Genomic DNA, 112,192 nt, shown 5'->3' on the forward strand with positions numbered 1-112,192 from the left:
GAATGTCCCCGCAGTCCACAATACACCGTTGAAAAGTCGTTTCTCTGAAATGGATGACATCAGTATTCTTTCGTCAGCCGGGTTTCCGGGAGCGGGACTAAAAGAGGAAGCGGATGGTCCTTGGTGGGAAGGAAGTGTTTTGATCAGCGAACGGCAGCTTCGAAGTTTCGGTGCAGTGCTTCTGCAAGATCACGTATATCATGCATGAGCGCGACACGCTGTTGGCCAGCAAGTCCCATCTTGAGCAGGTCTTCCGGTGAGGCAAGAAGCGCCGAGCGCATGGCAGCGACAAGCTCATCGTGGTTACCGGGGGAAACGAGCCAGCCGCAACTCGGATCAACCAGTTCGGGAATGGCGGTGATTTTGGTCGTGATAACCGGACGAGCCAGAGCCAAAGCCTCCATCAAGACGATCGGCAAGCCTTCATGGTAGCTCGGCAGCAAAAGGGCGCGGCTTTCACTGATCAAGCGTCTCACGTCCGCATTCGCCGCCCATCCCAGGAAGACAACGGAATTACCTCCGTCCAGCCCGTAGCGTGCGACTTCTACCTCGATCTCATGGCGACTTTCGCCGTCTCCAACGAGCAGGACCCGCAGATCAGGAAACTCGCCCTTGAGCGCAGCCACGGCCGCAGGGATGTGGACCTGCCCCTTCTGTGGACAAAGCCGTCCCACACAGACCAGAGTTTGATTGTTTGGCGCCGTTGGCTGGGATGCTTGAAACTCATCGAGATTGAGACCGCAGCGTGCGATGACGATCTTGCCATGATCGCGCGGGGCCAAGCATCGGTCTGCCAACAAGGTCCGGCAGTACTCTGATATGGCAACGGCGAAGCTTGCATTCTGGATCTTCAGCCCGAAATTAGCGGCGGTTTCGTTCAAGAACTCGTCGGGACCGTGCGCCGTGAAGCTGTATCGCGGCCCACCCATCAGATGCGACAGCATCACGACGGTCGCCGGGTTCGTTCCGTAATGGGCGTGAAAATGCTCGATCTTGGCATTGCGTGCTTCTTCAAGAAGAGCGGCCGCTTGCATGAGATAAGCCGCGTGTCGCACAATCCCCGTCTTCCCCTGTCGAAGAAGTTTGAGCGATGCAATGAGCGCACGCCCGACCCCTCGCGGATTCCGGAAAGCCACGCGGCAAAAAGCCTTGAGGAGCTCAAGTTTGCCTCGTTGCAGGAGGTAGACTGTTCTCGAAGCTTCCAGGATGTCTCTGTCATCGACTAGGACGTTCGCGAAACTTCGTGCCGCAAACCGGAACACGACCTGTCCACGGGCTTCGATCGCCTCGATTTCACGCCTGATGAAAGTCGCACTCGGCACCGGATAGGTGTTGAGGAAGTAACCAATATTCACCACAGCCCTCGCCAAGTACCGGCATTACGACACCACCAAATCGACGGTGCTGATCGGATCATTCCAGCAGACTGACGGCGAAACACTGCCGCGCCTCCCTAGAACAGATGACTACGCTCGACCCGGTGAGTAAAGGACGGCTTCACCAAATAATACATGCCTTAAAATGGATCATGCAGAGGTCTTAGAAGACCATGGTTGCAGATCTGCAGTTAACAATTGATTTAACAGCCATTTTCGGTCAGGTTGTTGCTTGCACCTCTATTTCCGGTAGCAGCCACCGGGGCGATGCTGATGCTATAGAGATGGAAGGGGCATGCGTAGGTATAGGCGTGTCCGAGTGACGGACGATAGGCAGGAGAGAGTTCTGGATGTTTAAATGCCTGTTGATCGGCAATGAATCCCTCCTAATCCAATGCGGACAACTCATACTCGACCGAAAACACGTGATTGCTGCGGTCATTACGTCAAACGACGCGGTCAGAAGCTGGGCTTTGTCGCACAAGATACGAACGATGAAGTGGGACGAGAGTCTCGAGGCGGAAGTAGAGTCGATAGACTACGATTATCTGTTCAGCATTGCGAACCTTCGGATGATCCCTTCAACAATATGGCGAAAGGCCCGTATTGGAGCGATCAATTTCCATGACGGCCCCCTGCCCCGTTATGCCGGCCTGAACGCGCCGGCCTGGGCAGTCATGGAGGGCCAAAAGCGTTTCGGCGTAACGTGGCACGAAATCAGCGAGGGCGTCGACGAGGGCCGCATCCTGATGCAGGCCCATTTCGATATTGACGCTGACGATACGAGCTTGAGTGTCAATACGAAGTGCTTTGCGGCCGGCATGGAGTCTTTCTCGGCGCTGCTTGAAGCGATCGACGGAAATTCCCTGCGACGCATCAATCAGGATCTGTCAGAACGCACCTACTACGCAAAGAACCAACGGCCAGCTGCTGCCGGCACGGTTCTTCTTGATCGCCCGGCAGAGCAACTCTCTAATCTGTTTCGCGGCCTTCATTTCGGGACGGGCTACACCAACCGCCTTGTCTGCCCAAAGATACGGCACGAGGATGCAGTCTTTGTCGTCCGCAGCCTTACGATTTGCGACTCCGAAGAGGCTTCCGCGGAGCCCGGCCTTGTCCTGGCGGTTGACGCCGATGGTGTGAGACTTGCTACCGGTCGGGGCTGCATTCTTGTTGATGCCGTAAAGCATGGGCGGCAAACGGATCAGAAGCTCTCAGACCGTGTGCGTCCGGGAGACCGCATTGCGCTTCTTTCCGAAGGGGAAATCGAAAACCTGACGGCAGCTGTCGGCAAATGGGTCAGGCATGAGGATTATTTTGTCGAGAGTTTGTCGGCGGTCGAAGACGTCAACCTGTTTGATGTCGTGGATCGACCGTCGAGTGAAGCGCGACTCAAGACGATCCCGATTGCATTCCCGTCCGATATTCCGCATGACAAGCGAATTGCTGCCATAGTGGCTTTCCTGGCGCGTATGTCGGGACAGGACCGGTTCGATATCGCCTATGCTGGACCCGAAATCGCAGAGCTGACAAGCAGATTCCCGGGTTATTTTGCAGACGCCGTTCCGCTGCTTATCCAGCTGGCTCCAGCTGACACAGCAGCGACGACACAGCAGAAAGTGGCAGAGAGCATTGCGAAGCTTCGAGATCGAGGGAGTTACCTTGCGGACCTTTATCTCAGGCATCCCGGTCTCAAGCACGCTGACTTAAGCGTTGGGCTCATTGACGGCAAGCATCCGGTCGACGGCAAAGGCCTGGAAGGATGCGCCATGACCTTTGTCATCGATGAGACCGATGGGAGTATCTCCCTGGTGATCGATGAGGCCAGGCTCGCTCCGGATCTGGCCACTGACTATGGTCGGCGCATCAAATTGGTCGCCAATGCTTTTGCAATCGATGACACTCCAGTCGCCGAAGTGGCGCTGATGGCGGACGATGAGTTGGATGTCGTTCAGAATGTCTGGAACGACAGCGAAAGGCCATTCGATCCAGAGATATGCATGCATACGCTGTTCGAACAGCAGGCCGCGGCAACGCCGGATGCAATCGCAATCGCGTGGCGCGACGAGCAGATCAGCTACCGCGAATTGGACGAGCGTGCCAACCGCGTTGCCCAAGCCCTTGTGAAAATGGGCGTCCGGCGCGATATGATCGTCGGGCTCAACGTTCCGCGCTGCACAAATCTCGTGGTGGCTGCCCTGGCCATTCAGAAGGCGGGCGGGGCCTATCTTCCGCTTGATCCAAACTTTCCCGCCGACCGCCTGTCCTTCATGGTCAAGGATAGCCTTTCACAGATCATACTATCCAGTCGAATGACCGCCGAAGCCCTTTATGAGGCCGGTGCGCAAACCGTTTTCGTCGAAGACTTGCTCGCGCCAGCCCATGACGCGGTCAAGCCAGTCGTGGAGGTTTCGGGTGAGAACCTTGCTTACGTAATCTACACGTCCGGCTCCACGGGCCGCCCGAAGGGCGTGATGGTTGAGCACAGAAACGTGGCAAATTTCTTCGTCGGCATGGACGAGCGCATCAACTATGATCGCAATAGCCAACCGGTCTGGCTTGCTGTCACCAGCCTGTCGTTCGACATCTCGGTGCTTGAGTTGTTCTGGACTCTGGCACGAGGTTTCAAGGTCGTCATACACTCCACACAAAACAAGCCCAATCAGACAGCGGCAGGCGCAAGCCGTTCGCCAGGCTCAAGGCCTATGGACTTCGGCCTTTTTTATTGGGGCAATGACGACGGCGCAGGACCCGCCAAGTATCATTTGCTTCTGGAGGGAGCCAAATTCGCCGACAACAACGGCTTTCAATCCATCTGGACACCGGAACGACACTTCCACGCGTTTGGCGGGCCCTACCCGAACCCGGCCATAACCGGAGCCGCCGTCGCGACGGTTACCAAGAACCTGTCGATCAGAGCGGGCAGCTGCGTCCTTCCACTTCATCATCCGATCCGGATTGCGGAAGAATGGGCCGTAATCGACAATCTGAGCAATGGTCGGGTTGCCCTCGCATTTGCATCGGGGTGGATGCCGGAGGACTTCGTTCTCCGCCCGGAAAATGTCCCGCCGAACAACAAAATGGCGCTGATGCAAGGCATTGAAACAGTCCGCCAACTCTGGAGGGGCGAGCGGATAGAGTTTGATCTGGGCAATGGCAAGGTCGGTGTCACAACACAGCCGCGGCCGCTGCAGGCGGAACTACCTGTCTGGCTGACGACGGCCGGCAATCCCGAAACCTATCGGGAAGCCGCAAGGGCCGGTACGCATGTGCTAACCCACCTGCTTGGCCAGTCGATTGACGAACTGGCTTCAAAAATCAAGATTTACCGGGACACGCTGGTCGAATGCGGCCGCTCGCCGAGCGACTACAAGGTGACACTCATGCTGCACACCCTCCTCGGCGACAACCGGGAGGAAGTAAGAGAAGCGGCCCGCGGGCCGATGAAGGCTTACCTGCAGAGTGCCGCCGCACTGATCAAACAATACGCTTGGGCGTTCCCAGCCTTCAAGAAGCCGGTGGGCGCGACGGCTGCCCACGACATCGATCTTCAGACACTCGACGCTGATGAGTTGGACAGCATCCTGGAGTTCGCGTTTCTGCGTTACTTCGAGGACAGTGGGCTCTTCGGCACGCCCGATGATGCCATGGCTCGCATCAGCCAGCTCATAGATATCGGCGTAGACGAGATTGCCTGCCTCATCGATTTCGGCGTTCCCTCCGCGCTGGTCTTGGAGCGCCTCAAGCCGCTAGCCGGAGTTGTGGCACAAGCGCGTGCGGCGTCACGTCCTATCGCTGAGACCGAACCCGAGGCTCTGAGTTTTCACGAAGACGTACTTCGTCATGGTGTGACGCATCTTCAATGCACGCCGTCCATGATCCGCATGTTTCTGGTCAACGACGCCGACAGGGCAGCTTTGTCCCGGATTTATCACCTCTTCGTCGGCGGAGAGGCGCTGACTGGCTCGCTCCTGCAGGAGATCAGGTCGGTCACCGCCGCGACCGTCACCAACATGTATGGCCCGACGGAGACAACCATCTGGTCGTCAACCATGACTGCCGACATGTCGCACAGCGTCGTGCCGCTCGGTGAGCCGATCGCCAACACGCAGCTTTATGTGCTGGACCAATATGGCCGTCTGACGGCACCTGGCCAGCCCGGTGAACTCTATATCGGCGGGCACGGGGTGACCCGCGGCTATCTGCATCGCGAGGATCTAACTCGCGAGCGGTTCCTGCCAAACCCGTTTGCTCCCGGGCGCATGTACCGCACCGGCGATCTGACATGCCGTAGCCAGAACGGAACCCTCAAATTCCTGGGTCGTGCCGACCACCAGGTGAAGGTCCGAGGCTATCGGATCGAGCTTGGCGAGATCGAGACCCTGATCTCGACCTTCCCCGGCGTGGCTGAATGTGTCGTTGTCGCGAGAGAAGATCGTGCGGACGACGTCCGGATCGTCGCATATCTGCGCGTGAGCCAGTCGGGGGTCGATGAAGAAGGTCTGCGTCGACACCTATCGGAGAAGCTTCCGGATTACATGGTACCGGCCCACTTCGTGGTGCTGGACGCATTCCCGATGACGCCGAACGCCAAAGTCGACCGAAAGGCGCTTCCGAAGCCCGAGGAGGCGAGGAAACCTGTACCAAGCGAAGTCTTCGTTGCGCCGGAAAACACGCTGGAGCGAGACCTTGCAGAAGCCTATCGCCGCACGCTCGGCCTTGATCGGGTCGGCTTGAACGACAACTTCTTTGCGCTTGGCGGCCATTCTCTCCTCGCTGTGCAATTGCACCGGGATCTGAAGGCGAGCATCGCACCGGACCTCACGATCACGGACGTGTTTCGCTTCCCAACGGTCGGAGCGCTGGCAGCCCATCTTGCCGACCGCGGAAAGGCGGACGAACGGCTGAACCAAGTCGCAGACAGAGCCGCAGCGCGTCGCGCGGCATTGGGTGACAGACGGGCGGCGCTCGCCAGATTGCGGACATGATAGCCGAGAACGACACTCTGGTGCAGTTTCTCGGTCCGGGCGTGGCGCTGGCCTATACGGACCCGCGCTCAGCAAGCATCAGGGCGCACCCCCAGGAACTGAGATACGTGGAACGCGCGGTCGAAAGCCGCAAGCGCGAATTCCACGCAGCTCGGGCCTGTGCGAGGCAAGCCATGGAAATGCTGGATGAACCGTCGGTCGCAATACCGGCAGCTTCAGATCGATCACCCATCTGGCCAGCCCATCTAATCGGAAGCATCAGCCATTGCAGTTCGTTTTGCATCGCTGCGGTCGCTCGCAAAGGAGAGACCTGTGATGCGATCGGCGTGGACGTCGAACCCGCCGAGGATCTGCCGTCTGATCTTCTCGATACAATCTGCTCACCCCGTGAGCGAGCAGCACTGGAAGACCAACCAGCTGACCAGTACCTTCTAGCGGCTCGTATCCTGTTCAGTGCCAAAGAAGCCGTTTACAAATGCCAGTATCCCCTGACGGGGGAGATGCTGGAGTTTCTGGACATCGAGATCACACTATCCGAACGGTGCTTTCAGGCGAGTTTTCAGCGCGATGTCGGGCCATTCAGCAGAGGATCTATCCTTGAAGGGCGCATAGCCTTCGCCCATGGCTGCATTGTCACCGGTGTGACCGTACCAGTGGCAGAGGGCCCGCATGCATAGAGCGGATGACAACAGCATCGTTCCACCGCAGGGCTCAATCCTGGCTCCTAAACGCGGCAGATGCGTTGACGGCGTGTTTCTTTCAACGGACAGCCAGATCGAGCACATCGCCTTCGCCATGGAGAAATCGATGACCAGACGTCAGTTCAGCCGGCGCTGTGAGGGATTGCTGGGGAAATGAGAGTGATTACGTTTCGCAGCCGCCTCGTGCTCGCAGGCGTCGGCATGGTGGCGTTCGCGGCTGGCCTGATGTTCGTGACATGGCTTTCCATAGCCCCGACAGAAGAGAGAACTCGCATGTACGCGACCTTGCCCGATCCGAGAGAAATGGCCGGCAAGCAGAGGATATTCGTTTCCGGTCACAGTCTCACGTCACGCACGATGCTGAACGACCTTCAGGAGATAGCAGCGGCCTCCGGATTGGCGACTTCGTGGGAGGGGCAGCTTGCTGACGGCTCCTCGATCAGGGACCGCTCCCTTGGCCAGGACCCATCAAGGCGGTGGTCCGGCTTTGAACACGGTCAACGCGCCGACGGCAGCCCAGCGGATGTCCAAGCAATCTTGAAATCGGCTGTCGAGAACGGAGACCGGTTTGAAGCTCTGTTGATTACCGAGCAGCATCGCGTCCTGGACTCCCTCGTCTGGCAGGGGACGAAGCAATATCTAAGAGCGTATCGGGATGCCTTCACCACGCTCAATCCTCAGGCAGACGTCTTGTTTTTCACTCCCTGGATCGACCTTTCAGATAAAGACGACCCTACGGAATGGATCGCTTACGAGCGCGCGGCATGGCCGGTGTGGAAATGCATTGTCGCCGATGTAAATCAGGGCATTGAGGTCGGTGGAAACCGAGCAATACGGATGATCCCGGCGTCCTTGGCGCTCGCGGAATTGGTAGAACACCTCAAAGATAACCCGGACCAGCCTGGATTTGAGGGACGGAGAGGAAGCGATCTCACCGATACACTGTTTTCTGACAGGGTCCATCTTACGCCACTCGGCTCTCGCTTCGTGGCTGCCGTGACAGCTGCCGTACTCTATGGCGGCCTGCCATCAGAGCAACCTCCGGACAACGTCCCGGCTGATCAAGCTAGGACGGTACAGAAGTTTGCAGCCAACTTCGTAGATGAGATCCGTCGTAAGGAACCAACCTTCGGCGCAGAGTGCGGCCGGACCGTCGGCTGGGCCTTCGCGTCCCACTACACGGGCTATATCGAAAAAACCTACAATCGCTCCGAGATGGGTTTCGTTCGCGCCAAACTCCGGCGTATGATCGACTTTCTCCGTTTCGCCCAGGCATCTTAGACCACGATATTGCGTGGCGGCCCGCATAATCGTTCGGAGCTTGTGGGTAAAACAAGAACCGGGCGGACCTGAAATAGTCCGCCCCAGCCGCTCAAGAACCACGACGCTCGTAACGTGACGCCTCCGCTTATGCCACCTCCGGCAAACCGCCGATCAGCTTGTCCAGCGTGACCGGATAATCGCGCACCCGCACGCCGGTCGCGTTGTAGATCGCGTTTGCAATGGCCGCCGGCACGCCGCAGAGGCCAAGTTCGCCAACGCCCTTCGCCTTCATCGGCGACGACATGGGATCGGTCTCGTCGAGGAAGATGACCTCCTGGTGCGGGATGTCGGCATGAACCGCGACCTCATAGCCGGCAAGATCATGATTGACGAAGAAGCCGCGCTTGGTATCGACGGCCAGTTCCTCCGAAAGCGCCGCGCCCACCCCCATGGTCATGGCGCCGATGACCTGGCTGCGCGCCGTGATCGGGTTGAGGATACGGCCAGCGGCACAGACCGCCAGCATGCGGCGCACCCGGGTTTCGCCGGTGTAGACGTCGACACCGACTTCGACGAAATGCGCCCCGAACGTCGACTGCTGGTAGGTCTTGGAAAGGTCGCCCCATTCCATCGTGTCTTCACCCACCAATTCCTCGGCAGCGGCCGCCTCCGACAGAGCGACCGAGCGATTGCCCGCCCGCACCTTGCCGTCTTCAAAGACCACCTCGTCGGAATTGAAGCCGAGCGTCTGCGCGACCGCTTCGCGCAGCTTCACGCAAGCCGCATAGACGCCGGCTGTCGAGCAATTAGCACCGAACTGACCGCCGGAACCGGCGGAAATCGGAAAGCGGGAATCGCCCAAGCGGACATCGACATCGTCGACACTCAACCCCATCATCTCTGCCGCTGTCTGCGCAATGATGGTGTAGCTGCCCGTGCCGATATCGGTCATGTCGGTCTCGACGGTCACGCGGCCATCCTTTTCGAGGCGCACGCGTGCCCCGGAGGGTACCAGCAGGTTGTTGCGAAATGCGGCGGCGACGCCGGTTCCGATCAGCCAGTTTCCTTCACGCCGTGTCGCAGGCGCGCCGCGATCGCCCCAGCCGAAGCGCTCGGCGCCGAGCCTCAGACAGCCGACTAGATCGCGATGGGAAAAGGGCCGCTCGGGATGCTCGGGATCGACCTGCGTGTCGTTGATGATCCGGAATTCCACCGGGTCGATACCGACCTTCTCTGCCATCTCGTCGACAGCGATTTCGAGCGCCATCATGCCCGGAGCCTCGCCGGGCGCGCGCATGGCATTGCCTTCCGCAAGGTTAAGGGTTGCAAGACGCATGGCTGTCATCCGGTGCTCACCGGCATAGAGGAGACGGGTCTGGTTCACCGCCGTTTCCGGCTTGCCACCGGGCAAGTCGCCCGACCAGCTTTCATGTGCGATGGCCTGGATCTTGCCGGCTGCAGTGGTGCCGATCCGGATCCGCTGGATCGTCGCCGGGCGGTGCGTCGTGTTGTTCATGATCAGCGGCCGCGGCAGCGCCACCTTGACGGCGCATCCCGCCGCCTTCGCGCCGAGTGCGGCGAGAACCGCATCGGCCCGCAGGAAGAGTTTGCCGCCGAAGCCGCCACCGATATAGGGCGACATCAGGTGGATCTTTTCCTTGTCCATGTCGAGGAAGGTCGCGAGATCCCCGCGCCACCAGTCGATCATCTGGCTCGAGGTCCAGATCTTGAGCTGATCGCCCTCCCAAAGACCGATCGAGGCATGCGGCTCCATGGCCGCATGCGACTGGTCAGGTGTGGTATAGTAGGCGTCGATCGTCACCTCGGCCTCGGAAAAACCCTTGTCGAAGTCGCCATGGCCACTGTCCGGCTCATCGTCTTCGCTTGGCTTCTCAGCGGTTTTCATCCCCTCGGTCAGATCATAGGCGCCGGCCTGCTCCTCATACTCGACCTTAACGAGTGCTGCAGCGGCCCTCGCCTGCTCGAAGGTCTCGGCCACTACAAGCGCAATCGCCTGATGGTAATGCTGGACCTCCGCTCCGCCGAAGAGCTTTGCGGTGTTGTATTCGCCCTTCTCGCGGTCGCCGACGTCGAGCATCGTCACGACGGCCATGACGCCGGGCGCGCTCTTTGCCTCATCGACATTCATGGAGGCAATGAGCCCCTTGGAGATCGCCGCGCCGACGGGATAACCGTAAGCATAGCGCAGGGACGGCTCGTAATGTTCATAGGCATAGGTCGCTCGGCCGCTCGTCTTCAGCGCGCCGTCGATGCGATGCGTCGGTCGGCCAACGACCTTGAGCGTGTCGATCGGATTGGTGGATGCGGGTTTGTCGAACTTCATGGCCTTATCCCCTTGCCTCGGCGATCACGGCGCCAAGAGTGCGCTCCACCAGATCGAGTTTGTATCGGTTCTGCTCCGTCGGTCGTGCCTCTGCCAGCAACACAGACGCCGTGGCGCGAGCCCCTTCAGGCAGATGGGCTTCCGCCTCCTCCACCCTCCAAGGCTTGTGCGCCACGCCACCGAGAGCCACCCGGCCGGTGCCGTCGGGCAGGATGACGGCTGCGACGGATACGAGCGCGAAGGCATAGGACGCGCGATCGCGCACCTTGCGGTAGATCTGCCGGCCGCCGATGGGAGGCGGGAGGATCACTGCGGTGATGATCTCGCCCTTTCTCAGCACGGTCTCGATCTGCGGCGTATCACCCGGCAGAAGATGAAACTCTTCGATCGGGATCATGCGGCGGTCGCCATCGGCCGTCATGGTTTCGACGACCGCATCGAGAGCCCGCATGGCAACCGCCATATCGCTCGGATGGGTGGCAATGCAGGCATCACTCACACCAATCACAGCATGTTGTCGGCTAAAGCCGCCGATCGCGGAACAGCCGCTTCCCGGCTGACGCTTGTTGCAGGGCTGGTTCGTGTCGTAAAAATAGGGACAGCGGGTCCGCTGCAAGAGGTTGCCGGCCGTGGTCGCCTTGTTGCGCAACTGCCCGGAGGCGCCAGCCAGGAGCGCGCGTGCGAGCAGCGGATAATTAAGGCGCACCGCCTCATGGGCGGCGAGATCCGTATTGCGCACCATGGCGCCGATCCGCAGACCGCCCTCCTCCGTCTGTTCGATCTCGGCAAGACCGAGATCGTTGACGTCGATCAGATGCGTCGGTGTCTCGATCTCGAGCTTCATCAGGTCGAGAAGATTGGTGCCACCGGCAATGAATTTGGCATCCGGATTGGACGCAGCGACGCGTGCGGCCGCCTCGATCGAGGTGGCGCGTTCAAAGGTAAAGGCTTTCATGCGCGTGTTCCCGCCACTTCGGTGATGGCATCGATGATGTTGGAATAGGCACCGCAACGACAGATATTGCCGCTCATGCGTTCACGGATTTCGTCGACGGTGAGCGCCGCCTTTGCGGTCAGATCGTCCGTCACGTGGCTTGGAATGTCGGCCGCGATCTCCTCGAGCACGGCGACGGAGGAACAGATCTGCCCCGGGGTGCAGTAACCGCACTGGAAGCCGTCATGCTTGACGAAGGCCGCCTGCATCGGGTGAAGGTCGCCAGGCTCTCCCAGTCCCTCGATCGTCGTCACCTTGTCGCCGTCATGCATCACCGCCAGTGTCAGGCAGGAATTGACGCGCCGGCCGTCGACGATAACGGTACAGGCACCGCATTGACCGTGATCGCAGCCTTTTTTCGTGCCGGTGAGATGAAGATGCTCGCGCAGCAGGTCGAGCAGGCTCGTCCTGTTGTCAACGTCGAAGTCGTGGGACTGACCGTTGACCGTCAGGGAAAGCTTGGTTGTGTAACTCATGGGATGTCCTGGTGTCTGAGGGGCCGGCTGGGACGGAAGGCTATGGAGAATGGGATGGTCGTAAGCGCGAAAGCCAGTCTGACCGGGACTTGGCGACTGTCAAATCGTGGATCGGCTTTTCTTCCAGGTGAGATAAGGGGCAAGCAATTGACCGGGAAAGCGCCGATCGAGCTCCTCCTCGACAAGGGCAATCCGCGACAGGATCTCGTCCGTGTCGCCCTGCCCCGCTTCGCTGCGGTCCTCGAGTTGCTTCATGACGGCGAAAACCTCGTCATCGGTCATCGGCTCGAGCCGTGAGACGAACTCGGCCACATCTTCTTTGACAATATCGCTACCTAGCATTCATGCGCCTCCCGATGTCGGGAAAGGGCAGAAGGCACGAGATTGTTCCGAGAGAATGAGCAGTCCGCGTCCGGCGGGCAGTTAGCCGCGTCGGAAGGCCACGCTCTCCTCGGAGCGTGACATTGAAACTGGGTTTGAAACAAACGCCAGGGTTCAATAGGTGGCGGGCTGGCCAAGGTAAGCGGAGGCCTGCCCGCCACGTATCAATCAGGCATCGACCGTCTCACGAACATCGTCGAGCAGGAAATGGGCCACGACATAACGCGTCGAATAAGCCCTGCCGCTGTCCGAGACGTTGTCGACCGTACCGCCGTCGGCCGGGTGCCAGGGGCCATAATGGGGATTGTTCACGATCAGGGTGATGGCCTTGCCGGCGAACCGGCCCTGCAGCCGGTACCGCGCCTCGGCGAGCGGCCAGACGCGCTCGAAATCGGCCTGCGTCATCCGCACCTTCAACGCCTGCCGACGGATGGCTTCACTATGGGTGCCGTCGTCGCGCTGTCGCCCAGGGCTTTCCAGCGTGACCTCTTCCGCATCATCGAGAATTGCGCTCAGTTCCTCCGGCCACATGCGTCTCATAGAATTGCTCCTCCCCGAGCGTGTTCATACTGACAGGTGGGAGTGTAGCGCGTTGCGCGGCGGAAACAACGCATATGCGCCGAGACTGATGGAATTGACGTCCGGCGGGAGCAACTGTGCGTGACGGAGACGTCAAGTTTCCGGCGTCGACAACGCAAAAAGGTGCCGCCCGCCTTGGAGAAAGCGTGGCAGCACCTTTCAAGGTGGACTGAAACGGGCTGAAGCGGTCGGCGCGCTTATTCCGTGCAGCCGGTGTCCTTCAGGGCCTGCGCGTGAAAGCGGCGCAGGGCAGCCTCGATATCGGCCCTGCTGAAATTGTGACCGGCGGTGGCAAGATCGCGCGAAAGGCGCGAGATGACGTCACTGTCTCCGCTGACCACGTGATCGACCATGTGCAGGTCGCGCGCATAGCGGCCCAGGTCGTCGCCGGCAAAACCAATCAGCGAGCCGGCCCAGTATCCGGCAAGCAGGTTGCGGCGGGCGCGGATACTGCCGAGTCCGTCTTCCTCATGCGGATGGACGGCGCTGGCGGTGGTGGCAACACTCAAGGGCATGGACTGGATCTCCTCCTCAATCATCAATCAGGCTTCCGCTTCGGCAGACAAAAGATAGCTCGCAACCGGGGCGCAAGTGGGGTTTCCTGCATCGAGCAACTCGGCCGGGCTCGTAAAGCCGGTCGCGAGAGACACCACCGTGGTGCCCGCCCACCAGAGATCGCCCGTCGCGCGTTCGATCAGCAAGGGGCCGGTCGTGCGCAGACAGTCTCCTGCCTGCGTGACCACCTCGACGGGCGCCCGCATCTCTTCCAGCCGCTGACGGATATCGGCCTCGATCGGATCGACGACGAAGAGGGCAAAGATTGATGCAATCCAGTCGGCGATCATCGGATGCCCTCCGGACGCATGGCAAGCGTGACCATGTCACGCGGCGTCTGCAGGCGCGGTTTCGGCTGCCCCGGGCGCACACAGGCGTCATCGAGCGCAGGAAAGCGCCCCGGAGAAATCTGGATGGAATGGTGGCGTCTCATGGACTGGTCCCTGGACCGGCAGCGGTGTCGAAACGGTCCGACATCGCAAAAGCGCCGGTAGCTTTTGCCAGAGGGGCCCGGACCAGCGGGTTGACCGCGATATGGCGATCGATTCGGGCGTCTTCAAGGCATTAGGGAATGCCGATATAAAAAAGATCGGGCCATGCTAGCGGGGTCTTGATTGCCCCTTCTTGCATGGCCCGGGCGACGGGCGATCAAGGCTCAAGCCTTCGGGCAAAGCCGGTCAGCGCCGCAGCCATCTCGTCAGTAGCGGATGACCGGGCAGCCGCGGACATTTGCAAACACCATGCGGTCACGGCCGCCATGGCGCACACCGGCGACGACAACCCGGCGCGGCGTTACATCTGCCACGAAGGCACGACGCAGGCCATTCCAGCGCGCCTTTTCGACCGCGTGGTGCGGACGGCATTCTCCCCGACGCGGACGATCCCAGCCGGGACGATCCCAACCCGGGCGGTGACCGGGGCGATCCCAGCCATGGCCGCCATGACGCGGACCTTCGATATAGACGCCCCAGCCGAAACCATCGGCAGACGCCGTGGACGCGAGGCCTGTCGTCGCCACCACCGAGACCAGAGCAGCAAGACCGATTTTGCGAAGCATGCCGAACATTTTCTCTCTCCTTGAAGGGCGCATCCCAGCGCCGTCGTTTCCCATCCCGCCGTTTCGAGCGATTAATGTGAGGATAGGAGGGACCGTCTGAATGCAGACCGAATCCGGCATTCAGGAAGCATTCACTTTGGCGTCGGAGGTAGAGAGCCGTCAGACATGGAAAACGACCTCGCGGCGATGCGGACTGTCGCGATGTTCGAAGAGATAGATGCCCTGCCAGGTTCCGAGCAGCAGCCGACCTTCGGCAAAGGGAATGGACAAGGAAACGGGCAACAGCGAAGCCTTGATATGGGCCGGCATGTCGTCAGGCCCCTCGTCGCGGTGGATGATCCAGTCCATCGCCGGATCCGTGGTCGGCGGCACCAGGCGTCGGAAGAAGGCCTTGAGGTCCGTCTGCACCGAAGGATCGGCATTCTCCTGGATCAGCAGCGAGCAGGAGGTATGGCGAACGAAGACCGTCATGACGCCCTCGTCCACGCCGCTGCCCCGCAGGAAGTCGCGTGCCGCGTCGGTGAACTCATAGAGCCCCTGTCCCCGGGTGGATATCGCCAATCGCAGCATTGCCATGTCTTGAAACCCTTCAAAGCTTGTCCGGGAGAACCACTCTCTGCCCTAGCCAGTCACCACTCACCTCTATAGTCTCGCCGCAACAAGGGAGGACGATTGACCAATGAGCCTGATCGAAACCATCGAGAAGCAGGAAAGCCTGCTCGTTTTCAAGAGCTTCGACGAAATGGTGGCGCTCGAGATCGGCCGGCGGCTGGTCGATCTGGCACTGTCCGACAAGGCCCCTCTCGTCATCGACATCCGCACCCCGGACCGGACCCTGTTCCATGCAGCCCTCCCCGGCGCTTCACCCGACAATGACCACTGGGCGCGTCGCAAGAGCAATGTGACGCTGCGCATGCACAAGGCATCCCTGCGCGTCGGAGAACTCAACCGCAGTCGCGGCCGGACACTCTCTGCCGAAATCGGACTTGATCCGCTGGACTATGCCGATCACGGCGGAAGCTTCCCGGTTCGCGTCGCAGGCACGGGCGTCGTCGCCGCCATCACCGTTTCGGGCCTCAAATCCGAAGAGGATCACGCCATGATCGTCACGGTGCTGGAAGCCTATCTCGGGACAAAATGACCGCGTCTTCCGTCAGGGCCGTGTCCCGGCATAGAGGCTGAGGCGGGAAAAGCGCTCGCCCTCCCGCTCCAGCACCATCACCGCCGGCAGGGCATAGGGTCCCGCCTCGCCGTTTTCGCCAGCGTCGATATCCCGCCGGTCCGAGCCGTTCAGGGTACACTCGACGGCGACGCGGAACCCGGCGCCGTCGGCCATGATCACGTGGTCGGACAAGGTGATGTCATGCCGTAGGACATAGGCCGCCAGCGTGTCCCGGAAGGACGAATGCCCGATCACACGAATGCCATCCGGCAGATCGAGCACGGCCTCTTCTTCAAACGCGCCAAGCAGCGCGTCGAAATCGTGGCGATTGAGGGCATCGATAACGGTCAGTACCTGCTCGTCCAGTGGCATGGGCTTCTCCTTCTTTGTCTTCAACATAGGCCCGGCGCGACCTGCGGCAAGATGCGCACAACCGCCCTCGAACGTCACCCGATCGGACGCAGAACAGCCGATGCAGCGCGGATCACCGACGCCGTCAGCGGCTTGAGCGCTGCCGAGATTGAACGACTCACATGCCAGTAGAGCGGTACATCGAGCGGCTGCCCGGGCACGAGCTCACACAGGCGTCCGTCGGCTAGCGCGTGTGAAACCAGGGGTTCGGGGTTCATGCCCCAGCCAAGACCGGCAATCGCGGCGTCGACGAAGGCATGGCTCGACGGCAGCCAGTGGGAGGGCCCGGTCACCGTCGTACCGAGCGCCATCTCGGCCCAGCGCGTCTGCAGACGATCCTTGGCATTGAAGGTGATGACAGGGGCGACCCTTACCTCGGCAGGGGCGACCTTGCCGTCCCCGAACCAGCGCTCGATGTAGGCGGGGCTTGCTGTCGCGAGATAGCGCAGCGCACCCAGCGGTCGGCAGTCGCATCCCTGGACAGCCCTAGGCGAACCGCTGATTGCTGCCCGCACCTCGCCGCGCTGCAGCCACTCGGCACTGTGGTCCTGGTCATCGATGACAAGATCAAAGAGGACGCCCTCGACTGCAGCCATGGCCGGCACGAACCAGGTCGCCAGACTGTCGGCATTCACCGCGAGTCGAAGCGTTGGCCATGTCTGCGTCTCATTCTCGCTTTGCCCTGCCAGCCCGAGATCGCGGCGCACGCCCTGCTCCAGAAGCTGCAGCTCTTCCGCGTGACGAAATAGGCGTTCCCCAGCCTCTGTCGCGCGGCAGGGCTGGGAGCGGATGATGAGCGGCGTGCCCACCTGCTCTTCGAGCTGGCGCACCCGCTGGGAAATCGCCGACTGGGTGACATGCAGCATCTGCGCCGCACGCTCGAAGCTGCCGCTGCGCAGCACGGCAGCCAGAGCCGAAAGCTGGGCCGGATCGAACATTAGAAGTCCTTATCTAGGATAAGATATATGATCTTTTCTAATGTCTCTCCTGAAGTTAGTCAAAGCGGCACACGACAGGAGACTACTATGATCGCTGCCGCCACCGCCGGCTTTTTCCTCGGCCTGAGCCTTATCCTCGCGATCGGCGCCCAGAATGCCTTCATTCTGCGCCAGGGTCTTCGGCGCGAACACGTTCTTCCTCTCGTCCTGACCTGCGCGATCTCCGACGCCATTCTGATCGCCGCGGGCGTCGCAGGCTTTGCCACAGTTCTATCCCGCCTCGCTTGGCTGGAGCCGGCCCTGCGCTACGGCGGCGCGGCCTTCTTGCTCACCTACGCCCTTCGCAGCGCCCACTCCGCCTGGACCGGCGGCAACAGCATGCGCGCCGGGGAAGCATATGAAACGAGCCTGCGGACGGCGTTTCTGACCTGCCTTGCCTTCACCTGGCTCAACCCTCATGTCTATCTCGATACCGTGGTGCTGCTGGGCTCCATTTCGACCCGCTATGCAGGACACGAAGTGGCTTTTGCCCTCGGTGCGATGACGGCCTCTTTCTGTTTCTTCTTCACCCTGGGTTTCGGCGCCCGCCTGCTGGCACCCCTCTTCGCGAAACCGATGGCCTGGCGGGTCCTGGACGCAGTCATCGCACTGGTCATGGCATCGATCGCCATCAAGCTGCTGAATTGAGATTGTCCTGATAACCCTTGGGCGAGGTGGCGAATTTCGATAAACCGGGTGGCGGACCAGAGGAGGAGAAACGCATGTTCCTGACCAACCGAGACGCCATCGAACTGCAGGCTTTCCGGCATGAGCTCCACCGCCACCCAGAAGTCTCTGGCGAGGAACGTGAGACGGCGCGACGCGTCGCCGAAGCGCTTCGTCCTCTCGCCCCCTCGAAGATCCTGACCGGTCTCGGCGGCCATGGCGTGGCGAGCATCTTCGACAGTGGTGTTCCGGGCCCCACCCTCCTCTTTCGCGCGGAACTCGATGCCTTGCCGATCGAGGAGAAGTCCGACGCCGCCCACCGCTCGACGGTCCCGGGCAAGGGCCATCTCTGCGGCCATGACGGCCACTCGACCATTCTGCTTGCGCTTGCGCGCGGCCTTTCTCGCCAGCCGGTCGCTCGCGGCCGTGTCGTGCTGCTCTGGCAGCCGGCGGAGGAAGACGGCAGCGGTGCCGCCGCCGTGCTTGCCGATGTCAACTTCTCCGAGATGAAGCCGGACTTTGCCTACTCGCTGCACAACATGCCAGGCCTTGCCTTCGGTCAGGTGGCGCTGAAGGCCGGTCCGGTCAACTGTGCCTCGCGCGGCATGAAGATCACGCTATCAGGCAAAACGGCCCATGCGTCCCAGCCGGAGACAGGCCTCTCGCCGATGGCGGCCATCTCCAGCCTGATGCCGGCCCTGACGGCGCTGTCTCATGGCGCACCGCCCGCGACGGACTTCACCCTCGCAACAGTCACCCACGCGACACTGGGTGAGAAGGCCTTCGGCATTGCGCCGGGTGACGCCGAGATCTGGGTGACATTGCGCACGCTCATCGACGATCGCATGGCAGAGCTTTGCGAAAAGGCCGAACACCTGGTGGTCACGGCAGCGCAGGAGGCAGGCCTCGATTATGCCATCAGCTACCACGACATCTTCTTCCACTGCGAAAACGCACCGGAGGCCGTGGCCGATCTCGAAAAGGCATTGACGACAGAAGGCGTGTCCTTCGACGAAGGCAATCTCCCCATGCGCGCTTCGGAGGATTTTGGCCGGCTACGCGCCGTCTGCCCCTCAGCCATGTTCTTCCTGGGTGCCGGTGAAAACCACCCTGCCCTGCACAATCCCGACTATGACTATCCGGACGACCTGACCGCAATCGGTGCACGGGTGTTCATGGCCGTCATCAGAGACAGGCTCGGCTAGTCAGCCCAGGGATCAGCTGTCGGGAAACCCGCGTTCGGCCCATTCGGACCGCGGGACGGTCTTGCCGACCGACAGGGAGAAGCTGACGACCTCGGTCGCGTTGTCATTGACCTCGCACCGGACCGCAATGTTGATCCAGGCGCCGTTGACCTCGCGGAAAGCCGCCAGCGGCACGTCGATGACATTGCCCTCCTGCAGGCGCAGGATCGGCAGGAAATACGGGATATAGGCGGGCGAGCCGTTGCGCAGCTGCTGGCTGAGCTCGGTGCCGCATAACTGATCGCCGCGCTCCTGCCGGGTCAGTCCCGCCATGGCGGTCATCGCGGCCCGATCACCCGAAATTGCCGTGGAGAAGAGTTCGGTTACCTCCCGCGGCTCAAGCTGCGCTTCCTGCACGGCGGCCTCCGAAGGGCGGTCACTTGCCTCCTCATCGGCCGTTGCCTCCGCCTCGCCGGTGCTCTCACTTGTAACCTCAGCCGCTTCTGCGAGCGCAGCTTCGGCAGGAGGAGCCTCAGGCAAGGCGATCTCCGGCTGCGCCACCGTCGGCGCGGCCTCTGCCGTTTCCGCCTCCTCTGCCGGCGACGTCTCCTCCGGCGCCGCGACTTCGGCTTCGGTGCCTCGGGAGAGTTCGGGACCGCGATCTTCCTCACCGAACCGAACCACGGGCCTCAAGACCGGGATCGGAACCTCCGCCACATCCGGCACCTCCGCCTCCGGCGCCTGAGCTTCAGGCTCCGGCTCTGGTTGTGGTTCCGGCTCCGGTTGCGGTTCGGGCGCAGGTGGAGGCGCGGCTTCAGGCTCGGCCGCCTCCTCCGGCGTTTCAGCCTCGGGCTCGGGCTCAGGCTCTGGTTGCGGCTCCGGCTCTTCCGGCTCGGGCGGCGCCACAAGCGTCACGTCGATCGCCTGTTCCTCCTGAGAGAAATCTTCAGGGCTGTCGAAACTCAACAGGAAGGCTGCCACTGCAAGGCCATGCAGCAGCAGCGAAAGGGCAAGCCCTCCCCCGAAGCGCTGCCAGCCTGTCTTCCTGGTTTCCGTCATGGCATGATCCATAGCGACGATTGCGGCGAAAAGGGAGGTGGCGCGAGGCCGTTACGCATTCCAAATTTCAACCAGATCTTTTCTGGCACCCGAGATAGGGTTACCATGACCATATTTCTAGTCATAAGCCTCAAGTCGGAGATGCAGCCATGACAACTGTCAATATCGCGACCGCCAAGGCGCATCTGAGTGAACTCGTCGGCAAGGCAGAAAAGGGCGAGACGATCGAGATCGAGCGCCACGGAAAACCTGTGGCGAGACTTGGACCTGCAGAGCACCCGCGTGAGCCTGTCGACGTTGACTGGCTTAAAACTATCCTTGATCAACTGCCCGAGACTGCTGCCGAGACAACGCGTCATCTGCGGGAGGAAGGCCGCTACTGATGACCTATCTCGACACGTCCGTCCTTGTGGCACTTCTGACGCGCGAACCGGCCACGGATCGGATAGCAGCCTGGCTGCGACAACAACAGGCAGGATCGCTCTATATAAGCGGCTGGACCATCACCGAGTTTTCCTCGGCTCTCTCCTTGAAACATCGGACTTCGCAACTCGACATCTCGCAGAAGGCGCTCGTCCTGGCCGCCTTCAACCGCCTGGTCTCGCGCTCACTGCTGACCTTGCCAGTGGCGCCGTCCGACTACCAGGCGGCTGCACGGCTCTGCGACCGGGCGGAACTCGGCCTTCGCGCCGGTGATAGCTTGCACATCGCCGTGGCAGTCACCAACGGGTTACCGATCGCAACATTGGATAAGGTCATGGAAGCGGCCTGCGGATTCATCGCGCATCCCACCACACCGATTTGATGGAAAACAAAAAACCCGCCGGATCGCTCCGGCGGGTTATCTTCTTGAATTCCATAGCTCGCATCAGCTGTCGAGGAACGACCGAAGCTTCCTCGAACGGCTCGGATGCTTCAGCTTCCTGAGCGCCTTGGCCTCGATCTGACGGATACGTTCGCGGGTAACCGAGAACTGCTGACCGACTTCTTCGAGCGTATGGTCCGTGTTCATGCCGATGCCGAAGCGCATGCGGAGCACGCGCTCTTCGCGCGGGGTGAGCGAAGCGAGAACGCGAGTCGTCGTTTCGCGCAGGTTCGCCTGAATCGCGGCGTCGATCGGCAGAAGCGCGTTCTTGTCCTCGATGAAATCGCCGAGGTGACTATCTTCTTCGTCACCCACGGGGGTTTCGAGCGAGATCGGCTCCTTGGCGATCTTCAGGACCTTGCGGACCTTTTCGAGCGGCATGGCCAGCTTTTCAGCCAGTTCTTCCGGCGTTGGCTCGCGACCAATCTCGTGCAGCATCTGGCGCGATGTGCGGACGATCTTGTTGATCGTCTCGATCATGTGCACCGGAATACGGATCGTGCGGGCCTGGTCGGCGATCGAGCGGGTGATCGCCTGACGGATCCACCAGGTCGCATAGGTCGAGAACTTGTAGCCGCGGCGATACTCGAACTTGTCGACCGCCTTCATCAGGCCGATATTGCCTTCCTGAATGAGGTCGAGGAACTGCAGGCCGCGGTTCGTGTACTTCTTGGCGATCGAGATGACGAGACGCAGGTTCGCCTCGACCATTTCCTTCTTGGCGATACGCGCTTCGCGTTCGCCCTTCTGGACCATTGACACGATGCGTCGGAATTCAGCGATCGAGATACCGGTTTCGGTGGCAAGATTCTGGATCTCGCCGCGGATGTCGCGGATCGTCTGGTATTCTTCCTTCGCAAATTCCTTCCAGCCACGACCGGAAAGGTTGGCGATCGACTTCATCCAGTTCGGATCAAGCTCGGCGCCCTGATACTGCTCGAGGAAGGCTTCGCGCTTGACGCCATAGCTTTCGGCGAGACGCAGCAGGCGACCCTCGTTCTGCATCAGACGCTTGGAGATGTCGTAGAGCTGCTCGACAAGGCTGTCGATGCGGTTCTGGTTCAGCGACAGCGACTTGACCGCCGTGATCAGCTGATCCTTGAGCTCCTTGTAACGACGCTCCTGACCGGACGACAGCGTACCGGCGCAGGCAAGACGAGCCTCCACTTGCTGGTCCTGCAGCTTGCGCAGCTTCTTGTAGGTGTCGGCGATGAGGTCGAGGGTCTCCATGACCTGCGGACGCAGTTCCGATTCCATCGCAGCCAGCGACAGGTTCGATTCGTCCTCGTCCTCTTCCTCTTCTTCCGGCGGCATGCCTTCGCCACCGATGGCGGTGATGTCGTCATCGTCACCGGAGGCGGCCTGCGGGCGACGCTTGGCGCGCTCCTTTTCCTTCTCTTCGGCAGCCTTGCGGTCTGCTTCGATCTTTTCCGGGCTCTGGAACTGCGGCGCAGCCTTGGCTTCCGGACCGGAATAGGTGGTTTCGAGATCGATGATCTCGCGCAGCAGCGTCGTACCTTCGTTTAGCTCGTCGCGCCAGATGATCAGCGCCTGGAAGGTCAGCGGGCTCTCGCAGAGGCCCGAGATCATTGTTTCGCGGCCGGCCTCGATGCGCTTGGCGATCGCGATTTCGCCTTCACGCGACAGGAGCTCGACGGAACCCATTTCGCGCAGATACATGCGTACCGGGTCGTCGGTACGATCGGTCGGCTCTTTCTTCTTGGCAGTGGCAACGGCAGTGCCGGCGGTCGGAGCAAGCTCCCCGCCTTCGCTTTCGCTCTCTTCTTCCGAATCGTCGTCGCCGGCCTGGGCCTCGTCGACGTCTTCGTCTTCGATGACATTGATGCCCATGTCGGAAAGCATCGCCATGGTGTCTTCGATCTGCTCCGAGGTCACTTCCTCGGACGGCAGAACCGAATTCAGCTCATCCATGGTCACGTAGCCGCGCTTCTTGGCGGCCTTGATCATCTTCTTGACCGCGTCATCGGAAAGATCGAGAAGCGGACCGTCCGGCGCGCCGTCGCGTTCGCTGTCGGCTTCTTCGTTTTCTTTGACTTTCGATGCCATTTATCTAGTCGCTTTCCCTGACGTCTGATCATGCTGCTGGTCGCCGGAGGAATGGGAGACGAACCACTCACCCGGGCGGATAGCTGTCACTGACCTAACGGAGTGTTGCTTAATTCCTGATTAACTATGGGCATTGCGGTCGCAGCCTTGAAACCTCGATTGTCTGCATGACCGGTCATCATACCAGAGATCCGTCCGAACCCACTTCACCCTTGTGTGCTTGGATTGGTGATTCCCACAATTTTTCCTGGCGTCAAGCCTTTCCGCAGGCTGGATCGGGAAAATCAACAAAACAAGCCGTATTACGGCGCCTTTATCACCGATCTTCGCAGATGTAGGACGTCACGCCGGAGAAACAAGGGGTAGCAGCGGCAGGAACAGCCTCAGGCTCCGACGACAGCATCCTGCCTGACGCCGGTCAGGAACCAGACGCGCATGGCGCCCTTCCCCTTGACATCGATATCGCCGCGCAACTCGAACTCGAAGCGGTCCTCAAGCCTCTGTTTCAGGCAGTCGGCAACCTGAATGCGGCTTGCCACCCCATGTGATTCCATATGCGCGGCCGTGTTCACCGTGTCGCCCCAGACATCGTAGAGCAGCTTGTTCGGCCCGATAACGCCGGCAACCACCGGCCCCGTATCAAGCCCGATCCGCACTTCGACGGGTTCCCCCACCTGCTCCGAGATCCGTCGGCAGCATGCGAGAAGATCGAGCGCCATCAGCGCCACGGCAGCCTCGTGATCCGGCTTGGCTTCTGGCAGTCCGCCCGCCACCATATAGGCATCCCCGATCGTCTTGATCTTTTCGAGCCCATGCGCGCTGGCGATCGCGTCGAACTGGCTGAAGACCCGGCTCAAGAAGGCGATCACCTGCTGTGGCTCCCACCGCGCGGCCCGGGGCGTGAAGTCGACAATATCGGCAAACAGGATCGTCGCGGACGGGATCTGGTCCGCAACCAACTGGGTTCGGTGATCCCTCAGCCGTGTCGCCACGGCTTGCGGCAGGATGTTCTGCAGCAGCCGTTCGGAGAATTCATGCTCGGATTCGAGCGCCATCTCCGCCTGCGACGCCTCCTTGAAGGCAAAGTAAGAGGTCGTGAAGATCAAGAGGAAGGCGAAGGACACCGTCAGGTAATAGAGCGTGTTGAGAAACACCGGCTCCACGCGGATGAAATCGAGCGGCGCCACGAACATGACCTCCGTAATCAGGAAGGCAATGATCGCCACGATCGTCACGCAGGCCGATAGAATGAGACGCTCCGGCCCGAACACCAGCATCGACGCAGCAGCCCCGGGCAGGAAATAGAAATGCAGGCCCGACTCCCGCCCGAAGAACATGCAATAGCCGATCCCGAAGATCAGCCAGATGGTGCAGAGATAAAGAGCTGCCGACGTCTGGCCAAAGCGGTGAAAGAAAGGCGTAACGGCATAGAGCGCGATCTGTGGCGAGAAGGCGATGATCGCAGGCAACAGCCCGTACCAGTCATAGAGCGCGTAGATCACGATATAAGGGATGGTCATGAGGCTGACCATCGCGGCAATGATGTTGGTCACCGCAAGCCTGCGCCTGACGCGTGGCGGATAGCCGGCCGTCCCAATTCTCGCCACCCACCAGACTGCATTCGGCAAACGCCAGAACGAGCGGAGTTTGCGCCCGTTCCGGGCTATGAAGTCGAACTCGTTCTGCGCCACTCTTGTTTCCGGCTACAATGGAACAGGATCTGAATCCCCCATTTGCCGCCGCAGTGCAACAGATTTATGCAAACGATTACATCAGCCGTGACCGGTCGCTGGTCCCTTCACACGGCCGGACATCACACCGAAGCCGTCGATGATCGCTTCCTGGTTCTCCATCCGCGCCACCTCGAGCTGAACTTCGTGCAGCGCGCTGATCACCTGCTCGATGCGGCCGGCATCGTCCGTCTCGGTTGCCTCGGCAATTTCCCGCTCGAGTTCCTGCCGCTGACGCTTCAGAGCCCTCGCCCGCTTGTAGAGCGCGAGCGCCTGCCGGTAGCCCTCGCGGGCGTCTTCTGCCGCGGCAATCTCCGTCGCAATCCAGAGCCTTGCATTGCGGATCTGCTGATCGAGACCACGCAGCAAGGTGCCATGTCCATGCGCCTCCAGCTTCTGGATCAGGATTTCGCGCGTCAGGGATGACCCCGCTTCCGCAACGGCCGTCAGCAGCGACGACCAGAGCTTTTGCAATCCACCATGCTCGTAGTCGATAGCGGCAATCTCGTCATACTCGTCTTCGAGCAGCTGCGGATGATTGACGATGGTGAGCGCCAGCACGCTTTCGCGCAGCGTCGGCTGATCGAGCGCACCGCGCACCAGGCCTGAGCGCGCCAAACGGTCGGAGATCGTGCCGCGACTGGAGGCGACAGGTCCCGGCGGACGTCCGCCATTGCGGCCGCCCTGCCCCTGCCCGCGGCCGCCACCTTGAAAACTGCCACGCTCGCCACGCCCGGGCTGGCTGCCCTGGAAGAAGGCGTAGAGCCGGTCACGCACATCTTGCTGGTAGTGGCGACGGACATTCTCGTCGGCGATGACATTGACGACCTGCTTGAGCTTCGCCTCGAGCTCGGCGCGCTTTTCCGGCGTATCGAAACCACCGGCCTGCGTCTCGCGCATCCAGACCATTTCGGCAAGCGGGCGGGCTTCAGATAGAACGCGGTCGAAAGGCTGACGGCCGTCCTGCTTGACGAGGTCGTCCGGATCCTTGCCATCGGGCAGCATGGCGAAGCGCAACGACTGACCAGGCTTGATATGCGGCAGCGCGAGATCGACCGCGCGAAACGCCGCCCTCTGCCCAGCGCCATCACCATCGAAGCAGAGCACCGGCACCGGCGTCGTCTTCCACATCAGCTGCAGCTGGTTTTCGGTGAGCGCCGTTCCAAGCGGCGCGACGGCGTTTTCGACCCCTGCCTGATAGAGGGCGATCACGTCCATATAGCCTTCCACCGCGATCAGCGTATCGGCTCCGCCAGCACCCTGCATCGCCCGTCTGGCACGGGAGAAGTTGTAGAGCACATTGCCCTTGTGGAAGAGCTCGGTCTCGTTGGAATTCAGATATTTTGCCATGGCATCCGGCGCCATGGCGCGTCCGCCAAAGGCGATGACCTTGTCGCGCGACGACAGGATCGGGAACATAATGCGATCGCGGAAACGGTCATAGGAGACTGGGATATCGGGGCCATGCACGACTAGGCCGCAGGCCTCGATCTGTTCCTTCGGCACACCCTTTCCGGCGAGATACTCCTTCAGCGCATTGCGGCTTTCAGGCGCGTATCCCAGGCGAAACGTCTCGATCGTCCGCCCCGACAGGCCGCGCTCGCGCAAGTAAGCTCTCGCCCGCGCACCGCTCGCCGTCTGCAATTGATCCTGGAAGAACTGCGTCGCCATCTCCATGACGTCCTGCAGCGTGGTCCGTTCCCGCTCCCGGCGCTCCGCCTGCGGGTCCGGCTGCGGCATCGCGATGCCCGCCATGTCGGCGACCTGCTGCACGGCTTCGACGAAGCTCAGGCCCTCGAGATCGGTCAGGAAACGGAAATGGTCGCCGGAAACGCCACAGCCGAAGCAATGATAGCGGCCCTTGCGATCTTCGCAGTGAAAGCTCGGGCTCTTCTCGCCATGAAACGGGCAGCAGGCCCAGTAATCCTGGCGCGACACGTTGGTCTTCTTGCGATCCCAGGTCACACGGCGACCGACCACGGCCGAAATCGGCACGCGGTCACGGATCTCGTCGAGGAAGTCGCTGGAAAAACGCATGGGTATCCCTGGGAAGCTGATCCTCCATATAGGCGTCGCGGCAGCGCAGCGCCAAGGCTTTCGCGCGGAGTGCCCGTTATTCACAGAGGGACGAGTTGATCATACGGAAATACATATGTATATACACCTTAGGCGCAGGCTAGATTTCTGGCATGTACCGGATCAATCGCGGTCAACATGGGAGATTTGAAATGAGTGGACATACATACACACATGCGAGGGTTACCCGAGATGGCAAGCGAATTGGGACTGAAGGAATTTGAGTGGGACGAGAACAAGCGCAGACTTAATGTTCAAAATCACGGGATCGACTTTATCGATGCTGCCAATGCACTCCGTACGGGGCCGCGGCTCGATATCGAGTCCTATAGGAATGGCGAGTTGAGAACGCTCTCGATTTGTCCCGACACGTTGAAACTCATTGCGGTCGTCTTCACCATGCGTGGTGACCTATGCCGCATCATCTCCGCAAGGACGGCACGGAAAGATGAGCAAAGAAAATATCGTCAGATATACAATTGAAGAAATTGAAGCCATGCGTGCCAGGGGTGAAAGCCTGACAGACTGGGCTCGTGTCGATGCCATGACTGACGAGGATATCGAACGCGCCATGCGCGACGATCCCGACTGGAAGGACCACATGGACATCGACTGGTCCAAGGCGAGGATGGTGTTTCCGGACAAGAAGAAGGCGATCTCGATCCGCCTCGACCCCGACATCATCGACTTCTTCCAGGCGACCGGTAAAGGTTACCAGACCCGCATCAACGCGGTACTGCGTCATTTCGTCGACGAACAGAAGCGATCGAAATCCTGAAACGCAAGACGCCGCCCGAAGGCGGCGTCCATTCAATTCAATCCAGTGGCAGGCTCTTACTTCAACAGGTCCTTGACCACGCCGGACGCCTTGCCGAAGTCCATCTGGCCTGGATAGCGTTCCTTCAGCGTGTTGATGCACTTACCCATGTCGCGCAGGCCCTGGGCACCGGTCTCGCTGATGACGGCCGCGCACAGTTCGCGCACCTTTTCCTCGGGCAGTTGCTCGGGCATGAAGGACTTGATGATGACGATTTCCTCGCGCTCCTGCGCGGCAAGCTCCGGCCGATCGTTCTCGGCATAGATCTTCGCGGATTCATCCCGCTGCTTGATCATCTTCATCAGGATCTGCATGATCTCGTCATCGCTGACCGGATCCTTGCCGGTGCCGCGATTGGCGATGTCGCGATCCTTGATCGCCGTCTGGATCAGACGAACGGTCGAGGTCCGCCTGATATCCTTGGCCTTCAGGGCCTCTTTCAGTGAGTTGGCGAGCGTGTCGCGTATCATTTTCTTCTCCGGGGAAGAGCCTGCCCCGCCGTTAGCGATTGTGGCTTTTCCGTGTTCGTTGAGTGGTTCTCATAGCCAGACATCTGCTGCAGTGCAAACGAATTGAGCAAACCATTGAAATGGCTTGGGAGAAATCCGCCGCTTAAGCGCATCCGGAATTGACCTCGCCACGCGATCCGTCTATTGCTCGGCACCTGCACGCAAATTGTCATCAGGGCTGAAAACGCGCGACCTCGCGCGCCCTCGATCTGCAACATAAATGGTCCTGCGAAACCGCTCCGACAAGGGGCCGGCACGCGGGCGAACAAGGAACGACCATGACCGCGACAGCCCCCTGGACGACCCGCAAGCCAACCGCCCTCCTCGTTCTCGCCGACGGCACCGTCATCGAAGGCCATGGCATCGGCGCGACCGGCAAGGTCCAGGCCGAGGTCTGCTTCAACACGGCGCTGACAGGGTACGAGGAAATCCTTACCGATCCCTCCTATCTCGGCCAGATCGTCACCTTCACCTTCCCCCATATCGGCAATGTCGGCACCAATGACGAAGACATCGAGGACCTGACGCCGGCAGCCCGCCACGGCGCAGTCGGCACGATCTTCAAGGCCGACATCACCGACCCTTCAAATTATCGTGCCGCAAGCCATCTCGACGCATGGCTGAAGAGCCGCGGCATCATCGGCCTCTCCGGCATCGACACCCGCGCGCTCACCGCCTGGATCCGCGAAAACGGTGCCCCGAATGCCGTCATCGCCCATGACCCGAACGGCGTCTTCGACATCGAAGCCCTGAAGGCAGAGGCTCGGGAATGGAGCGGCCTCGTTGGCCTCGACCTCGCCAAGGTTGCAACCTCGGGCCAGTCTTCCGTCTGGAGCGAGAAGGACTGGAACTGGACGGAGGGTCACACCACGCTCGGCCCGGAGGATGCCAAGTACCATATCGTCTGCGTCGACTTCGGCGTGAAGCGCAATATCCTGCGCCTTTTCGCCGGTCTCGACTGCAAGGTGACCGTGGTTCCTGCCACGACATCGGCCGAAGACATCATGGCGCTCAACCCGGACGGCGTCTTCCTGTCGAACGGCCCGGGAGACCCGGCCGCAACCGGCGAATATGCCGTTCCGGTCATCCAGAACCTGGTTCAGACCGACAAGCCTGTCTTCGGCATCTGCCTCGGCCACCAGATGCTGGGCCTTGCGCTCGGCGGCAAGACCGAGAAGATGCACCAGGGTCACCACGGCGCAAACCACCCGGTGAAGGACTTCACGACGGGTAAGGTCGAAATCGTCTCGATGAACCACGGCTTCGCGGTCGACTCGAAGTCGCTGCCGGAAAGCGTTGAAGAGACTCACATTTCGTTGTTTGACGGCACCAATTGCGGCCTCCGTCTCAAGGGCAAGCCGGTGTTCTCGGTGCAGCATCACCCGGAAGCCTCGCCCGGCCCACAGGACAGCCACTACCTCTTCCGCCGCTTCATCAACATGGTGCGCGAGACGAGGGGCGAACCGGCACTGGCCGAACGCTGAGCTTAATCTACAGGACTGGAATTTGGCGGCCCGGGTTCAGACCCGGGCCGTTTGCATTTCATGCCGGACTTTGAGGTAAAAGCGCAGGCTCAGCATGAAGGCAGCGCTCGCAAGCCCCAGGCAGAAACCATACCAGATGCCGATGCCGCCGATCCCAAGCGGAAAGGCCATGAGCCAGGCGAGGAAGAAGCCGACCGGCCAATAGGCGACAAGCGCCAGAATCATCGGCACCCGAGCGTCCTTCAACCCGCGAAGCAGTCCCGCGGCAATCGCCTGCAGCCCGTCAACCAGTTGGAATAGTCCGGCGACCATGACGAGCGGCCCGGCGAAAGCCAGCACATCGGCTGCAGCCGGCGCATTCTCGTTGATGAAGGCGGCAGAGAGTTGCTGCGGCACGGCAAGGAAAAGGATGCCACCCGACAGCGAAAGGATCGCGGCGATGCCAAGAACCGTGATGGCGGCCCGCACCAGTTCCGGGTAATTGCCGCGTCCATGCGCAAGTCCCACCCGAACGGTCGCGGCTTGGGCGAGACCAAGCGGGATCATGAAGGCGATGGAGGCCAGCTGCAGGGCGATGCCATGGGCCGCAAGTTCGATCGTCCCGATCCGCCCCATCAGCAAGGAGGCGGCACTGAACAGGCTGACTTCGGCAAGCACGGTGACGCTGATCGGCAGCCCCAGGAACAGAACTTCACGGAAGGCTTGCCAGTCGGGACGCCAGAAGCGCACGAATAATTCGTAGCGCCGGGTCTCGTCGCGGGTCTGGATATAGAGGACCATCGCCGCAAAACTCACCCACTGAACGATGACGGCGACGATTGCCGCACCGGTCATGCCAAGCGCCGGCAGGCCGAAATGTCCGAGCACGAGCGCATAAGCCAGGATCGCATTGAGGATCAGGATGCCGACCGTGACCCAGAGCACGATGCGTGCCCGCCCCGTGGCGCTGACCAGCGAACGTAGGACGGCAAACAGCAACGCCGGCAGAAGCCCGAGCTGGCTGATGAAGACGTAGTTGGCTGCAAGTGCGGCCACTTCCGGCTTTTGCCCCAGAGCGAGCAGGATCCTCTCGGCATTGAAGAACAGAGGCGTCATGACCACGACGTAAAGGATGGACACCCACATGCCCATGCGGATCGAGCGCCGAACGGAGACCACGTCTCCCCGTCCATAGGCCTGCGCCACCATCGGCATGACCGCCATGGAGAAGCCCGAACCGAAGACGAAGATCGTGAAGAAGAACTGGCCGGCCAATACCATGGCGGCGAGCGGCACGGCGCCGAGCTGACCGACGATCACGACGTCCGTCGTATGAATGCCAAGCTGTGCCAGCTGCGCGCCGATCAGCGGGATGCCGAGGGCGAGGGTGGCGCGAATATGCGACATCCAGCTACCGGCTCCCACGGGAGTGGCGCTTGGGGTTTCGAGCGTGACGACATCGGTGTGCATGGCTTAGGTCTCAACGAAAAAAGCCGCTTCCAGAGCATACTGGTGAGCGGCATGTCGCAGAGGGATAAGCGCGCGCAGGCACGGCGGCAAGCCGGAATCATGATGCTGCAGAATTATTGCGCGATACATCAGCAAGTTTGATGAAAAATCAGGCAGTCCACGGCTATTCGGAATGAGCAGCCGACAGGATTGGTCTTGAATGACACCAGTTGACCTTGGCGCTGACGAAGAATCGCGTGTAAGCCTTCAGCGGTGCAACGGGAGCAAATGACAACGGCATGATGGATCTGATCTGGCGCGGCACACTCATCGGCATCGGCGCGACGCTTGCCATGGATCTCTGGGCTCTCATCCTGACGACGGTTTTTCGCCAGCCGAGTGCGAATTGGGCCCCGGTCGGACGCTGGTTCTATCACCTGACTTCGGGTCGGGTCTTTCACGACAGTATCGCGGATGCAGAGCCCCACGACCGCGAACTGGCCCTCGGCTGGATCGCCCATTACGCTGTCGGCATCGCCTATGGCATCATGCTAGCCTTGCTTGTCGGGCCGGCCTGGTTTGCAGACCCAACGCTGCTGCCAGCCTTCATCTGGGGGATCGTCACGGTCGCTGCCGGCTGGTTCCTGCTGCAGCCCGGCCTCGGTCTCGGCTGGGCGGCGGCAAAGACGCCGAACCCGAACAAGGTCCGGGCTCTCAATCTGGCCGCACACACCGTTTTCGGCCTCGGCCTGTGGCTGACGGCGCTTGCAATCCGCTAGCTGCTCCGGCCCGTCAGATGGGGCCCGAGAAGGTGTCGCAGGCGCTCACATTGCCGCTGTCGTAACCGCGCTTGAACCACTTCATCCGCTGTGCGGAGGTGCCGTGGTTGAAGGCATCCGGCACGACATACCCCTGACTGCGCTTCTGCAGCGTATCGTCGCCGATCTGCTGTGCGGCATTCAGCGCCTCCTCCAGATCGCCGTCGGACAGGATGCCTTCCTTGTCGGCCGACTTCGCCCAGATCCCCGCATAACAATCCGCCTGCAGCTCGACGCGCACTGACATCTGGTTCGCTTCGCGCTGGCCCATCGACCGGCGCTGGCGGTTGAATTCCGGGAGAACGCCCGTGAGGTTCTGCACGTGATGCCCGACTTCATGGGCAATCACATAGGCCTGGGCGAAATCGCCGGCGGCATCGAACTGCCGCTCGAGTTGATCGAAGAACTCGGTGTCCAGATAGACCTTGCTGTCGGCGGGACAATAGAAGGGACCGGTGGCAGACGATGCCTGACCGCAGGCGGAAGCTGTGGCCCCGCTGAACAGGACCAGCGTCGGCTCGCGATATTGCTCGCCGGATGCCGAGAAGATCGCATTCCAGGTGGTTTCCGTTTCCGCCAGAACGGTGCGGACAAAGGCGGTGGTGTCGTCGCTCGATTGCCCTGCCGGCCGCTGCCCGATCGATTGCTCGTATCCGGAGCCTGCCCCCCCGATATTGCCTTCGCCCAGAACCTGCAGCATGTCGATGCCCATGGCCTTCAGCACGAAGTAGATGACGACGAGGAAGATGATCGTTCCGAAGCTCAGTCCGCCACCGCGTCGCCCGCCCATCGGGATCTGGATGCCCGAACGACCAAAGGGATTGCGACCAAACCCGCCCCGCGAGGACTGCCCACGCCGATCCTCGATATTGTCCGACTGCCGACGGCCTCGCCATTCCATGGTGCTGTCCCTCTCTTATCTGCCCCAGACAATGAGAAGATAGCCCAACTGTTCCCTAACACCAGTGACGATGAACGGTCGTTAGCCAGTCAGGCTTTATGACCCGCCGCGTCTCGCCTCAGCCACCACTGGAAGAAAAGCACCAGGATCAAGAGCAGGCCGATGGCAACCAGATGCGCTTGCCTTTGGCCCTCCCCGAAGATCAGCTTATGCATCAATCGTCCTGGAAGGAGCGTGAAAGCCCCAGCCGTCAGCAAAGCGAAGCTGTAGAGGTTGCCAACATGCCGGCGGTGTTCGGCGATCCGGCCTGCCCGCGCTGCCGTGATCGCCTGGAAACTGCCAACCAGAGTGAAGACGGAAAGAATGTGGATCGGACTGAAGCCGAAATAGAGACGCAGAGAGGAGATGAAGAAACTCGACATGGCCGTGATGACCATCACACCGATCCAGATCCGGCCGAGGATACGGTGGACATTGGTTCCCTTGCGGCCAAGCAAGAGCCCCGCGCCGAGGATCAAGGCGAGCAATGCAGAGACGACGTGGATTTGGATGGCGACAGGGGTCTGTAAGAGAAGAGAAAGCGACATGGGACTTGCCTTGAGCGGGTTCGCGGTTTCAATGTTTGGCTTCCCGCTGATCGCGCCTTTGCGCCGGCGCCACCAATGCTTTGCCGTGAATGTCGAGAGAAATGCGTGAATAGCTCCGTCTTGCAGTCTGCGCTTCGTGAATGGACGAGACTGGGCCGTTCGCCCCGTCTCTGGGCGACTTTTGCGATCGTGGTCTCCATCTTCATCGCCATAGGTCCTTCCGGCACGATCGAAGACATGGGCCTTGTCGAGCGTGCTGCTTTCTGGACACTGCTGCACGGAGCGGCATGGACCGTCGCGATCCTCGTCATTACCCTCGCTGATCATTGGCTGGCCCAATATCTGCGCAGCCAAGCATTGCTGCTGGCAGCGACCGCCTTAGTGGCCGCACCCTTCGTTGCCGCGGTGGTGGAGCTGATGCGCTGGTCCTGGGCCGGAACCGAACCGAGTCTTGCCTCCTATGGGCGACAGCTCCTCGTCTGCTTGCCGTTGTCGGTGCTGTTCAGTCTGCTGTCACATCTGACGATGTCGAACGCTCCGTCGGCGAGCGTCAGCAGCAGGGCGTCTGAGGACCCGGAGCCAAAACCGACGGAAGACGAGCCACCTCCGCTTCTCGCGCGGCTCAAGCCGGCGCTGCGGGCACCCTTGGTCCATCTGACGGTCGAGGATCACTACACGGTTGTGACGACGACAAAGGGCCGGCAGCTGGTCCTGATGCGATTTTCCGATGCCTTGCGGGAGGTCGACTCGATCCCCGGTGTGCAGACCCACCGCTCCCACTGGGTCGCAGTCGATCATGTGGCTGGGCTGAAGAACAGCGGCAGCCGGTTGCACGTGGTCTTGAAATCAGGTGCCGAGGTACCGGTCAGCCGCAGTTTTGCGGCTCACGTCCGCGATCGCATCGGCGAGAGCTGATCCTCTTCAGCTCTTGGCGTAGCCGTATTCCCCGCCCCTGCTCAGTGCGCGCTGATAGGCCGGTCTTGCGCGGATCCGTTCGATCCAGCCCTTAAGCGCGCTCACATCCTTGCCCTCGGCGATCCGGGTGAGGCCCGCCTCGACGGGAAAGCTCATGGCGATATCCGCGGCCGAGAACTGCTTGCCGGCGAACCAGCCGTCCTTGCCGATTTCGGCGATCCAGAGATCGAGATGGTCCGAGAGCTGCGGATCGATCAGCTTGCCTGCCACGCCCTGGCTGATCATCTTCGCCACAGGGCGGATGAAGAAGGGCACCTGCCCGGGAATGCGCGAGAAGATGAGCTTCATGACCAGAAGCGGCATGGCCGAACCCTCGGCATAATGCATCCAGTACCGGTATCGCAGCCGCTCATCGGTACCGGCAGCGGGACGCAGATCCTCGCCCCCATAGGTCTCGATCAGATATTCCATGATCGCGCCGCTCTCGGCCACCACGCGTCCATTGTCCTCGATCACGGGCGACTTGCCGAGCGGATGCACGGCCTTGAGTTCCTTTGGCGCCAGATAGTCCTTCGTCCTGTGATAGACCTTCACCTGATAGTCGAGACCGAGCTCCTCGAGCAGCCAGAGAATGCGATGGGCGCGCGAGTTGTCGAGGTAATGCACGGTGATCATCAGAGATGTCCCTTTGATTGTCGTTGCTTGGACTATCTAGAAGCAGACCCCGGCGCCGTCGAGACGCCCGTCGAAACTTTCTCCAGAGTGGCCAGAAAGTCAGCCGGTGATGACCGCTTGGCAGGCATCACCGGGCGTGCCAGTCTTGCCGAAAGACTGCACTTTGGGAGGAGTGACACATGAAGGCGATGCGACTGGAGGCGACAGGCCAATTGTTCACGCGGGAGGTGAAGAAGCCCGAAGCTGGCCCGGATGAACTCCTCGTCCGCGTCGAAGCCTGCGGCGTCTGCGGGACCGACAGGCACCTGTTCCACGGCGAATTTCCCTGCACGCCGCCCGTAACCCTCGGCCATGAATTCTCCGGCATCATCGAACAGGTCGGCAGCGCAGTCTCAGGGTTTCATGTGGGCGACCGCGTCACCGGCGACCCGAACATTGCCTGCGGCCGTTGCAGCCACTGCGTCGACGGCCGGGTCAACCTCTGCCGAAACCTGACAGCCATCGGCATCCACCGCGACGGCGGCTTCGCGGATTATGTTGTCATTCCCCATAAGCAGGCCTTCCTGCTCCCAGGAGATCTCGATCCGATGCATGGCGCCTTCTGCGAGCCGCTGGCCTGCTGCCTGCATGGCATCGACATTGCCGGGATCAAGGCCGGTTCCTCGGTCGTGGTGTTGGGCGGCGGCGTCATCGGCCTCCTGACGGTTCAGCTCGCCCGGCTGGCTGGCGCAACGACGGTCATCCTCGTCACGCGCCAGGCGAGCCGCCGCAGCCTTGCCGAGGAACTCGGCGCGACAGCAAGTGTCGATCCGAAAGCGGGCGATGTGATCGCCCAGATTGCGGGCGAACATGGCCTCGTTCCCGGCGGCGTGGATGTCGTGCTGGAATGCGCCGGCGTCGCAGAAACCGTGGTCCAGGCGACGAAGCTGGTACGGCCGGGCGGCACCGCCGTGATCCTCGGTGTCATGGCGCAGGGCGAAAAGGTCGAGATCGAGCCATTCGACCTGCTCTTCCGCGAGGTCAAGCTCGTCACCTCTTTCCTCAACCCCTTCACCCACCGCCGCGCCGCCGACCTCATCGCCTCCGGCCGGATCGAGGTCGAGAAGCTCATCTCGCGCAAGGTCTCGCTCGACGAGGCGCCGGAGGTCGTTAGCCAACCGCCGCAACCGGGCGAGGTGAAGGTGCTCGTCGTACCGGGGCTCTGATCAAAGGGGCGGACGGCGGTCCTTCCACGGCTTCGCCGCTTCCAACTGTCCGGCCAGCGAAAACAGCGTATCCTCGTCGGCAAAACGCCCGACGAATTGCATGCCGATCGGCAGCCCCTCCGGCGACCAGCTTATCGGAACCGACATGGCCGGCTGGCCGGTCACGTTGAAGATCGGAGTCCACGAAATGAACTCGAAGGTTTGTGCGGCCAGCTGTTCGGCAATCCCGAGCTTCTTCAATAGCCGTCCGCCGCCGATGTAACCCAGCACCGTCAGGAGCTTCTTTTCCAAGGCACTCGGCTGCAGCGCACCGATCTTCACCGGCAAGGTGGAGAGCACCGGCGTCATCAACACGTCGACATCCTCGAAAAAGCCGAGGACCGAGCGCGCGGCAAGCCCAAGATAGCGGTGGGCGGCGATGAGATCGCCGGCAGTGAACCCCTCCCCCAGCAAGCCCATGCCAAAGGACGAGGCATCATAGTCGCCGGGCCTGATCCTCACGCCGAAGGTCTTCGCCGTGAATTCGATATCGGCGCGCAGCTCACCGGCCAGCGCCGTCAGAAAGGCCATGGAGAATGCCTCCCGCTCCACAGGCGGCGCTGCCTCGATCACCTCGTGACCGAGGTCGGCAAGCAGCTTCACTGTGTCATCGAAAGCGGAGATCACCTCAGGGGCCACCGCCTTGCCGAGCATCGGTTCGCGCGAGACAGCGATCTTCAGTCTGCCGGGTGACCGCTGCGACGCTTCCAGGAAAGTCCCCGCATGAACCGGCAGCGGATGCGGCGAGCCACGATCCGCTCCATGGGTGACGTCAAGCACCGCGGCGCTGTCACGCACCGTTCGCGTCAGCACATGCTCGACCGCAAAACCCGACCATGCCTCGCCGATGAACGGACCCGCCGGTGTTCGGCCCCGCGTCGGCTTCATGCCGAAGACGCCGCAAGCGGAGGCCGGAATGCGGATCGATCCGCCGCCGTCCCCACCGGACGCGATCGGCACCATGCCCGAGGCGACCGCAGCTCCCGAGCCACCGGACGAGCCGCCGGATGTTCGGCCGAGGTCCCACGGATTGCGCGTCGAGCCGTTGGCGCAAGGCTCCGTATAGGGTGTCAGTCCGAATTCCGGCGTGTTGGTCCGCCCGGCGATGACAAGCCCTGCGCGTTCCCAGCGCGTCACCAGCTCGCTGTCGCCCTCTTTAACCCGGGTCGCCCAGAGCCGATTGCCATTGCCGGTCGGCACGCCGTCGATCTGCGCCAGGAGATCCTTGACCAGGAAGGGCACACCGCAGAATGGCCCGTCCGGCAGTCCGGCGGCCACTCTTTGGCGCGCCCGGTCGAAGAGCGGACGAATGACCGCGTTCAGTTGCGGATTGAACGCCTCGATCCGGGCGATGGCGGCTTCGAGCACCTCTTTCGCCGTGACCTCGCCGCGTCGGATCAGGTCGGCCAGCGCCAATCCGTCATGGTCCACATACTCCTTGAACATCGTCGCTCCCCCGGCCCGACTCGCATGATTGGCAATGAGCTTCCGGTCGATTTTCCCATCGATCAAGGGCCGCACGGCATAACGGCTTCGCCGAATATAAATATCTACTTAACCATGGGCGGCTAAAGTCTGCCCCAAAGGCCGGTGCGACACCGGCGCAGCGGCGCTTGTCCGCTGCCTTGCAGTCATAGGCTAATGAGGGAACGGCCCATGTTATTCAAATCCGCCACCAGCCGGAACATCTTCTCGACCGTCGGCCTGGGTGTTGTCACCACGATCGGCGTCGCAGCCACGCTGGTGGGCTTGAGCTACGGCACCATTCGCGGCGCCGGCATCGACAAGATGCAGACTGCAGCGTCCGAAGCTGCGGCCGAAGTCAATCAGACCCTGAGTGTCGCCCATGAGATGGTGGCTGGCCTCGACTATTCCGTCTCCGCCCTTCGCGAAAAGGGGATTGCTGACCGCGACGTGGTCATGGCCGTCCTGACGAAGACGCTCGAGGGCTTTCCGGGTGCCATCGGCCTCTCCACGGGTTGGGAACCCAATGCCTTCGACGGCAAGGATGCAGACTTCGTTGGCAAACCCGCACACGATCAGACCGGGCGTTTTGTGCCCTACATCTATCGCGCCGGTGGGACCATCAAGACGGACGTCCTCGTTGACTACGACAAACCCGGTGCGGGCGACTATTATCAATTGCCGGTCAGGACCGGCAAGACCGTCCTGCTTGAACCTTACGTCTATCCTGTCGACGGCAAAGACGTCCTGATGACCACCATTTCCGTGCCGGTCATGGAAAACGGCAAGGCGATCGGCTATGTCGGCGCCGACATCGATCTCGACAAGACCGCTGCCGATCTCGCCGCCAAACGGCCGCTGGGTGACGGTTATGTCGCCCTTCTCTCCTCTGCCAACGCCTTCGTCAGTCACCCCGACAAGGCGGCCATGGGCAAGGCCTTGAAGGACAGCGGCCTTGATGCCTCCGCCTGGGAAAGCCTGCTGAAATCCCCCGGCTCCGTGGGCACGATGGTCGACAAGGACGGCGTCGAGCGCATGGCGATCGCCGTGCCGATCGAGCCCTTCCCCGGCGCGGTCTGGAATGTCGTCGTTGCCGTTCCGAGTGCCACTGTCCTCGGGGCCCTGTCGCAGACCATCTGGACCTCCGGCCTCATCATCGCCGGCGCCACACTCATCCTGATCGTCGTCGGCTGGCTGCTCGCCCGTCGCTTCATCGGCCGCATCAACCGCGTCATCGGCCAGACAACCGAAATCGCCGCTGGCCGGCTGGATGTCGAACTGACGGACAAGGACCGCGCCGACGAACTCGGTGACCTCTCCCGCTCGCTCGCCGTCCTTCTCGAAAGCAATCGCAAAAAGGTCGAGCTCGAAAAGGCCGCTGAAGCCCGTTATGAGCAGGAGGAGATCGAACGGGTCGAGCGCTCCAAGGGACACAAGGCGCGCGAGGAAGAAATCCGCTTCGTCGTCGACGAGTTGCGCACCGGTCTTGCCCGACTGTCCGATGGCGACATGACGGTCCGCCTCGAAAAACCCTTCTCGCCCGCACTCGACGAGATCCGCGGCAACTTCAACGACTCCATCGAAAAGCTGCGCGCCGCGATGATCTCCTTCCGCGACAACGCGACCACGATCGAAAACGGCTCGAACGAAATCCGCTCCGCAGCCGATGATCTCGCCCGCCGCACCGAGCAGCAGGCAGCCTCCGTGGAAGAGACCTCCGCGGCCCTTTCGCAGATCACCCGCTCGGTCAAGGAATCGACCCAGCGCGCGGAAGAAGCCGGCGAGCAGGTCAGCCGCACCAAGGAAAGCGCCGAACGGTCCGGCGAAGTGGTGCGCTCGGCCATCGACGCCATGAGTGCCATCGAGCAGTCTTCGCAGTCGATTTCCAACATCATCGGCGTGATCGACGAGATCGCCTTCCAGACCAATTTGCTGGCGCTGAATGCCGGCGTCGAGGCCGCACGCGCCGGTGACGCCGGCAAGGGTTTTGCCGTCGTCGCCCAGGAAGTTCGCGAACTTGCCCAGCGGTCTGCTAATGCGGCCAAGGAAATTAAGACGCTGATCACCGCCTCGGGCGATCAGGTCAAGCATGGCGTCTCCCTTGTCGACCAGACTGGCGAAGCCTTGTCGGCCATCGTGGCGGAGGTGCAGCAGATCAACACCAATGTGCATGCGATTGTCGAAGCCGCCCGCGAGCAGTCGACCGGTTTGCACGAAATCAATGCCGCCGTGAACGTGATGGACCAGGGCACCCAGAAGAACGCCGCCATGGTCGAGGAGACCAATGCTGCGTCCCATACGCTGGTCTCGGAAGTCCAGGCACTCTCGGCGCGCCTGGCCCAGTTCAATCTCGGCTCGGCCCCGCGGCAGCAGACGGCACCGGCGCCGGTCGCCCGGACTTTTGCCGCAGCTCAGCAAAGTGCGGCTCGCCCTGCCCCTGCCCCGGCCCCGGCCCCTGCCAACGAAACAACGCGCGCCGTTGCCTCGCCGGCCCGCGCATTGGCCAGCAAGATCGCTTCCGCCATGGGCGCAAAACCTGCGCCGAGCGGTGCGGAATGGGAAGAGTTCTGAGCTTGATCTGAGAGCACTTCGATAATGATCTGGCGGGCTCTGGCCCGCCATTTTCTTTTTCAAGCCACTCAGGCCGGATCGAAGACCATCAGTTCCTCGAAATGGTTCATGTCGTCGAAGACACAAAAAGCAGGCGCGCGAAGCTCGAGCACAGGCGCGCGCCTGCGGATCTCCTCCGTCACCTCCTGCAGAAACGGCACCCAGGCGGCCATGGTCGCGTCGTCGAAGCGCTCGATCATATAGGCAAAGGTGATGTGGAAGCTGTATGTCTCGTGGTCCGGATGACGGTAACCGAGCAGATCCGCCAGCCGATCGCGCCAGTCCTTCAGAATGGATCGGTCACGATCGCTGACGCCGCGCAAGGTCAGTCCGAGCGGGGTTGCATGCATCACTTCGACGGCAAAGGCTTCACCCGGCTCGAAGCCGGCGAGCCGGTCCAGGAAGATCGCCGTCATGTCATCGACCGGCGTTTCCACGGGCACGTCTTCGGGCCAGTAAGGCAGCGCGCGGCGCGTCTCGATGATCCCCTGGAACAGCGTCATGTGCAAACTGGATGCCGCCGTGAAGGCGAGCTTGTCCGCCCCCGGCATGGTCATGTACCGCGCCCGCGCCTCGAGCAAAACCGCAGCCGTCTCCGACCCCTCGGCCAGATGGCAGACCACGGTATTGCCGCGCTCGGTCAGAAACCGGCCGGATGTGTCGTACCGCTGCCCGAGATGGGGGATCGCGCCGGGATTATGGCTCGATGATGCGAAAAGAAGATGGGACGGAAGCGACTGCTTAAGTGAAACTGCCATGGAAACCTCGGATCAAATACGAGGTTGTCTTCTAGCCACGGACTACGAACGGGGCATGACGGCCAATCAAATCACCTGTGTCTGATTTCGTGGGCGCGTGACAATCAGCAGCAATGCGCAACTCAAGACAAGCGGTGCGACCGGTACGTGGCTGAGCCCCAAGAAAGCAAAGTGAATGAGCGGCAACAAGGCCACCAGGATGAAGGTTGGCCGCCACCAAGTCGATTGCTCGTCGCTTCGCTGTTCGAACGCGGCAATCGCGGCGACGGCTGACAGTGCGCCCAGGTCGTAGACGAGGGAATATGGCGCCACGAGAAAGCTTGCCAACAGCAGTACGAGGCTCCGCTCAAATAGGCTGCGAGCGCGGACCAGCCCCACCAGAAATCCGGCGAAGCCGGCAATCGCCAGGACGCTGTGAATGATCATCGCCTGAGACGAAGGCATTTCCATAAATCGCAAAGTCCCGAACAAGGATGGCATCATGCGCAGGAAAATGCCGCCCATGTCTGTCATGACATAGCTCTGATAGGGAACATTGTGGCGGATGTAACCGGCCCATGTCTCCCACCCAAGAAGCGTGCCGGAGGCCGCGACCAAAGCGAGGCTGCTCAAACCGGCGGCGACAATCACCGTCCATCTTCTCTCGTAGAGAAGCAAAAGCGGCACAAGGAGCCCAAGCTGCGGCTTCACCGTCAGAAGGCCAAAGGCGATCCCTGCCACAATAGGATTTCGGTCACGGAGCGAGAGGCCGTAGAGCATCAGGGCCGCCGTCAGGAACCCGTTTTGCGCGGTGACCGTGTTGCAAATGAGAAATGCAATGAGCAGGGCCGCCGCACCGGGTGTGATGTCGCGCTGAACCGTGGAGACCGCATGCAGAAAAAACAGTCCCGTCACGAGTTGAAATATCACGAGTGAACTCGCGAGTTGGGCGAAGCCCAGGGGCCACATCAGCAGCACGTAGGACGGCGGATAGCTCCAGTTGCGCCAGGGATAGTCCGGACCGAAGATCGCCTGCAAATTGGCAAAATAGGTCTCCTGCCCGCTGAAGAGGTCCATGACCCGCCCCTTAAGCAACAGCGTGGACGCCGTCCAATAGTTTGAGAAATCGGTGTTGGACCAGGCGATGGTGTTCACCTCGACCGGCCTGCTCCAGATGAAGCCGATCGCGACACAGGCCACCAGCACACAGCCAGCTGCGAGCCAGTGCAGCGGCGAAAAGCGCTTGGGCCGATTTTCCGTCATGTTTCCTCTACCTTGCTGCGAGCGACGGCGTTTTGGACCCTGACACCTTACCCACAGGCGGTAAATCAACACCTAGCGAGGAACGCGATTTGACGCCGACCACGTCGCAGCGTCTGTGCGCTGAGAGCTCGTCTGGATCAGCCGCGAAAAAACTGTCGGAGCACTTCGATTCAGGGTTCCTTCCGCCGGTACATTTCCCTATAAGCCGCTTCTAGCCTGAAAAGACCATCTTCCTGCGCCCGGCCGGTGACCTCCCTCACCCAGGCCGGTTTTTCGCGCAGGCGCAAGAACGGATAGAGCCATGCCCAAGCGCCAAGATATCAAGTCCATCCTCATCATCGGCGCGGGGCCGATCGTCATCGGTCAGGCATGTGAGTTCGACTATTCAGGCACCCAGGCCTGCAAGGCGCTGAAGGAAGAAGGCTACCGGGTCATTCTGGTCAATTCCAATCCGGCGACCATCATGACCGATCCGGGTCTCGCTGATGCCACTTATGTCGAGCCGATCACGCCGGAAGTCGTCGCCAAGATTATCGCCAAGGAGCGCCCCGATGCGCTCTTGCCGACCATGGGCGGCCAGACGGCGCTGAACACCGCGCTCTCTCTGAAGCGCATGGGCGTCCTCGAACGCTACAATGTCGAGATGATCGGCGCCAAGCCCGCAGCCATCGACATGGCCGAAGACCGCGCCCTTTTCCGCGAAGCCATGGCCCGCATCGGCCTTGAAACCCCGAAGTCGATGCTCGCCAACGCCACCGAAATCAAGGACGCCGACCGCAAGACGCACGAGGCCGCCCGCGCGGAACTGCGCGCCAAGCTCTCCGGCGACGCGCTCGACAAGGCCCTCGACGAGCTGGAAAACCAGTGGAACCTCGGCGAGACCGACCGCAAGCAGCGCTACATGGCGCATGCCATGGCGATTGCCGCCCAGGCCCTCGATCATGTCGGCCTGCCCGCCATCATCCGCCCGTCCTTCACGCTCGGCGGCACCGGCGGCGGCATTGCCTACAACCGCTCGGAATTCTACGAAATCGTCAATTCCGGTCTCGACGCCTCTCCGACCACCGAAGTCCTGATCGAAGAATCGGTCCTCGGCTGGAAGGAGTATGAAATGGAGGTCGTCCGCGACAAGGCGGACAACTGCATCATCGTCTGCTCGATCGAAAACATCGATCCGATGGGCGTGCACACCGGCGACTCGATCACCGTTGCCCCGGCGCTGACGCTGACGGACAAGGAATACCAGATCATGCGCAACGCCTCGATCGCGGTTCTGCGCGAGATCGGCGTTGAGACCGGCGGCTCGAACGTCCAGTTCGCCGTCAATCCGAAGGACGGCCGCCTTGTCGTCATCGAAATGAACCCGCGCGTCTCGCGCTCTTCCGCTCTGGCATCGAAGGCCACCGGCTTCCCGATCGCCAAGATCGCCGCCAAGCTCGCCATCGGCTACACGCTGGACGAACTCGAAAACGACATCACCGGCGGCGCGACCCCGGCCTCGTTCGAGCCGTCGATCGACTACGTCGTCACCAAGATCCCGCGCTTTGCCTTTGAAAAGTTCCCCGGCGCCGAGCCGACGCTGACCACCGCCATGAAGTCGGTCGGCGAAGTCATGGCGATCGGCCGCACCTTTGCAGAATCGCTGCAGAAGGCTCTGCGTGGTCTCGAAACCGGCCTCACCGGCCTCGACGAAATCGAGATCCCCGGCCTCGGCCAAGGCGACGACAAGAACGCCATCCGCGCCGCCATCGGCACGCCGACCCCGGACCGCCTTCGCATGGTCGCCCAAGCGCTGCGCCTCGGCATGTCGCCGGAAGAAGTCCACGAAGGCTGCAAGATCGATCCGTGGTTCATCGCCCAGTTCAAGGCGATCATCGATATGGAAGCCCGCATTCGCGAGCATGGCCTGCCGGAAGACGCAGAAAACCTGCGCATGCTGAAGGCCATGGGCTTCTCCGACGCCCGCCTCGCCTCGCTCTCGGGCAAGCGCCCGAAGGAAGTCGCCGAACTGCGCAACGGTTTGGGCGTGCGCCCGGTCTTCAAGCGCATCGACACCTGTGCCGCCGAATTCGCCTCGCCGACGGCTTACATGTACTCCACCTATGAGACGCCCTTCGTCGGCGCGCTGCGCTCGGAAGCCCAGGTCTCCGACCGCAAGAAGGTCGTGATCCTCGGCGGCGGCCCGAACCGCATCGGCCAGGGCATCGAGTTCGACTATTGCTGCTGCCATGCCGCCTTCGCGCTGAAGGATGCCGGCTTCGAAGCGATCATGGTCAACTGCAACCCGGAAACCGTCTCGACCGACTATGACACCTCCGACCGCCTCTATTTCGAGCCGCTGACGGCCGAAGACGTGATCGAAATCCTGCGCGCGGAGCAGGAAAAGGGTGAAGTCGTCGGCGTTATCGTCCAGTTCGGCGGCCAGACCCCGCTGAAGCTTGCCGAAGCGCTCGAAAAGAACGGCATCCCGATCCTCGGCACCGCGCCCGACATGATCGACCTCGCCGAAGACCGCGACCGCTTCCAGAAGCTGCTGATGAAGCTCGACCTGACGCAGCCGAACAATGGCATCGCCTATTCGGTTGAGCAGGCGCGTCTCGTTGCCGGCGAAATCGGCTTCCCGCTGGTCGTGCGCCCGTCTTACGTGCTCGGTGGCCGCGCCATGCAGATCATCCACAACGAGGGCATGCTGCAGACCTACCTGCTCGACACGGTTCCGGAACTCGTGCCGGAAGACATCAAGCAGCGCTACCCGAACGACAAGACCGGCCAGATCAACACGCTGCTCGGCAAGAACCCGCTTCTCTTCGACAGCTACCTGACAAATGCCATCGAAGTTGACGTCGACGCTCTTTGCGACGGCGAAAACGTCTTCGTCTCCGGCATCATGGAGCATATCGAGGAAGCCGGCATTCACTCCGGTGACTCGGCCTGCTCGCTGCCGACCCGTTCGCTCTCCAAGGACATCGTCGACGAACTGGAGCGCCAGACGACGGCGCTTGCCAAGGCGCTCAATGTCGGCGGCCTGATGAACGTCCAGTATGCGATCAAGGACGACGTGATCTACGTGCTCGAAGTAAACCCGCGCGCCTCGCGCACGGTGCCCTTCGTCGCCAAAACCATCGGCGCCCCCATCGCCAAGATCGCCGCCCGCGTCATGACCGGCGAAAAGCTCGACCAGGCCATTTCCGCCTATGGCAAGAAGCCCGACCCGCGCAACCTGACCCACATCGCGGTCAAGGAAGCCGTCTTCCCGTTTGCCCGCTTCCCCGGCGTCGACACGCTGCTCGGTCCGGAAATGCGCTCCACCGGCGAAGTCATCGGCCTCGACACCGACTTTGCGCTGGCCTTTGCCAAGAGCCAGCTCGGCGCTGGCGTCGAACTGCCGCGTGAGGGAACGGTCTTCGTGTCCGTCCGGGACGAGGACAAGGCCCGGGTCCTGCCGGCGATCCTGATCCTTACTCAGATCGGCTTCAAGGTTCTGGCGACCGGCGGCACCCAGCGCTTCCTCGCCGAAAACGACATTCCGGCCGTGAAGATCAACAAGGTTCTGGAAGGCCGTCCGCATATCGAGGATGCGATCCGCAACCGTCAGGTGCAGCTGGTCATCAACACGACCGACGGCAACAAGGCGATCTCGGACTCGAAGTCGCTGCGCCGAGCCGCCCTGATGCAGAAGGTGCCCTACTACACCACCATGGCCGGCGCGCTCGCTGCCGCCGAAGCCATCCGGGCGCTGAAGGGCGGCCAGCTCGAGGTTCGCCCGCTGCAGAGCTACTTCTGAGGCGACACGCTTCAGCTGGCTTGCGGGCCGTCTGATACAGCATGAATACGATACGATCGCCGCACCCTCGGGTGCGGCGATTCTGTTTTATGGGCGGCGCGGCGCTCGTTACCATGACGCACTGGAACTCTGTGCTTCATGCCTATGTTAGGGGCGAGAGCACTCCCGAACGGCAGACGAGACAGGTCACGCAATGTTTCTCGATCTCAACAACTTCACGCCACCGCCAGAGCCGCCGGCCGAACCGGACCGCCCTTCCCTGACGCCGCGCCAGCAAAAGGCACTCGCCTGGATCGCCGGCTTGAACATCGTCCTCCTCTTCATCGCGCCGATCGGCGGCGCGACGGTCATCTCGGGGCTGATCGAACTCTTCGGCTGACGAAGCTGCTCCCGCTCCTTCCGCTCAGAACGAGCTGCTGCTTGGGGAGCCCCTCAACTTGACACGCTGTCGTATCGCCTGTATTTAACCAATAAGTTAATTAACCGATCGGCTAAAGATGAGCGGCGATCCACTTTCTCTGACTTTGGCGGCTTTGGCCGACCCGACACGTAGGGCCATTCTGGCCCGGTTGGCCATGGGCGAAGCGACGGTCAACGAACTGGCCGAACCCTTCGACATCAGCCTTCCGGCCGTCTCCAAGCATCTGAAGGTCTTGGAGCGCGCAAAGCTCATCTCACGCGGGCGCAGCGCGCAGTGGCGTCCCTGCCGGCTCGAAGCCGAACCTTTGCAAGCCGTCGATGGCTGGCTCGCCGATTACCGGAAGCTCTGGGAGCACCGGCTGGATCGCCTGGAAGACTATCTCGCCGCCATTCAAAGAGACCCCGAAGGCAGGAAGGACCATCAGAAATGACCGACAAACTGGAAATCCTGAACGAGCGGATCTTTACGGCATCCAGAGCCGCAGTCTTCGATGCCTTCGCCGATCCGGCCAAGCTTGCGACGTGGTGGGGACCGCATGGCTTCACCAACCGTATCGACGAATTCGACTTTCGCGTCGGCGGAGACTGGCGCGTCATCATGACCTCGTCCGACGGCACCGACTTCGCCAACCGCTGGACCTTCCAAGAGATCGAACCGGCAAGGCGTATGGTCGCCCTTCACCATGAGCCGATGCATGTCTTCACTCTGGAGATGACCTTTGAGGAGGACGCATCGGGCACGCGCCTGACTTGGCGGATGTTGTTCGAACCGACAGACGAAAACCGCGAACTGCAGAAATTCATCCGCGCGGCCAACGAGCAGAATTTCGACCGCCTCGAGCAGGTCCTCGCCACGGGAGCCATTCTGACATGACAGCCGAACTGGACCCAGCCCGCATCCTGCAAGTCGCCCGCCTCGTCCGCGCTCCGATCGGCCTCGTCTTCGAAATGTTCTCCGATGCCCGCCACCTTGACGCCTGGTGGGGGCCGGACGGTTTTCAGAACGAAACCCATGAGATGGACTTCTCCGTCGGCGGTCTGTGGCGCTACACGATGCATGGACCCGACGGCAAGGATTGGCCGAACTGGATCCGCTACCGGGAGATCAGCCGGCCGACCCGCATCTCCTATGAGCATGGCGGCGAGATGGGAGAGCCCGCGCATTTCGACGGCATCATCACCTTCGAAAGCGAAGGAGATCAGACCCGCATCACCATGATCCTGATCTTCCCGACGCAAGAAGCACGAGACGCGACCTTCAAATTCGGCGCAGTCGAAGGTGGAAAGCAGACCCTGGCACGGCTGGACGCCTATGTCAGCGCGCTTCACACCTCAAGCTGAGGCCAGAAGCAGAACCACCAGATCAGGCCTGCCGCTTCTGCTTGGCGAGGATGGCAAGCGCGATCCCGCCGATCACGCAGGAAGCGGCAATGACGAAATGCAGCGTCAGCTGCTCATTAAGAAGCACGATCGCGCCAAGAGCCGCGATAACCGGCACCGAGAGCTGGATCAGCGCGGCGCGAAATGTCGTAAGTTCCCGCAGCGCCGTGTACCAGATCGCATAGCCAAGACCGGATGCGACGATGCCGGATCCAAGCGCGAGCAGAACGCCAGATGTCGACGTCGTCTCATAGATGACAGCGAAGATGGCGAGCGGCAGGCAGAAAACCGAGGCCCGAACGAAATTGCCCGCAGTCTGGCCGATCGGATCCTGCGATCCGCGGCCGCGCAGCGTATAGACCGCCCAGGCAACTCCGGAGGCGATCATCAGGACGCAGCCGACCGGATCGGGACGCCCGACACCGGGCAGAATGAGATAGACGAAAGCGGCAAAGGCGATCGCAAAGCCCACGACCTCCTGCAGGCTGGGACGGTCGCCCTTGACCAGACCGAAGGTGACCATGCTCGCCTGCACGGAGGAAAACAGGATCAAGGCACCCGTTGCGGCACCAAGCGAGAGATAGGCCGCCGAAAACGCGATGGCGTAGACGAAGAGAGCTGCAGCAGCCGGCCAGTCCCCCGGCAAGGACGGTCCCGATGCCTGGGAAACGCCTTGCCGGCGCATCAACCCGTATAGCACCAAAGCTCCCGACATGATCCGGACGGCTGTATAGCCGGCAGCTTCGATCGATAGCGTACCCAGTGCTTCGCGGGCGAGAAGCGAGTTCGCCGCAAAAGCGAGCATGGCGACTGCGGTCAAAACGATCGTCGATTGCAAAACGGCATCTCCCCCAGAGATCCCGCCATTATCTTATCTCCTGCAGGATCCGGACCCGTGATAGCGCGAGCAGACATGCCTGCACAAGCCGACGAGACACTAGCCTCATCGTCGAGCCTCCCGGAGGCCCGGGCCAACACCAGCCTATTCAATCGATCAGTTTCCGCGACGCGTTCCATCAAAATTTGACGTTTGTCGAATGCACGGCCCTGCGGCACTCTGCACCCGTTTTGAAGTGTGAGATTTTCCCATGTCCGTGACTGTTGACGCTGTTGCCGGCAAGGCCACCCGCCGTGAGTGGATCGGCCTCCTGATCCTGTCGATTGCCTGTCTGATTTATTCCATGGACCTCTCGGTCCTGTTCCTCGCCATGCCTGCCATCGTGGCCGACCTGGATCCCTCGGCCACCCAGCTTTTGTGGATCAACGACATCTATGGCTTCATGGTCGCGGGCTTCCTCGTCACGATGGGCACGCTCGGCGACCGGATCGGCCGCCGCAAGGTGCTCCTGATCGGCGCATTCTTCTTCGGTGCTGCTTCCGTCTTCGCCGCCTTCGCCAGCACTGCGTCGATGCTGATCGTCGCGCGCGCCCTGCTCGGCATCGCCGGCGCGACCATCGCGCCTTCCACCCTCTCGCTCGTCGTCAACCTCTTCCGCGACGAAGGTGAACGCAACCGCGCAATCAGCATCTGGGGCACGGCCTTCGCTCTCGGTGGCTTGATCGGCCCGCTGATCGGCGGTCTGCTCTTGCAGTATTTCCACTGGGGCTCGGTCTTCCTGATCAACGTGCCCATCATGGCAGCCCTGCTTGCCAGCGCCCCATTTCTCCTGCCGGAATACAAGGACGAGAATGCCGGTCGCCTTGATCTCGCAAGCGTTGCCCTCTCCCTGCTCACCGTCCTGCCCATCGTCTACGGTTTCAAGAAGATGGCCGCCGAAGGCTTCGAACCGATCCAGCTTGCACCGATCCTCTTCGGCCTCGTCGTGGGCGTAATCTTCGTCAAGCGCCAGAAGCAGCTCGAACATCCGATGATCGATCTCGCTCTGTTCAGGATCCCGGCCTTCACCGCATCTCTGATGGTCAATCTCGCAGGCGTCTTCTTCATCTTCGGCATCTTCCTCTTCCAGAACCTCTTCCTGCAGCTGGTCATCGGACTGACACCGCTGAAGGCTGCCCTCTGGTCCGTCCCCTCCTCGCTCGTCTTCACTGTCATGTCCTTCCAGGCCTGGCGCGTGACCAACCGGCTCGGCCCGGTCAGAACCGTCCTGCTCGGCCTGGTCGTCAACGCGCTTGGCACCGGCTTGATGGCAATTGCCGCCTGGCATTCGAGCCTGGTCGGCGTGCTTGGCGCGAGCATGATCATGGGCCTCGGCTTCGTGCCCGTCATTCTGACCACGACAGGTCTGATCGTCGGCACCGCCCCGCCGGAGCGCGCGGGCTCCGCTTCTGCCATTTCCGAAACGAGTGCGGAATTCGGTGGCGCGCTCGGCGTCGCCATCCTCGGCAGCATCGGCACGCTGTTCTACCGCTTCGCTATGCAGGACGCAGATCTGACCGCGCTCTCCGCCAGCGACCGGAATTCCGTCACCGCAGCCTTGGGCACGGCGCTCGAAGTCGCCCGTTCCACCGGCAATGAAGCCGCCCCCTGGATTGAAATGGCGAAGGCAAGTTACGCCGGCGGCTTTGCGCTCTGTTGTGCGCTGGCCACCGTCACCTTGCTGCTGCTTGCCGCGATCGCATCGCAGGTCTATGCCCGCACCGAGCTCGACGAAAGCCGGATCGGCGGCCACTGAGCGGCAAGGTCAGCCTGCCGACAGCGTATCGAAGAGCCGCCGGACACCGGCCATGTCCGAGCGGAAGGCCTCGAGGCTGCGCACCTTCAGATCCTCGTCAGGCATTCTCAAAATGGCGGCCGGATGCGTGGTCACGAGCAGCATCCGGTCTTCCTGCATTGGGATCGGCATGCCCCGCACCTCCGCGATGGGGCGGCTCTCACCGGTCAGAGACAGATAGGCCGTCGCGCCCAGCGCCACCACGATGCGCGGGCGGATGATTTCGATTTCCTTGGCGACCCACCAGCGGCAATGCGCCACCTCGCCGGCATCCGGGCGCATGTGGATCCGCCGCTTGCCACGCCGCTCGTATTTGAAGTGCTTGACCGCATTGGTGACATAGATCTGCCGCCGGTCGATCCCGGCTGCAGCCGCAGCCTCGTCGAACACCTTGCCCGCAGGCCCGATGAAGGGCCGCCCTGCCAGATCCTCGACATCGCCCGGCTGTTCCCCGACGAACATGATTTGAGAGTCCGCCGGTCCCTCGCCGAACACCGTCTGCGTGGCGTGGCAATGCAGCGGACAGCGTGTGCAGCGGGCGGCCTCCTCGTGCAATCGCTTGAGCGGCGGCAGATCCGACAAGGCATCCTCTTCCTCCTTGCCGCGCCACTGCGCCTGCAACCGCTCGTGAAAGGCCGGCGGCTGGCTCGCCTCGCGTGCCGCCATCTCCTGCACCCGCCGCTCAGCCCCGGCAATCAGGTCCGGAATGAGCGAAGCCTCCGGCATGTTCTTCCAGTATTTCTTCGGCATCTCCGACTGCATGGCCCGGATCTTCACCCGTGCCGGATTGAAGATATTGGCAAAATAGGTCCGCCACAGCTCGTCGGTCTCATCCTCCGCTTCCGGCCGCAAGGCAGGCTCGCGCGAGGTCCTGAGTTCGTCGCCGTTCCAGGCGGCCGAGCCCTTCGGCGTGGCGATCAGCCAATCCATGTCGGTGAAACGGCGCTGAAAGAAGCCCGCGGTGCGCGCCACGATGAAATGCTCCGGCTCGAACCAGGCGACGAAGCGCCGCCGCCCGGCCTGTACGGCCTCGACCTCGCGAAACCGCACGAATGCCTTCATCTTGTGGCTGTCACGCCGGACGTTCTTCACCAGCCGAACCAGCTGTGCCACATCGCCATCGGACGCGACCTGCAACAGATTGCGCTCCGCCTGCATGCGCCAGAGGATCCGGTAGAGCAGCGAGAAACGATCGGGATCGGAATGGCAGATTGCCGCCTCTGCCGTCTCCATGAAACTCTTGGGAACGACGACGTCGCGTGCCTCGCCGGGCCCGATTTCCGGGGCGGCAGCGCCGCCGAACAGGTCCGCTCCGTCACCGGCAAGCTGCCAGCGCACGGACGCCGGCTCCACCCGGTCCAGCAGCAGACCACGCGCGGCCTCCCGCCATTCGGCAAACTCACCTCGCCCCTCGAGCGTGACCGTCCGCATCAAAACAGCGACAACTGTTCGGCCGGCGGCGCGAAGACGGCCCTGAGATCCGAGCGGTCCAGACTGCGATGCGGCGACCAGCCCTCGGCCACGATGAAGGAGCGCACCTTCTTCAGGGAGACACCAAGCCGTGCCAGGTCCTCCAGACGCACCCGCCGATGGCGACGGGCAGACAAAAGCCCCTTGACCGTCTTGGTGCCGAAACCGGGCACGCGCAATAGCGTCTCGCGATCGGCAGTGTTCACATCGACCGGAAAGCGGTCGCGATTGGCAAGCGCCCAGGCAAGCTTCGGATCGAGCTCCAGATCGAGCATGCCGTCCTGTCCGATCGAGGCAATTTCATCGACCGAAAATCCGTAGAAGCGATAGAGCCAGTCCGCCTGGTAAAGCCGATGCTCCCGCATCAACGGCGGCTTGATCAGCGGCAGGTTCTGGGAACTGTCGGGGATCGGGCTGAAGGCCGAATAATAGACACGCTTCAGGCCATAGGAGCTGTAGAGCCGCGCGCTCGATCCGATGATCGTTGCGTCATTGGCCCCATCAGCCCCAACGATCATCTGCGTACTCTGCCCGCCCGGCACGAATTTCTTCCGCCGGCCGGAAAGCGTCGGCTCGCGCGCCTCGTCGATCTTGAGCCTCAAGTCCGCCATCGAACGGCGGATGTTGACCGGCCGCTTTTCCGGCGCATAGCGCTCAAGCCCGTGGTCGGTCGGCAGCTCGATGTTGATCGACAGACGGTCGGCATAAAGCCCCGCCTCCTCCACCAGATGCGCGGAGGCCTCGGGGATCGTCTTCAGGTGGATATAGCCGCGGAAGTCATGCTTGGTCCTCAAGTCGCGGGCGACCTTCACCATCTCCGCCATCGTGTCGTCCGAGGATCGGATAATGCCAGAGGACAGAAACAGGCCCTCGATGTAGTTGCGGCGATAGAATTCGATCGTCAGCCACACCACCTCGTCGGGCGTAAAGCGGGCGCGCTCGACATTGCTCGAGGAGCGATTGATGCAATAGGCGCAGTCATAGATGCAGAAATTGGTGAGCAGGATCTTCAACAGCGAGATGCAGCGGCCGTCGGGTGCATAGGCATGACAGATGCCCGATCCCTCCGTCGAACCGAGCCCGCCGGAGGCCGCGGAGTCGCGTTTCGTCGTCCCGCTTGAAGCGCAGGACGCATCATATTTGGCCGCGTCGGAGAGGATGGCGAGACGTTCTTTGAGCGACTTCTTCATAAGTATGTTCTCTATACGTTCTCATGACGATCGTCAAGAAACAAGGCTGCGACATACCGTCTGTGCACAGCGTCAGCGTTTGATTTCGCTCGACTATTCCGTGCGAGACGTATGCCTCGGCATGCCCTGTCGAAAAATCTGGAAATGTCGCGCGGCATTCTGCTATAGTCCTCGTCAACCTGATTTGTGACACGGTTCCGAAGCTTTGCTCCGGAACCTGTTTTCTTTTGTGTCCGCGCTCGCGGCCACGAAGACGAAGGAAGAGGAAATGGTAGACAAGGTACCGATGACGCAGAACGGTTTTGACAAGCTCAACGAAGAGTTGCGCTGGCGTCAACAGGAAGAGCGTCCGCGCATCATCGAGGCGATCGCCGAAGCGCGCGCCCATGGCGACCTTTCCGAAAATGCGGAATATCACGCCGCCAAGGAAGCCCAGAGCCACAACGAGGGTCGCGTCGGCGAACTCGAGGACCTGATCGCGCGGGCAGAGGTCATCGACCTCTCCAAGATGTCCGGCTCGAAGATCAAGTTCGGCGCCACCGTTAAGCTGGTCGACGAAGACACCGACGAAGAGAAGACCTACCAGATCGTCGGCGACCAGGAAGCCGATGTGAAGGCGGGCCGCATCTCGATCTCCTCGCCGATCGCTCGCGCCCTGATCGGCAAGGAAGTCGGAGACAACATCGAAGTCGTCGCGCCCGGCGGCTCCAAGGCCTACGAGATCCTCGCGGTCAAGTGGGGCTGATGCAGTCGGAAGGGCGTTCTCGTGACGCAATCGCTTGACGAGATCACGGTCGTCGCGCCGCATTTCAAGCGTCGCCTGTCCGGTGTGACATCGACCGTGATCCAGCTCGTTCCCGAGCAGCGTCGCCAGGGGCTGGGCATTCTGACCCTCGGCCCCGGCCTGCCCGACCATCTCCCGAAAATGCGCTGGAAGCAGCTCCCCGGCCTTTGGAAAAAGCCGAGGACCGGCACGGGTCGCGTCTGGCATGCCCGCCGCAACAACGAGATGCTCGCGGGCCTGGTCCTGCGGGACGTCTTGCGCATGCCGCTGAAGCTGCTCTTCACTTCCGCCGCCCAGAGACACCACAGCCGCTACACCCGCTGGCTCATTTCCAAGATGGACGGCGTGGTCGCAACGAATGCGAAGTCCGGGTCTTTCCTCAAGGTGCCGCATACCGTCATCCGCCACGGCGTCGATACCGATCTCTTCCGCCCGGCGATGGAGACGGACGCGGATCCGGCGACCATTTTGCCGGAAGCGATGCGAGACAAGCATCTGATCGGCTGCTTCGGTCGCGTCCGCCATCAGAAAGGCACCGACCTCTTCGTCGACGCCATGATCGCCCTGCTCCCCGACCATCAAGACTGGGCAGCCATCATCTCCGGGCGCGTCACAGCCGAGCACACGGCATTCGCCGATCAGCTGAAGTCGAAGATCGCCAAGGTCGGCCTTTCCGATCGCATCCATTTTCTCGGTGAAGTCGACGACATCAAACCCTGGTATCGCCGCCTGACCCTCTACGTCGCCCCCTCCCGCAACGAAGGCTTCGGCCTCACCCCGCTTGAAGCCATGGCGTCAGGCACCCCGGTGGTCGCCAGCGATGCCGGCGCCTATGCCGAGATGATCGTCGAGGACGAAACCGGCAAGGTCGTCCCGGCCGGCAATGGCGAGGCGCTGACGGCGGCAACACAGTCCTTCATTGACAATCCAGCGCGCTGCGCTGAAGCCGGCCAGAAGGCCCGCCGCCATGTCGTCGAAAACTTCGCCCTCGAAGGCGAGGCCCGGGCGCTTGCAGATGTTTACGCCGGCCTGCGAGCCAATCGAAAGGTCGCCTGACATGGCTCCGGTCGAGTTTATCGTCCACACAAAGCACCTCGTCGGGTTTCGCCGGGCCGCCAAGGGGCGGATCCTTGAGGTCCCCCGCAAGTTTGGCAGAGTTCTAAGAGAGCTGCTGAAAAGGCACGGCTTCCTTCATATGCTCTCGATCCTGACATCGAGATCTGACCTCTACGGTTTGCAGGGGCTCGTTGAGCGCAATTTGCAGCGGCGTAAAATCCGGCTTCCAGGCCTGTACGGGAATGTCCTGGTCGGCTGGATCTATCAGCGCATTGCGCTGCTGCGTGCGCGCCTCTTTGCGGCGCTGATTGCCGATTATTTTGCCGACCATCCCCGGGCACATGCTCTCGTGTTCAACGGCTTCCTGATGCCGGACGCCCTGACGCTTGCCGTCGCCAATCACCTGCAGCGCAGTCGCTTGGTCGCCGAACTCGGCTTCTTCCCAGACACGCTGCAATACGATGTCCGGGGGATCAATTTCGGCAGTTCCCTCCCCCGCGATCCCCATTTCTATCGCCCGCTGGCCGATCGCCTGCCGCTGGAAAAGCCCCAGGACCTGGTGAGGCGCAAGCCGAAGCAAAAGGGACACTCAACGGATACCCTGCCGTCGAACTACATCTTCGTGCCGATGCAGGTGCCAAGTGACATGCAGATCCTGGTCCATTCGCCCTGGATCAGGAACATGGTCCATTTGTACGAGACGTTGTTGGCTCTGGCAGAGCGGCATCCCGAACGCCATTTCGTCGTGAAGGAACATCCGAGCTTCCCCTTGTCGATCAGAAGCCACATTGTGCCGCATCAACGAATTCGCTTCGCCAATCACAACGATACGCGAGAACTCATCGAGGGTGCCGAGGCCGTCATCACCGTCAACTCGACCGTCGGTTTGGAGGCAATACTTCTGGGCAAGAAGGTCATCACGCTGGGCGATGCACCCTACAATGTTGAGGGGCTGGTCCTGCACGCCCGAGGCCTCGGGGAGCTCAGCAAGAACCTGTCCAGTCTGCCCAGTTGGGAACCTGACGACACGCTTCGAGACCTGTTCCTGCGCTATGTCTACAACGTATTTCTCCTGCGTGGAGACCGGCACAATCCAACGGAAGAGATGATGGAGGCAATCCGGCTGAGAGCTGAACAGGCTGATTTGCATCACCGGTATCTCTCCGAATTTGCCGCCAATCGCGCGCCATCCGAAAACAGCCTTGAAGGCAAACTGACGATATGACCTCCACGAACTCCGGCCCGCTCGCCCCCGTCAATATCATCTGCATCAAATGGGGCACGCTGTATGGCCCTGAATATGTCAACAATCTCAGGCGAGGCGTTGCGCGGCACCTCAAGCGGCCACATCGCTTTGTGTGCTTCACGGACGATGCGAGTGGACTGGATGAAGCGGTGGAAGTTCGCCCTTTGCCGGAACTCGAATTGCCGGAAGGCCACGGCGACCGGCGCTGGAGGAAGCTCGCGCTTTTCCGGCGCGACCTGTCGGACATCAAGGGCACAACGCTCTTCCTCGACCTTGATCTGGTGGTCGTCGACGATCTCGAGCCCTTCTTCACCATCCCAGGGACATTTCTCATCATCCGCGATGATGATCTTTTCCGCAGCAAACCGCTGCGCAAGATCAACCCCGCCCGCGACCGCTTTCTTGCCTCGGTAGGCAACAGTTCGGTCTTTCGTTTCGAGGCGGGCGAACACGCATACATCCTCGACGCCTATATTGCCGATCCTGAAGGCGCCACGTCGACCTATGAAATCTCGCAGCAGTTTCAAAGTGCACAACTCGCCAAGCACGGTCACCTCCAGTACTGGCCGAGGGAATGGTGTGTGAGCTTCAAGAATGCCTGTGTACCGCGCTATGTCCGAAGCTATTTCGAGGACCCCGCCTTGCCCGAGGGCGCCCGCATTGTCGTCTTCGCAGGAAACCCGAAGATGAGTGAAGTCCTGGAGGGCGGCGGCCAAAAGTGGTACCGACGCATCGGCCGGATCGATTGGCTTCGTCAGGCATGGAGGGGAGCATGAAACTGCAAGCGTCGATACCGGAATTCGATGACACCTCGCCTTGGGGAACCTATCGCCTGCGTGGCCTAACCGCCGCAATGCTCAAGCTTTCGCATGTCTTGCCGGAACCCCTTCGTTGGCTGACGAAGACACTGCGCAAACCGGTCAAGTACAAGCACCGTGGTCCGATCGACATTCAGGTCTGGGAGCATCGACTTCGAATACTGCCGCGCGGCAACATGTCTGAACAGAAACTGTATACCGCGCCGCAATTTTTCGATGTCGAAGAAAGAGCAATCCTGGCACGCGTCCTCCAGCCCGGAAGCGTCTTCGTTGACATCGGCGCCAACGCGGGAATTTACAGCTTCTGGGCGAACAAATGCATGAAGGGCAGCGGCCGAATTCTTGCCGTGGAGCCGGATCCCGAAATGGCGCGCCGGATCCGTTTCAATGTCCGGACCAATGCAATCCAGCAGCTTGTTCTCGAATGCGTTGCCTTGAGCGACCAGGAGGGAACCGCCCAACTGCACATCAATCCCAGCCAGCGCGGCACCAACACCCTCGTAACCGAGGAAATCGGCAAGTCCCGAGGTGAGCGTGTCCCGACGACGGTGCAGTTGACCACATTGACGGCTTTATGCTCGCGGCACGCTATCACGAAGATCGATGCACTGAAGATCGACATAGAAGGGCATGAGATACCGGTTCTCACACATTTCCTGATGACGGCACCTGAAACCCTATGGCCTCAGGTGATCATCAGCGAGTTCAAGGATCAGACCGCCAAGGAAATCCTGGAGTTGCTGAGCGCACGCGGATACCAGCGCACTTACCAGTCGAAGCTCAATTACATCTTCGAACGTCGCTAACGCTCATATCTCCACCAGCCCCACCTTCTTCACCTGCTTAATCGTCAGCATGGTCCTCACCGTATCGACATGCTCGTTCGCAGTCAGCACTTCGATGACGAAGTCCTGGAAGCGGGTGAGGTTCTCGGCGACGCAATGCAGCAGGAAATCGCTGTCGCCGTTGACCATCCACGCCTGGCGCACGATCGGCCAGCTGTCGGTGGCGGCGGCGAAGGCTTTGAGGTTGGCCTCCGACTGGTGCTTGAGGCCGACCATGCAGAAGGCGACGAGGTCGTAGCCGAGGCGGCTGGCATTGAGGACGGCGTGATAGCTTTCGATCACGCCGGCCTCTTCCAGCTTGCGGACGCGCCGCAGGCAGGGCGGCGCGGAAATGCCGACGCGTTCGGAGAGTTCCACATTGGTCATCCGCCCGTCCCGCTGCAATTCCTTGAGAATGCGCAGGTCGATGGCGTCGAGTTCTAGCTTGAGCACGGTCGCTCCTTTTGAAGATGTGTCCGTTATCTACTCCAACGGATAAAATTGGCAAGAATCCTCCGCGATCACGCACAATTATTGCGCGTCGAAGCAAAGCTCTGTTGCTAATGCAGGCCCATGCCTTGATCTGGGCTCCGCTTCGATCCTAAATGGTCGCCAGTTGCGCGACCAAAGGGTGAGCCCCATATCGAGGCCCCGGTCGAAGACAAGGACCGCGCGTTGAAAGGAAGCGTCATGACTGCCCGCCACACGAAGGTATTGATCATCGGCTCCGGCCCCGCCGGTTACACCGCTGCCATCTATGCCGCCCGCGCCATGCTGAAGCCGGTCCTGATCGCCGGCATGGAACAGGGCGGACAGCTGATGATCACCACGGATGTGGAGAACTACCCGGGCTTCGCCGATCCGATCCAGGGCCCCTGGCTGATGGAGCAGATGCTGAACCAGGCCATCCATGTCGGCACGGAGATCGTCAGCGATCTCGTGACGGAAGTCGACACCAGACATCGTCCCTTCACGGTGAAGACCGACAGCGGTCAGGTCTGGACGGCGGACACGCTGATCATCTGCACCGGCGCCAAGGCGAAATGGCTCGGCATCGAAAGCGAGCAGCATTTCCAGGGCTTCGGCGTCTCGGCCTGCGCCACCTGCGATGGCTTCTTCTATCGCAACAAGGATGTCATCGTTGTCGGCGGTGGCAATTCCGCCGTCGAGGAAGCGCTCTATCTCTCGCATATCTGCAAGTCCGTCACCGTCGTTCATCGCCGTGACAGTTTCCGCTCGGAAAAGATCCTGCAGGAGCGCCTCTTCGCCAAGGAGAACATCCGCGTCCTGTGGAACACCACGGTCGAGGAAATCACCGGCACACCGGCCAAGCCCCCGATGCCGCCATCGGTCTCGGGCGTGAAGCTGAAGGACGCATTGACAGGCGCCGTCACGGAGATGCCGATCGATGGCGTCTTCGTCGCGATCGGCCACGCGCCGGCCGTCGAGCTCTTCAAGGACAAGCTGAAGCTGAAGTCCAACGGCTATCTCTGGACTGCGCCGGATTCCACCGCCACGGACGTGCCCGGCATCTTCGCGGCCGGTGACGTCACCGACGATGTCTATCGCCAGGCGATCACCGCTGCCGGCATGGGCTGCATGGCAGCACTCGAGGCCGAGCGCTTCCTGTCCGCCCTGCCCGTCGAGACACAGCAAGCCGCGGAGTAAGCGCCATGAGGGGGGCCGGCATGCCGCTGGACTGGGACAAACTGCGCATTTTTCATGCGGCTGCAGAAGCTGGGTCCTTTACCCATGCCGCCGACAAGCTGCACCTGTCCCAGTCGGCCATCAGCCGCCAGGTCTCCTCGCTGGAGCAGGACATCGGCGTCAAGCTCTTCCACCGCCATGCCCGCGGCCTGATCCTGACCGAACAGGGCGAACTGCTCTATCGCACCGCCCACGACGTTCTTCTGAAGTTGCAGACCGTCAAGATGCAGCTGACGGAAACGACGGAAAAGCCTTCCGGCAAGCTGCGCGTCACCACGACCGTCGGCCTTGGCCAGGGCTGGCTCACCGACAAGGTGCAGGAATTCCTGCAGCTCTATCCCGACATGTCGATCCAGCTGATCCTCGACAACGAGGAGCTGGACGTGAACATGCGCCATGCCGATTGCGCCATCCGCCTGCGCCAGCCGCAGCAGTCGGACCTGATCCAGCGCAAGCTGTTCACGGTGCATATGCATGTCTATGCGGCACCGTCCTACATCAACCGCTATGGCGAACCCCAGTCGATCGAAGATCTCGACAACCACAAGATCATCACCTTCGGCGAGCCGGCGCCCAACTACCTGCTCGATGTGAACTGGCTGGAAGTCGCAGGACGCTCCTCCGACAATCCGCGCGTCCCGCACCTGCAGATCAACAGCCTGACCTCGATCAAACGCGCCTGCCTTCTCGGCATCGGCATCGCAATGCTGCCCGATTACATCGTCGGCCGCGATCCCGGCCTGCTGCAGCTCGTCACCAGCGCCGACGTCCCCTCCTTCGACACCTATTTCTGCTATCCCGACGAGATCAAGAATGCCGCGAAGCTCAAGGCATTCAGGGACTTCATCGTCGCCAAGGCCCGCAACTGGAATTTCTGAAGGCAGCCTCGCGCTGCCTTTTTTGTCTGTGCCGCACACAGACCTGCGGCCTGCGCATGCCTGACATGCATAAAAAAGCATTGTTCACTGCACAAAAAACCACCATATCGCACACAGCTGATGCACATGGTGGCTTTTTCCTCCCAGTTCCACCGCAGCAGCTGTTCCCCTCTGGAGGTTTTTGACCTTCACAATTCAAAGGGCCCTGGTTTTCCGGTGGCCCTCTTTTTTTGTTATTTCGTTGGAACAATACCTCCCGCCTGGCGTTCCAGTGGCTGGCGGAACTGAAGCCGTGCGCTCACGAGCATGGTGACAGGGATCGATCGGCTTATTTGGATTCGCAGTTCATATTGGAGGGGACATGTTCCTGGAGGACGTGATGAAGGCGCTGGCACACCCGGCACGCATGGAAATGCTGATCTGGCTCAAAAACCCCATGGAGTTTTTCGGGGTCCCGAAGGAAGAGGCAGTCGAAGGCATCAGTGCGGGTCAGTTCGAGCGCTCCGGTCTGTCCCAGTCTGCCGTCTCCGCCCATCTCGCCACCCTGCAGCGCGCCGGCCTCATCAGCTCCAAGCGAGTCGGCCAGCGTGTGCTCTATCGCCGCAACGAAGATGCCATTGCAGAGTTCGTGAAGACCTTGAACGGAACACTCTGAAGCCCCACATCGGAGTTCCCAATGAACCTTCCCATCATTGGAAACTCCCGAGAGGTTTCATGTCCAAGCTTTTTGAACCGACATCCGTCGGCAGCATCTCCCTTTCCAACCGTATCGCCATGGCGCCCCTGACGCGCAACCGCTCTCCGGGCGCCGTGCCGAACGATCTCAATGTCGAGTACTATCGCCAGCGCGCGACGGCCGGCCTGATCATCAGCGAAGGCACGGCCATCACGCATCAGGCGCAGGGTTATGCCGACGTTCCCGGTCTCTACAAATCCGAAGCTATCGACGGCTGGAAGAAGGTCACGGATGCCGTCCACGCAGCCGGCGGCAAGATCGTGACCCAGCTCTGGCATGTCGGCCGCATCTCGCATACGAGCCTGCAGCCTGAGGGTGGCGCACCCGTCGCTCCCTCCGCAATCGCGGCGAAGTCCAAGACCTATGTGCTGAATGCAGATGGCTCCGGCGGCTTCGTCGAGACGTCGGAACCGCGCGCCCTTGAAACCGCAGAAATCCCCGCTCTGCTGGAAGACTATCGCAAGGCTGCCCGTGCCGCGGTGGATGCCGGTTTCGACGGCGTCGAGATCCACGCAGCCAATGGCTATTTGCTTGAGCAGTTCATGCGCTCGAACAGCAATCAGCGCACGGATGAGTATGGCGGCTCGATCGAAAACCGCATCCGCCTGACGCTGGAAGTCGTCGAGGCCGTCACCAAGGAAATCGGCGCCGAAAAGACCGGCATCCGCATCTCCCCGACCACGCCGGCAAATGATGTCTCCGATCCGGATCCGAAGGCCATCTATACCGCTCTCGTCGAAGCGCTGGCGAAATACGACCTGGCCTTCGTGCACGTCATCGAAGGCGCAACCGGCGGCCCGCGTGACGTCCTGCCCTTCGACTGGAAGGCGCTGAAGGCGGCCTACCGCGATGCCGGCGGCAAGGGTGCATGGATTGCCAATAACGGCTACAACCGCGCATCCGCGATCGAGGCCGTCGAGAGCGGCTATGCCGATCTCGTCGCTTTCGGCCGCCCCTTCATCGCCAACCCCGACCTCGTCCGTCGCTTGAAGGAAGATGCAGCCCTCAATCCGCTCGACCAGGCCACGCTTTATGGCGGCGGTGCGGAAGGCTACACGACCTATCCGGCCCTGGCCTGATACATCCTGATACCATCAAGGGCTCCCGGAAACGGGGGCCCTTTTCTTCGTCCGCCTCGCAACTCACCCCCAGGCGCGAGCAAGCCGGCTGGCGAGCAGGAACGCCACGGTAGCCATGGCAAGGCCGTTCACCGGATGCAGAGCCCCGAGCAAGGGCAGCGCGTCTGCAAGAGCCGCCAGCATCACCTGCAGCAGATATCCCGCCAGCAACAAGGACGCGAACCGGCGATAGGGCAGAAGCGCGCCCTGGAAGGAGATGGCGAAGGCGAGCAGGATCGGCAGCGCAAGGGCTCCGCCCGTGGCAGCATGCGCCTCCCAGCCGACGCCCCCGCCGAAAACGATCAGCCCCGCCAAAAAGAACTGCAGCGCGATACCGCTGATGATGAGCCACACCAGCCCCCTGAACAGGACCAGCCAACCTCTTGTGGCAACCACAGTATTGTTCATCGGCTGACTCCTTGCGAAAGCGGGACGGGCTCCGCAGCGGCAGCCGAATGGCCCGACAGGCAACCAAGGCTTCTCAGTGTCGTCTGTACCGCAATATCGATTGGGGTATGCGGTTCCTCCCCGAGAAACGCCACGAGGCGGCTATTGTCGAGCCGGATTGTCTCCCGCCACAGATAGCGCATCTCATGCAACTCCTTGAGAAACGGCACGAAGGGGCGCGCAAGACCGGCAAGCGTCCAGGGAAAGCCGAGCGTAAAGATCTCAGGGCGTCCGACTGCCCGGCCGATGCCCTCAGCCATCCGGACGCCATCATGGTCGAAGAAGCCGTTCATGTGAAAGCGCGCAAAGCGTGGCAAGGCGTGCGCAGTGTCGAGCAGACGCATGAAGGTCTCGGCCACATCGGGTAGATAGGCCCAGGCATGACCGACGCCCCGTCGCCCGGGATTGAGGACAAAACGCACAGGCTTGCCGGGTTGCACCATGGCCTGGGCGAACCAGTTGTTGCCGGCATCGGGCCCGAAAAAGTCCCCTGCCCTCAGGATAATGACGGGCACACCCTCGTCGGCTGCCTGCTCCAGCCGGTGCTCGAGTTCGACGCGGATCCGCCCCTTGACCGTCTGCGGCCGCTGCGGGCTGTCCTCCGAAAGCAGCGGGAAAGTCTCTGGGCCGAAATTGTAGATCGTGCCCGGCATCAGGATGCGCGCACCGACGACTTTCGCGGCAGCGATCGTGTTGTCGATCATCGGCAGCACAAGCTCGCCCCAGTTCTGGTAGCCGGGCGGATTGACGGCATGCACGATGACGCTCGCGCCTTGAGCCGCAGCAAGAACGTCCGCGGCGCACATGGCATCACCACCCACCCATTCATACGCGGGATGCGTGGATGACTGCGGCTTGGGGCGACGGTGTATGGCCCGCACGCGGTAGCCGCGCTTGAGCAAAGCCTTGGCGAGTGCGCCGCCCACGCCGCCGGTGGCACCCAAAACCAGCGCGAGGGGTGGCTGTAACGAGATCTGCGAAATGTCTGTCATGGTCGTCTCCAATCTGTGAACTGGAAACAGCTTCCCACGGACCTCAAGCATGCGAAATTGCCAGAAGGTGCAGAATAGATATACATAAATGTATGACCATCGATCAGATCAGCTGGGACCACTACAGAACCTTCCTCGCCGTCCTCGAAACGGGCTCTCTGTCTGCGGCTGCTCGCGACCTCGGGCTGACGCAGCCGACGGCCGGCCGGCATGTAGAAGCACTGGAGCGGGCCTTCGGCGCGCCGCTTTTCCTGCGCACGCCCCAGGGGCTGCTTCCAACCGAGAAGGCGCTCGCGATGAAAGGACATGTGCGGAGCATGTCCGCGATGTCGGCAGCGCTTGAACGCATTGCCTCGGGCGACATGGAAGATGTGCGTGGCACCGTGCGGATTAGCGCCAGCGAGGTGATCGCGGTCGAGGTCCTTCCGCCCATCCTGGCGGGGCTGCAGGAGGAGCATCCGGGGCTTGAGATCGAACTCTCGGCCTCGGACGCTGTCGAGGACCTCCTGCAGCAGGAGGCCGACATCGCGATCCGCATGGTGGCGCCGAGCCAGTCTGCGCTGGTCAGCCGACGCATCGGGAAAATCACCCTCGGCTTCCACGCCCACCGCAGCTACCTCGCCCGCCACGGCACGCCTGGCTCCCTGGGAGAATTGGCCGACCACCGGCTGATCGGCTTCGACCGGCAACTTGCCTATATCAGGGAGATCTTGAAGCGCCGGCCCGATCTCAAAGGCATCGGCTTTGATTTTCGCGCCGACAGCAATCTGGTGCAGCTCGCCGCCATCCGCTCTGGCATCGGCATCGGAATGTGTCAGCATGCCTTCGCAGCACGCGACCCGGATCTGATCGAAGTCCTTCCCGGCTCGCTGGATATCGCGCTCGAGACCTTCGTCGTCTTCCACGAGACCTTGAAAACCGTCCCCCGCTTTCGCGCAACCTTTGATGCCCTGGTGACTGGCCTGAGCGAATGGGTGCGGCTTCCCTCGGCGACAAGACCGCAGCGCGACACGCTGGAATCAGAACGTGAAGACGCGCCGACAACCGACTCTGCGGATTGAGTTTTTTGCCGGCCTCAAGCTTGGGGCCTGTCATCATCTGCGAAGCTGTCGATGATCTCGACCTCCGGCCGATCGCCGCCGTCGCTATACTCCTCGCGCCAGCGGCCGCTTTCGTCCTGATAGCTGATGGTCACCGGCTCGTCGCCGACCTGTTGCTCCTGCATCACGATACGCGCGGCTTCCAGGGCCTGGTCATGGGTCGGGAACGCCTCCGAATAGACGCCGCCGAGCCGATAGGCCCAACCGCCATCATGAGGAACAATCTCGTAGATGATCTTCACCATGGCCTTCTCCTCCTAGGCTGCTGCGAGTATTCCATCAAAAGCGGCGGGGTGCAAACCTGCAAGGGTCGCGATGGAACAGCACTGCCCTCCCTGCCGTTACGAAAATCTGGTCAGAACAAGGAGAAGCAGGTGTCCCGTATCAGGCAAGAGAGACTTCTTCTCATTCCGATCATTGCAGCCATCCTGGCCCTCGGCCTGGAACACATGGTTCTGGAGGCTGGGCAGATCGCTTCGCTGATCGGGGCTGCCGGCCTGATCGCGGCCATCGTTGTCGGCTCCATGCGCGTTGCCCATCACGCCGAACTCCTCGCCCACAAGGTCGGCGATCCCTATGGCACCATGATCCTGACCCTCTCGGCAGTCGCGGTCGAGGTGCTGATCCTCGCGATCATGATGAACAATGGCGCTTCCCCCACCCTGGTGCGGGACACGATCTATTCGGCCGTCATGCTCGACATCAACGGCATCCTCGGTCTCGCGGCACTGCTCGGCGGACTGAAGCATGGCGAACAGCCCTATAACGACGACAGCGGCAAGACCTATGGCGTGATGATCCTGACCGCCATGGGGATCTCGATGATCGTGCCCGAATTCATCCCCCGCGACCGGTGGCAGTACTACTCCGTCTTCACGATCGGAGCGATGATCGCCCTCTACGCCCTTTTCCTGCGCATGCAGGTGGGCACGCACAGCTACTTCTTCTCCTATAGCTATCCCAGCCGCCTGCCGGACCAGTCCGCACAGAAGGCACCGCAATCTGTGCCGACGGCTGAGCCGCAGGCGAAAGCCGAGAAGCACGGGAACGATTCCACGCTCTTCTCGATCGGCGTCATTCTGTTCGGCGTCGTGCTCATTGGCGTGCTGGCCGAGGTCATGTCGGTTCTGATGGACGCAGGGCTTGAAGGAACGGGTGCCCCGGTGGCCTTGACCGCCATCCTGGTCGCCAGCATCTCTGCGGCGCCGGAAATCCTGACTGCCTTGCGCGCCGCGCTCAGGAACCGCATGCAGGCCGTGGTCAACATCGCCATGGGCGCATCGCTTTCGACGGTCATTCTGACCGTGCCCGTCATGGAAGCGATCGCCCTCTATACGGGCCAGCCCTTCGTCATGGCGATGACCCCGGTCCAGACGACCATGGTTGCCATCACCTTGGTCGCCGCCGCGATCAATTTGAACGACGGCGAGACCAATGCCATCGAAGGCATGACCCATTTCGTGCTCTTCGCCACCTTCATCATGCTCGCCTTTCTCGGTCTCTAGCCGTCCGCGACTCGCGGCCGCCTGCGACATTGACGCACGCAGCCGTGAGCATGGGGTCGCGGAACTTTTGAGGAAAACCTCCGTTCCTCCCGCACGGATCGGCCCCCATTGGGCCTCCCGCCGCATTCTCAACATGATGCGGATGATGATCGCCGCCGCGGGTCACCGGGGGGCCAACTCGGGAGTCGAACGTGAAGAGATTAGATGTGATCGACGGCATGCGAGGCTATTTCCTCGTCTTCATGCTGATCAACCACCTGGTGTTCACGGGGGGCCTTTGGCTCGTTGAAATCAACCACCGCAACCTCGCCTTCGTCGAGGACGCGCAAGGCTTCGTCTTCCTTTCCGGCCTGCTGACGGGCATGGTCTACAGCCGCAAGATGATGAAGGACGGCTATGCCGTTGGCCGTGACCGCATCTGGTCGCGCGCGCTCGAACTCTACCGCTATGCCATGGCCATCGTTCTGGTGGTCCTGGTGCTGCAGCTCATCCTGCCGGGCGCAGTCGCCGGCTGGAAGAACTGGCTGGGTGATGTCAGCCTGCTCGATCCAAGCTCGCTCGCACCTATCGCGACCTTCCTTGTCCAGCCGACCTTCATGGATATCCTGCCGCAATACATCGCCTACATGGTGTTTGCCCCGGTCGTCATCTGGCTCTGCCTGCGCGGCCAGTGGCTTGGTGTTGCCATCGGCTCGCTGCTGATCTGGCTCGCCGCCCAGCTTGGCCTGCACCGCATCATCACCTATCCCGTCGATGCCTGGCTCGCCGGCGCTCCGGATCAGGAAGGGCTGCGCGTCTCCTTCAATCTGCTGGGCTGGCAGATCGTCTTCTTCTCAGGCATCATTGCGGGGACCTTGACCTCGATGAAGAAGATCGAGTGGCAGAAGGTCTTCGACCCGAAGCGCACGACGCTTGCCTGGACCGCGCTCGCCGTCACCCTCTTCTTCCTGCCGCTGCGCGTCGCAACCGCCCATGGCTTCATGCCGGGCTTCGTGCTGGAGAAATTCGGTCTGATGGAAGTTCGTGCCGATTTCGGCCCCGTCTACCTGATCAATTTCGCAGCTGTCGCCTATGGCCTCGCCTGGATCCTGATTGCCGGTCCACGGCATGAAAGCCCTGTCATCCAGAAGATCGCCTCGACCCTGACCAGCCTCTTCACGCTGAACTTCCTGCAGCTGCTGGGCCGCCATTCGCTGCAGATCTATGTCTGGCACGTGCTGATCGTCTACATGGTCTACTACCTCGACGCCCGCACGCCGGAACTGTCGCAGCTGACCAAGACCATCATCACCATCGGCGCTCTCGGCCTCCTTGCAGTGCCGGCTCTGTGGCGAGACCGCGAAAAGATCTTCGCCAACACGCCCTATCTGGGGAGCTGGGTGAAGTCACCGGCTTGAGAATAAACGAAGGGGAGCGGGCTTATTGGCCCGCTCTTCTGCTTGGGATCCTCCGACTCCTCACTGACGGATAAAGCAATCTTGATCGCGCAGACACTGCCGATGCGGGAGCTTTGAACCACATCACGCGTTGATCGGGTCCAACCATTAGACCAGGAGGAATTGATGAACCGCTTGCCCCACATTCTCGCCGGCACCATGCTGAGCGTCACGCTCGCCGGCCTGCCCGCCTTCGCTCAGGACGCTGGCAACCCGGTAGAGACGCAGGCCCCCAATGCGCCCAGCCAGGAGCCGGCCTTTGCTGGCCAGACCCGGGCGCCGCAGCCGGCCGAACCCGTGGAGATCAAGACAGAGGTCGTTGCAGAGGGCCTGCCGCATCTCTGGTCGATGGAGTTCCTGCCCGATGGCCGCATGCTGGTCACGGCCAAGCAGGGCGCCATGCATATCATCGGCACGGATGGTGAAGCAGGCCCCGAGATCGCCAATGTCCCCGAAGTCTTCAGCAACGGCCAGGGCGGTCTTCTCGACGTGGCGCTCGCGCCCGATTACGAGAGCTCGGGCCGGATCTTCTTCTCCTTCGCCGAGCCGCGTGACGACGGCAACGGCACATCCGTTGCCAGCGCACGCCTTGTCATCGACGATCAGGGCGGCGGCTCCCTCGAAGACGTCAGTGTGATCTTCCGGCAGATGCCGACCTATGACGGCAACAAGCACTTCGGCTCCCGCCTCGCCTTCGGCCCGGAAGGCGAGCTTTACGTGACTGTCGGCGAGCGCTCCGACGCCGAACCGCGCGTTCAGGCACAGGACCTGCAGAGCGGCCTTGGCAAGATCTTCCGCATCAGCCAGACGGGCGAAGCCCTGGAAGGCAACCCGTTCGCCGGTGAAGACGGTGCCCAGCCGGAGATCTGGTCGCTCGGCCACCGCAACCTCCAGTCCGCCACCATCGACGGCCAGGGCCGTCTATGGACGGTCGAACATGGCCCCAAGGGCGGTGACGAGTTGAACCTGCCGCAGGCGGGCAAGAACTACGGCTGGCCGGAAGTCACCTATGGTGTCGAATATAGCGGTGAGGAAGTCGGCGACGGCATCACCCAGATGGCCGACACGGAGCAGCCCGTCTATTACTGGGACCCCGTGATTGCCCCCTCCGGCATGGCCTATTACGACGCCGATGCCATCCCTGAATGGCAGGGCGCCTTCCTCGTCGGCGGTCTGGTCAGCCAGGGCGTCGTCGTCCTTCACATGGAAAACGACCGCGTCAAGTTCGAGGAACGCATCAACCTCGATGCACGGATCCGCGACGTGAAGGTCGGTCCCGATGGCGCAGTCTACGCCGTCACCGAGCAGCGCGGCGGCGGCAATTCGACGATCATCAAGCTGACCAAGGCTTGATCACCACATCCCGCCCCTGGCTCGTTCAGTCAGGGGCGGAATGCCAGGGGATGATCGACCAGGGCACGATCCACCGTGACGAGCTTCAGCCCTTCCACATGACATTGCGCGAGCAGAAGTCGATCAAACGGATCGCGCGTGGGTGGCTCGGGATGGAGGCTATGCAGGACGTGCGCGACCTGAATATCCAGGATCTCAAGGCCACCCGACCTGACGTTGGCTGGCATATCCGACAGCGACACACCGACCTCCAGCTTACCTAGCCTGCTTTTGATTGCAATTTCCCAAAGCGTGGCGACGCTTACGAACCCAGCAAATTCACCGAGGCGGAAGTAATTGCTAATAGCCGGGTACTGGAGCTCGAAATCGCGCCTTAATAGGGCGAGCAGAATATGAGTATCCAGCAGCAGACGCGGCACTAGGGAAGCGGCCTGAGGAGAAAGTCTTCAGGAAGAGGATCATCGAAGTCCTCTGCAATATAGGGGACGGCGTCCTCGATACCGATCGACCGGAGGTGGGCCTGCATGGCCTCCCAATCGACCCCACCCTTCTTCTGCTTCTCTCCCTCGCCCGCCCCCGCATGCGGCACCAGATCCAGAACCGGCTTGCCGTCGCGCGTCACAGTCACGACCTCACCCTGCTCGACCGCACGGGCGAGGGCATCCAGATCGCGTGTGGCTTCCTGCAGACTGACAGTCTTCATGCAGGGAAAGATAACACGGCGGCGCATCGGTCTCAACAAATCCGAAAATGCGAAAAGGGCCCGCCGTTCGGCGAGCCCTTCCGAGAACCTTAAAAGCTCGGGGCTTACTTCAGCGATGCGCAGAAGCGCTGGATACGGCTGCAGGCCTCTTCCAGCTTGGCGTTGGACGTTGCGTAGGACACGCGGAAGTTCGGACCGAGACCGAAGGACGAGCCGTGAACGGTGGCGACACCTTCGGTCGCCAGCAGTTCCATAACGAAATCTTCGTCCGTCTCAATGACCTTGCCCGACGGCGCGGTCTTGCCGATCAGGGCAGCGCAGGAGGGATAGACGTAGAAGGCACCTTCCGGCTTCGGGCAGACAATGCCGGAAGCCTGGTTCAGCATTGAGACCACGAGGTCGCGACGTTCTTCGAAGGCCTTCTTCGATTCCGCGATGAAGTCCTGCGGACCATTCAGCGCCTCGACAGCGGCCCACTGGGCAACAGAGCACGCGCCCGAAGTCTGCTGGCCCTGGATCATGTCCATGGCCTTGATCAGCGGCAGCGGGCCGGCGGCATAGCCGATACGCCATCCGGTCATCGCATAGGCCTTGGAGACGCCGTTCATGGTCAGTGTGCGGTCATAGAGCTTCGGCTCGACCTGCGCCGGCGTGTAATAGACGAAGTCGCCGAAGACGAGATGCTCGTACATGTCGTCGGTCAGCACCCAGACATGCGGATGCTTCAAGAGTACGTCGGTCAGCGCCTTCAGCTCTTCCTTGCTATAGGCGGCACCCGACGGGTTGGACGGCGAGTTGAACATGAACCACTTGGTCTTCGGCGTGATCGCCTTGTCCAGCTGCTCGGCCGTCAGCTTGAAATTGTTCTCGATCGTGGTTTCGACGAAGACTGGCGTGCCACCGCAGAGCGCGATCATTTCCGGATAGGAAACCCAGAATGGAGCCGGGATGACGACTTCATCTCCCGGGTTGATCGTCGCCATGAAGGCGTTGAAAAGAATCTGCTTTCCGCCGGTGCCGACAATCACCTGCTCGGGCTTGTAGTCGAGCCCGTTCTCGCGCTTGAACTTGTCGGCGATCGCCTTGCGCAGCTCGGGAATGCCGGCAACGGGCGTGTATTTCGTCTCGCCACGGGCAATCGCGGCGACGGCTGCATCCTTGATATTCTGCGGCGTGTCGAAATCGGGTTCGCCGACGGAGAGCGAAATGACGTCTTTCCCCTGCGCTTTGAGCTCCCGGGCCATCTGCGTGACGGCAATGGTCGCGGAAGGCTTGATGCGGGAAAGGGCGTCGGCAAGGAAAGCCATTGTGCAGGTCCTGAGCTGATTGAACATCGACCCCGCTCCGGGGGCCTCAGGTCCAAGCTCTATGGCGAAAGAGGCTCCGCCTTTCAAGCAGAAAGCACCGTGCATTCGAGAGTTTTGCGTCACCATACCAATGCGGCAGAAGGCGATAATTCCGGCCAACCGTCGAAATCACAATTCGGCACAGGCACTGCCACATTTTCGTCGCTCTGCGGACGCGATCGCAGGGTTTCATGCGGTGCAGTCAACAAGACCTGGGTGACTCAAGTGGATTATGATTTTGATGATTTTCCGCCCCCTTCCCGTCGGAACCGCTCGCTCGCATGGATGGGCGCGGTCAGCGGCTTAGCTTTGGCGCTCTTCATGTTCGGCAGCCCCGGTGCCGCCTCGTCCTCTGCTCCGCAAATTGTAGCGGCCAGCACGGTCACCCCAATGGCTCAGGCGGATCAGCTGACGACCTCGAGCATCGTGCCTGCCTCCCCCGCGCGGATCGTCGACGTAACGGCAGCACAGGTGCAGAACTTCCCGCTGCCGCAGAGCGAGCGTCACCTTTTGATCGTCCTTCTCTTCGTCTGCTTCACGGTCATGGCCATCGGCGGCTTCGCGCTGTGGAAGCGCAATTGGCAGGAAGTCGTGCAGCGCGCACGACCGCATAACGACCTATAAAATAGTATAGTTGATATCTACGTATTTTCGTAGATAATGCCTCCCAGATGATGGGAGGAACCGTTATGAAACGCATTGCAGTCCTGGGTGCCGGCCTCGGCGGCACGATCATGGCCTATGAATTGAGAGATCGCCTCGGCCGCGACGTCGAGATCCATCTCCTGAGCAAGGGAGCGACCTACTCTTTCGTGCCGTCCAACCCCTGGGTGGCCGTCGGCTGGCGGGGACGCGAAGAGATCGAGGTCGATCTGAGACCCGCCTGCGCCAAACGAAACGTCACCCTGCACAGCCAAGGCGCCACACGCGTGCATCCGGGTGAAAACCGGGTCGAGATGACCGATGGCAGTTCCCTCGACTACGACTACCTCGTCATCGCCACGGGGCCCGATCTCGCCTTCGACGAAATCGAAGGTTTCGGCCCGCATCACCACACCCAGTCCGTTTGCCACATAGATCATGCGCTCGCGGCAAAGGAAGCCTTCGACAGGCTCGTCGCCAAACCTGGTCCCGTGGTGATCGGTGCCGTCCAGGGCGCCTCCTGCTTCGGGCCGGCCTATGAATTCGCCTTCATCCTCGACAAGGCTCTCCGAGATGCGAGGATCCGCGACCGCGTCCCGATGACCTTCGTCACGTCTGAACCCTATATCGGCCATCTGGGGCTAGACGGTGTCGGCGACACCAAGGGCCTGCTCGAAAGTGCGCTCCGCTCCAAACATATCAAATGGGTGACGAATGCCCGCGTGAACCGCTTCGAAGCAGACAAGGTCGTCGCCGAAGAGATCAACGAGGACGGCAGCGTCAAGACAACCCACGAGATCCCCTCCGCCTACACGATGATGCTGCCCGCCTTTCGCGGCGTCGAGGCCATCAAGGGGATCGATGGCCTGACCAACCCGCGAGGCTTCGTGATCGTCGACAAGCACCAGCAGAACCCGACATTCCCCAATATCTTCTCCGTCGGTGTCTGCGTTGCGATCCCGCCGATGGGCAAGACGCCGGTCCCGGTCGGCGTTCCCAAGACAGGCTTCATGATTGAATCCATGGTGACCGCCACCGCCCACAACATCGCCAATTTGATCGCCGGTAAAGAAGCCAATGCCCAGGGCACCTGGAATGCGGTCTGCCTCGCCGACTTCGGCGATGGCGGGATTGCCTTCGTGGCCCAGCCGCAGCTGCCGCCACGCAATGTCAATTGGTCGTCTCAGGGCAAATGGGTCCACGCCGCCAAGATCGGCTTCGAAAAATACTTTCTCTACAAGGTCAAACTCGGCAAGTCCGAGCCCTTTTACGAGAAGCTCGCGCTGCAGGCGCTCGGCATCGACAAGCTGAAGGCGGTCAACTTCGACAGCTGAAGAACGGCGGCGCTTCTTCAAAATTTCGTCAAGAAGCGCCGTCTTGCCTCGCTTCGCCTTGCCGCCGACGCATCCGCTCCCATTTTTGAGCGCGGACAACGTGATGGAGCGAGGAAAGCCGATGCCGAACCTGTCGATCAAGACTGCATGGGTCACCACGCCCCTCCTCGCGCTATCGCTCGCCTGGCCGGTCTCAGCACAACAGACGGACGAACACCGCGCTGGTGACGTCACGCTGAATGTCACCACCATCGCCGAGGGTCTCGAACACCCCTGGTCGGTCGAGGTCCTGCCCGATGGCGGCTATATCGTCACCGAGCGCCCCGGGCGCATGCGCATCATCCGCGAAGGCGTGGTCGGACGTCCCCTGGGCGGCCTGCCCCGGATTGCAGCCGTCGGCCAGGGCGGTCTGCTCGACATCGCGCTCGCACCCGATTTCGCCGAGACGCGCCGGCTCTATTTCACCGCAGCAGTGCCCGGCCAGGGCGGACAAGGGACCGCTGTCTTCTCCGCACGCCTCAGCCAGAACGAACGACGCCTGGAAGACGTCAAGCGGATCTTTCTCATGAACAAGCTGACGCCGGCCGGTCAACATTTCGGTTCGCGCATCGCGATCGCCGCCGACGGCAGCCTCTTCTTCGGCATCGGCGACCGGGGTGATGGCGACCGGGCGCAGGACCCGGCTGATCACGCGGGCAAGATCATGCGCATCAATACAGACGGCACGCCGTCAGCGAAGAACCCTCCAGGCCAGCCATTGCCGGAGGTCTGGTCGAGCGGTCACCGCAATCCGCAGGGCATCGCGATCGACCCTGCCGACAACCGGCTTTTCACGGTTGAACACGGTGCCCGCGGCGGTGACGAGATCAACGCGCCCGAAGCCGGCGCCAATTACGGTTGGCCGGTCATTTCCTATGGCAAGCACTATTCCGGCGCCGAGATCGGCATCGGCCAGACCGCCGATGGCTATGAACAACCTCTCCACTACTGGGATCCATCGATCGCACCGGGAGCCCTTGCCATCTACCGCGGCGCCATGTTCCCCGAATGGGATGGTGATTTCTTCGTCGCGGCCCTGAAGTATCAACTCGTCGCGCGTATCGAGCGCGGCGAAGACGGGACCATCGGTACCGAGGAGCGAATGCTGCAGGGTGAGTATGGCCGCATCCGCGACGTGAAGGTCGCGCCTGACGGATCGATCCTGCTCGTGACCGATGAGGAAGACGGGCAGTTGCTGCGCATCACGCGAGGCGGCGAGAGCTGAAGCACCGAACCGACGCCTGCAGTTGACGCGGACCCTGCGCTTTTTGAGGGGTAAAGACTGAGGCCACGTGCCTATCGGGCAGATAATCGCGCGGCCCAACACGAAAAATTTTCATCCGCAATTTTCCGTGTAGACAGCGGCAATTGACCCAATCTCCATCGCAAGCGATGCAAATTTTCGCCAAAATGGCGCCAAGAGACCTTGCGCCGGGTGCGAATCAGCCTGCGCGCACTGAAAACAAAGGACTCTCGCCTCCGAGAGTGTTAAAACTTTCGCTTGCCAATTTCCGACAAACCAAGCACTCTTCCGGTGTTCGGGCAATTTTGCGAGCATGGGAAGACCTATAAAGTAGTGCGCGCCGGGGACGCTATAACAACCCCGGGCAGTCAGACTTGAGGGGATGGTAACATCGTCTGGAGTTAGTCTGCGGTAACAGGGCCCCTTTCCTCCAATATCGACAAATGCCTGTCGCTCACCCGCTTGCGGGTACATTGCAATGCTGCCCCGCCGAATACGGGCAGAGAGAAAAGGACCTGACGCATGGCCGAGACTGGCACTGTAAAATTCTTCAATACCGACAAGGGCTTTGGCTTCATCAAGCCCGACAATGGCGGCGCGGACATCTTCGTCCACATCTCCGCCGTTCAGGCATCGGGCCTGTCGGGTCTGACCGAAAACCAGAAGGTCAGCTTCGACACCGAACCCGATCGCCGTGGCAAGGGCCCTAAGGCCGTAAACCTGCAGATCTCCGGCTGATATCAATCGGATTTCTACGAATTGCGGCCCGGCATTCATGCCGGGTTTTTTCGTTCAGCCTGCGTTCAGGCACGGCCTTATAGATTGCCATCATCGCCGGTGGCCCGAACCGCCAGCACCGGCTCCTGAATTCGGCAAGGTCGAGGAACGACGTCATGATGAAATTCGCGCAACACGCTCTTCTCGCGGCAGCAGTCACCCTGACGCCGATGGCCGCAGCAACGCAGGCTGAAGCCGGCGACCGCTATTATCGCCATCACCACCGTGGTGACGACGCCCTGGCGCTCGGCGTGATCGGGCTTGCGACCGGCGTCATCGTCGGTTCCGCACTCGCGAGCCCGCCGCCGCAGCGCCGCGTCTACGTCGATCGGCCGGTTTCGGTCTATGACGAGCCCGGCTATTACGTGGACGACTACCCGCCGCCGCCCCCGCGCCACACCTATCGTCCGCGCCCGGTCTACCAGCAGCCCCGCCCCGTGGTTCAGTCCTACGGCATCGAGCCTTGGACCGGCGCCTGGTATGACTACTGCGCTGAGCGCTATCGCAGCTTCAATCCGCGCACCGGCACCTTCGTCGGTTACGACGGCCGCACCCATTTCTGCACCGCGGGCTGATCGCGACTGTAAGACCGCAACGAAAAAAAGCGCCGGTTCCTCGGCGCTTTTTTTGTTCAGAGACCCTGGATGAAGGGGTTGCTCCGGCGCTCGTCGCCGATCCGGCTGCCGGGCCCGTGGCCGCAGATGAAGCCGACATCATCCCCAAGCGGCAGCACCTTGTCGCGGATCGAATTCATCAGGGTCTGATGATCGCCGCCCGGCAGGTCGGTGCGTCCGACCGAGCCGGCAAACAGGACGTCGCCGAGGTGGGCGAACTTCTGGCCGCGATGGAAATAGATGACGTGACCCGGCGCATGGCCCGGGCAGTGATAGACTTCGAAAACGTGGTCACCGAAACTGACCTTGTCGCCGTCTTCCAGCCACTGGTCGGGCTCGACGCTGCGCAAACCGCTGATGCCGTAGCTCGCGGCCTGTGTCTCGATCCTTTGCAGAAGCGGCAGATCGTCCTTGTGCGGCCCGATGATCGTAAGACCCGTCTTTTCCTTGAGCTCGGCCGCGCCACCCGCATGATCGAGATGACCATGGGTCAGCCAGATCGCCTTCAGCGTCAGCTTGTTCTCCGCAATCACCTGCAGGATGACGTCGACGTCGCCGCCCGGATCGACGATCACGCCTTCGCGCGTCTCGTCATCGAACAGGATCGTGCAATTCTGCTGGAACGGGGTAACGGGGATGATGCCCGCTTGTATCTGGCCCATCGGCTGGCTTCCTTCTGTCGTTCACGACCAGCGCCTTACCACGGCGCGGCTGGCAGAGGAAAGCCGAAGGCCGATGTTGGAAGATGTCAGCGGGAGAGACCATAGACCTGCGAGACCGGCGATGCCGGCAGCAGCGAGGCCTGGGCGACGAGAAAGCTCGCGACCATCACCTTGGCGGTAAACACCAGGATGGCGACAGGGCGCAGGCTGGATGGTTCAGAAATCTGTGCAGCGCTATTGCGGTCCGACATGGCACGAATCCTCTCTCCTTCGGCGAGCCTCACCGAAGCGGCTTGTCCGGGGCTTGTGTTTGATCATCGGTGAGGTAACGACGATCCTGGAAAGAGGTTTCCTCATGACCGCCTAACCTGTGCGATTTGCGTAAATTTGTTGGAAATTTGCTACACTTGCGCATAGTTTTGCCGGCATGTCCCGCCACTGAGGCGAGGATCAACGGCAGCCCGCAGAGCGGACCGCCCTTGGGGGAAGCATTGGCCCTCAGAGATGAGTGAAGGAACCGGCGGCGGCAGATGAGACGCTCGCTTGCGCCGGAGGAAAGGAATGACGAGCGTGGCCCGACAGTCTGCGACGAAGACTGCCAAGAAGACCTTGCCGGACCTGCCGGTGGTCGATGACAAGTCGATCGATTTCGAAACCATCGAAAGCCTCTTCTTCGCCTATCGTGATTTCGTATCCGATCCCGACGCCATCCTCGCCAAGCTCGGCTATGGCCGCGCCCATCATCGGGTCGTGCATTTTGTCAGCCGACGCCCCGGCATGACGGTCGCCGATCTCCTCTCGATCCTGCAGATCACCAAGCAGAGCCTCGCCCGCGTTTTGAAGGAATTGATCGACAGCGGCTATATCCGGCAGATGGCCGGCCCCGCCGATCGCCGCCAGCGCCGCCTCTATCCGACACTAGCCGGCCGGGAGTTGTCGCTCGCCCTCTCCGAACCGCAGTCCCGCCGGATCGCGCATGCCATGGACGGCATGACATCGGACGAGCGCGCAACGGTCCGACGTTTCCTCGAAGGCATGCAGAAGCAGACCGTGACGCAGCCCCTTGAGACGGATGGAGTGGACTGACGTGTCGAAGAAGATCGAACTCACCGATGACGCCCCGCACCTCCTCGTGGTCGATGACGACACCCGCATCCGCGACCTCCTGCACCGCTTCCTGACGGAAAAGGGTTTCCGCGTCACGGTCGCGGCGGACGCTGCCGAAGCGCGCCGCAAGCTGGAGGGCCTGAGCTTCGACCTCCTCGTCCTCGATGTGATGATGCCGGGTGAATCAGGGCTGTCGCTCACCCAGAGCCTCTCCGACGAGAAGCGTGTGCCGATCATCTTGCTGACGGCACGCTCGGAAGCCGACAGCCGTATCGCGGGCCTCGAAGCCGGCGCCGATGACTATCTCGCAAAACCCTTCGACCCGCGCGAACTGGTGCTGAGGATCAACAACATCCTGAAGCGCAACATGAACCCGGACGCGCCGAAGATCGAGCAGGTCATGTTCGGTCCCTACACCTTCTCCGTCCTGCGCAAGGAGCTGCGAAAGGGCGCCGAAGTGATCCGCCTCACCGACCGCGAACAGGACATCATGTATCTCTTCGCCACCCGCGCCGGCGATACGATCCCGCGTCATGAACTCGTCGGCAACGACGCCGAGGTCGGAGAGCGCACCATCGACGTTCAGATCAACCGTTTGCGGCGCAAGATCGAGGACGATCCGGCCAATCCCGTCTGGCTTCAGACCGTGCGCGGCATCGGCTATCGTCTGAGCATGGACTGAAAGCTTCGGCAACGGCGCGGCATGCGTCGAGGAAGATGACATGACGCTGTTCGATCAGATCCGCCGGGATCAGGACCGCAGTCCGGCCACCGGGCTGAAGGGGTTGTCGCGCTGGCTGCGCCATCGCCTGCCGACGGGCCTTTACGCGCGCTCGCTGCTCATCATCCTCCTGCCGATGCTGATCCTCCAGACGGTCGTCGCCTTTGTCTTCATGGAGCGCCACTGGCAGTTGGTCACCGAGCGCCTGTCGGAAGCCGTCACCCGCGACATCGCCGCTGTCATCGAACTTCTGGAGCGCTATCCGGCCGAGGAAGACTTCGCCAACATCGTCGACATCGCAGCCAACCAGCTGAACCTGATCGTCTCGCTGGAACCCGGCACCGAACTTCCGAGACCCCGCCCCCGTCCCTTCTTCTCCATCCTCGACCAGATCCTCTCGGACGAGATCGCCACACGGATCCGGCGCCCATTCTGGATCGATGCGGTCGGCGAATCCCGTCTCGTCGAGGTCCGGATCGTGGTTGGTGACCAGACCCTCAGGATCTTTGCTCCCCGCAACGCGGCCTACGCCTCCAACACGCACATCTTCCTGGTCTGGATGGTCTCCACCGCTCTCGTTCTGATCGTTATCTCGATCCTCTTCCTGCGCGGCCAGATCCGACCGATCCTCGCTCTCGCCAATGCTGCAGAGAGTTTCGGCAAGGGCCAGCGTCCACCGGAAGGCTTTTCCCCGCGCGGTGCCGACGAGGTCCGCCGCGCCGGCCTCGCCTTCATTCTGATGCGAGAGCGCATCGAGCGCCAGATCGAGCAGAGGACGGCGATGCTGGCGGGCGTCAGCCACGACCTGCGCACCATCCTGACGCGCTTCCGGCTCCAGCTCGCCCTTGCCGGTGACGGACCGGAAATCGACAGCCTCAATCAGGACGTCGACGACATGCAGAGCATGCTGGAAGGCTATCTCGACTTCGCCAAGGGTGAGGTCGAGGAAGATGTCGGCAAGCTCGATCTCGCAGACCTTCTGGAGCGGGTCAAAGTGGATTTCACCCTGCATGACCGCACCCTCAACTGGACGCTCGACGGGGATCCGCTCGTCTCCGTCCGGCCGAATGCCTTCACGCGCCTGGTGACGAACCTCGCCTCGAATGCGCGACGCTATGCCCATCGGCTCGACGTCGATGTCCGCCATGGCGCCAAATGGCTGCTGATCACCTTCGATGACGATGGCCCGGGCATCCCGAAGGAATCGCGCGACGACGTCTTCAAGCCCTTCTACCGACTGGACGAGGCCCGAAATCTCGACGCATCCGGAACCGGCTTGGGCCTTGCGATTGCCCGCGACATTGCCCGCAGCCACGGCGGAAACGTCACCCTGGAAGACAGCCCGCTGGGCGGTCTGCGCGCGACCATTCGTGTGCCGGTCTAGCGCAAGCCTTGAAAAGAATAAGGGACCCGAAGGCCCCTTGGGTCACATCAGCTTCTTGCCGTTCGGCACCGGCTGCTCCACCGCCGCCAGTACGATCGCGCCGTTCTCGTCCTCGAAACCGAGGGTCAGCACCTCGGAGCGAAACGGCCCGATCTGGCGCGCCGGAAAGTTCACCACGCCCAGGACTTGCCGGCCGACAAGCGTCTCGGGCGTGTAATGAACGGTGATCTGGGCGGAGGATTTCTTGATCCCGATCTCGGGCCCGAAGTCGATCTTCAGTTTGAAGGCGGGCTTGCGGGCTTCCGGAAAGGTCTCGACCTCGATAATCGTGCCGACACGGATGTCGACCTTCTCGAAATCGGCAAAGGTGATTTCCCCGCCGCTCACTGAGCCAGTTCCTCGGCCCGTTTGCGCGCCGCCTCGATCGCCTGATCGAAGAGCGGCTGCATCGCATCCTCCGCCATCAGCACCGACAGCGCTGCCGCCGTGGTCCCGCCCGGCGAGGTCACGTTCTTGCGCAGGGTCGATGCCGGGTCGGGGGACTGGTGCAACAATTCACCAGCCCCCGCGACCGTTTCCCGCGCGAGACGCATGGCGAGGTCCGCCGGCAGGCCCGCTTTGCGGCCTGCCTCTGCCATGCACTCGACGAGATAAAAGACATAGGCCGGACCGCTGCCCGAAAGGGCGGTCACGGCATTTATGTCGGCTTCGCTCGCCACCCACTCGACGGGTCCGGAGACCTGGAGCAGGCGGTGAACAATCTCACGTTGACTGTCGGTAACGGCAGAGTTTGCAAATGCGCCGGTGACGCCACGACCAACCATGGCAGGCGTGTTCGGCATGGCGCGCACCATGGCGGCCTGACCGAGATGGCCTTCCATCGAAGCGATGGTCTTGCCGGCTGCGACCGAAACGACGGTTGTCTCAGGACCGACGAGCGACTTCAAACCGGGAAGCACCGCGTCCATGACCTGCGGCTTCAAGGCGAGGAAGAGAATATCGGCAACAAGGCCTTCCGGCGGCGTGACCGAATGGCGGGCGCCGGCCTCGGCGATGGCCGCCATCATCTTGTCGGAGGGTCCGGGATCGAGCACCGTGACCGAAGCTCCCGGCACGCCACTCTTCAACCAGCCGGCCAGCATCGCGCCGCCCATGTTTCCGGCTCCGACGAGGACGATCTGTCCGAATGCGGCATGCGTCATGCTCAGGCTTCTCCGACCGTCTCGAACAGGACCGCATCCATGGCGCTCTTGGCGTCCATGCCGGACCACACGACGAACTGAAAGGCCTGGTAATAGGCTTCGCAGGCATCGACTGCAGACGAAAGAAGGACCTCGACCTGACGATTGGTCGGCTCGGCACCGCCGGCGAGCAGCAGCGACTGACGGAAGATCACGACATCCTCGTTCCGCCAGAGATCGAAATGGCCCATCAGGACCTGACCGTTCACGTAGGAGAGAAGCTTGATGACTTCGTTCAGGCGGCTTTCGGGGATCTTGAGATCGAAGGCCGAAGCGAGATGCAGCGCCTCGAATTCCTCCATCCAGGAGAAGGACACATGATAGTCGGCCCACCGGCCCTCGACTGTCATTGCGATTTCGTCTTCACCCGAACGCTCGAACGACCAGTCATTGGTCGCCGCAACGAACTCGATCATGTCGACCGGGTTGGATTGGCGTTCGACTTCGATTTCCATGAGGCTCATGCATCACCTTCTTGACCGGAATGATTACGGGCGCCCGGCAAATCGCCGGGCCACTCGGACACCTGAACCGGAAACTACTGAAAACGATTCCGAAGGACCCCAGGGTAGAACACGCACCCTGTCCGAAACTTACGCGGCCCCCGCTCAGAATCATCGTTGAAAATCAGTGTATAATCGTGACGAGCCAGCACCAGCCCCCCTCGTCACATTTGGGCCAGCGGCCTGTGGATGGCGCTTTCAGAATCGCCTTTGCATCACCCCATAAGCGACTCTGGCGATTGGCTTTTTGGGAGATGTCCACAAGCGCCAATTTTTTCGTCGCGCATTACCTCCGCAACCATCGTCAAGGCGCTGAAAATGCAAAAAGACCCAAAGCCACAGGCAATGGGTCTTCGATAAGTCAGATATCGCGATTGACGGTGTCCCGAAACGGGACGGCGGCCTTACTTGGCCTGCGCCGAAAGCTGCGCCTCCAGGGTCTCGAGGCGCGTCTTCAGCGCCTCGTTCTCCTCGAGCGCCTTCAGCGCCATCTCGCGCACCACATCGAACTCTTCGCGCTTGACGAGGTCCATGCTGTTCAGCCAGCGCTCGGCCTGCGCGTGAAAGGCGGTTTCCACCTCTTTGCGCACACCCTGCGCGGCGCCTGCGGCGTCCGTCATCAACTTGGCAAAATCATCGAAAATACGGTTGGGGCCGGTCGACATGGAATAACTCCTCTCAAGCAGACAGCGGACGGAAAAACGATCCTTGAAGATGAGGTAGGACCAGACAGGCCGGCACGCAAGACGGCAAGCACAGATAAAGGTGGTTGACGGTGCCGCAGCCGCCCCGATTCCATCTTGACCGTGCCAATTCGCAACGCCATTTTCCAGCAGCATTAACGAAAGTACTCCATTGTTGTCAGTCCTGGACCTTTTCGCCGCCGTCTCCTTTCCCGCGATCGACCCGGTCGCCTTTTCGCTTGGTCCGCTGGCGGTCCATTGGTATGGGCTTGCTTATGTCGCCGGCATTCTCCTGGGCTGGTTGATCGCCCGTGACCTCCTGAAGCGCCCGCATCTGTGGCCGAACGGCCAGTCGCCCGCCACCCTGCAGCAGATCGACGACTTCGTCCTGTGGGCCGCGATCGGTGTCGTGGCCGGCGGACGCCTCGGCTACATCTTCTTTTATGATTTCGCCTCGGTCGCGGCCAATCCGATGCGCGCCATTGAGGTCTGGAACGGCGGCATGTCCTTTCATGGCGGCTTCATCGGCGCGACGCTCGCCATGGTGTTCTTCGCCCGCCGCCATCAGATCCGACTGTGGAGCCTGTTCGACCTCATCGCGAGCGTCGTGCCGCTCGGCCTGTTCTTCGGCCGCATTGCCAACTTCATCAATGGTGAACTCTGGGGCCGCCCGGCCGACGTGCCGTGGGCCATGGCCTTCCCGACCGGAGGCCCCTTCCCTCGCCATCCGAGCCAGCTCTATGAAGCGGCTCTCGAAGGCCTCGTGCTCCTGATCGTGCTCCAGGTGCTCGCCCGCCTCTTCGGCGCCCTGCGCGCACCCGGCAGGATCACCGGCATCTTTGTCGCCGGCTATGCCGCCGCCCGCATCTTCGTCGAGTTCTTCCGCGAGCCGGACGTGCAGATCGGCTATCTCTACGGCGGCTGGCTGACCATGGGCATGGTGCTGTCTCTGCCCATGGTCCTGATCGGCATTTGGATTTTCGTGCGATCGGGGCGCGCGGCCCCCGCGACACAAGGCTGAGGAGCGCCGATGGCCACACCGCTCGCCGAAAAGATCAAGTCGCTGATTTCAGCCAACGGCCCGATCAGCGTCACCGATTATTTCGCCCTCTGCCTCGCAGATCCCGAACATGGCTACTACCGCACCCGCCATCCCTTCGGGCGCGCCGGCGATTTCGTCACGGCACCGGAAGTCAGCCAGCTCTTCGGCGAAATGCTCGGCGTCTTCATGATCAACACATGGCAGCGCCATGGCGAACCGCGGGATGTGCGCCTCGTCGAAATCGGCCCCGGCCGCGGCACCATGATGTCCGACATGCTGAGAGTGATCTCGCGCGCGGCACCGGAGCTCTATGAAACCGCAACGGTCCATCTCGTCGAGACAAGCGCGCTTCTGAAGCTCACCCAGATGGAGACCCTTTCGGCCCATGGCGACAAGGTCTCCTGGCACGAAAGCTTCGATGGCGTGCCGCAAGGCTTCACCCTGCTTGCCGCCAATGAACTCTTCGATGCCATTCCGATCCGCCAGTTCGTCAAGACGCCGAACGGGTTCCGCGAGCGCATGGTCGGGCTTGATGATCAGGACGAGCTCTGCTTCACCCTCGGTGTGGCGACCCTCGATCCCTCCATGCTGCCGCAGGGTCTGAGCACGCCCGCCGATGGCGAAATCTTTGAAGTGGCCCCTGCCCGCCAGTCGGTGATGGTGACCATCTGCGAGCGCCTGATCGCAAGCCACGGCACGGCGCTGATCATCGACTACGGGCACATGGTCAGCAACTTCGGCGACACGCTGCAAGCCGTGCGTGCCCATGAATATGATCCGCCCCTTGCCCATCCGGGTCTTGCCGATCTCACCAGCCATGTCGACTTCGAAAACCTCGCCCGGACAGCCGTTGCTGCCGGCGTGCATCTGAACGGCTGCATGCATCAGGGTGACTTCCTTGTCGGCCTCGGCATCGAGCAGCGCGCCGCGTCCCTCGGCCGGGACAAGGACGAGAAGACACAAGGCGAGATCATCGAGGCCGTACACCGCCTCGCAGGGTCCGGACGTGGCTACATGGGCGAACTGTTCAAGGTCATGGCAGTCTCCTCGCCCGCCGTGCAATTGCTGCCTTTCAAGTCCAAGCATTGACAGGATGGGGTGCGATCTGCACGATCGCGCCAGAACCGAACGGCTCAAAATCGAAGAAAGCCGATTGAATTCAAAAGCTTCTCAGGAACACCGCCACATCCTTGCAATGCCAGGCTCAGGAGAGACAATCATGAGCACAGCCGATCAACCGCGCCCTGTCACGGCCGCAAGCCTGGACGACATGGGTGCAGCCGGCATCCGCCACGGCTTTTTTACCAGGGACGGCGGCGTGTCCGAGGGCATCTATCGCGGACTGAATGTCGGCCTCGGCTCCAATGACGACCCGGAGAAGGTGCGCGAAAACCGCCGCCGTGTCAGCGCCTGGTTCGGCCAGCCGCTCGACCGGCTTGCAACGGCGCACCAGATCCACTCACCCGACGTCGTCGTAGTCGGCGCAGACTATGACGGCAGCCGCCCGCAGGCCGATGCTCAGGTCACGGCCAGCCCGGGCGTCATCCTCGGCGTCCTGACGGCCGATTGCGGCCCGATCCTGTTTGCCGACCCGCACAACCGTGTCGTTGGCGCAGCCCATGCCGGCTGGAAGGGTGCACTCGGCGGCGTTCTCGAAAACACCATTGATGCCATGGTCGCGCTGGGCGCAGATCGCAACCGCATCCACGCGACGCTTGGCCCGTCGATCTCGCAGGCCAATTACGAGGTCGGTCCGGAATTCGTCGACCGCTTCCTTGCCGCCGACAAGAGGTATGAGGCCTTCTTCACCCCGTCCGCCAAGCCCGGTCACGCCATGTTCGACCTTCCGGGCCTGACCGTCATGCGGCTGTCCGAAGCTGGGGTGAAGGCAGACAGCATTGGCCTTTGCACCTATGCCGCGCCTGAAGCGTTCTTTTCCTACCGCCGAACCACCCATGCGGGTGAACCCGATTACGGGCGGCAGATTTCGGCGATTGCGATCAAGGAGGACTGAGATGGCCCTGCACTTTTCAGAAAGCGAGTTTTCCGCCCGCCGTGCCCGCCTGATGGCGCGCATGGCCGAGGAAAAGCTCGATGCCCTGCTGCTCTTCGCTCAGGAAAGCATGTATTGGCTCACCGGCTACGACACGTTCGGCTACTGCTTCTTCCAGACGCTGGTCGTCAAGGCCGATGGAACGATGACGCTTCTGACGCGCACGCCCGACCTCCGTCAGGCCAAGCAGACCTCGACGATCGACAACATCGTCGTCTGGGTCGACCGGATGAATGCCGACCCGGCCGTCGATCTGCGCAATCTGCTCAGCGATCTCGACCTGCTCGGCATGCGCGTCGGTGTCGAATACGACACTCATGGCCTGACCGGTCGTGCCGCGCGCCTTGTCGACAACCAACTCAACAATTTCTGCGAAACGGTCGACGCGTCCTACATCGTCAGCAATCTGCGCCTCGTCAAATCGGCCGCGGAAATCGCGAAGGTCACGGAAGCTGCAGAACTCGCAGACCTCGCCTTCGATGCAGCTTTGCCCCTCATCCGCGCAGATGCCGACGAGGCTGAAATCCTGGCGGCGATGCAATCGGCCGTGCTTGCCGGCGGCGGCGATTATCCGGCCAATCCTTTTGTCATCGGCTCGGCTGCGGATGCGCTGCTCTGCCGCTACAAGTCCGGCCGACGCCGCCTGTCAGAGACCGATCAGCTGACGCTGGAATGGGCCGGTGTCTCCAGCCACTACCACGCGCCGATGTTGCGCACCGTTCTCATCGGCGAGCCAACCTCGCGGCATCGCGAACTCTATGCGGCAGCGCTTGAAGGCATGCGCGCCATCGAACATGTGCTTCGTCCGGGCCACACCTTCGGCGAAGTCTTCGATGCGCATGCCAAGGTGATGGACGATCGCGGCCTGACCCGCCAGCGCTTCAACACCTGCGGTTACTCGGTTGGCGCACGCTTTGCGCCCTCATGGATGGAGCACCAGATGTTCCATGCCGGCAACCCGCAGGAAATTGCCGCCGACATGACGCTGTTCGTCCACATGATCATCATGGACAGCGATCGGGAAACGGCGATGACCGTTGGCCATACCTATCTCACGACGGAGACGGCACCGCGCGCCCTGTCACGGCATCCGCTGGATCTGATCAGCGCGTAAGTGCGCAAACTGGGGCACGGCCGCGGCAATCACGCGGTTTTGCCTGTTCGTTCAGGGAATTGACAGGCAGAGGATGCTAGTCACATTAATTGTGACGGAAGTGATTGGGAGGGACCCGCCGCGGTGACATGTTCCCGGACAATGCCAACGAGACTGGCCGCCGCGATCGGTGTGCTCATCCTTCTGGCCGGCTGCAACAGCACGGATGTGCTGACGCCGCCCGCGGACGTCGGCAACGGCAGCCTGCCACCCGCCTACACCCAGGAACTGGCTGCACCGGCAGCAGGCACCCAGCCGGTCCAGAGCGCACCGCTCAGCCAGCCCGGCTACGCCGAGCCGGTCCGCGGACCGCAGAACTCGCTTGAGGCCCAGGCAGCCGCTCTGGCCCAAGGCGGTCGCAACCCGGTGGCATCCGCCCCTCTGGAGGGTCAGGTCTCCCAGGCGTTCCCCAGTGCCCCGCAGCAGCAGGCAGCACCTAGCCAGCCGTCGCAAGCCGCCCAGCCAGCGCAACAGGCCTCGCTGCCACCTGCGGCACAGGCGACGGGCAGCATCCGCTTCCTGCCGATCATCGGCGCCCCAGTCCAGGCCGTCACACCGCTCTCGCGTCAGCTCGGCGCTGAAGCCCGCGCCCGCGGGCTGACCATCAAAAGCGCAAGCGACGCCTCGAGCGAACACATCCTGAAGGGTTATTTCTCGGCCTTCTCCGACGGCGGCAATGTCACGATCACCTATGTCTGGGATATCCTGGACGGCAGCGGCGGACGCCTGCATCGCATCCAGGGTCAGGAGATTGTCCCGTCCGGCGCGCAGGACCCCTGGGCCGGTGTTCCGGCCTCTGTCATGCAACAGATCGCAACCAAGAGCATGGCCGAATATGTCTCATGGCGAAACAGCCGCGCAGGCTGAGGCCCGACGCAAATCGGCCACGCAAACTGCAAATCCTGCGCCCGATTTGGCGCATCAACCGAAAATATGGGCCTGACCGTCCAAACCTCTTGCATTCAAGTCGAAGGGCGCTAAAAAGCGCGCATCTCAGCATGGTAACAGGCGGGCCAAGATGAAGGTTTTCGCAGGTAATTCGAACCGGCAACTGGCCGAAGCGATCTGCTCCTATCTCAATGTACCACTCGGCAAGGCCAGCGTCCGCCGTTTCGCAGACCAGGAAATCTTCGTAGAGATCCAGGAAAATGTGCGTGGTGAAGACGTCTTCGTCGTTCAGTCGACGTCCTTCCCGACAAACGACCACCTAATGGAACTGCTGATCATGATCGACGCCTTCCGTCGATCCTCGGCACGCCGCATCACGGCCGTCCTTCCCTATTTCGGCTATGCCCGCCAGGACCGCAAACCCGGTCCGCGCACGCCGATCTCGGCCAAGCTCGTCGCCAATCTGATCACCGAAGCCGGTGCCGACCGCGTTCTGACGCTCGACCTGCATGCCGGCCAGATCCAGGGTTTCTTCGATATCCCGACCGACAACCTCTATGCCGTGCCGCTTCTCGCGCGCGACATCAAGGACAAGTATGACACCAACAATGTCATGGTCGTCTCGCCGGATGTCGGCGGCGTTGTCCGCGCCCGCTCGCTTGCCAAGCGCCTCGACTGTCTGCTCGCGATCGTCGACAAGCGTCGTGATCGCCCAGGTGAGTCCGAAGTCATGAACGTCATCGGTGACGTCACCGGCAAGGACTGTATCCTGATCGACGACATCGTCGATTCCGGCGGCACGCTCTGCAATGCAGCCGAAGCGCTGTTGAAGAACGGTGCCACCAGTGTCACCGCTTACATCACGCATGGCGTTCTCTCCGGCGGCGCCGTCACGCGCGTCGCCTCTTCGAAGCTGCGCGAACTCGTGATCACCGACTCGATCCAGCCGACCACGGCCGTCCTGTCGGCCCCGAACATCCGTGTGCTCTCGACCGCGACGCTGCTTGGCGAAGCCATCAACCGCACCAGCCAGGAAGAGTCGGTCTCCAGCCTCTTCGACTGATCTGACCCAAGATTTGCGGGTTAACCCTGTAGAATAGAATGCAGTGTCAGCGGTGTCACAGCCACTTGCGCTGCGTCTACGCTTTGCATACAGCTTCCGGCGCACTGTTCCCCTTCGGGACGGGCGCGAAGACTACACCCCTTCTTGCGTGATATGATGTCACTCTCGGTCGAAAAGCTGCTTGCCAACCCGGATTTGCACGAGGCGATCAGGGACCAGTCGCGAGCTCTGCTGCAAGTCAATGAAGAAACCCCTCGCCTTGCTGCCGTTTTCGGCACCCAGCAGCGCTGGCTGCTCGGCCATCTGGCCATGGGCCTCTATTTCAGCGAAGTCGCGCGCGGCAACCCCGACCCCGTCATCCTGATGGCCCGTTATCTCGAGCAGGTGAAGACCCTCGATATATCCTCGGTCAACACCGCCGACGCCTTCATCAAGGAAATGCTGGTCTATGGGATCGCCTTGAACGGCCAGACTTCAGACCGGCGCAATCGCCCGTTCGTGCCCGCCCCGCAAACCATCGCCGCCACGCGTCGCTGGGTCCTCATTCATCTTGCAACGCTAGACCGGCTGGATGGCGGCAGGCGGAGCGAACTGCTAGAGACCGACGACCGTTACCTCGCCCGCCTTCATCCGCAGATCGCCACGCGGGCCATGTCCTCGTCTCCCTTGCGCACGCCGACCCAGACCTGGTCCCTCTTCACCTGGCTGAACAATGGGGGGATCGTGATGGACTGGATGATGCTGGGCATAGAGCAGGCCGATGCCGAGCTGGAGCGTGTCCCGACGCGCGTGCGCTCCGTTCCGGAACTGGCCGAGACCTTCCGCCTGTCGAGAACCCATCTGACCCGCAAGCTGCGCGAAGCCGAAGCGATCGGCAGTGTCGGCTGGGAAGGCAGTCGCGGGCGCTCCACCCTCTGGGTCTCGCGCGCCTTCCTGCACGAGTATCATACGACGCAGGCAGTCAAGCTCGCCGTGGTCGACGCCGCCTGCGAGGCCGTCGGGCTCTGCTGACGGACGAGCTTATCCGCGAGCCAGAGGCAGCGGACAGGCCTCGCCGCCGTCGAACAGCCGCGACCGTGTAAGAAAACGGCGTTCCCGACCGTTGTCGAGGGAGAACATCCCGCCCCTGCCCGGCACGACATCGATGATCAGCTGCGTATGCGCCCAGACGGCATACTGGCTGCCGCTGATATAGAACGGCACGCCGCCGATCTCGCCAAGCTTCACATCCGTCTCCCCGACCCGATATTCGCTAGCCGGATAACACATCGGCGTCGACCCGTCACAGCAACCGCCGGATTGGTGAAAGAGGATGTCGGGGTGATCCTCGCGAATCTCGGCGAGGAATGCGAGCGCGGCATCCGTTGCGATGACACGGGGCTGGTCTGGGGTGGGGCTGTTGGTCACGGTAGTTCCTTCCGAGCGGGGTGCAACGGTTAGACCCTCCCCTTGAGGGGGAGGGTCGGCACGCAGTGCCGGGGTGGGGTGACCCATGGATACCGAACCATCACCCCCACCCGCAGCTTCGCTGCGACCTCCCCCCTCAAGGGGAGGTGTGGAGCCTCAGAAGAAACCCAAAGCCTTCGGGCTGTAGGAGACCAGCATGTTCTTCGTCTGCTGGTAGTGATCGAGCATCATCTTGTGGGTCTCGCGACCGATGCCCGACTGCTTGTAGCCGCCGAAGGCCGCATGGGCCGGATAGGCGTGGTAGCAGTTGGTCCAAACGCGACCGGCCTGGATGTTGCGGCCGAAGTGGTAGCAGGTGTTGGCATCGCGGCTCCACACGCCGGCACCGAGGCCGTAGAGCGTATCGTTGGCGATTTCGAGCGCCTCTGCCTCGTCCTTGAAGGTCGTGACCGAAACGACAGGTCCGAAGATCTCTTCCTGGAAGATGCGCATCTTGTTGTGCCCGCGGAAGACCGTCGGCTTGACATAGTAGCCGCCCGAAAGCTCGCCCGGCAATTCGTTGCGATAGCCGCCGGTCAGCACTTCGGCGCCTTCCTGCTTGCCGATATCGATATAGGACAGGATCTTTTCGAGCTGCTCGGAAGAGGCCTGCGCGCCGATCATCGTCGACATGGCCAGCGGGTCGCCCTGGATGACGGCCTCGACGCGCTTGACCGCCTTTTCCATGAAGCGGTCATAGATCTTCTCATGCACCAGCGCACGGCTTGGGCAGGTGCAGACCTCGCCCTGATTGAGCGCGAACATCGCGAAACCTTCGAGCGCCTTGTCGAGATAGTCGTCGTCCTCGCGCATCACGTCTTCGAAGAAGATGTTCGGCGACTTGCCACCGAGCTCCAGCGTCACCGGGATAAGGTTCTGGCTGGCATACTGCATGATCAGACGGCCGGTCGAGGTTTCGCCGGTGAAGGCGATCTTGGCAACACGCTGGCTGGTCGCAAGGGGCTTGCCGGCTTCGAGGCCAAAACCGTTGACGACATTCAAGACGCCCGGCGGCAGGAGATCGGCGATCAGCTCCACCAGCACCAGGATCGAGGCCGGCGTCTGCTCGGCAGGCTTCAGCACCACGCAGTTCCCGGCAGCCAGCGCCGGGGCCACTTTCCAGGCGGCCATCAGGATCGGGAAGTTCCAGGGAATGATCTGGCCGACGACGCCGAGCGGCTCATGGAAGTGATAGGCGATGGTGTCATGATCGACTTCACCGATCGTGCCTTCCTGAGAACGGACGCAGGCGGCAAAATAACGGAAGTGGTCGATGGCAAGGGGAATGTCGGCAGCCATGGTCTCGCGCAGCGGCTTGCCGTTGTCCCAGGTTTCGGCGCGCGCCAGAAGCTCCAGATTGGCCTCCATGCGGTCGGCGATCTTGTTGAGGATGTTGGCGCGCTCGGTCGTCGAGGTGCGGCCCCATTTGTCCTTGGCGGCGTGTGCGGCATCGAGCGCCAGATTGACGTCGGCCTCGTCCGAACGGGCGATGTCGCAGAGCTTGCCGCCGGTGACCGGCGTCGTGTTCTCAAAGTAGCGGCCGTTTACCGGCTCACGGAATTCACCGCCGATGAAGTTGCCGTATTTCAGCTTGAACGGCGAAGCCGCAATCGTCTGCACCTGAATGTTCATCTGTCATCCTCCCTGTAAAGGGACCCCTCCTCGGGTCCCGATGGCAGGAGGATTGCCGCGATCCGGTGCAAGGAACAGTGTCGCAAAACAGTGCTGCAGCGCACAGTGTTTCAGGAATGCGACACATAACGCGCAGTCAGTGGAGCTGGAAGCGCTTCATCTTCCGGTGCAGCGTGGCCCGGCTGATGCCGAGCATCTGGGCGGCCTGCGAGACATTGCCATTCGCCCGCGACAGGACACGGCGCAGAGCGGCCCGCTCGGCATCGTCGAGATCGCTGATCGCCTCACCGCGTGTTTCCTTCAGCGCATCCGCGGCCGGCAGGCCTTGTGCAATCAGGCCGTCATCGAGCTTGAGTGCGATGCGCGCGGCTTTCGTGGCGCCCAGGATGAGATCGTCGCCATCGACGGCGATCAAGGCCGACATCGAATTTGCCTGTGGCACCATGACGATGCGGGCGCCGGCAAAGGCCTGGCGGAAAAGATTGCTTTCCACGCGCGCCGCAGCATCCCGCACCGCCTGGGACAGAACCGCAAGCGTCAGATCCGAGACGTCGTCGCGGCAGGTGGAGACGTCGAGCGCGGCCGTCACCCGACCGAGATGGTCCCGGATCGGTGCCGTCGCGCAGGAGAGACCGATATTGGCGCTCATGAAATGCTGGTCGCGATGAATGACAACGGCCCGCTCGTCGGCCAGCGCCGTGCCGATGCCATTGGTGCCGACGCTCGCCTCGCTCCACAGCGTCTGCTCCCAGAGCCCGAGAGACCGAAACTCGACATCATCGCCCGGCGCACCACGCCGGTCGACCACGATCCCGTTCTGGTCTGCAAGGATGATGCAGCAACCGGAGCGACCGACCATCTGATAGAGCCGATCCACTTCGTCGGTCGAGCTGCCGATCAAGCGCTCCATGCGCTCGCGTGCCTCGCGAAAGGTCACTTCGTCGACATGGATCGGCTTGCGCGCCTCTTCCGGCTGCAGACGATAGAGGTTGAGACAACGGCTCCAGGACGCCGCCACCGGCGAGGTCACGGCCGCCGACGCTTTCTGCGCCGTCGAGTAGACGAGATCGGAATGACGGATTTCCTGGCGCATCGGCTCCTCCCAAAGCACGGGCGACAGTATGCGCCTTCCGCCTGAAGAGGCAATCGCTCATCATTGCGGCAGATGACCGCTTCACGCTCCACGCCGGAAACTGGCGCAATTCTGCGACAGTCGCGCGCATGAAATGGAGATCAGGCTGCGAGACTGCCCTTGCCGGTCTCTCCAGCCTCTGGCGCTGGCTGTTCCTGTGAAGCCGGCGGATTGACGATCGCCTGGAGTTCGGAAAGCGGCTGCGGCTTGCCGTAGAGATAGCCCTGCACCTGCTCGCAGCCCTCATCCTGCAGGAAACGCAGGTGTTCAGCATTCTCCACACCCTCGGCGAGAACCGGAATATTCAGGCTCTGGGCAAGAATGAGGGTCGAGCGGACGATGGCCGCCGACTGTCGGTTTTCCACCACGCTGTCGATGAAGCCGCGATCGATCTTGATCTTGTCGAACGGGAAAAGCTGCAGAGTCGAGAGCGACGAATAGCCGGTACCGTAATCGTCCATCGCGATCTTCACGCCGATCGCCTTCAGCTGCCGGATGATCGACAGTGCATTCTGCTGGTCGGCGATGATGCCGGATTCGGTGATCTCAAGCTCGAGTCGCTCCGGCGCGAGACCGGTTTCCTTCAGGATGTCCCGCACATGCTGCGGAAAATTGGCGTTGGCGAGCTGCTTGGGGGCGACATTGACGGCGATGCGCAGAGGATTGCCCCACTTCACCGCCTCCTGACACGACCTACGCAGGACCCAGTCCCCGAGCTCCATGATGAAACCGGTGCGCTCCGCGATCGGAATGAACTCGACCGGCGACACCAGCCCACGCTTGGGATGCAGCCAGCGCAGGAGAACCTCGAAACCGACGACTTCACCGGTCTGTGTGTTGTTCTGCTGCTGGAAGTAAAGCATGAACTCGCCGCGCTCGAGCCCGGCGCGCATGTCCATGGCGAGCGCACTGCGTTCGCGCGCGGCCTGATCCATCGACTTGTCGTAGAAACAGATCTGGTTGGAGCCGATCGACTTGGCGCGATACATGGCGGTATCGGCCTGGGCAAGCAGGTCGTCGATCGTCTCGGCATTGTCAGGGAAGACCGAGATGCCGATGCTGGTGCCGATGGCAAGCGTCATATCCTCCCAGCCGATCGGCTCGCAGAGATCGCGGATGATGCGCGCAGCCATCTGCTCCGCCTCGGCATGGGTGAAGAGGCGCGAGGTCACCGCGATGAACTCGTCTCCACCGATGCGCGCCACGAACTCGCCATCGCGAAGGCGGCGACCCAGACGCTCGGCTGCGATCCGCAGCACGTGGTCGCCGGCCGCATGGCCGTGTACGTCGTTGATTTCCTTGAAACGGTCGAGGTCGAAGGACAGGATGTAGATCCGATCCGCCCTCGCCGCCGGCGCCTCCATCATGTGGCCGAGCCGCTCGACGAAGGCGCTGCGGTTCGGAAGCCCGGTCAGCGCGTCATGCAAGGACAGCTGGCGATACCGTTCGACGGCGGATTTGCTGGACTGGCGGTCGATCACATAGGTCATGGATCCGATCGAAAGGATCAGAACCGTCACCAGCATCAGCACGACGGTCAGAACGCTTTCCGGCAGCATGTTGGCAGGCAAAGCCGCCGAGGCATCCGGCACGACCGTGACGGCCGTCATGCCAATGAAATGTGTCGATGCGATCGCCAGCACCAGCGCCACGCCACCGCCATACCGGCAAAAGCGGGTGACCGGTCGGGCAACGCGGCTGGTGGCGAGCGCGCCAAACACGGCACCGGCAATCAGCGAAGCAACGACATAGGTTTGGTTCCACTCGAGATGGCCCTGGACCTGATAGCCGGACATGCCGACATAATGCATCGCGGCGATCCCACCGCCGACGAGCGCACCACCCGCCTCGATCAGCAGGCTGCGCTGGGTTGCTGCGGCAATGGCAAAGCCGATGCCGGTGATGGCAATGGCGAGCACGAGCGAGGTCAAGGTCGCCGTCGGTTCGTAACCGGCCAGAACATCGGCCTCATACCCCATCATGGCGACGAAATGGGTCGTCCAGATCCCGGCGCCGCCGATCACACTCGTCAACGAAATCCAGCTCGCGCGCGTTACGCCGCGTGTGTTGCGCACCCGACCGAAGAGCCGCATCGTCAGAAGCGATCCGAAAAGGCAGACGGAGACGGCAGCGATCAGGGACAAGGGATCGTGTTCGACAGCGATGCAGGTGAGAACTTCGAGCATGGAAATCGGACCAGGTGATTAAGACCGGACTCATTTAACACCCGTCAATTTCGAACTGCTCAACCGAAATGGTTAGCAAATCGACATCGAAGCCCTTATTGCCTTCTGGCTGATCACAAACGCGTAATCCGCGGCAATGCCCGGGATTACCTTGCTATTGCGCATCATCTGGTCTATAGGCGCGCGATCCACACAGACACCCTTGGAGGCAATGTGGATGGGACCGGCAACGGTCTCCCGTTCTGGTATGACCAAAATGCGTCGCCAGGGCTCTCCAGTAACTTGAAAGGTAAAGCCATGAGCCACGCTTCTTACGAGCTCAAGGCCGTAGCACGCGAACGGGTAGGTAAGGGGTCCTCCCGCGAACTTCGCCGCAACGGTTTCATCCCGGCTGTCATCTATGGTGACAAGCAGGCCCCGATTTCGATCTCGATCAACACGAACGAGATCACCAAGCGCATCCACTCCGGCGGTTTCATGACCACCGTTGCCATCATCGATCTCGATGGCGAGAAGATCCGCGTTCTGCCGAAGGACTACCAGCTCGACCGCGTTCGTGACTTCACGATGCATGTCGACTTCCTGCGCGTCTCGGCCAACAGCCAGGTATCGGTTCAGGTTCCGGTTCACTTCATCAACGAAGAGAAGTCCGGCATCAAGACCGGCGGCGTTCTCAACATCGTTCGCCACGAAGTTGAACTGCACTGCCCGGCATCGGACATCCCGGAAGCCATCACGGTTGACCTCGCTGGCCTCAAGGTCGGCGACGCGATCCACATCTCGGCCGTCAAGCTGCCGAAGGGCGTGACCCCTGTTATCGCTGACCGCGACTTCACGATTGCAACGATCGTTGCTCCGGCCGCTGGCGTCACGGAAGAAGAAGAAGAAGGTTCGGCAGAAGCCTGATCTTTCTGATCTACATGATCGACGAGCCCACCCTTCGCGGGGTGGGCTTTTTTAATACAATCACTGCTCGCAGACTCTGGAATCCGACTATTTCTCTTTAGTCAGATTTAAAGTATTTCGTGAAAGCCTCCGTCTCTCAATTATTGCGTGAGGGGAGCTTTGAGGGTTATGTTGCATCATCCCGCGCCGCATCTGGCGGTTCGCTGATGACACGTTCGGTCGAGAGCCGATTCCTCGCCATCGTAGGGATCACGATCTTCATTCTGGTCGTGCCGCTCTTCGCGCTTTTCCTGTCGCTGGCGACGGAACGCGCCGCAAACGAACTGCAGCAGAACCTCGACATCCTGCTCGCCGCCAATGCGCAGGCGCTTGCCAAGCCGCTTTGGGACTTCGACCAGGAAAGCGTCGAACAGATCACCGCAACGATCGTCTCCAATGGGCCCGTCAGCCGCGTGAACGTCAGGGACGTCTCCGGCGGCATCTCGGTCTCCATGCCAGCGCTACCCAAATGGCCGAAGAACGGCCTGGAATCGATCACGCGCGAGATCTTCTACCGCGCGGTCGAAGGCCCGAAGCTCGTCGGCACCATCACCATCTACTATAGCCGGATCGACATCTTCTCCTCGCTGCGCCAGGCCGAGGTGATGCTGATCGGCATCTTCATGCTGGCGGTCGTCGGCGTTGTCGGCGCGGCCGTCGTCGGCAACCGCCTGATGGTCATGAAGCCGCTGCTGAAGCTGACCGCCGCCATTGAAGCCACCCGCCGGCTCGGCTCCCGCCACCATGTGGACTGGCAGTCGAACGACGAGATCGGCCGTCTGGCCCGCAGCTTCAACGCCATGCAGATCAAGCTCGAGCAGGAAGAAGGTGAGCTGCGCCTCGCCCATCGCCGCTCGACGGACATCTACAACACGACGCCGGCCATGCTGTTCTCGCTCGACGAGGAAGACCGCATCACCAGCGTCAGCGACTACTGGCTGCTCGCCACCGGCTATCAGCGCCACCAGGTCGTCGGCCGCCGGTTCGTCGAACTCGTGCCGCAAGAAGCCCGCGCCGCCTATCAGGAGCGCAAGAAGACCCGCTCGATCGCCGACGTTCTGGAAGCCACGACCCAGTTCGTCTGTGCCGATGGCACGGTCATGGATGTGCTGATCGCCGAAGCAAGCCGGAAGATCGAGGGCGCCAAGGAAGACCTCTCCCTCTCCGTCATGACCGACGTGACCGCGCTGAAGCAGTCGGAAGAGCGAAATCACCGCCAGGCGATCACCGACCACCTGACCGGTCTGCGAAACCGCCAGGGCTTCGAAACCGCTCTCGACAGCGAGATCGCAGCAACCGACGCCGCCGGCGAAGAACTCGCCTGCATTTTCGTCGACCTCGACCGCTTCAAATGGATCAACGACAATCTCGGCCACCAGGCCGGCGACCTCGTTCTCTGCCGCTTCGTCGAGAGCATGAACGACCGCCTCCCCCGCGGCGCAATAGCCGCGCGTCTGGGCGGTGACGAGTTTGCCGTCCTGCTCCGCGGCCCGGCCATCGAGCCGGTCGCGAGCGACCTCAGCCGCGCGCTTTGCGATATCTTCGTCGATCCGATGAACATCGAAGGCTCGACAGTCCGCCTCAGCGCCAGCATCGGCATCGCGCTCTACCCCAATCACGCCGCCAATGCCGCCGAACTTCTGCAGAAGTCGGACATGGCAATGTACAGCAAGAAGCGCGACGGCAAGAACGGCGCGGCCCTCTACAACTCCGAGATCCAGGATCACACCCGCCGCCGCGCCGAGATCGAGCACGACATCGAGGAAGGCCTGTCGGAAGACTGGTTCGATGCCTTCTTCCAGCCGATCGTGGAGGTCGAGAGCGGCCGCACCGTCGGCTATGAGGCCCTGATGCGCCTTGTGCATCCGGAGCGCGGCATCATCCCTCCGGCCGAACTCATCTGCGTCGCCGAAGAGACCGGTGCGATCAGCCGGCTGGGCGGCCAGGTCTTGGAAAAGGCGCTCGCCAATCTCGCCCGCCTCAGCGCCATCACCGGCAACCACGACGCCTATCTCGCCATCAACTTCTCGCCGCTGCAGTTCGATCCGTCTCTGCCGGTCCGGCTTGCCGCACTGAGCGCGCATTTCGACATCGCTCCGCAGCGCATCGTCATCGAAATCACCGAAGCGACCCTGCTGCACGACAACCCGCAGATCCGCACGATCCTCGACGAGTTCAACCGCTATGGTTATCGCCTCGCCCTCGACGACTTCGGCACCGGGTATTCGTCCCTGAGCTACCTCAACCGCTTCCCCGTCGACATCGTCAAGATCGATCAGTCCTTCATCCGCTCGCTGACCGCCGACGAGCCGGAATTGCGCCACAAGAGCCGCATGCTAGTCGAAGGCATCACCGCGATTTCCCACAAGATGGAATGCACCGTGGTCGCCGAGGGCATCGAGACCGAGGAACAGCGGCGCATCCTGGAAGAGTTCGGCGTCGATTATGGCCAGGGCTACCACTTCGCCCATCCGCAGGCGCTTTCCGCACTGATCGAGCAATCCACCAGCCAGCCGGCCCGCCTGCCGAAGGTCTCAGCCGGCTGACAGCAACTGTAAGAGGGAACCGCAATGAAAGTTTTAGGCATCATGCTTTCACTTGCGGCGGCCCCGGTCGCCGCCGCAGACATCGTCCATTTCACCACGGAAGACTATCCGCCCTATAACTTCCGCGTCGGATCCGAGATCCGCGGCGCTGGGTATGACCAGGTTCTCCTGATGATGGAGGACATCAAGGTGCCCTACACCATCGAGATGATGCCTTGGGCGCGCGCCATCGCGCTGGCGGAAACCGAGAAGATGCACTGCGTCTTCACCACCGCCCATATTCCGGAACGCGACAAGAAGTTCAAATGGGTCGAGCCCGTGGCCGTCGGCCGCAACTTCATGGTTGCCCACAAGGGATCGGGCATCAAGGTTGCCAATATCGAGGAAGCCAGGAACCACATCGTCGGCACGCAGCGCAATGACTACACCCAGACGCTGCTGGAGAACGAGGGCTTCCCCAAGATCGATCTCGCGACCGACCTGAAGCTGACGCTGAAGAAGCTGCAGAGCAAGCGCATCGACCTGATGCCGATTTCCGAGCAGCACTATATCGAGCTGCAGGAAAAGGGCGAGGAACTCGAAGCGCAATTCGTCTTCTCCGAGCAGAAATTCGCCATCGCCTGCAATGCCGATTTCCCGGAAGAACTCCTCGCCCGCATGCAGGGCGCGCTCGACAAGCTGATCGAGAACGGCACGCAGGCCGAGATCTTCGAGACTTACAATCTGCGCTACTCGAACTTCGGTCTCGTCGCCGCCAATCCGTGACGATCCGACATCCGTCTTGACATTCGGGCCGTTTCCCTGTGGGGAAAGGCAAAGAACCTCAAGACGGATCTCGGGCAATGATCATCCTGGCCGGCCTCGGCAATCCCGGTGCGCAATATCAGAAGAACCGGCACAATATCGGCTTCATGGCCGTCGACGCGATCCAGCGCCGCCACGCTTTCTCGCCTTGGGCGAAGAAGTTCAAGGGCGAGATCTCGGAAGGTACGCTGGCCGGCGAGAAGGTCATGCTGATCAAGCCGCAGACCTTCATGAACCTCTCGGGCGAAAGCGTCGGCGAGGCCATGCGTTTCTACAAGCTCGGCCCTGAGGACATCGTCGCCATCTATGACGAACTGGACCTGATGCCCGGCAAGGCCCGCATCAAGGCCGGTGGCGGTCACGGCGGCCACAACGGCATCAAGTCACTGGACGCCCATTGCGGCCTCAACTACCGGCGGCTCCGCCTCGGCATCGGCCATCCCGGCGACAAGTCCAAGGTGCACAACCATGTGCTCGGCGATTTTGCCAAGTCAGACGCCGAATGGCTGGATCCGCTGCTCGAGGCCTTGGCCGACAATGCCGACATGCTGGTGCGCGGAGAGGATTCGCAGCTGATGAACAAGCTGGCCCTGGCGACCGGGGCGAAGGCCGAGGACGAAAAGCCCGCCAAGGCACAAAAGGCCGCTCCATCAGGCCAATCACACATCCGCCAGGCCCGCAACTTCAACCAGCCGAAGAAGCTTCCAGAGACCGGCCCCATGGCCGAGATGCTGAAAAAGATGTTCGGCCCCAAGGGCGACTGACACCGCCGAGGCAGCAACTCCCCTGCCCGCAAACCGATCCCGCGCAAACGACCGGAAGACGACCATGAGCCACGATATCACCACCGACCTCGTCACCCTGCGCGACTACTGGCGTTACGCCATCTCCCGCTTCAATGCCGCAGAACTGAGCTACGGCCACGGCACCCATAACGCCGTCGACGACGCAGCCTTCCTCGTGCTCGACAGCCTCGACCTGCCGATCGACACGCTCGACCCGTTCCTCGACGCCAAGCTGCTGCCGTCAGAGCGTCATCTGCTCGCTGAGCGCATCGAAACGCGCGTCGCGACCCGCAAGCCCTCGGCCTATCTCACCGGCCGCTCCTATATCCAGGGCATGCGCTTCTTCGTCGACGAGCGCGTGATCGTGCCGCGCTCGCATATCGGCGAGATACTGTTCAATGAATATGGCGGCGAGTTCGGCTCGACCTTCCTGCCCGATCCCTTCGCGGTCGAAAGCGTCGTGGACATCTGCACCGGCTCCGGCTGCCTCGCGATCCTGGCTGCAAAGTTCTTCCCGCTGGCATCCGTCGATGCCGTCGATCTTTCCGCCGATGCGCTCGAAGTCGCCGAAAAGAACCGCCAGGCCTACGGCCTCGAAGACCAGTTGACGCTGCATCAGGGCGATCTCTTTGGGCCGCTGTCAGGCCGCAAGTTCGACCTCATCATCACCAACCCGCCCTATGTCGATCACGAGGCGATGGATGAATTCCCGGCCGAATACCGCGCCGAACCGGCCATGGCCCATGACGGTGGCGAAGACGGCCTCGATCTCGTGCGCACGCTGCTCGCCGAAGCGCCGAAGCACCTGAACCCGGGCGGCGGCATGCTCTGCGAAATTGGCCGCGGCCGCGACATCCTCGAAGCCGAATTCCCCGACCTCGACTTCCTCTGGGTCGAGACGACGGAAGAAGAAGACGCTGTCTTCTGGATCACGGCAGAAGCGCTGGGCGTTAAGGCGAAGAAGGGCAAGTGAAGGATAAGCCTCACCACTCGAAGGTTTCGACGCGGTACCAGAAGAGATCGACGAGCGCGACGATCGCGCTGTCGATAAAGTAAGCGCACAGCTTCGAGACGTCAGGACCGACCATCAGGACCACAAAGCCGCTGAGCATGGTCCAGCCAACGGCAAGCCGCAGATTGTGCAGACTGTCGAGACGGTAGTAGCCGGCCTCGTCGTATTCCGTCTTTAAGATCATATCGTGCCAGCTGTAGCCGTCGCTCATGATGAGATCCATCATGGGCCGATCTGACAGACGATCCGGCAGGATATTGAAAACCGCGCGCACGACGTGGCCGAGCGCGCCCAGGAGGGCAAGAGCCACGAGCGCGACGACATAGTGCCAGGTGGCCGCTTCTGGAAGGGTCTGAGGATCCGGAACCATGCGCCGAGACTAGCGCGTGGCGGTAAGCAATTGGTTTGCGCCTCAATGCGGCGGCTTATGCGGGCGCCTTGGCGAGCAGTCCCTCGACCAGCACCCGGAACGCCTCCTGCGCTTTCGGCAACACGCGCTCCGGCTCCGCACTCGCCGCAATCCACATGGCGGCATTGAGCGCTGCGCCGCTGATCAGCCGGGCCGCAGCTTCCGCATCCACCGGCTTCAACACGCCCTCGCCCATCAGGCCTTGGATCGCCTCGCGGGTCACCTGCAGGCAGGAATTCTGGCTCGGCCACAACGAGGGATCGCCCAGCACCGCCGGACCGTCGAGCAGCACGATGCGCTGCACCTCGGGATCGAGCGCCATCTCGATATAGGCCGCACCCTCGGCGAGCAGTGCATCCCAACCCGCACCGGCTGCTGCACCCCGCGCCTTCGCGCGCTCGGCCATCTCCGTGTCGATCTCGTCGACCACAGCGGCGAAGAGCCCGCGCTTGTCGCCGAAATTGTGGTAAAGCGCGCCGCGCGTCAGACCGACCTCGGCGGTCAGCACATCCATGGACGCGTCCGCATAGCCCTTCTCCGCAAAGGCCTTGCGCGCAGCCGCGATCAGCTTCCTGCGGTTTTCCGCCATGCTTTCCGACCGCGTCCGTTTCAAGAGAGCCTCCATAGTTCGCATACGCACCGTATGCGAATTTGACATACGGCGCGTATACGGCTAAACCAACATACGCATCGTATATGAAATCTATGCACCACAGCCAAGCGGCATTTTGCCGACCCGGTCAGCCGGGCGGAACAATGCCGCATGCTCGAAAGGACCACCATGACCAAGCCTGAACCCGTTTTCCCCGCAAACCGCCATGCGCTTTACGAACAACACGGCTATTCCGCCGCCATCCGCAGCGGTGACCTCCTCTTCGTCTCCGGTCAGGTCGGCAGCCGCGAGGACGGCACGCCCGAGCCGGACTTCGAAACCCAGGTGCGCCGCGCTTTCGCCAATCTCGAAGCGACCCTCGCCGCAGCGGGCGCCAGCTTTGCCGATCTGGTCGATGTCACCAGCTTTCACACCGATCCCGAGAACCAATTCGAGACGATCATGAAGGTCAAGGCAGAGGTCTTCCCCGCCCCACCCTATCCGAACTGGACCGCGATCGGCGTGAACTGGCTCGCCGGCTTCGATTTCGAGATCAAGGTGATCGCCCGCGTTCCGCAGGCAACCTGACAAAGCGCCGACGGCACTCTGAGGCTAGCGTCTCAAGGAGAGCCCCGCTCTCCCCCCTTGTGGGGGAGATGTCACGCAGTGACAGAGGGGGGTATTCCGACATGAAGCCTGTCAACCCGACAGGAGGAAAAGTTGCCCCCCGTCCTCACTCTTCCGGTTCCGCCGTGAAGAGCAGTGGCATGCCCGCTTCCTTGGCGAGATCCATCGCCTCCGTGACCTTGGTCTCCGCAATCTCGCGCGTACAGACCACGACCACCGCCGAGCCGAACTTGTGCGCCGTCATCATTACCCGGTAGCCCGTCTCCTCGCTCATCCGGAACACGACCTTCAGGACGATCGTGACGAATTCGCGCGGCGTGTAATCGTCATTGTGCAGGAGCACCTTGTAGAGCCGTGGCTTCTCGACCTTCGGCTTGGTCACCGTCTTCGGCGTCAGTACCGTATCCTTCGCCATGGGTTCCTTCCGGATCTAGAGGCCGCAAAGGGCCGCAACACTTGACCATGCCCCTCCTATACCCCATAGGCGTGGGCAACGAAAATCCATCCCGAGCAGGTATATAGAGCCATGGGCTTCAAATGCGGTATCGTCGGGCTGCCGAATGTCGGCAAGTCCACTCTTTTCAACGCGCTGACCAAGACGGCAGCCGCCCAGGCGGCGAACTATCCCTTCTGCACGATCGAGCCGAACACCGGTGAAGTCGCTGTTCCCGATCCGCGCATGAAGAAGCTGGCCGACATCGCCGGCTCCAAGGAAATCATTCCGACCCGCATTTCCTTCGTCGACATCGCCGGCCTCGTTCGCGGCGCCTCGAAGGGCGAAGGCCTCGGCAACAAGTTCTTGGCCAACATCCGCGAAGTCGACGCCGTCGTCCACGTTCTGCGCTGCTTCGAAGACGATGACATCACCCATGTCGAAGGCAAGATCGACCCGGTCGGTGATGCCGACACGATCGAGACCGAGCTGATGCTCGCCGACCTCGAAAGCCTCGAACGCCGCGTCGAACAGGCCCGCAAGCGCGCGACCGGCAAGGACAAGGAAGCCGCCGCCCAGCTGCCGGTGATGGAAGCCGTCATCAAGCTGCTGAACGAAGGCAAGCCGGCCCGCGTTCTCCTGAAGACGCTTGCTGCCGACGAGATCGAAGTCCTGAAGGGCCTCAACCTCCTGACCTCGCATCCGGTCCTCTATGTCTGCAACGTCGCCGAGGGCGATGCTGCAACCGGCAACAAGCACACCGAAGCCGTCGCCAAGATGGCCGCCGAACAGGGCGCCGAATGCGTCGTGATCTCGGCTGCGATCGAAGCCGAAGTCGCCCAGCTGCCGGAAGAGGAAGCCACCGAGTTCCTCTCGGCCCTCGGCCTCGATGAAGCCGGTCTCGACCGCCTGATCCGCGCCGGTTATCACCTGCTGGACCTGATAACCTACTTCACCGTTGGCCCGAAGGAATGCCGCGCCTGGACCATCGTCCGCGGCACCAAGGCGCCCCAGGCCGCCGGCGTCATTCACACCGATTTCGAACGCGGCTTCATCCGCGCCTTCACCATCTCCTATGACGACTACATCGCCTACAAGGGCGAAGTCGGCGCCAAGGAAGCCGGCAAGGGCCGCGACGAAGGCAAGGAATATGTCGTGCAGGACGGCGACGTCATCCACTTCCGCTTCAACACCTGAAGCGAAACGACCGGAACGACGAAAGGCCGCGATCCCCTCGCGGCCTTTTTTGTTGGATTAGGCAGGCGACCGTCAGGCCCGCTTTACCGGGCAGGTCGAAAGCCCCATGATCGAATAAAGTGGGCAGGTCGACATCAGGCCGGTCAGGAGCGGCACAACGCCGATCAGCGTGTAGTAGCGCCACCACGCGCCCGGATAGATGAAGAAGAGCGACAAGAGCACGAGTCCGGCAACGATGCGCAGGACGCGGTCGAGACCGCCGACATTCTTGGCAAACATTGTTTTTTTCCCTCCGTTCGATTGACGATGGGATGAGACTAGCGCCGCCCCTCGAACCCGTCGGTGACTAAGTCACGCAATTGGGCAAGTCTCAAAGCTCGCCGGCCCTCGCCATGCGGGCGAGTTCACCTTTCTCGATGATACGGATCTGCCCACGCTCGCTTGCCACCACGCCCTTGGAGGCGAGCGCCTCGAGCCGCCGCGACACGACCTCCCGTGCCGTACCGATGACGACCGCGAGCTCCTGATGCGTCAGCGTCACGCGGCCCTCGTCGTCGGCCCGCTCGAGCAGTGCATGCGCCAGCCGCTGTTCGACCTTCACGAAAGCCACCTGTTCGAGCACGAACATCAGGTCGCCCAGCCGGTCGGCAAATGCCTTGAAGACGAAGGCGCGGAAGGCCGGAGAACTGGCCATTAGGCGCTCGAAGACGGCAGGCGGCACCATCACCGCCACCAGATCGTTTTCCGCCACCGCCTCGCCCGTATAGGGCGCTCCGCCGAGCACGCCGAGCGTGGTCTGCACGCAGGTCTCGCCGGGGGTGACGGAATAGAGAAGAAGCTCCCGCCCGTTGCGCCCGGTGAGATAAACGCCGATGCGCCCGGAAAGCAGGATGACGAAGCTTTGAGCCGCATCCCCCGGGCGGAACAGGGTGGCCCGCGCCGGGACATGCATCGGCTTCAGCGCCTCGAGCGCCCGTCGCGCCTCGTCATCGATGTCAGCGAGAAAGCCCGCCTGATCCGCCCAACCCACCATGGACCACCTCACGATTCCCGCTTATGACCATAGCGACTGGCAGTGCATTGGAGAACATGTTGCATGCAGGATGACAGGCTTCACTACGAGGACTTCACCGAGGGCCGAAGCTTCGCGCTCGGTCCGCGTCTGGTAACCGCCGAGGAGATCATCAAATTCGCCCGCGAATTCGACCCGCAGCCCATGCATCTCTCTGAGGACGCCGGCAAGGCGAGCATCCTCGGCGGCCTCTCCGCCTCCGGCTGGCACACCTCCAGCCTCTTCATGCGCCTGATGATCGACGCCTATGTGCTGAAAGCCGCCTCCGAAGGCGCGCCCGGCATCGAATTCATGCAGTGGCGCAAGCCCGTGCTCGCAGGCGACACGCTCTCGGGCCAGTCGGTGGTCGAGGAAAACCGCGTCATGCGCTCGCGACCGCATCTCGGCATCGTCACCTTCGGTCATGAATTGAAGAACCAGCGCGGCGAAACCGTGCTGAAGGCCCGCAACGCCGTCATGGTCCGCCGCCGCGAAGCCGTGGAGGTGTCGGCATGAAACTGCTGGACCTCTACCCCCCCGGCACCCGGCTCGAACTGGGCTCGGTCACCTTCACCGCAGACGACATCATCCGCTTTGCCGAGAAATTCGATCCCCAGCCCTTCCATGTCGACGCAGAGGCGGCGAAAACTTACGTCTTCGGCGCGCTCTGCGCCTCCGGCTGGCACACCTGCGCCAATTGGATGAAGAGCTTCATCGGCTTCATCACGCGCGAGATAACGCGGCTGAAGACCGAGGGCATCGCCCCGCCGAAGCTCGGCCCGTCCCCCGGCTTTGCCGAGCTGCAATGGCTGAAACCGGTCTATGCCGGCGACACGATCACCTTCTTCATGACCCCGATCGACAGCCGCACGGTCAAGGGTCGCCATCGCTACATCCTGAACTCCGCTCTCTCCGAGGGCGTCAACCAGAACGGCGAGACGGTCTTGCGCTTCAAGAGCAATCTGATTGAATTCTTCCCCGACGAGGAGCCGATGCCGTGACCGTACACGACTTCACCATGACCACCATCGACGGCTCCGAACGCAGCCTGAGCGACTACGCCGGCAAGGTGCTGCTCATCGTCAACACCGCGAGCGCCTGCGGCCTGACCCCGCAATATGAAGGCCTGGAAGCGCTGTACAAGGCGCACCCGGATCTCGTCGTCCTCGGCTTCCCCTGCAACCAGTTCGGCGCCCAGGAGCCCGGCACGGAGAAGGAGATCGCCCTCTTCTGCGAGACCCAGTTCGCCGTCACCTTTCCGCTCTTTTCGAAGATCGAGGTCAACGGGTCGGGCACGCACCCGCTCTACGCCTATCTGAAGGCGGAAACACCGGGTGTCGAACAGGGCCAGGAGATCGGCTGGAACTTCGCGAAATTCCTCATCGGCCGCGACGGCAAGCCGATCGCCCGCTATTCGCCACGCACGGCACCCGCCGACCTTGAGGCGGATATCACCGCCGCCCTCGCCGGCTGAACGCCATGGCCGACTTCCGCTTCCACCCGACACCCCTTGCCGGCCTGGAAGCGGTCTCGGCCACGAGCGCCCATGTCTTTGCCAAACACACCCATGACACCTATGGCATCGGCTTTTTGACGGCGGGCGGCCAGATCTCGGCCTCCGGTCGCGGCCAGGTCGAGGCGGAAGCGGGCCAGCTGATCACGGTCAATCCCGGCGAGGTGCATGACGGCGCACCGCTCGGGAGGAAAGCCCGCAGCTGGCACATGCTCTATCTGACGCCCGATCTCGTCGCCGAGAGCGTTGAAGATCACGTCTCGACACGCTCCGATCTCGAATTCAAATTTCCGGTTTTCACGGATCCGGCGATCCGCGGCCTTCTCACCACGCTCCATGCGCAGCTTGGAAGCTCAGACAGACAAGCCGACGCGAACGCCTTCCGGGAGACGCTCGTCCTTCTGCTCGGCAAGGCTCTGATCCGCCAGGCGCAGACCCCCGCCCCCCTGCCCGCATCTCTGCAGCAGATCCGCCAGCGCCTCGACGAAGAGCCGGCACAGAGTGCGGATCTTCAAACACTCGCGAGGGAAGCCGGTCTCAGCCGCTTCCAACTCATCCGCGCCTTCCTGCGCCACACGGGGCTGACGCCGCATGCCTATCACATGCAGCGCCGCGCGCTCCTCAGCCGACGCCTGCTGGCGGAAGGCATGGCCCCGGCAGAGGTCGCGGCCGCCTGCGGCTATGTCGACCAGAGCCACATGCACCGCGAGTTCCGCCGCCGCTTCGGCCTCACACCCGGCGCCTACCGCAGCGCCTGGCTGAGCTGCAATCCTGTACAAGACCGCACGCTTTGAGCAGCACACAGTCTCTTTCGCAAACCGCAGGAGACACTGCATGACCCTCGACTTCCTTCTGACCACCTTGATCATCGTCGCGACGCCGGGCACGGGCGCGCTCTACACGCTGGCGGCAGCCCTCGGCGGCGGGCGCCGCAGCGCGATCATCGCCGCCTTTGGCTGCACGCTCGGCATCATCCCGCACATGCTGGCCGCCGCCCTTGGCCTTGCCGCCCTCGTCGCCGCCGAGCCCCGCCTCTTCGAGGCCATCCGCTATGCCGGCATCGCCTATCTCGTCTGGATGGCGATCGGGCTGTGGCGCAGCGGCCTTGCGGCCGATCCCGCCGCTGAGCCGCGCCAGGAGGCCTGGCGGATCATCCGCAAGGCGGTACTGATCAACCTCCTGAACCCGAAGCTATCGCTGTTCTTCCTCGCCTTCCTGCCGCAATTCGTGACGCCAGCGGATACGGCACCCCTTGTCACGATGGCGTTTCTGAGCCTCGTCTTCATGGCCGTGACCTTCGTCGTCTTCGCCCTTTACGGTGTCGCAGCATCAGCCATGCGACAGGGGCTCGTCACACGCCCCCGCAGGATGCGCGTCGTCAACCGCCTTCTGTCCGGCGGATTTCTCGTGATGGCGGGAAAGCTGGCCCTAGCGCAACGCTAGACGAGCACGGAGAACACCGGCCAAGGGGTGGCCGGTCCGTCGAGGGGCTCAGTGCCCCTCGAATTCGACGAGCGTGCGTACTTCAACGCCAAGCGCTTCGAGCTTCTTGCGCCCGCCGAGCTCCGGCAGATCAATGACGAAACAGGCCGAAACGACATCGGCGCCGATCTGGCGCAGCAACTGCACGGCGCCGACGGCCGTGCCGCCGGTCGCGATCAGGTCGTCGACCAGGATCACCTTCTCGCCGGGCTTCACCGCATCCATATGGATTTCCATCTCGTCGACGCCGTATTCCAGGCTGTAAGCGATCCGCACCGTTTCATGTGGCAACTTGCCCTTCTTGCGGATCGGCACGAAGCCGGCCGACAACTGATGCGCGACAGCGCCCCCGAGAATGAAGCCGCGCGCTTCCATGCCGGCAATCTTGTCGACCTTCAGCCCTGCATAGGGCTGCACCAGCTCATCGACGGCCCGCCGAAACGCCCGCGCATCGCCGAGCAGCGTGGTGATGTCCCGAAAGATGATCCCGGGCTTCGGGTAGTCGGGAATGGAGCGAATGGCGTTGGTCAGGTAGGTCTGGGTGTCGGGCGTCATGGTAATCCAGCAAAGAAAAAATGTTGCGCGCAAGGTGACGCCTGTCTGCGCCCTTGTCCATCCCTCTCCCAATCAAAAGAACGCCTCGGAAGCAAGGGCATTGACCGCTCCGGATACCTCGGTCAACATGAACGCTGAAGTTGACCGAAATGGTTGGGAGAACGACCATGATGCCACGGGTCAGGATTTCCGACGTCGCGATCTGGTTCAAGCACGTGGAAAGCCCCGAACTGAGGCGACGGCTGCTCGCCCTTCGGGAAGAAGAGGCCATCCACCTCGAAACAGACGGTGTCATAGGCCGATGGGTTCGCATGAAAACAGGCCGAGACGGTCGCCTCACCGACGCCATCCGTCCTGAAGGTGGGATGAAAGATCTCTGGGCGTCCTGGTACAAGACACGCCGCGGCGAAGAGATCGTGCTTCGTGAGGTACTCCTCACGGACGCCGAGTTCGCGAAACCCGCCATGCAGTTCCCGGAATGGGCTAGTCAAGAAGACGAAGAGGCCTTCCGTGATCTGTGAGCGCTACGACACGATCGTAGTGCCATTCCCCTTCGCGGACATCCCGATCCTGAAACGTCGCCCCGCGGCGGTCATCTCAGCTGGCGGCTTCAACCGGGCAAACGATGCGACTGTGGTTGCGATGATAACGACGGCCAAGGCCTCCAACTGGCCGAGCGACGTCGCGATCACCGATCTCGACGCGGCCGGATTGCGTGTCCCCTGCCTAATCCGTTGGCGCATGGCGACAATACCAAACGACCTTGTGCTGCGCCGCCTGGGTGAACTCAATCCGTTGGACCGCCTGGAATGTGAGCGCCAGCTGGCAAACATCCTCCGTTAGGCAGGAAACAAAAAAGGCGGCCCGAGGACCGCCTTTTCCGTGAAACGTGATCCTCGATCGGATCAGTGTTCCTTGTTCGCGTAGACCGACTTTTTCGTCAGGTAGATCAGCGCGGTGAAGATCGCGAGGAACACCATGACCATGAAGCCCATGCGCTTGCGGTCTTCGAGATGCGGCTCGGCGGCCCACATCAGGAAGGCGGAGACGTCGAGCGAATACTGCTCCAGCGTTTCCGGCGAGCCGTCATCATAGGTCACCTGTCCGTCCGAGATCGGCTGTGCCATGGCCAGCGACTGACCGGCGATGAAATACGGGTTGAAGTAGGTGCCTTCAGCAACCTCAACGCCTTCCGGCGGATCCTGGTAACCGGTCAGCAGCGCATGGATATAGTCCGGGCCGCCTTGCTGGTACTGGGTGAAGATGTCGAAGACGAAGGTCGGGAAGCCGCGGGTGACGCCGCGTGCCTTGGCGATCAGCGAGAAGTCCGGCGGAGCCGCACCGTTGTTCGCAGCAGCCGCCGCTTCCTTGTTCGGGAACGGAGAGGGGAAATGGTCGGATGCAACAGCCGTACGGGTGAACATCTCACCATCGGCATTCGGACCATCGGTCACTTCGTAATTGGCCGCGAAAGCCTTCACCTGCGCTTCGGAATAACCGAGGTCTTCCAGCGTGCGGAAGGCGACAAGCTCCATCGAGTGACAGGCGGCGCAGACTTCGGTGTAGACCTTGAGGCCACGCTGCAGCTGGGCCTTGTCATACTTGCCGAAGGGACCGGCAAAGGACCAGTCCATCTGCTCGGGCTTCAGGATCGGGTAATGACCGGTCTGCGCGGCGTGATGCGTCATCTCGGCCAGATCGCCACCTTCCGCTGCGAGGGCCTGGCCGGAAAATCCGGCCATGGCGGCGATCAGCGCGATGCTCGTGACAAGCTTTTTCATTGTTATCGTCCTCTCACGTGCTCAGGCTTGTGCGGCAGCGGACTTGCCGCTCTTTTCGAGAACCGCTTCGGTGATCGAGTTCGGGATGCGCCTTGGCGTCTCGAACAGGCCGAGCAGCGGCATGATCACGAGGAAGAAGCCGAAGTAGTAGGCGGTACCGGCCTGCGACAGGACAACATAGATGCCTTCCGCCGGCATGGCGCCGAGCCAGCCAAGCAGGATCGAGTTGGCAACGAAGATCCAGAAGAACAGCTTGTACCACGGACGGTAGACGGCCGAGCGGACCTTCGAGGTGTCAAGCCAGGGCAGGAAGAACAGGACGATGATCGCACCGAACATCACCAGAACGCCGCCGAGCTTCGAGTCGATCGGACCGAGATTGAAGGTGATCGCACGCAGCATGGCGTAGAACGGCAGGAAGTACCATTCCGGAACGATGTGCGCGGGCGTCTTCAGCGAGTCAGCCGGGATGTAGTTGTCCGGATGGCCGAGATAGTTCGGCATATAGAAGATGAAGTAGGCGAAGACCAGGAGGAAGACCGAGAGGCCGAGTGCATCCTTCAGCGTCGCATAGGGCGTGAAGGGAACGGTATCGGTCTTGGACTTCACTTCGACGCCTGTCGGGTTGGTCTGGCCGGTGACGTGCAGCGCCCAGACGTGCAGGATGACGACGCCGGCGATCATGAACGGCAGCAGGTAATGCAGCGCGAAGAAGCGGTTCAGCGTCGGGTTGTCGACTGCAAAGCCGCCGAGCAGGAACTGCTGGATCCACTCACCGACAAACGGGAAGGCGGTGAAGAAGCCGGTGATAACCGTCGCACCCCAGAAGGACATCTGGCCCCAGGGCAGGACGTAGCCCATGAAGGCGGTCGCCATCATCAGCAGGAAGATCACAACGCCGAGGATCCAGAGGATTTCGCGCGGTGCCTTGTAGGAACCGTAGTAGAGACCACGGGCAATATGCAGATAGACGGCGATGAAGAAGAAGGATGCGCCGTTGGCATGCATGTAGCGCAGAAGCCAACCATTGTTGACGTCGCGCATGATCTTTTCGACCGAGTTGAAGGCGACGGTCGTTTCGGCGGCATAGTGCATGGCCAGCACGACGCCGGTCAAAATCTGCACGAGCAGCATGACGGTCAGCATGCCACCGAAGGTGTACGCATAGTTCAGGTTGCGGGGAACCGGATAGGCGACAAAGCTATCATACATCAGACGCGGCAGCGGCAGGCGCGCATCGATCCACTTTTCGACGCCGGTGGACGGCTGGTAACTCGAATGGCCACTCATTGTGTCTTAATCCCCTCAGCCGATCGTGATGACAGTGTCGGATGTGAATGCGAAGGTCGGCACCGGAAGGTTCGTCGGCGCGGGACCCTTGCGGATACGGCCCGCCGTATCATAGTGCGAGCCGTGGCAGGGACAGAACCATCCGCCGAAATCACCCGCCTGGCCGAGCGGCACGCAGCCCAGATGGGTGCACGAACCGATCATGACGATCCAGTTTTCCTTGCCTTCGCCGGCCGAGCGCGCCAGGTCGGTCGCTTCAGCGGTAGCATCGACGTTTGCGTTGCGGGCAATCGGATC

General features: G+C 61.8%; 117 protein-coding genes (1 of these 117 cut by a window edge). 63 read left to right on the forward strand and 54 right to left on the reverse strand.

Going from position 1 to position 112,192, the window contains the following annotated elements:
* Positions 1-143: 143 nt before the first annotated feature.
* Positions 144-1,355 (reverse strand): glycosyltransferase family 4 protein, encoded by a 1,212-nt coding sequence (locus tag FAA86_RS12110; protein WP_136540892.1) that lies wholly within the window; start codon positions 1,353-1,355, stop codon positions 144-146.
* Between the two features lie 371 nt (positions 1,356-1,726).
* Here FAA86_RS12110 and FAA86_RS12115 point away from each other — a divergent pair, with 371 nt between their 5' ends.
* The 3 genes from FAA86_RS12115 to FAA86_RS12125 all read left to right on the forward strand — a co-directional run bounded on the left by FAA86_RS12115 (position 1,727) and on the right by FAA86_RS12125 (position 8,346).
* Entirely contained in the window at positions 1,727-6,364 is a 4,638-nt protein-coding gene (locus tag FAA86_RS12115; protein ID WP_136540894.1) for a MupA/Atu3671 family FMN-dependent luciferase-like monooxygenase, read from the forward strand.
* Complete coding sequence (locus FAA86_RS12120) at positions 6,361-7,041, forward strand: 4'-phosphopantetheinyl transferase family protein (protein ID WP_136540896.1); 681 nt, start codon at positions 6,361-6,363, stop codon at positions 7,039-7,041. The genes FAA86_RS12115 and FAA86_RS12120 overlap by 4 nt, the downstream gene beginning before the upstream one ends.
* A gap of 183 nt (positions 7,042-7,224) precedes the next feature.
* A complete protein-coding gene (locus FAA86_RS12125) occupies positions 7,225-8,346 on the forward strand; it encodes a hypothetical protein (RefSeq protein WP_136540898.1) in 1,122 nt (373 codons plus the stop codon).
* Between the two features lie 127 nt (positions 8,347-8,473).
* Here FAA86_RS12125 and paoC read toward each other — a convergent pair whose 3' ends face one another.
* The 10 genes from paoC to FAA86_RS12170 all read right to left on the reverse strand — a co-directional run bounded on the left by paoC (position 8,474) and on the right by FAA86_RS12170 (position 15,290).
* Positions 8,474-10,672 (reverse strand): aldehyde oxidoreductase molybdenum-binding subunit PaoC, encoded by a 2,199-nt coding sequence (gene paoC, locus FAA86_RS12130; protein ID WP_136540900.1) that lies wholly within the window; start codon positions 10,670-10,672, stop codon positions 8,474-8,476.
* 4 nt (positions 10,673-10,676) lie between these two features.
* Positions 10,677-11,627 carry an FAD binding domain-containing protein gene (locus tag FAA86_RS12135; protein WP_136540902.1) on the reverse strand — a complete coding sequence of 317 codons (951 nt, stop codon included), beginning with the start codon at positions 11,625-11,627 and terminating at the stop codon, positions 10,677-10,679.
* Entirely contained in the window at positions 11,624-12,142 is a 519-nt protein-coding gene (gene paoA, locus FAA86_RS12140) for an aldehyde dehydrogenase iron-sulfur subunit PaoA (RefSeq protein WP_136540904.1), read from the reverse strand. Before paoA ends, FAA86_RS12135 begins: the two co-directional genes overlap by 4 nt.
* Before the next feature lie 99 nt (positions 12,143-12,241).
* Positions 12,242-12,484: a hypothetical protein gene (locus FAA86_RS12145; protein WP_136540905.1), complete on the reverse strand. Its 243-nt coding sequence runs from the start codon at positions 12,482-12,484 to the stop codon at positions 12,242-12,244.
* Between the two features lie 207 nt (positions 12,485-12,691).
* Complete coding sequence (locus FAA86_RS12150; RefSeq protein ID WP_183954670.1) at positions 12,692-13,054, reverse strand: hypothetical protein; 363 nt, start codon at positions 13,052-13,054, stop codon at positions 12,692-12,694.
* A gap of 245 nt (positions 13,055-13,299) precedes the next feature.
* Entirely contained in the window at positions 13,300-13,617 is a 318-nt protein-coding gene (locus tag FAA86_RS12155) for an ATPase inhibitor subunit zeta (RefSeq protein ID WP_136540909.1), read from the reverse strand.
* Between the two features lie 27 nt (positions 13,618-13,644).
* Positions 13,645-13,947, reverse strand: a complete 303-nt coding sequence (locus tag FAA86_RS12160; protein WP_136540911.1) for a hypothetical protein — start codon at positions 13,945-13,947, stop codon at positions 13,645-13,647.
* Entirely contained in the window at positions 13,944-14,090 is a 147-nt protein-coding gene (locus FAA86_RS24595; RefSeq protein ID WP_162760176.1) for a hypothetical protein, read from the reverse strand. Before FAA86_RS24595 ends, FAA86_RS12160 begins: the two co-directional genes overlap by 4 nt.
* 264 nt (positions 14,091-14,354) lie before the next feature.
* Positions 14,355-14,723 (reverse strand): hypothetical protein, encoded by a 369-nt coding sequence (locus FAA86_RS12165; RefSeq protein WP_136540913.1) that lies wholly within the window; start codon positions 14,721-14,723, stop codon positions 14,355-14,357.
* 150 nt (positions 14,724-14,873) lie between these two features.
* Entirely contained in the window at positions 14,874-15,290 is a 417-nt protein-coding gene (locus tag FAA86_RS12170) for a secondary thiamine-phosphate synthase enzyme YjbQ (protein ID WP_136540915.1), read from the reverse strand.
* A 103-nt stretch (positions 15,291-15,393) separates the two neighbouring features.
* On the opposite strand from FAA86_RS12170, the gene FAA86_RS12175 reads away from it, so the two are divergent.
* Positions 15,394-15,855: a heme-degrading domain-containing protein gene (locus tag FAA86_RS12175; RefSeq protein ID WP_136540917.1), complete on the forward strand. Its 462-nt coding sequence runs from the start codon at positions 15,394-15,396 to the stop codon at positions 15,853-15,855.
* A gap of 12 nt (positions 15,856-15,867) precedes the next feature.
* On the opposite strand, the gene FAA86_RS12180 is transcribed toward FAA86_RS12175, so the two are convergent.
* Both FAA86_RS12180 and FAA86_RS12185 read right to left on the reverse strand, forming a co-directional pair.
* A complete protein-coding gene (locus tag FAA86_RS12180) occupies positions 15,868-16,248 on the reverse strand; it encodes a nuclear transport factor 2 family protein (protein WP_136540919.1) in 381 nt (126 codons plus the stop codon).
* 74 nt (positions 16,249-16,322) lie between these two features.
* Positions 16,323-17,225: a LysR family transcriptional regulator ArgP gene (locus FAA86_RS12185; protein ID WP_136540921.1), complete on the reverse strand. Its 903-nt coding sequence runs from the start codon at positions 17,223-17,225 to the stop codon at positions 16,323-16,325.
* Between the two features lie 87 nt (positions 17,226-17,312).
* On the opposite strand from FAA86_RS12185, the gene FAA86_RS12190 reads away from it, so the two are divergent.
* Both FAA86_RS12190 and FAA86_RS12195 read left to right on the forward strand, forming a co-directional pair.
* Complete coding sequence (locus tag FAA86_RS12190; RefSeq protein WP_136540923.1) at positions 17,313-17,912, forward strand: LysE/ArgO family amino acid transporter; 600 nt, start codon at positions 17,313-17,315, stop codon at positions 17,910-17,912.
* Between the two features lie 74 nt (positions 17,913-17,986).
* A complete protein-coding gene (locus tag FAA86_RS12195) occupies positions 17,987-19,135 on the forward strand; it encodes an amidohydrolase (protein ID WP_136540925.1) in 1,149 nt (382 codons plus the stop codon).
* A gap of 12 nt (positions 19,136-19,147) precedes the next feature.
* On the opposite strand, the gene FAA86_RS12200 is transcribed toward FAA86_RS12195, so the two are convergent.
* Positions 19,148-20,173: a DUF930 domain-containing protein gene (locus FAA86_RS12200; protein WP_136540927.1), complete on the reverse strand. Its 1,026-nt coding sequence runs from the start codon at positions 20,171-20,173 to the stop codon at positions 19,148-19,150.
* Positions 20,174-20,322: 149 nt separating this feature from the next.
* On the opposite strand from FAA86_RS12200, the gene FAA86_RS12205 reads away from it, so the two are divergent.
* Entirely contained in the window at positions 20,323-20,556 is a 234-nt protein-coding gene (locus FAA86_RS12205) for a type II toxin-antitoxin system Phd/YefM family antitoxin (protein ID WP_136540929.1), read from the forward strand.
* The gene (locus tag FAA86_RS12210; protein ID WP_136540930.1) at positions 20,556-20,978 is read left to right on the forward strand and encodes a type II toxin-antitoxin system VapC family toxin; all 423 of its coding nucleotides are present in this window, start codon (positions 20,556-20,558) and stop codon (positions 20,976-20,978) included. Before FAA86_RS12205 ends, FAA86_RS12210 begins: the two co-directional genes overlap by 1 nt.
* A 63-nt stretch (positions 20,979-21,041) precedes the next feature.
* Here FAA86_RS12210 and rpoD read toward each other — a convergent pair whose 3' ends face one another.
* The 3 genes from rpoD to dnaG form a co-directional block, all read right to left on the reverse strand.
* Positions 21,042-23,105, reverse strand: a complete 2,064-nt coding sequence (gene rpoD, locus FAA86_RS12215; RefSeq protein WP_136540932.1) for an RNA polymerase sigma factor RpoD — start codon at positions 23,103-23,105, stop codon at positions 21,042-21,044.
* Positions 23,106-23,488: 383 nt separating this feature from the next.
* Positions 23,489-24,796 carry an adenylate/guanylate cyclase domain-containing protein gene (locus tag FAA86_RS12220; RefSeq protein WP_136540934.1) on the reverse strand — a complete coding sequence of 436 codons (1,308 nt, stop codon included), beginning with the start codon at positions 24,794-24,796 and terminating at the stop codon, positions 23,489-23,491.
* 81 nt (positions 24,797-24,877) lie between these two features.
* Positions 24,878-26,872 (reverse strand): DNA primase, encoded by a 1,995-nt coding sequence (gene dnaG, locus FAA86_RS12225; RefSeq protein ID WP_136540936.1) that lies wholly within the window; start codon positions 26,870-26,872, stop codon positions 24,878-24,880.
* 231 nt (positions 26,873-27,103) lie between these two features.
* Here dnaG and FAA86_RS12230 point away from each other — a divergent pair, with 231 nt between their 5' ends.
* The gene (locus tag FAA86_RS12230; protein ID WP_246035063.1) at positions 27,104-27,394 is read left to right on the forward strand and encodes a BrnT family toxin; all 291 of its coding nucleotides are present in this window, start codon (positions 27,104-27,106) and stop codon (positions 27,392-27,394) included.
* A gap of 13 nt (positions 27,395-27,407) precedes the next feature.
* On the forward strand, positions 27,408-27,689 hold the full coding sequence (locus FAA86_RS12235) for a BrnA antitoxin family protein (RefSeq protein ID WP_374725472.1): 282 nt from the start codon (positions 27,408-27,410) through the stop codon (positions 27,687-27,689).
* Positions 27,690-27,745: 56 nt separating this feature from the next.
* Here the strand turns inward: FAA86_RS12235 and FAA86_RS12240 are convergent, their stop codons facing one another.
* A complete protein-coding gene (locus FAA86_RS12240; protein ID WP_136540940.1) occupies positions 27,746-28,198 on the reverse strand; it encodes a GatB/YqeY domain-containing protein in 453 nt (150 codons plus the stop codon).
* Positions 28,199-28,515: 317 nt separating this feature from the next.
* On the opposite strand from FAA86_RS12240, the gene carA reads away from it, so the two are divergent.
* Positions 28,516-29,721, forward strand: a complete 1,206-nt coding sequence (gene carA, locus FAA86_RS12245) for a glutamine-hydrolyzing carbamoyl-phosphate synthase small subunit (RefSeq protein ID WP_136540942.1) — start codon at positions 28,516-28,518, stop codon at positions 29,719-29,721.
* Between the two features lie 36 nt (positions 29,722-29,757).
* Here the strand turns inward: carA and FAA86_RS12250 are convergent, their stop codons facing one another.
* Entirely contained in the window at positions 29,758-31,170 is a 1,413-nt protein-coding gene (locus FAA86_RS12250) for an MATE family efflux transporter (RefSeq protein ID WP_136540944.1), read from the reverse strand.
* Positions 31,171-31,448: 278 nt separating this feature from the next.
* Between FAA86_RS12250 and FAA86_RS12255 the strand changes: the two genes are divergently transcribed.
* Positions 31,449-31,928, forward strand: coding sequence for a DUF2938 domain-containing protein (locus FAA86_RS12255; RefSeq protein ID WP_136540946.1), 480 nt, complete (start codon positions 31,449-31,451; stop codon positions 31,926-31,928).
* A gap of 13 nt (positions 31,929-31,941) precedes the next feature.
* Here the strand turns inward: FAA86_RS12255 and ypfJ are convergent, their stop codons facing one another.
* Together ypfJ and FAA86_RS12265 are read right to left on the reverse strand one after the other, a co-directional pair.
* Positions 31,942-32,868, reverse strand: a complete 927-nt coding sequence (gene ypfJ, locus FAA86_RS12260) for a KPN_02809 family neutral zinc metallopeptidase (protein ID WP_136540948.1) — start codon at positions 32,866-32,868, stop codon at positions 31,942-31,944.
* An 89-nt stretch (positions 32,869-32,957) separates the two neighbouring features.
* On the reverse strand, positions 32,958-33,455 hold the full coding sequence (locus FAA86_RS12265; protein WP_136540950.1) for a DUF2306 domain-containing protein: 498 nt from the start codon (positions 33,453-33,455) through the stop codon (positions 32,958-32,960).
* Positions 33,456-33,560: 105 nt separating this feature from the next.
* On the opposite strand from FAA86_RS12265, the gene FAA86_RS12270 reads away from it, so the two are divergent.
* Complete coding sequence (locus FAA86_RS12270; protein ID WP_167494961.1) at positions 33,561-34,370, forward strand: LytTR family DNA-binding domain-containing protein; 810 nt, start codon at positions 33,561-33,563, stop codon at positions 34,368-34,370.
* Between the two features lie 6 nt (positions 34,371-34,376).
* Here FAA86_RS12270 and FAA86_RS12275 read toward each other — a convergent pair whose 3' ends face one another.
* Positions 34,377-35,045, reverse strand: a complete 669-nt coding sequence (locus FAA86_RS12275) for a glutathione S-transferase family protein (protein ID WP_136540954.1) — start codon at positions 35,043-35,045, stop codon at positions 34,377-34,379.
* 179 nt (positions 35,046-35,224) lie between these two features.
* On the opposite strand from FAA86_RS12275, the gene FAA86_RS12280 reads away from it, so the two are divergent.
* Complete coding sequence (locus FAA86_RS12280; RefSeq protein WP_136540957.1) at positions 35,225-36,250, forward strand: zinc-dependent alcohol dehydrogenase family protein; 1,026 nt, start codon at positions 35,225-35,227, stop codon at positions 36,248-36,250.
* Here FAA86_RS12280 and FAA86_RS12285 read toward each other — a convergent pair whose 3' ends face one another.
* A complete protein-coding gene (locus FAA86_RS12285) occupies positions 36,251-37,735 on the reverse strand; it encodes an amidase (protein ID WP_136540959.1) in 1,485 nt (494 codons plus the stop codon).
* A 210-nt stretch (positions 37,736-37,945) separates the two neighbouring features.
* Here FAA86_RS12285 and FAA86_RS12290 point away from each other — a divergent pair, with 210 nt between their 5' ends.
* Entirely contained in the window at positions 37,946-40,324 is a 2,379-nt protein-coding gene (locus FAA86_RS12290) for a methyl-accepting chemotaxis protein (protein ID WP_136540961.1), read from the forward strand.
* Between the two features lie 68 nt (positions 40,325-40,392).
* On the opposite strand, the gene FAA86_RS12295 is transcribed toward FAA86_RS12290, so the two are convergent.
* Both FAA86_RS12295 and FAA86_RS12300 read right to left on the reverse strand, forming a co-directional pair.
* Positions 40,393-41,121 carry a DUF1868 domain-containing protein gene (locus tag FAA86_RS12295; protein WP_136540963.1) on the reverse strand — a complete coding sequence of 243 codons (729 nt, stop codon included), beginning with the start codon at positions 41,119-41,121 and terminating at the stop codon, positions 40,393-40,395.
* A gap of 66 nt (positions 41,122-41,187) precedes the next feature.
* On the reverse strand, positions 41,188-42,363 hold the full coding sequence (locus FAA86_RS12300; RefSeq protein WP_136540965.1) for a glycosyltransferase family 87 protein: 1,176 nt from the start codon (positions 42,361-42,363) through the stop codon (positions 41,188-41,190).
* Positions 42,364-42,664: 301 nt separating this feature from the next.
* On the opposite strand from FAA86_RS12300, the gene carB reads away from it, so the two are divergent.
* The 5 genes from carB to FAA86_RS12325 all read left to right on the forward strand — a co-directional run bounded on the left by carB (position 42,665) and on the right by FAA86_RS12325 (position 47,908).
* Entirely contained in the window at positions 42,665-46,147 is a 3,483-nt protein-coding gene (carB, locus tag FAA86_RS12305; protein WP_136540967.1) for a carbamoyl-phosphate synthase large subunit, read from the forward strand.
* A 193-nt stretch (positions 46,148-46,340) separates the two neighbouring features.
* Entirely contained in the window at positions 46,341-46,526 is a 186-nt protein-coding gene (locus FAA86_RS12310) for a hypothetical protein (RefSeq protein WP_136540969.1), read from the forward strand.
* A gap of 118 nt (positions 46,527-46,644) precedes the next feature.
* Entirely contained in the window at positions 46,645-46,998 is a 354-nt protein-coding gene (locus FAA86_RS12315) for an ArsR/SmtB family transcription factor (RefSeq protein ID WP_136540971.1), read from the forward strand.
* Entirely contained in the window at positions 46,995-47,441 is a 447-nt protein-coding gene (locus FAA86_RS12320) for an SRPBCC domain-containing protein (RefSeq protein WP_136540973.1), read from the forward strand. The genes FAA86_RS12315 and FAA86_RS12320 overlap by 4 nt, the downstream gene beginning before the upstream one ends.
* Positions 47,438-47,908 carry an SRPBCC family protein gene (locus tag FAA86_RS12325; RefSeq protein WP_136540975.1) on the forward strand — a complete coding sequence of 157 codons (471 nt, stop codon included), beginning with the start codon at positions 47,438-47,440 and terminating at the stop codon, positions 47,906-47,908. Before FAA86_RS12320 ends, FAA86_RS12325 begins: the two co-directional genes overlap by 4 nt.
* A 22-nt stretch (positions 47,909-47,930) precedes the next feature.
* Here the strand turns inward: FAA86_RS12325 and FAA86_RS12330 are convergent, their stop codons facing one another.
* Complete coding sequence (locus FAA86_RS12330) at positions 47,931-48,785, reverse strand: DMT family transporter (protein WP_136540977.1); 855 nt, start codon at positions 48,783-48,785, stop codon at positions 47,931-47,933.
* 250 nt (positions 48,786-49,035) lie between these two features.
* On the opposite strand from FAA86_RS12330, the gene FAA86_RS12335 reads away from it, so the two are divergent.
* On the forward strand, positions 49,036-50,580 hold the full coding sequence (locus FAA86_RS12335) for an MFS transporter (RefSeq protein WP_136540979.1): 1,545 nt from the start codon (positions 49,036-49,038) through the stop codon (positions 50,578-50,580).
* A 9-nt stretch (positions 50,581-50,589) separates the two neighbouring features.
* On the opposite strand, the gene FAA86_RS12340 is transcribed toward FAA86_RS12335, so the two are convergent.
* Both FAA86_RS12340 and FAA86_RS12345 read right to left on the reverse strand, forming a co-directional pair.
* Complete coding sequence (locus FAA86_RS12340) at positions 50,590-52,050, reverse strand: UdgX family uracil-DNA binding protein (protein WP_136540981.1); 1,461 nt, start codon at positions 52,048-52,050, stop codon at positions 50,590-50,592.
* Complete coding sequence (locus FAA86_RS12345; protein ID WP_136540983.1) at positions 52,050-53,279, reverse strand: putative DNA modification/repair radical SAM protein; 1,230 nt, start codon at positions 53,277-53,279, stop codon at positions 52,050-52,052. Before FAA86_RS12345 ends, FAA86_RS12340 begins: the two co-directional genes overlap by 1 nt.
* Before the next feature lie 268 nt (positions 53,280-53,547).
* Between FAA86_RS12345 and greA the strand changes: the two genes are divergently transcribed.
* The 5 genes from greA to FAA86_RS12370 are packed head-to-tail and all read left to right on the forward strand — an operon-like array spanning position 53,548 to position 57,989.
* Positions 53,548-54,024 (forward strand): transcription elongation factor GreA, encoded by a 477-nt coding sequence (greA, locus tag FAA86_RS12350; protein WP_113458848.1) that lies wholly within the window; start codon positions 53,548-53,550, stop codon positions 54,022-54,024.
* 21 nt (positions 54,025-54,045) lie between these two features.
* Positions 54,046-55,119 carry a glycosyltransferase family 4 protein gene (locus FAA86_RS12355; protein ID WP_136540985.1) on the forward strand — a complete coding sequence of 358 codons (1,074 nt, stop codon included), beginning with the start codon at positions 54,046-54,048 and terminating at the stop codon, positions 55,117-55,119.
* Between the two features lies 1 nt (position 55,120).
* Positions 55,121-56,344, forward strand: a complete 1,224-nt coding sequence (locus FAA86_RS12360; protein ID WP_167494962.1) for a capsular polysaccharide export protein, LipB/KpsS family — start codon at positions 55,121-55,123, stop codon at positions 56,342-56,344.
* Positions 56,341-57,141, forward strand: coding sequence for a hypothetical protein (locus tag FAA86_RS12365; protein WP_136540989.1), 801 nt, complete (start codon positions 56,341-56,343; stop codon positions 57,139-57,141). The genes FAA86_RS12360 and FAA86_RS12365 overlap by 4 nt, the downstream gene beginning before the upstream one ends.
* A complete protein-coding gene (locus tag FAA86_RS12370) occupies positions 57,138-57,989 on the forward strand; it encodes an FkbM family methyltransferase (RefSeq protein WP_167494963.1) in 852 nt (283 codons plus the stop codon). The genes FAA86_RS12365 and FAA86_RS12370 overlap by 4 nt, the downstream gene beginning before the upstream one ends.
* A gap of 3 nt (positions 57,990-57,992) precedes the next feature.
* Here the strand turns inward: FAA86_RS12370 and FAA86_RS12375 are convergent, their stop codons facing one another.
* Positions 57,993-58,460: an Lrp/AsnC family transcriptional regulator gene (locus tag FAA86_RS12375; RefSeq protein ID WP_136540993.1), complete on the reverse strand. Its 468-nt coding sequence runs from the start codon at positions 58,458-58,460 to the stop codon at positions 57,993-57,995.
* Positions 58,461-58,697: 237 nt separating this feature from the next.
* On the opposite strand from FAA86_RS12375, the gene trxB reads away from it, so the two are divergent.
* From trxB to FAA86_RS12395, 4 genes are all read left to right on the forward strand, one after another.
* Entirely contained in the window at positions 58,698-59,675 is a 978-nt protein-coding gene (gene trxB / locus FAA86_RS12380) for a thioredoxin-disulfide reductase (protein WP_136540995.1), read from the forward strand.
* A 20-nt stretch (positions 59,676-59,695) separates the two neighbouring features.
* A complete protein-coding gene (locus FAA86_RS12385) occupies positions 59,696-60,592 on the forward strand; it encodes a LysR family transcriptional regulator VtlR (RefSeq protein ID WP_136540997.1) in 897 nt (298 codons plus the stop codon).
* Between the two features lie 361 nt (positions 60,593-60,953).
* Complete coding sequence (locus tag FAA86_RS12390) at positions 60,954-61,247, forward strand: ArsR/SmtB family transcription factor (RefSeq protein WP_113458775.1); 294 nt, start codon at positions 60,954-60,956, stop codon at positions 61,245-61,247.
* A 59-nt stretch (positions 61,248-61,306) separates the two neighbouring features.
* A complete protein-coding gene (locus tag FAA86_RS12395; RefSeq protein WP_136540999.1) occupies positions 61,307-62,407 on the forward strand; it encodes an alkene reductase in 1,101 nt (366 codons plus the stop codon).
* 63 nt (positions 62,408-62,470) lie between these two features.
* Here FAA86_RS12395 and FAA86_RS12400 read toward each other — a convergent pair whose 3' ends face one another.
* Entirely contained in the window at positions 62,471-62,854 is a 384-nt protein-coding gene (locus tag FAA86_RS12400; RefSeq protein ID WP_136541001.1) for a DUF6220 domain-containing protein, read from the reverse strand.
* Positions 62,851-63,885: an NAD-dependent epimerase/dehydratase family protein gene (locus FAA86_RS12405; RefSeq protein WP_136541003.1), complete on the reverse strand. Its 1,035-nt coding sequence runs from the start codon at positions 63,883-63,885 to the stop codon at positions 62,851-62,853. The genes FAA86_RS12400 and FAA86_RS12405 overlap by 4 nt, the downstream gene beginning before the upstream one ends.
* A 92-nt stretch (positions 63,886-63,977) precedes the next feature.
* On the opposite strand from FAA86_RS12405, the gene FAA86_RS12410 reads away from it, so the two are divergent.
* Positions 63,978-64,946, forward strand: coding sequence for a LysR family transcriptional regulator (locus FAA86_RS12410; RefSeq protein WP_136541005.1), 969 nt, complete (start codon positions 63,978-63,980; stop codon positions 64,944-64,946).
* A 14-nt stretch (positions 64,947-64,960) separates the two neighbouring features.
* Here FAA86_RS12410 and FAA86_RS12415 read toward each other — a convergent pair whose 3' ends face one another.
* Positions 64,961-65,230, reverse strand: coding sequence for a DUF2188 domain-containing protein (locus tag FAA86_RS12415; protein WP_113458770.1), 270 nt, complete (start codon positions 65,228-65,230; stop codon positions 64,961-64,963).
* 129 nt (positions 65,231-65,359) lie between these two features.
* Here FAA86_RS12415 and FAA86_RS12420 point away from each other — a divergent pair, with 129 nt between their 5' ends.
* From FAA86_RS12420 to FAA86_RS12430, 3 genes are all read left to right on the forward strand, one after another.
* A complete protein-coding gene (locus tag FAA86_RS12420) occupies positions 65,360-66,490 on the forward strand; it encodes a calcium:cation antiporter (protein ID WP_136541007.1) in 1,131 nt (376 codons plus the stop codon).
* Between the two features lie 191 nt (positions 66,491-66,681).
* Entirely contained in the window at positions 66,682-67,887 is a 1,206-nt protein-coding gene (locus tag FAA86_RS12425) for an OpgC family protein (RefSeq protein WP_136541009.1), read from the forward strand.
* A 165-nt stretch (positions 67,888-68,052) separates the two neighbouring features.
* Positions 68,053-69,279 carry a PQQ-dependent sugar dehydrogenase gene (locus FAA86_RS12430; RefSeq protein ID WP_136541011.1) on the forward strand — a complete coding sequence of 409 codons (1,227 nt, stop codon included), beginning with the start codon at positions 68,053-68,055 and terminating at the stop codon, positions 69,277-69,279.
* A gap of 29 nt (positions 69,280-69,308) precedes the next feature.
* Here FAA86_RS12430 and FAA86_RS12435 read toward each other — a convergent pair whose 3' ends face one another.
* The 3 genes from FAA86_RS12435 to FAA86_RS12445 form a co-directional block, all read right to left on the reverse strand.
* Positions 69,309-69,698: a type II toxin-antitoxin system VapC family toxin gene (locus FAA86_RS12435; RefSeq protein WP_136541013.1), complete on the reverse strand. Its 390-nt coding sequence runs from the start codon at positions 69,696-69,698 to the stop codon at positions 69,309-69,311.
* On the reverse strand, positions 69,698-69,982 hold the full coding sequence (locus tag FAA86_RS12440) for a type II toxin-antitoxin system Phd/YefM family antitoxin (protein ID WP_136541015.1): 285 nt from the start codon (positions 69,980-69,982) through the stop codon (positions 69,698-69,700). The genes FAA86_RS12435 and FAA86_RS12440 overlap by 1 nt, the downstream gene beginning before the upstream one ends.
* Before the next feature lie 104 nt (positions 69,983-70,086).
* Complete coding sequence (locus FAA86_RS12445) at positions 70,087-71,289, reverse strand: pyridoxal phosphate-dependent aminotransferase (RefSeq protein WP_136541017.1); 1,203 nt, start codon at positions 71,287-71,289, stop codon at positions 70,087-70,089.
* A gap of 99 nt (positions 71,290-71,388) precedes the next feature.
* Here FAA86_RS12445 and FAA86_RS12450 point away from each other — a divergent pair, with 99 nt between their 5' ends.
* From FAA86_RS12450 to FAA86_RS12470, 5 genes are all read left to right on the forward strand, one after another.
* On the forward strand, positions 71,389-71,952 hold the full coding sequence (locus FAA86_RS12450) for a hypothetical protein (protein ID WP_136541019.1): 564 nt from the start codon (positions 71,389-71,391) through the stop codon (positions 71,950-71,952).
* 65 nt (positions 71,953-72,017) lie between these two features.
* Positions 72,018-73,304 carry an NAD(P)/FAD-dependent oxidoreductase gene (locus FAA86_RS12455; protein ID WP_136541021.1) on the forward strand — a complete coding sequence of 429 codons (1,287 nt, stop codon included), beginning with the start codon at positions 72,018-72,020 and terminating at the stop codon, positions 73,302-73,304.
* Positions 73,305-73,425: 121 nt separating this feature from the next.
* Entirely contained in the window at positions 73,426-74,568 is a 1,143-nt protein-coding gene (locus FAA86_RS12460; RefSeq protein ID WP_136541023.1) for a PQQ-dependent sugar dehydrogenase, read from the forward strand.
* Positions 74,569-75,108: 540 nt separating this feature from the next.
* A complete protein-coding gene (locus FAA86_RS12465) occupies positions 75,109-75,324 on the forward strand; it encodes a cold-shock protein (protein WP_006725577.1) in 216 nt (71 codons plus the stop codon).
* Between the two features lie 155 nt (positions 75,325-75,479).
* Positions 75,480-75,938 (forward strand): BA14K family protein, encoded by a 459-nt coding sequence (locus FAA86_RS12470; RefSeq protein WP_113458761.1) that lies wholly within the window; start codon positions 75,480-75,482, stop codon positions 75,936-75,938.
* Positions 75,939-75,994: 56 nt separating this feature from the next.
* Here FAA86_RS12470 and FAA86_RS12475 read toward each other — a convergent pair whose 3' ends face one another.
* Together FAA86_RS12475 and FAA86_RS24600 are read right to left on the reverse strand one after the other, a co-directional pair.
* The gene (locus FAA86_RS12475; RefSeq protein ID WP_136541025.1) at positions 75,995-76,639 is read right to left on the reverse strand and encodes an MBL fold metallo-hydrolase; all 645 of its coding nucleotides are present in this window, start codon (positions 76,637-76,639) and stop codon (positions 75,995-75,997) included.
* 86 nt (positions 76,640-76,725) lie between these two features.
* Positions 76,726-76,890 carry a hypothetical protein gene (locus FAA86_RS24600; protein WP_167494964.1) on the reverse strand — a complete coding sequence of 55 codons (165 nt, stop codon included), beginning with the start codon at positions 76,888-76,890 and terminating at the stop codon, positions 76,726-76,728.
* Between the two features lie 310 nt (positions 76,891-77,200).
* Here FAA86_RS24600 and FAA86_RS12480 point away from each other — a divergent pair, with 310 nt between their 5' ends.
* From FAA86_RS12480 to FAA86_RS12490, 3 genes are read left to right on the forward strand one after another with little or no spacing between them, the layout of a single operon-like run.
* Complete coding sequence (locus FAA86_RS12480) at positions 77,201-77,725, forward strand: MarR family winged helix-turn-helix transcriptional regulator (RefSeq protein ID WP_113458759.1); 525 nt, start codon at positions 77,201-77,203, stop codon at positions 77,723-77,725.
* On the forward strand, positions 77,712-78,428 hold the full coding sequence (locus FAA86_RS12485; protein WP_113458758.1) for a response regulator: 717 nt from the start codon (positions 77,712-77,714) through the stop codon (positions 78,426-78,428). Before FAA86_RS12480 ends, FAA86_RS12485 begins: the two co-directional genes overlap by 14 nt.
* A gap of 40 nt (positions 78,429-78,468) precedes the next feature.
* Complete coding sequence (locus FAA86_RS12490) at positions 78,469-79,851, forward strand: ATP-binding protein (protein ID WP_136541027.1); 1,383 nt, start codon at positions 78,469-78,471, stop codon at positions 79,849-79,851.
* 42 nt (positions 79,852-79,893) lie between these two features.
* On the opposite strand, the gene FAA86_RS12495 is transcribed toward FAA86_RS12490, so the two are convergent.
* The 4 genes from FAA86_RS12495 to FAA86_RS12510 all read right to left on the reverse strand — a co-directional run bounded on the left by FAA86_RS12495 (position 79,894) and on the right by FAA86_RS12510 (position 82,260).
* Complete coding sequence (locus FAA86_RS12495) at positions 79,894-80,238, reverse strand: tRNA-binding protein (protein ID WP_136541029.1); 345 nt, start codon at positions 80,236-80,238, stop codon at positions 79,894-79,896.
* Positions 80,235-81,053, reverse strand: a complete 819-nt coding sequence (proC, locus tag FAA86_RS12500; RefSeq protein ID WP_136541031.1) for a pyrroline-5-carboxylate reductase — start codon at positions 81,051-81,053, stop codon at positions 80,235-80,237. The genes FAA86_RS12495 and proC overlap by 4 nt, the downstream gene beginning before the upstream one ends.
* 2 nt (positions 81,054-81,055) lie before the next feature.
* On the reverse strand, positions 81,056-81,556 hold the full coding sequence (locus FAA86_RS12505) for a type III secretion system chaperone family protein (protein ID WP_054151521.1): 501 nt from the start codon (positions 81,554-81,556) through the stop codon (positions 81,056-81,058).
* Positions 81,557-81,999: 443 nt separating this feature from the next.
* A complete protein-coding gene (locus FAA86_RS12510; RefSeq protein WP_136541362.1) occupies positions 82,000-82,260 on the reverse strand; it encodes an accessory factor UbiK family protein in 261 nt (86 codons plus the stop codon).
* Positions 82,261-82,450: 190 nt separating this feature from the next.
* Here FAA86_RS12510 and lgt point away from each other — a divergent pair, with 190 nt between their 5' ends.
* From lgt to FAA86_RS12545, 7 genes are all read left to right on the forward strand, one after another.
* On the forward strand, positions 82,451-83,299 hold the full coding sequence (gene lgt, locus FAA86_RS12515) for a prolipoprotein diacylglyceryl transferase (RefSeq protein WP_136541033.1): 849 nt from the start codon (positions 82,451-82,453) through the stop codon (positions 83,297-83,299).
* A 9-nt stretch (positions 83,300-83,308) separates the two neighbouring features.
* Positions 83,309-84,409, forward strand: a complete 1,101-nt coding sequence (locus FAA86_RS12520) for a class I SAM-dependent methyltransferase (protein WP_136541035.1) — start codon at positions 83,309-83,311, stop codon at positions 84,407-84,409.
* Between the two features lie 181 nt (positions 84,410-84,590).
* On the forward strand, positions 84,591-85,334 hold the full coding sequence (gene pgeF, locus FAA86_RS12525; RefSeq protein ID WP_377344427.1) for a peptidoglycan editing factor PgeF: 744 nt from the start codon (positions 84,591-84,593) through the stop codon (positions 85,332-85,334).
* A gap of 1 nt (position 85,335) precedes the next feature.
* A complete protein-coding gene (locus tag FAA86_RS12530) occupies positions 85,336-86,487 on the forward strand; it encodes a M24 family metallopeptidase (RefSeq protein ID WP_113458750.1) in 1,152 nt (383 codons plus the stop codon).
* Positions 86,488-86,610: 123 nt separating this feature from the next.
* The gene (locus FAA86_RS12535; RefSeq protein ID WP_377343526.1) at positions 86,611-87,393 is read left to right on the forward strand and encodes a hypothetical protein; all 783 of its coding nucleotides are present in this window, start codon (positions 86,611-86,613) and stop codon (positions 87,391-87,393) included.
* Between the two features lie 151 nt (positions 87,394-87,544).
* Positions 87,545-88,477 (forward strand): ribose-phosphate pyrophosphokinase, encoded by a 933-nt coding sequence (locus FAA86_RS12540; protein ID WP_113458748.1) that lies wholly within the window; start codon positions 87,545-87,547, stop codon positions 88,475-88,477.
* 153 nt (positions 88,478-88,630) lie between these two features.
* Complete coding sequence (locus tag FAA86_RS12545; RefSeq protein WP_246035070.1) at positions 88,631-89,488, forward strand: hypothetical protein; 858 nt, start codon at positions 88,631-88,633, stop codon at positions 89,486-89,488.
* Between the two features lie 9 nt (positions 89,489-89,497).
* On the opposite strand, the gene FAA86_RS12550 is transcribed toward FAA86_RS12545, so the two are convergent.
* The 4 genes from FAA86_RS12550 to FAA86_RS12565 form a co-directional block, all read right to left on the reverse strand.
* Complete coding sequence (locus FAA86_RS12550; RefSeq protein ID WP_136541041.1) at positions 89,498-89,884, reverse strand: DUF779 domain-containing protein; 387 nt, start codon at positions 89,882-89,884, stop codon at positions 89,498-89,500.
* Positions 89,885-90,040: 156 nt separating this feature from the next.
* A complete protein-coding gene (gene adh, locus FAA86_RS12555) occupies positions 90,041-91,555 on the reverse strand; it encodes an aldehyde dehydrogenase (RefSeq protein ID WP_136541043.1) in 1,515 nt (504 codons plus the stop codon).
* A gap of 136 nt (positions 91,556-91,691) precedes the next feature.
* The gene (locus FAA86_RS12560) at positions 91,692-92,648 is read right to left on the reverse strand and encodes a helix-turn-helix domain-containing protein (protein WP_136541045.1); all 957 of its coding nucleotides are present in this window, start codon (positions 92,646-92,648) and stop codon (positions 91,692-91,694) included.
* A gap of 140 nt (positions 92,649-92,788) precedes the next feature.
* Positions 92,789-94,873: a putative bifunctional diguanylate cyclase/phosphodiesterase gene (locus FAA86_RS12565; RefSeq protein ID WP_136541047.1), complete on the reverse strand. Its 2,085-nt coding sequence runs from the start codon at positions 94,871-94,873 to the stop codon at positions 92,789-92,791.
* Between the two features lie 297 nt (positions 94,874-95,170).
* Here FAA86_RS12565 and FAA86_RS12570 point away from each other — a divergent pair, with 297 nt between their 5' ends.
* From FAA86_RS12570 to prmB, 5 genes are all read left to right on the forward strand, one after another.
* Complete coding sequence (locus tag FAA86_RS12570) at positions 95,171-95,779, forward strand: 50S ribosomal protein L25/general stress protein Ctc (RefSeq protein ID WP_136541049.1); 609 nt, start codon at positions 95,171-95,173, stop codon at positions 95,777-95,779.
* A gap of 206 nt (positions 95,780-95,985) precedes the next feature.
* Positions 95,986-98,364, forward strand: coding sequence for an EAL domain-containing protein (locus FAA86_RS12575; RefSeq protein ID WP_136541051.1), 2,379 nt, complete (start codon positions 95,986-95,988; stop codon positions 98,362-98,364).
* A 24-nt stretch (positions 98,365-98,388) separates the two neighbouring features.
* Positions 98,389-99,129: a substrate-binding periplasmic protein gene (locus FAA86_RS12580; RefSeq protein ID WP_136541053.1), complete on the forward strand. Its 741-nt coding sequence runs from the start codon at positions 98,389-98,391 to the stop codon at positions 99,127-99,129.
* A 77-nt stretch (positions 99,130-99,206) separates the two neighbouring features.
* A complete protein-coding gene (pth, locus tag FAA86_RS12585; protein ID WP_136541055.1) occupies positions 99,207-99,932 on the forward strand; it encodes an aminoacyl-tRNA hydrolase in 726 nt (241 codons plus the stop codon).
* Positions 99,933-99,996: 64 nt separating this feature from the next.
* Positions 99,997-100,926, forward strand: a complete 930-nt coding sequence (prmB, locus tag FAA86_RS12590) for a 50S ribosomal protein L3 N(5)-glutamine methyltransferase (RefSeq protein ID WP_136541057.1) — start codon at positions 99,997-99,999, stop codon at positions 100,924-100,926.
* A gap of 10 nt (positions 100,927-100,936) precedes the next feature.
* Here the strand turns inward: prmB and FAA86_RS12595 are convergent, their stop codons facing one another.
* Together FAA86_RS12595 and FAA86_RS12600 are read right to left on the reverse strand one after the other, a co-directional pair.
* Positions 100,937-101,335 (reverse strand): hypothetical protein, encoded by a 399-nt coding sequence (locus tag FAA86_RS12595; RefSeq protein ID WP_136541059.1) that lies wholly within the window; start codon positions 101,333-101,335, stop codon positions 100,937-100,939.
* 55 nt (positions 101,336-101,390) lie between these two features.
* On the reverse strand, positions 101,391-101,963 hold the full coding sequence (locus FAA86_RS12600) for a TetR/AcrR family transcriptional regulator (RefSeq protein WP_183954668.1): 573 nt from the start codon (positions 101,961-101,963) through the stop codon (positions 101,391-101,393).
* A gap of 192 nt (positions 101,964-102,155) precedes the next feature.
* Here FAA86_RS12600 and FAA86_RS12605 point away from each other — a divergent pair, with 192 nt between their 5' ends.
* Positions 102,156-102,554: a RidA family protein gene (locus tag FAA86_RS12605; RefSeq protein WP_136541366.1), complete on the forward strand. Its 399-nt coding sequence runs from the start codon at positions 102,156-102,158 to the stop codon at positions 102,552-102,554.
* Between the two features lie 145 nt (positions 102,555-102,699).
* Here FAA86_RS12605 and clpS read toward each other — a convergent pair whose 3' ends face one another.
* A complete protein-coding gene (gene clpS / locus FAA86_RS12610; protein WP_006725606.1) occupies positions 102,700-103,008 on the reverse strand; it encodes an ATP-dependent Clp protease adapter ClpS in 309 nt (102 codons plus the stop codon).
* Positions 103,009-103,119: 111 nt separating this feature from the next.
* On the opposite strand from clpS, the gene ychF reads away from it, so the two are divergent.
* Complete coding sequence (gene ychF, locus FAA86_RS12615) at positions 103,120-104,223, forward strand: redox-regulated ATPase YchF (protein WP_136541063.1); 1,104 nt, start codon at positions 103,120-103,122, stop codon at positions 104,221-104,223.
* A 72-nt stretch (positions 104,224-104,295) separates the two neighbouring features.
* Here ychF and FAA86_RS12620 read toward each other — a convergent pair whose 3' ends face one another.
* Positions 104,296-104,502: a YgaP family membrane protein gene (locus FAA86_RS12620; protein WP_136541065.1), complete on the reverse strand. Its 207-nt coding sequence runs from the start codon at positions 104,500-104,502 to the stop codon at positions 104,296-104,298.
* 91 nt (positions 104,503-104,593) lie between these two features.
* A complete protein-coding gene (locus FAA86_RS12625; protein WP_136541067.1) occupies positions 104,594-105,256 on the reverse strand; it encodes a Crp/Fnr family transcriptional regulator in 663 nt (220 codons plus the stop codon).
* 63 nt (positions 105,257-105,319) lie between these two features.
* Between FAA86_RS12625 and FAA86_RS12630 the strand changes: the two genes are divergently transcribed.
* The 5 genes from FAA86_RS12630 to FAA86_RS12650 are packed head-to-tail and all read left to right on the forward strand — an operon-like array spanning position 105,320 to position 108,230.
* Positions 105,320-105,790, forward strand: coding sequence for a MaoC family dehydratase (locus tag FAA86_RS12630; RefSeq protein WP_136541069.1), 471 nt, complete (start codon positions 105,320-105,322; stop codon positions 105,788-105,790).
* On the forward strand, positions 105,787-106,275 hold the full coding sequence (locus FAA86_RS12635; RefSeq protein ID WP_136541071.1) for a MaoC family dehydratase: 489 nt from the start codon (positions 105,787-105,789) through the stop codon (positions 106,273-106,275). The genes FAA86_RS12630 and FAA86_RS12635 overlap by 4 nt, the downstream gene beginning before the upstream one ends.
* Positions 106,272-106,748 carry a glutathione peroxidase gene (locus tag FAA86_RS12640; RefSeq protein WP_136541073.1) on the forward strand — a complete coding sequence of 159 codons (477 nt, stop codon included), beginning with the start codon at positions 106,272-106,274 and terminating at the stop codon, positions 106,746-106,748. The genes FAA86_RS12635 and FAA86_RS12640 overlap by 4 nt, the downstream gene beginning before the upstream one ends.
* Before the next feature lie 5 nt (positions 106,749-106,753).
* Entirely contained in the window at positions 106,754-107,581 is an 828-nt protein-coding gene (locus tag FAA86_RS12645; RefSeq protein WP_136541075.1) for an AraC family transcriptional regulator, read from the forward strand.
* 40 nt (positions 107,582-107,621) lie between these two features.
* Positions 107,622-108,230: a LysE family translocator gene (locus FAA86_RS12650; RefSeq protein ID WP_136541076.1), complete on the forward strand. Its 609-nt coding sequence runs from the start codon at positions 107,622-107,624 to the stop codon at positions 108,228-108,230.
* A gap of 48 nt (positions 108,231-108,278) precedes the next feature.
* Here the strand turns inward: FAA86_RS12650 and FAA86_RS12655 are convergent, their stop codons facing one another.
* Positions 108,279-108,824, reverse strand: a complete 546-nt coding sequence (locus tag FAA86_RS12655) for an adenine phosphoribosyltransferase (RefSeq protein ID WP_136541077.1) — start codon at positions 108,822-108,824, stop codon at positions 108,279-108,281.
* A 167-nt stretch (positions 108,825-108,991) separates the two neighbouring features.
* Between FAA86_RS12655 and FAA86_RS24605 the strand changes: the two genes are divergently transcribed.
* A complete protein-coding gene (locus tag FAA86_RS24605; RefSeq protein WP_167494965.1) occupies positions 108,992-109,345 on the forward strand; it encodes a hypothetical protein in 354 nt (117 codons plus the stop codon).
* Positions 109,335-109,667, forward strand: coding sequence for a type II toxin-antitoxin system PemK/MazF family toxin (locus tag FAA86_RS12660; protein WP_167494966.1), 333 nt, complete (start codon positions 109,335-109,337; stop codon positions 109,665-109,667). The genes FAA86_RS24605 and FAA86_RS12660 overlap by 11 nt, the downstream gene beginning before the upstream one ends.
* A 62-nt stretch (positions 109,668-109,729) precedes the next feature.
* On the opposite strand, the gene FAA86_RS12665 is transcribed toward FAA86_RS12660, so the two are convergent.
* The 3 genes in view from FAA86_RS12665 to petA are tightly spaced (at most 21 nt apart) and all read right to left on the reverse strand, a layout consistent with a single transcriptional unit that may run on beyond the window.
* On the reverse strand, positions 109,730-110,605 hold the full coding sequence (locus FAA86_RS12665) for a cytochrome c1 (RefSeq protein WP_136541079.1): 876 nt from the start codon (positions 110,603-110,605) through the stop codon (positions 109,730-109,732).
* A gap of 21 nt (positions 110,606-110,626) precedes the next feature.
* Positions 110,627-111,895 carry a cytochrome b gene (locus FAA86_RS12670; RefSeq protein WP_136541080.1) on the reverse strand — a complete coding sequence of 423 codons (1,269 nt, stop codon included), beginning with the start codon at positions 111,893-111,895 and terminating at the stop codon, positions 110,627-110,629.
* A 15-nt stretch (positions 111,896-111,910) separates the two neighbouring features.
* Positions 111,911-112,192, reverse strand: partial view of a ubiquinol-cytochrome c reductase iron-sulfur subunit gene (gene petA, locus FAA86_RS12675; protein WP_136541081.1) — the 3' portion only. 297 nt of this gene lie beyond the right edge of the window; only the last 282 of its 579 coding nucleotides appear in the window; its start codon lies beyond the right edge, outside the window — the gene reads right to left on this strand; its stop codon occupies positions 111,911-111,913.

The organism is Rhizobium rosettiformans W3 (genome assembly GCF_004912135.1).
Classification (GTDB): Bacteria; Pseudomonadota; Alphaproteobacteria; order Rhizobiales; family Rhizobiaceae; genus Allorhizobium; species Allorhizobium rosettiformans.

Coding starts and splice junctions, on each gene's coding strand:
- FAA86_RS12165 (WP_136540913.1), bottom strand. CDS start 14,723: ATGTTCGGCATGCTTCGCAAAATCGGTCTTGCTGCTCTGGTCTCGGTG.
- FAA86_RS12485 (WP_113458758.1), top strand. CDS start 77,712: ATGGAGTGGACTGACGTGTCGAAGAAGATCGAACTCACCGATGACGCC.
- greA (WP_113458848.1), top strand. CDS start 53,548: ATGGTAGACAAGGTACCGATGACGCAGAACGGTTTTGACAAGCTCAAC.
- FAA86_RS12455 (WP_136541021.1), top strand. CDS start 72,018: ATGAAACGCATTGCAGTCCTGGGTGCCGGCCTCGGCGGCACGATCATG.
- FAA86_RS12460 (WP_136541023.1), top strand. CDS start 73,426: ATGCCGAACCTGTCGATCAAGACTGCATGGGTCACCACGCCCCTCCTC.
- FAA86_RS12145 (WP_136540905.1), bottom strand. CDS start 12,484: ATGCTAGGTAGCGATATTGTCAAAGAAGATGTGGCCGAGTTCGTCTCA.
- FAA86_RS12160 (WP_136540911.1), bottom strand. CDS start 13,947: ATGATCGCCGACTGGATTGCATCAATCTTTGCCCTCTTCGTCGTCGAT.
- FAA86_RS12155 (WP_136540909.1), bottom strand. CDS start 13,617: ATGCCCTTGAGTGTTGCCACCACCGCCAGCGCCGTCCATCCGCATGAG.
- FAA86_RS12480 (WP_113458759.1), top strand. CDS start 77,201: ATGACGAGCGTGGCCCGACAGTCTGCGACGAAGACTGCCAAGAAGACC.
- FAA86_RS12410 (WP_136541005.1), top strand. CDS start 63,978: ATGACCATCGATCAGATCAGCTGGGACCACTACAGAACCTTCCTCGCC.
- FAA86_RS24595 (WP_162760176.1), bottom strand. CDS start 14,090: ATGAGACGCCACCATTCCATCCAGATTTCTCCGGGGCGCTTTCCTGCG.
- FAA86_RS12275 (WP_136540954.1), bottom strand. CDS start 35,045: ATGATCACCGTGCATTACCTCGACAACTCGCGCGCCCATCGCATTCTC.
- FAA86_RS12250 (WP_136540944.1), bottom strand. CDS start 31,170: ATGCACACCGATGTCGTCACGCTCGAAACCCCAAGCGCCACTCCCGTG.
- FAA86_RS12255 (WP_136540946.1), top strand. CDS start 31,449: ATGATGGATCTGATCTGGCGCGGCACACTCATCGGCATCGGCGCGACG.
- FAA86_RS12150 (WP_183954670.1), bottom strand. CDS start 13,054: ATGTGGCCGGAGGAACTGAGCGCAATTCTCGATGATGCGGAAGAGGTC.
- FAA86_RS12370 (WP_167494963.1), top strand. CDS start 57,138: ATGAAACTGCAAGCGTCGATACCGGAATTCGATGACACCTCGCCTTGG.
- FAA86_RS24600 (WP_167494964.1), bottom strand. CDS start 76,890: ATGTCGGACCGCAATAGCGCTGCACAGATTTCTGAACCATCCAGCCTG.
- FAA86_RS12395 (WP_136540999.1), top strand. CDS start 61,307: ATGTCCAAGCTTTTTGAACCGACATCCGTCGGCAGCATCTCCCTTTCC.
- FAA86_RS12440 (WP_136541015.1), bottom strand. CDS start 69,982: ATGAAGACTGTCAGTCTGCAGGAAGCCACACGCGATCTGGATGCCCTC.
- FAA86_RS12230 (WP_246035063.1), top strand. CDS start 27,104: ATGGCAAGCGAATTGGGACTGAAGGAATTTGAGTGGGACGAGAACAAG.
- FAA86_RS12390 (WP_113458775.1), top strand. CDS start 60,954: ATGTTCCTGGAGGACGTGATGAAGGCGCTGGCACACCCGGCACGCATG.
- FAA86_RS12475 (WP_136541025.1), bottom strand. CDS start 76,639: ATGGGCCAGATACAAGCGGGCATCATCCCCGTTACCCCGTTCCAGCAG.
- FAA86_RS12430 (WP_136541011.1), top strand. CDS start 68,053: ATGAACCGCTTGCCCCACATTCTCGCCGGCACCATGCTGAGCGTCACG.
- FAA86_RS12575 (WP_136541051.1), top strand. CDS start 95,986: ATGACACGTTCGGTCGAGAGCCGATTCCTCGCCATCGTAGGGATCACG.
- FAA86_RS12665 (WP_136541079.1), bottom strand. CDS start 110,605: ATGAAAAAGCTTGTCACGAGCATCGCGCTGATCGCCGCCATGGCCGGA.
- FAA86_RS12595 (WP_136541059.1), bottom strand. CDS start 101,335: ATGGTTCCGGATCCTCAGACCCTTCCAGAAGCGGCCACCTGGCACTAT.
- FAA86_RS12650 (WP_136541076.1), top strand. CDS start 107,622: ATGACCCTCGACTTCCTTCTGACCACCTTGATCATCGTCGCGACGCCG.
- FAA86_RS12655 (WP_136541077.1), bottom strand. CDS start 108,824: ATGACGCCCGACACCCAGACCTACCTGACCAACGCCATTCGCTCCATT.
- FAA86_RS12465 (WP_006725577.1), top strand. CDS start 75,109: ATGGCCGAGACTGGCACTGTAAAATTCTTCAATACCGACAAGGGCTTT.
- FAA86_RS12235 (WP_374725472.1), top strand. CDS start 27,408: ATGCGTGCCAGGGGTGAAAGCCTGACAGACTGGGCTCGTGTCGATGCC.
- FAA86_RS12415 (WP_113458770.1), bottom strand. CDS start 65,230: ATGGTGAAGATCATCTACGAGATTGTTCCTCATGATGGCGGTTGGGCC.
- paoA (WP_136540904.1), bottom strand. CDS start 12,142: ATGAGTTACACAACCAAGCTTTCCCTGACGGTCAACGGTCAGTCCCAC.
- FAA86_RS12200 (WP_136540927.1), bottom strand. CDS start 20,173: ATGACGGAAACCAGGAAGACAGGCTGGCAGCGCTTCGGGGGAGGGCTT.
- FAA86_RS12265 (WP_136540950.1), bottom strand. CDS start 33,455: ATGTCGCTTTCTCTTCTCTTACAGACCCCTGTCGCCATCCAAATCCAC.
- FAA86_RS12540 (WP_113458748.1), top strand. CDS start 87,545: ATGAAGGTTTTCGCAGGTAATTCGAACCGGCAACTGGCCGAAGCGATC.
- FAA86_RS12170 (WP_136540915.1), bottom strand. CDS start 15,290: ATGGCAATGCTGCGATTGGCGATATCCACCCGGGGACAGGGGCTCTAT.
- FAA86_RS12625 (WP_136541067.1), bottom strand. CDS start 105,256: ATGGTGGGTTGGGCGGATCAGGCGGGCTTTCTCGCTGACATCGATGAC.
- FAA86_RS12205 (WP_136540929.1), top strand. CDS start 20,323: ATGACAACTGTCAATATCGCGACCGCCAAGGCGCATCTGAGTGAACTC.
- FAA86_RS12210 (WP_136540930.1), top strand. CDS start 20,556: ATGACCTATCTCGACACGTCCGTCCTTGTGGCACTTCTGACGCGCGAA.
- adh (WP_136541043.1), bottom strand. CDS start 91,555: ATGAACATTCAGGTGCAGACGATTGCGGCTTCGCCGTTCAAGCTGAAA.
- FAA86_RS12185 (WP_136540921.1), bottom strand. CDS start 17,225: ATGTTCGATCCGGCCCAGCTTTCGGCTCTGGCTGCCGTGCTGCGCAGC.
- dnaG (WP_136540936.1), bottom strand. CDS start 26,872: ATGCGTTTTTCCAGCGACTTCCTCGACGAGATCCGTGACCGCGTGCCG.
- FAA86_RS24605 (WP_167494965.1), top strand. CDS start 108,992: ATGATGCCACGGGTCAGGATTTCCGACGTCGCGATCTGGTTCAAGCAC.
- FAA86_RS12335 (WP_136540979.1), top strand. CDS start 49,036: ATGTCCGTGACTGTTGACGCTGTTGCCGGCAAGGCCACCCGCCGTGAG.
- FAA86_RS12325 (WP_136540975.1), top strand. CDS start 47,438: ATGACAGCCGAACTGGACCCAGCCCGCATCCTGCAAGTCGCCCGCCTC.
- FAA86_RS12505 (WP_054151521.1), bottom strand. CDS start 81,556: ATGAGCCTCATGGAAATCGAAGTCGAACGCCAATCCAACCCGGTCGAC.
- FAA86_RS12290 (WP_136540961.1), top strand. CDS start 37,946: ATGTTATTCAAATCCGCCACCAGCCGGAACATCTTCTCGACCGTCGGC.
- FAA86_RS12345 (WP_136540983.1), bottom strand. CDS start 53,279: ATGAAGAAGTCGCTCAAAGAACGTCTCGCCATCCTCTCCGACGCGGCC.
- FAA86_RS12285 (WP_136540959.1), bottom strand. CDS start 37,735: ATGTTCAAGGAGTATGTGGACCATGACGGATTGGCGCTGGCCGACCTG.
- prmB (WP_136541057.1), top strand. CDS start 99,997: ATGAGCCACGATATCACCACCGACCTCGTCACCCTGCGCGACTACTGG.
- FAA86_RS12300 (WP_136540965.1), bottom strand. CDS start 42,363: ATGACGGAAAATCGGCCCAAGCGCTTTTCGCCGCTGCACTGGCTCGCA.
- FAA86_RS12120 (WP_136540896.1), top strand. CDS start 6,361: ATGATAGCCGAGAACGACACTCTGGTGCAGTTTCTCGGTCCGGGCGTG.
- FAA86_RS12365 (WP_136540989.1), top strand. CDS start 56,341: ATGACCTCCACGAACTCCGGCCCGCTCGCCCCCGTCAATATCATCTGC.
- FAA86_RS12645 (WP_136541075.1), top strand. CDS start 106,754: ATGGCCGACTTCCGCTTCCACCCGACACCCCTTGCCGGCCTGGAAGCG.
- FAA86_RS12180 (WP_136540919.1), bottom strand. CDS start 16,248: ATGCCACTGGACGAGCAGGTACTGACCGTTATCGATGCCCTCAATCGC.
- FAA86_RS12600 (WP_183954668.1), bottom strand. CDS start 101,963: ATGGCGGAAAACCGCAGGAAGCTGATCGCGGCTGCGCGCAAGGCCTTT.
- FAA86_RS12405 (WP_136541003.1), bottom strand. CDS start 63,885: ATGACAGACATTTCGCAGATCTCGTTACAGCCACCCCTCGCGCTGGTT.
- FAA86_RS12520 (WP_136541035.1), top strand. CDS start 83,309: ATGGCCACACCGCTCGCCGAAAAGATCAAGTCGCTGATTTCAGCCAAC.
- FAA86_RS12240 (WP_136540940.1), bottom strand. CDS start 28,198: ATGATACGCGACACGCTCGCCAACTCACTGAAAGAGGCCCTGAAGGCC.
- FAA86_RS12400 (WP_136541001.1), bottom strand. CDS start 62,854: ATGAACAATACTGTGGTTGCCACAAGAGGTTGGCTGGTCCTGTTCAGG.
- paoC (WP_136540900.1), bottom strand. CDS start 10,672: ATGAAGTTCGACAAACCCGCATCCACCAATCCGATCGACACGCTCAAG.
- FAA86_RS12175 (WP_136540917.1), top strand. CDS start 15,394: ATGAGCCTGATCGAAACCATCGAGAAGCAGGAAAGCCTGCTCGTTTTC.
- FAA86_RS12190 (WP_136540923.1), top strand. CDS start 17,313: ATGATCGCTGCCGCCACCGCCGGCTTTTTCCTCGGCCTGAGCCTTATC.
- FAA86_RS12530 (WP_113458750.1), top strand. CDS start 85,336: ATGGCCCTGCACTTTTCAGAAAGCGAGTTTTCCGCCCGCCGTGCCCGC.
- FAA86_RS12315 (WP_136540971.1), top strand. CDS start 46,645: ATGAGCGGCGATCCACTTTCTCTGACTTTGGCGGCTTTGGCCGACCCG.
- FAA86_RS12510 (WP_136541362.1), bottom strand. CDS start 82,260: ATGTCGACCGGCCCCAACCGTATTTTCGATGATTTTGCCAAGTTGATG.
- FAA86_RS12580 (WP_136541053.1), top strand. CDS start 98,389: ATGAAAGTTTTAGGCATCATGCTTTCACTTGCGGCGGCCCCGGTCGCC.
- FAA86_RS12470 (WP_113458761.1), top strand. CDS start 75,480: ATGATGAAATTCGCGCAACACGCTCTTCTCGCGGCAGCAGTCACCCTG.
- FAA86_RS12605 (WP_136541366.1), top strand. CDS start 102,156: ATGACCAAGCCTGAACCCGTTTTCCCCGCAAACCGCCATGCGCTTTAC.
- FAA86_RS12360 (WP_167494962.1), top strand. CDS start 55,121: ATGGCTCCGGTCGAGTTTATCGTCCACACAAAGCACCTCGTCGGGTTT.
- FAA86_RS12280 (WP_136540957.1), top strand. CDS start 35,225: ATGAAGGCGATGCGACTGGAGGCGACAGGCCAATTGTTCACGCGGGAG.
- FAA86_RS12445 (WP_136541017.1), bottom strand. CDS start 71,289: ATGGCTTTCCTTGCCGACGCCCTTTCCCGCATCAAGCCTTCCGCGACC.
- FAA86_RS12490 (WP_136541027.1), top strand. CDS start 78,469: ATGACGCTGTTCGATCAGATCCGCCGGGATCAGGACCGCAGTCCGGCC.
- FAA86_RS12630 (WP_136541069.1), top strand. CDS start 105,320: ATGCAGGATGACAGGCTTCACTACGAGGACTTCACCGAGGGCCGAAGC.
- clpS (WP_006725606.1), bottom strand. CDS start 103,008: ATGGCGAAGGATACGGTACTGACGCCGAAGACGGTGACCAAGCCGAAG.
- FAA86_RS12670 (WP_136541080.1), bottom strand. CDS start 111,895: ATGAGTGGCCATTCGAGTTACCAGCCGTCCACCGGCGTCGAAAAGTGG.
- FAA86_RS12385 (WP_136540997.1), top strand. CDS start 59,696: ATGCCGCTGGACTGGGACAAACTGCGCATTTTTCATGCGGCTGCAGAA.
- FAA86_RS12310 (WP_136540969.1), top strand. CDS start 46,341: ATGTTTCTCGATCTCAACAACTTCACGCCACCGCCAGAGCCGCCGGCC.
- FAA86_RS12570 (WP_136541049.1), top strand. CDS start 95,171: ATGAGCCACGCTTCTTACGAGCTCAAGGCCGTAGCACGCGAACGGGTA.
- FAA86_RS12295 (WP_136540963.1), bottom strand. CDS start 41,121: ATGGCAGTTTCACTTAAGCAGTCGCTTCCGTCCCATCTTCTTTTCGCA.
- pgeF (WP_377344427.1), top strand. CDS start 84,591: ATGGGTGCAGCCGGCATCCGCCACGGCTTTTTTACCAGGGACGGCGGC.
- FAA86_RS12340 (WP_136540981.1), bottom strand. CDS start 52,050: ATGCGGACGGTCACGCTCGAGGGGCGAGGTGAGTTTGCCGAATGGCGG.
- FAA86_RS12545 (WP_246035070.1), top strand. CDS start 88,631: ATGATGTCACTCTCGGTCGAAAAGCTGCTTGCCAACCCGGATTTGCAC.
- rpoD (WP_136540932.1), bottom strand. CDS start 23,105: ATGGCATCGAAAGTCAAAGAAAACGAAGAAGCCGACAGCGAACGCGAC.
- ypfJ (WP_136540948.1), bottom strand. CDS start 32,868: ATGGAATGGCGAGGCCGTCGGCAGTCGGACAATATCGAGGATCGGCGT.
- FAA86_RS12195 (WP_136540925.1), top strand. CDS start 17,987: ATGTTCCTGACCAACCGAGACGCCATCGAACTGCAGGCTTTCCGGCAT.
- FAA86_RS12635 (WP_136541071.1), top strand. CDS start 105,787: ATGAAACTGCTGGACCTCTACCCCCCCGGCACCCGGCTCGAACTGGGC.
- FAA86_RS12560 (WP_136541045.1), bottom strand. CDS start 92,648: ATGCGCCAGGAAATCCGTCATTCCGATCTCGTCTACTCGACGGCGCAG.
- carA (WP_136540942.1), top strand. CDS start 28,516: ATGACCGCGACAGCCCCCTGGACGACCCGCAAGCCAACCGCCCTCCTC.
- FAA86_RS12565 (WP_136541047.1), bottom strand. CDS start 94,873: ATGCTCGAAGTTCTCACCTGCATCGCTGTCGAACACGATCCCTTGTCC.
- pth (WP_136541055.1), top strand. CDS start 99,207: ATGATCATCCTGGCCGGCCTCGGCAATCCCGGTGCGCAATATCAGAAG.
- carB (WP_136540967.1), top strand. CDS start 42,665: ATGCCCAAGCGCCAAGATATCAAGTCCATCCTCATCATCGGCGCGGGG.
- FAA86_RS12115 (WP_136540894.1), top strand. CDS start 1,727: ATGTTTAAATGCCTGTTGATCGGCAATGAATCCCTCCTAATCCAATGC.
- ychF (WP_136541063.1), top strand. CDS start 103,120: ATGGGCTTCAAATGCGGTATCGTCGGGCTGCCGAATGTCGGCAAGTCC.
- proC (WP_136541031.1), bottom strand. CDS start 81,053: ATGACGCATGCCGCATTCGGACAGATCGTCCTCGTCGGAGCCGGAAAC.
- FAA86_RS12620 (WP_136541065.1), bottom strand. CDS start 104,502: ATGTTTGCCAAGAATGTCGGCGGTCTCGACCGCGTCCTGCGCATCGTT.
- FAA86_RS12320 (WP_136540973.1), top strand. CDS start 46,995: ATGACCGACAAACTGGAAATCCTGAACGAGCGGATCTTTACGGCATCC.
- trxB (WP_136540995.1), top strand. CDS start 58,698: ATGACTGCCCGCCACACGAAGGTATTGATCATCGGCTCCGGCCCCGCC.
- FAA86_RS12135 (WP_136540902.1), bottom strand. CDS start 11,627: ATGAAAGCCTTTACCTTTGAACGCGCCACCTCGATCGAGGCGGCCGCA.